The organism is Amycolatopsis sp. NPDC004747, assembly GCF_053601335.1.
Genome location: NZ_JBSGBQ010000037.1, coordinates 1 through 95,991, shown reverse-complemented (window position 1 = coordinate 95,991; position 95,991 = coordinate 1). Strand labels below are relative to the sequence as shown.

At 72.3% G+C, this 95,991-nt stretch carries 81 protein-coding genes and 1 other RNA gene; 56 read left to right on the top strand and 26 right to left on the bottom strand.

Features of this window, described 5'->3' with window-relative positions:
* Positions 1–234 precede the first annotated feature (234 nt).
* Positions 235–1,242 (bottom strand): stage II sporulation protein M, encoded by a 1,008-nt coding sequence (locus tag ACWEGE_RS39600; protein WP_449665619.1) that lies wholly within the window; start codon positions 1,240–1,242, stop codon positions 235–237.
* A 34-nt stretch (positions 1,243–1,276) separates the two neighbouring features.
* Between ACWEGE_RS39600 and ACWEGE_RS39595 the strand changes: the two genes are divergently transcribed.
* The gene (locus ACWEGE_RS39595) at positions 1,277–2,266 is read left to right on the top strand and encodes an RDD family protein (protein ID WP_449665618.1); all 990 of its coding nucleotides are present in this window, start codon (positions 1,277–1,279) and stop codon (positions 2,264–2,266) included.
* 6 nt (positions 2,267–2,272) lie between these two features.
* Here ACWEGE_RS39595 and ACWEGE_RS39590 read toward each other — a convergent pair whose 3' ends face one another.
* Positions 2,273–3,454, bottom strand: coding sequence for a neutral zinc metallopeptidase (locus ACWEGE_RS39590; RefSeq protein ID WP_449665617.1), 1,182 nt, complete (start codon positions 3,452–3,454; stop codon positions 2,273–2,275).
* A gap of 488 nt (positions 3,455–3,942) precedes the next feature.
* Between ACWEGE_RS39590 and ACWEGE_RS39585 the strand changes: the two genes are divergently transcribed.
* From ACWEGE_RS39585 to ACWEGE_RS39535, 11 genes are all read left to right on the top strand, one after another.
* Entirely contained in the window at positions 3,943–5,658 is a 1,716-nt protein-coding gene (locus ACWEGE_RS39585) for a DUF2207 family protein (RefSeq protein WP_449665616.1), read from the top strand.
* Positions 5,659–5,660: 2 nt separating this feature from the next.
* Positions 5,661–7,181, top strand: coding sequence for a DUF2207 family protein (locus ACWEGE_RS39580; protein WP_449665615.1), 1,521 nt, complete (start codon positions 5,661–5,663; stop codon positions 7,179–7,181).
* A 63-nt stretch (positions 7,182–7,244) separates the two neighbouring features.
* On the top strand, positions 7,245–8,537 hold the full coding sequence (locus tag ACWEGE_RS39575) for a M16 family metallopeptidase (RefSeq protein ID WP_449665614.1): 1,293 nt from the start codon (positions 7,245–7,247) through the stop codon (positions 8,535–8,537).
* Positions 8,534–9,913 (top strand): M16 family metallopeptidase, encoded by a 1,380-nt coding sequence (locus ACWEGE_RS39570; RefSeq protein ID WP_449665613.1) that lies wholly within the window; start codon positions 8,534–8,536, stop codon positions 9,911–9,913. Before ACWEGE_RS39575 ends, ACWEGE_RS39570 begins: the two co-directional genes overlap by 4 nt.
* Positions 9,913–10,932, top strand: a complete 1,020-nt coding sequence (nudC, locus tag ACWEGE_RS39565; RefSeq protein ID WP_449665612.1) for an NAD(+) diphosphatase — start codon at positions 9,913–9,915, stop codon at positions 10,930–10,932. The genes ACWEGE_RS39570 and nudC overlap by 1 nt, the downstream gene beginning before the upstream one ends.
* Positions 10,933–11,162: 230 nt before the next feature.
* The gene (locus tag ACWEGE_RS39560) at positions 11,163–12,374 is read left to right on the top strand and encodes an ROK family transcriptional regulator (protein WP_449665623.1); all 1,212 of its coding nucleotides are present in this window, start codon (positions 11,163–11,165) and stop codon (positions 12,372–12,374) included.
* An 11-nt stretch (positions 12,375–12,385) separates the two neighbouring features.
* Complete coding sequence (locus ACWEGE_RS39555) at positions 12,386–13,744, top strand: extracellular solute-binding protein (RefSeq protein WP_449665611.1); 1,359 nt, start codon at positions 12,386–12,388, stop codon at positions 13,742–13,744.
* On the top strand, positions 13,741–14,772 hold the full coding sequence (locus tag ACWEGE_RS39550) for a carbohydrate ABC transporter permease (RefSeq protein ID WP_449665610.1): 1,032 nt from the start codon (positions 13,741–13,743) through the stop codon (positions 14,770–14,772). Before ACWEGE_RS39555 ends, ACWEGE_RS39550 begins: the two co-directional genes overlap by 4 nt.
* Positions 14,769–15,659, top strand: coding sequence for a carbohydrate ABC transporter permease (locus ACWEGE_RS39545; protein WP_449665609.1), 891 nt, complete (start codon positions 14,769–14,771; stop codon positions 15,657–15,659). Before ACWEGE_RS39550 ends, ACWEGE_RS39545 begins: the two co-directional genes overlap by 4 nt.
* A complete protein-coding gene (locus ACWEGE_RS39540) occupies positions 15,656–16,921 on the top strand; it encodes a 6-phospho-beta-glucosidase (RefSeq protein ID WP_449665608.1) in 1,266 nt (421 codons plus the stop codon). The genes ACWEGE_RS39545 and ACWEGE_RS39540 overlap by 4 nt, the downstream gene beginning before the upstream one ends.
* Positions 16,918–17,886: an N-acetylglucosamine kinase gene (locus tag ACWEGE_RS39535; protein WP_449665607.1), complete on the top strand. Its 969-nt coding sequence runs from the start codon at positions 16,918–16,920 to the stop codon at positions 17,884–17,886. Before ACWEGE_RS39540 ends, ACWEGE_RS39535 begins: the two co-directional genes overlap by 4 nt.
* Positions 17,887–17,941: 55 nt before the next feature.
* Here ACWEGE_RS39535 and ACWEGE_RS39530 read toward each other — a convergent pair whose 3' ends face one another.
* The 4 genes from ACWEGE_RS39530 to ACWEGE_RS39515 all read right to left on the bottom strand — a co-directional run bounded on the left by ACWEGE_RS39530 (position 17,942) and on the right by ACWEGE_RS39515 (position 20,721).
* A complete protein-coding gene (locus tag ACWEGE_RS39530) occupies positions 17,942–18,454 on the bottom strand; it encodes an SRPBCC domain-containing protein (protein WP_449665606.1) in 513 nt (170 codons plus the stop codon).
* Complete coding sequence (locus ACWEGE_RS39525) at positions 18,451–18,774, bottom strand: ArsR/SmtB family transcription factor (protein WP_103340579.1); 324 nt, start codon at positions 18,772–18,774, stop codon at positions 18,451–18,453. The genes ACWEGE_RS39530 and ACWEGE_RS39525 overlap by 4 nt, the downstream gene beginning before the upstream one ends.
* 85 nt (positions 18,775–18,859) lie before the next feature.
* Entirely contained in the window at positions 18,860–20,227 is a 1,368-nt protein-coding gene (locus ACWEGE_RS39520; protein WP_449665605.1) for a GntT/GntP/DsdX family permease, read from the bottom strand.
* Entirely contained in the window at positions 20,224–20,721 is a 498-nt protein-coding gene (locus ACWEGE_RS39515) for a gluconokinase (protein ID WP_449665604.1), read from the bottom strand. The genes ACWEGE_RS39520 and ACWEGE_RS39515 overlap by 4 nt, the downstream gene beginning before the upstream one ends.
* A gap of 102 nt (positions 20,722–20,823) precedes the next feature.
* On the opposite strand from ACWEGE_RS39515, the gene ACWEGE_RS39510 reads away from it, so the two are divergent.
* Both ACWEGE_RS39510 and ACWEGE_RS39505 read left to right on the top strand, forming a co-directional pair.
* Positions 20,824–21,528: a FadR/GntR family transcriptional regulator gene (locus ACWEGE_RS39510; protein ID WP_449665603.1), complete on the top strand. Its 705-nt coding sequence runs from the start codon at positions 20,824–20,826 to the stop codon at positions 21,526–21,528.
* Between the two features lie 43 nt (positions 21,529–21,571).
* On the top strand, positions 21,572–22,444 hold the full coding sequence (locus tag ACWEGE_RS39505) for a cobalamin biosynthesis protein CobD/CbiB (protein ID WP_449665602.1): 873 nt from the start codon (positions 21,572–21,574) through the stop codon (positions 22,442–22,444).
* 135 nt (positions 22,445–22,579) lie between these two features.
* On the opposite strand, the gene ACWEGE_RS39500 is transcribed toward ACWEGE_RS39505, so the two are convergent.
* From ACWEGE_RS39500 to ACWEGE_RS39490, 3 genes are all read right to left on the bottom strand, one after another.
* Positions 22,580–23,413 carry an SURF1 family cytochrome oxidase biogenesis protein gene (locus tag ACWEGE_RS39500; RefSeq protein WP_449665601.1) on the bottom strand — a complete coding sequence of 278 codons (834 nt, stop codon included), beginning with the start codon at positions 23,411–23,413 and terminating at the stop codon, positions 22,580–22,582.
* Positions 23,414–23,462: 49 nt separating this feature from the next.
* Positions 23,463–23,924 (bottom strand): low molecular weight protein-tyrosine-phosphatase, encoded by a 462-nt coding sequence (locus ACWEGE_RS39495; protein ID WP_449665600.1) that lies wholly within the window; start codon positions 23,922–23,924, stop codon positions 23,463–23,465.
* Between the two features lie 277 nt (positions 23,925–24,201).
* A complete protein-coding gene (locus tag ACWEGE_RS39490; RefSeq protein ID WP_449665599.1) occupies positions 24,202–24,768 on the bottom strand; it encodes a chorismate mutase in 567 nt (188 codons plus the stop codon).
* A 31-nt stretch (positions 24,769–24,799) separates the two neighbouring features.
* Between ACWEGE_RS39490 and ACWEGE_RS39485 the strand changes: the two genes are divergently transcribed.
* From ACWEGE_RS39485 to ACWEGE_RS39470, 4 genes are all read left to right on the top strand, one after another.
* Positions 24,800–25,630, top strand: a complete 831-nt coding sequence (locus ACWEGE_RS39485) for a Nif3-like dinuclear metal center hexameric protein (protein ID WP_449665598.1) — start codon at positions 24,800–24,802, stop codon at positions 25,628–25,630.
* A 10-nt stretch (positions 25,631–25,640) separates the two neighbouring features.
* Complete coding sequence (locus tag ACWEGE_RS39480) at positions 25,641–26,378, top strand: zinc ribbon domain-containing protein (RefSeq protein WP_449665597.1); 738 nt, start codon at positions 25,641–25,643, stop codon at positions 26,376–26,378.
* Positions 26,375–27,592 carry a bifunctional RNase H/acid phosphatase gene (locus ACWEGE_RS39475; protein ID WP_449665596.1) on the top strand — a complete coding sequence of 406 codons (1,218 nt, stop codon included), beginning with the start codon at positions 26,375–26,377 and terminating at the stop codon, positions 27,590–27,592. The genes ACWEGE_RS39480 and ACWEGE_RS39475 overlap by 4 nt, the downstream gene beginning before the upstream one ends.
* Before the next feature lie 184 nt (positions 27,593–27,776).
* Positions 27,777–29,519, top strand: coding sequence for a hypothetical protein (locus tag ACWEGE_RS39470; protein ID WP_449665595.1), 1,743 nt, complete (start codon positions 27,777–27,779; stop codon positions 29,517–29,519).
* Here ACWEGE_RS39470 and ACWEGE_RS39465 read toward each other — a convergent pair.
* From ACWEGE_RS39465 to ACWEGE_RS39450, 4 genes are all read right to left on the bottom strand, one after another.
* Entirely contained in the window at positions 29,503–30,744 is a 1,242-nt protein-coding gene (locus ACWEGE_RS39465; RefSeq protein WP_449665594.1) for an SLC13 family permease, read from the bottom strand. The genes ACWEGE_RS39470 and ACWEGE_RS39465 overlap by 17 nt on opposite strands.
* Positions 30,745–31,046: 302 nt before the next feature.
* Entirely contained in the window at positions 31,047–33,881 is a 2,835-nt protein-coding gene (locus tag ACWEGE_RS39460) for an AAA family ATPase (protein ID WP_449665593.1), read from the bottom strand.
* Between the two features lie 31 nt (positions 33,882–33,912).
* Positions 33,913–34,320 (bottom strand): hypothetical protein, encoded by a 408-nt coding sequence (locus ACWEGE_RS39455; RefSeq protein WP_449665592.1) that lies wholly within the window; start codon positions 34,318–34,320, stop codon positions 33,913–33,915.
* Positions 34,317–34,895 (bottom strand): sigma-70 family RNA polymerase sigma factor, encoded by a 579-nt coding sequence (locus ACWEGE_RS39450; RefSeq protein WP_449665591.1) that lies wholly within the window; start codon positions 34,893–34,895, stop codon positions 34,317–34,319. The genes ACWEGE_RS39455 and ACWEGE_RS39450 overlap by 4 nt, the downstream gene beginning before the upstream one ends.
* Before the next feature lie 248 nt (positions 34,896–35,143).
* Between ACWEGE_RS39450 and ACWEGE_RS39445 the strand changes: the two genes are divergently transcribed.
* The 13 genes from ACWEGE_RS39445 (at position 35,144) to ACWEGE_RS39385 (ending at position 50,750) form a co-directional block, all read left to right on the top strand.
* Positions 35,144–35,812, top strand: coding sequence for a DUF4142 domain-containing protein (locus ACWEGE_RS39445; protein WP_449665590.1), 669 nt, complete (start codon positions 35,144–35,146; stop codon positions 35,810–35,812).
* Positions 35,813–35,820: 8 nt separating this feature from the next.
* Positions 35,821–36,633, top strand: a complete 813-nt coding sequence (locus tag ACWEGE_RS39440; RefSeq protein ID WP_449665589.1) for a ferredoxin — start codon at positions 35,821–35,823, stop codon at positions 36,631–36,633.
* Positions 36,630–37,865, top strand: coding sequence for an NAD(P)/FAD-dependent oxidoreductase (locus ACWEGE_RS39435; RefSeq protein ID WP_449665588.1), 1,236 nt, complete (start codon positions 36,630–36,632; stop codon positions 37,863–37,865). The genes ACWEGE_RS39440 and ACWEGE_RS39435 overlap by 4 nt, the downstream gene beginning before the upstream one ends.
* 19 nt (positions 37,866–37,884) lie before the next feature.
* Positions 37,885–38,279: RNase P RNA component class A (gene rnpB / locus ACWEGE_RS39430), an RNA gene on the top strand.
* A gap of 203 nt (positions 38,280–38,482) precedes the next feature.
* Complete coding sequence (locus ACWEGE_RS39425) at positions 38,483–39,337, top strand: SCO6745 family protein (protein ID WP_449665587.1); 855 nt, start codon at positions 38,483–38,485, stop codon at positions 39,335–39,337.
* A gap of 455 nt (positions 39,338–39,792) precedes the next feature.
* Complete coding sequence (locus tag ACWEGE_RS39420; protein ID WP_449665586.1) at positions 39,793–40,059, top strand: hypothetical protein; 267 nt, start codon at positions 39,793–39,795, stop codon at positions 40,057–40,059.
* Positions 40,060–40,069: 10 nt separating this feature from the next.
* Positions 40,070–40,600 (top strand): hypothetical protein, encoded by a 531-nt coding sequence (locus tag ACWEGE_RS39415; RefSeq protein WP_449665585.1) that lies wholly within the window; start codon positions 40,070–40,072, stop codon positions 40,598–40,600.
* A gap of 3 nt (positions 40,601–40,603) precedes the next feature.
* On the top strand, positions 40,604–43,552 hold the full coding sequence (locus ACWEGE_RS39410) for an ATP-binding protein (RefSeq protein WP_449665584.1): 2,949 nt from the start codon (positions 40,604–40,606) through the stop codon (positions 43,550–43,552).
* On the top strand, positions 43,549–45,615 hold the full coding sequence (locus ACWEGE_RS39405) for a magnesium transporter (RefSeq protein WP_449665583.1): 2,067 nt from the start codon (positions 43,549–43,551) through the stop codon (positions 45,613–45,615). The genes ACWEGE_RS39410 and ACWEGE_RS39405 overlap by 4 nt, the downstream gene beginning before the upstream one ends.
* Positions 45,616–45,618: 3 nt before the next feature.
* On the top strand, positions 45,619–46,221 hold the full coding sequence (locus ACWEGE_RS39400) for a hypothetical protein (protein ID WP_449665582.1): 603 nt from the start codon (positions 45,619–45,621) through the stop codon (positions 46,219–46,221).
* 17 nt (positions 46,222–46,238) lie between these two features.
* Entirely contained in the window at positions 46,239–47,225 is a 987-nt protein-coding gene (locus ACWEGE_RS39395) for a C40 family peptidase (RefSeq protein ID WP_449665622.1), read from the top strand.
* Positions 47,226–47,320: 95 nt separating this feature from the next.
* The gene (locus ACWEGE_RS39390; protein ID WP_449665581.1) at positions 47,321–50,533 is read left to right on the top strand and encodes a hypothetical protein; all 3,213 of its coding nucleotides are present in this window, start codon (positions 47,321–47,323) and stop codon (positions 50,531–50,533) included.
* Positions 50,534–50,564: 31 nt separating this feature from the next.
* A complete protein-coding gene (locus ACWEGE_RS39385) occupies positions 50,565–50,750 on the top strand; it encodes a hypothetical protein (RefSeq protein WP_310970663.1) in 186 nt (61 codons plus the stop codon).
* Here the strand turns inward: ACWEGE_RS39385 and ACWEGE_RS39380 are convergent.
* The gene (locus ACWEGE_RS39380) at positions 50,747–51,691 is read right to left on the bottom strand and encodes an ATP-binding protein (RefSeq protein ID WP_449665580.1); all 945 of its coding nucleotides are present in this window, start codon (positions 51,689–51,691) and stop codon (positions 50,747–50,749) included. The two genes, ACWEGE_RS39385 and ACWEGE_RS39380, sit on opposite strands and share 4 nt — an antisense overlap.
* Before the next feature lie 125 nt (positions 51,692–51,816).
* Here ACWEGE_RS39380 and ACWEGE_RS39375 point away from each other — a divergent pair, with 125 nt between their 5' ends.
* The 5 genes from ACWEGE_RS39375 (at position 51,817) to ACWEGE_RS39355 (ending at position 57,076) form a co-directional block, all read left to right on the top strand.
* Entirely contained in the window at positions 51,817–53,223 is a 1,407-nt protein-coding gene (locus tag ACWEGE_RS39375) for an RNB domain-containing ribonuclease (RefSeq protein WP_449665621.1), read from the top strand.
* Entirely contained in the window at positions 53,220–53,987 is a 768-nt protein-coding gene (locus ACWEGE_RS39370) for a helical backbone metal receptor (protein ID WP_449665579.1), read from the top strand. Before ACWEGE_RS39375 ends, ACWEGE_RS39370 begins: the two co-directional genes overlap by 4 nt.
* A gap of 103 nt (positions 53,988–54,090) precedes the next feature.
* The gene (locus tag ACWEGE_RS39365) at positions 54,091–55,248 is read left to right on the top strand and encodes a serine hydrolase domain-containing protein (protein WP_449665578.1); all 1,158 of its coding nucleotides are present in this window, start codon (positions 54,091–54,093) and stop codon (positions 55,246–55,248) included.
* Positions 55,249–55,292: 44 nt separating this feature from the next.
* Positions 55,293–56,423 carry a sensor histidine kinase gene (locus tag ACWEGE_RS39360; RefSeq protein ID WP_449665577.1) on the top strand — a complete coding sequence of 377 codons (1,131 nt, stop codon included), beginning with the start codon at positions 55,293–55,295 and terminating at the stop codon, positions 56,421–56,423.
* Positions 56,420–57,076 carry a response regulator gene (locus ACWEGE_RS39355; RefSeq protein ID WP_449665576.1) on the top strand — a complete coding sequence of 219 codons (657 nt, stop codon included), beginning with the start codon at positions 56,420–56,422 and terminating at the stop codon, positions 57,074–57,076. Before ACWEGE_RS39360 ends, ACWEGE_RS39355 begins: the two co-directional genes overlap by 4 nt.
* Here the strand turns inward: ACWEGE_RS39355 and ACWEGE_RS39350 are convergent.
* Genes ACWEGE_RS39350 through gabT form a run of 3 tightly spaced genes read right to left on the bottom strand, consistent with a single transcriptional unit; the run spans position 57,073 to position 60,196 of the window.
* Positions 57,073–57,360 (bottom strand): hypothetical protein, encoded by a 288-nt coding sequence (locus ACWEGE_RS39350; RefSeq protein ID WP_449665575.1) that lies wholly within the window; start codon positions 57,358–57,360, stop codon positions 57,073–57,075. The two genes, ACWEGE_RS39355 and ACWEGE_RS39350, sit on opposite strands and share 4 nt — an antisense overlap.
* A gap of 56 nt (positions 57,361–57,416) precedes the next feature.
* The gene (locus ACWEGE_RS39345) at positions 57,417–58,844 is read right to left on the bottom strand and encodes an aldehyde dehydrogenase family protein (RefSeq protein ID WP_449665574.1); all 1,428 of its coding nucleotides are present in this window, start codon (positions 58,842–58,844) and stop codon (positions 57,417–57,419) included.
* Complete coding sequence (gene gabT, locus ACWEGE_RS39340) at positions 58,841–60,196, bottom strand: 4-aminobutyrate--2-oxoglutarate transaminase (protein ID WP_449665572.1); 1,356 nt, start codon at positions 60,194–60,196, stop codon at positions 58,841–58,843. The genes ACWEGE_RS39345 and gabT overlap by 4 nt, the downstream gene beginning before the upstream one ends.
* Positions 60,197–60,297: 101 nt before the next feature.
* Here gabT and ACWEGE_RS39335 point away from each other — a divergent pair, with 101 nt between their 5' ends.
* Positions 60,298–61,743 (top strand): PucR family transcriptional regulator, encoded by a 1,446-nt coding sequence (locus tag ACWEGE_RS39335; protein ID WP_449665571.1) that lies wholly within the window; start codon positions 60,298–60,300, stop codon positions 61,741–61,743.
* 58 nt (positions 61,744–61,801) lie between these two features.
* On the top strand, positions 61,802–62,152 hold the full coding sequence (locus tag ACWEGE_RS39330; RefSeq protein WP_449665570.1) for a hypothetical protein: 351 nt from the start codon (positions 61,802–61,804) through the stop codon (positions 62,150–62,152).
* On the opposite strand, the gene ACWEGE_RS39325 is transcribed toward ACWEGE_RS39330, so the two are convergent.
* Both ACWEGE_RS39325 and ACWEGE_RS39320 read right to left on the bottom strand, forming a co-directional pair.
* A complete protein-coding gene (locus tag ACWEGE_RS39325) occupies positions 62,128–62,856 on the bottom strand; it encodes a cache domain-containing protein (RefSeq protein WP_449665569.1) in 729 nt (242 codons plus the stop codon). The genes ACWEGE_RS39330 and ACWEGE_RS39325 overlap by 25 nt on opposite strands.
* Positions 62,857–62,889: 33 nt before the next feature.
* On the bottom strand, positions 62,890–63,624 hold the full coding sequence (locus ACWEGE_RS39320; protein ID WP_449665568.1) for a FadR/GntR family transcriptional regulator: 735 nt from the start codon (positions 63,622–63,624) through the stop codon (positions 62,890–62,892).
* Between the two features lie 108 nt (positions 63,625–63,732).
* On the opposite strand from ACWEGE_RS39320, the gene ACWEGE_RS39315 reads away from it, so the two are divergent.
* The 6 genes from ACWEGE_RS39315 (at position 63,733) to ACWEGE_RS39290 (ending at position 71,754) form a co-directional block, all read left to right on the top strand.
* A complete protein-coding gene (locus ACWEGE_RS39315) occupies positions 63,733–65,154 on the top strand; it encodes a gamma-aminobutyraldehyde dehydrogenase (RefSeq protein WP_449665567.1) in 1,422 nt (473 codons plus the stop codon).
* Between the two features lie 8 nt (positions 65,155–65,162).
* Positions 65,163–66,239 carry an ABC transporter ATP-binding protein gene (locus ACWEGE_RS39310; RefSeq protein WP_449665566.1) on the top strand — a complete coding sequence of 359 codons (1,077 nt, stop codon included), beginning with the start codon at positions 65,163–65,165 and terminating at the stop codon, positions 66,237–66,239.
* A gap of 18 nt (positions 66,240–66,257) precedes the next feature.
* A complete protein-coding gene (locus ACWEGE_RS39305) occupies positions 66,258–67,460 on the top strand; it encodes an ABC transporter substrate-binding protein (protein WP_449665565.1) in 1,203 nt (400 codons plus the stop codon).
* 1 nt (position 67,461) lies between these two features.
* Positions 67,462–68,292 (top strand): ABC transporter permease, encoded by an 831-nt coding sequence (locus tag ACWEGE_RS39300; RefSeq protein ID WP_449665564.1) that lies wholly within the window; start codon positions 67,462–67,464, stop codon positions 68,290–68,292.
* An 8-nt stretch (positions 68,293–68,300) separates the two neighbouring features.
* Positions 68,301–69,089 carry an ABC transporter permease gene (locus tag ACWEGE_RS39295; RefSeq protein ID WP_449665563.1) on the top strand — a complete coding sequence of 263 codons (789 nt, stop codon included), beginning with the start codon at positions 68,301–68,303 and terminating at the stop codon, positions 69,087–69,089.
* Between the two features lie 79 nt (positions 69,090–69,168).
* Positions 69,169–71,754: an ATP-binding protein gene (locus ACWEGE_RS39290; protein ID WP_449665562.1), complete on the top strand. Its 2,586-nt coding sequence runs from the start codon at positions 69,169–69,171 to the stop codon at positions 71,752–71,754.
* Between the two features lie 10 nt (positions 71,755–71,764).
* Here ACWEGE_RS39290 and ACWEGE_RS39285 read toward each other — a convergent pair whose 3' ends face one another.
* Positions 71,765–72,544 carry an SDR family NAD(P)-dependent oxidoreductase gene (locus tag ACWEGE_RS39285; RefSeq protein ID WP_449665561.1) on the bottom strand — a complete coding sequence of 260 codons (780 nt, stop codon included), beginning with the start codon at positions 72,542–72,544 and terminating at the stop codon, positions 71,765–71,767.
* A 59-nt stretch (positions 72,545–72,603) separates the two neighbouring features.
* Here ACWEGE_RS39285 and ACWEGE_RS39280 point away from each other — a divergent pair, with 59 nt between their 5' ends.
* Positions 72,604–73,155: a TetR/AcrR family transcriptional regulator gene (locus tag ACWEGE_RS39280; RefSeq protein ID WP_449665560.1), complete on the top strand. Its 552-nt coding sequence runs from the start codon at positions 72,604–72,606 to the stop codon at positions 73,153–73,155.
* On the opposite strand, the gene pip is transcribed toward ACWEGE_RS39280, so the two are convergent.
* Positions 73,141–74,085, bottom strand: coding sequence for a prolyl aminopeptidase (gene pip / locus ACWEGE_RS39275; protein WP_449665559.1), 945 nt, complete (start codon positions 74,083–74,085; stop codon positions 73,141–73,143). The two genes, ACWEGE_RS39280 and pip, sit on opposite strands and share 15 nt — an antisense overlap.
* Positions 74,086–74,499: 414 nt before the next feature.
* On the opposite strand from pip, the gene ACWEGE_RS39270 reads away from it, so the two are divergent.
* Together ACWEGE_RS39270 and ACWEGE_RS39265 are read left to right on the top strand one after the other, a co-directional pair.
* Positions 74,500–75,426 carry an undecaprenyl-diphosphate phosphatase gene (locus ACWEGE_RS39270; protein ID WP_449665558.1) on the top strand — a complete coding sequence of 309 codons (927 nt, stop codon included), beginning with the start codon at positions 74,500–74,502 and terminating at the stop codon, positions 75,424–75,426.
* 1 nt (position 75,427) lies between these two features.
* Positions 75,428–76,276: a cytochrome c oxidase assembly protein gene (locus ACWEGE_RS39265; protein WP_449665557.1), complete on the top strand. Its 849-nt coding sequence runs from the start codon at positions 75,428–75,430 to the stop codon at positions 76,274–76,276.
* 5 nt (positions 76,277–76,281) lie between these two features.
* On the opposite strand, the gene panB is transcribed toward ACWEGE_RS39265, so the two are convergent.
* Complete coding sequence (gene panB / locus ACWEGE_RS39260) at positions 76,282–77,151, bottom strand: 3-methyl-2-oxobutanoate hydroxymethyltransferase (RefSeq protein WP_449665556.1); 870 nt, start codon at positions 77,149–77,151, stop codon at positions 76,282–76,284.
* Positions 77,152–77,389: 238 nt separating this feature from the next.
* Between panB and lysX the strand changes: the two genes are divergently transcribed.
* The 3 genes from lysX (at position 77,390) to ACWEGE_RS39245 (ending at position 82,006) form a co-directional block, all read left to right on the top strand.
* Positions 77,390–80,713, top strand: a complete 3,324-nt coding sequence (gene lysX, locus ACWEGE_RS39255; protein WP_449665555.1) for a bifunctional lysylphosphatidylglycerol synthetase/lysine--tRNA ligase LysX — start codon at positions 77,390–77,392, stop codon at positions 80,711–80,713.
* Positions 80,714–80,776: 63 nt separating this feature from the next.
* Positions 80,777–81,343, top strand: a complete 567-nt coding sequence (locus ACWEGE_RS39250; RefSeq protein WP_449665554.1) for a hypothetical protein — start codon at positions 80,777–80,779, stop codon at positions 81,341–81,343.
* A gap of 72 nt (positions 81,344–81,415) precedes the next feature.
* A complete protein-coding gene (locus tag ACWEGE_RS39245; protein WP_449665553.1) occupies positions 81,416–82,006 on the top strand; it encodes a DinB family protein in 591 nt (196 codons plus the stop codon).
* A 175-nt stretch (positions 82,007–82,181) separates the two neighbouring features.
* Here the strand turns inward: ACWEGE_RS39245 and ACWEGE_RS39240 are convergent, their stop codons facing one another.
* The gene (locus ACWEGE_RS39240) at positions 82,182–82,715 is read right to left on the bottom strand and encodes a methylated-DNA--[protein]-cysteine S-methyltransferase (RefSeq protein WP_449665552.1); all 534 of its coding nucleotides are present in this window, start codon (positions 82,713–82,715) and stop codon (positions 82,182–82,184) included.
* A gap of 84 nt (positions 82,716–82,799) precedes the next feature.
* On the opposite strand from ACWEGE_RS39240, the gene ACWEGE_RS39235 reads away from it, so the two are divergent.
* Positions 82,800–84,134 carry a S8 family peptidase gene (locus ACWEGE_RS39235; protein ID WP_449665551.1) on the top strand — a complete coding sequence of 445 codons (1,335 nt, stop codon included), beginning with the start codon at positions 82,800–82,802 and terminating at the stop codon, positions 84,132–84,134.
* A gap of 8 nt (positions 84,135–84,142) precedes the next feature.
* Positions 84,143–84,757 carry a VOC family protein gene (locus ACWEGE_RS39230; protein WP_449665550.1) on the top strand — a complete coding sequence of 205 codons (615 nt, stop codon included), beginning with the start codon at positions 84,143–84,145 and terminating at the stop codon, positions 84,755–84,757.
* Between the two features lie 9 nt (positions 84,758–84,766).
* Here ACWEGE_RS39230 and ACWEGE_RS39225 read toward each other — a convergent pair whose 3' ends face one another.
* On the bottom strand, positions 84,767–86,488 hold the full coding sequence (locus tag ACWEGE_RS39225) for an NAD+ synthase (protein ID WP_449665549.1): 1,722 nt from the start codon (positions 86,486–86,488) through the stop codon (positions 84,767–84,769).
* A gap of 102 nt (positions 86,489–86,590) precedes the next feature.
* Positions 86,591–88,930, bottom strand: coding sequence for an accessory Sec system translocase SecA2 (gene secA2 / locus ACWEGE_RS39220; protein ID WP_449665548.1), 2,340 nt, complete (start codon positions 88,928–88,930; stop codon positions 86,591–86,593).
* A gap of 155 nt (positions 88,931–89,085) precedes the next feature.
* On the opposite strand from secA2, the gene ACWEGE_RS39215 reads away from it, so the two are divergent.
* A complete protein-coding gene (locus ACWEGE_RS39215; RefSeq protein WP_449665620.1) occupies positions 89,086–90,642 on the top strand; it encodes an alpha/beta hydrolase in 1,557 nt (518 codons plus the stop codon).
* Here ACWEGE_RS39215 and ACWEGE_RS39210 read toward each other — a convergent pair whose 3' ends face one another.
* On the bottom strand, positions 90,643–91,254 hold the full coding sequence (locus tag ACWEGE_RS39210; protein WP_449665547.1) for an LppX_LprAFG lipoprotein: 612 nt from the start codon (positions 91,252–91,254) through the stop codon (positions 90,643–90,645). It lies immediately after the preceding gene.
* A gap of 87 nt (positions 91,255–91,341) precedes the next feature.
* On the opposite strand from ACWEGE_RS39210, the gene ACWEGE_RS39205 reads away from it, so the two are divergent.
* The 3 genes from ACWEGE_RS39205 to ACWEGE_RS39195 all read left to right on the top strand — a co-directional run bounded on the left by ACWEGE_RS39205 (position 91,342) and on the right by ACWEGE_RS39195 (position 95,580).
* Positions 91,342–92,622 carry an MFS transporter gene (locus ACWEGE_RS39205; protein ID WP_449665546.1) on the top strand — a complete coding sequence of 427 codons (1,281 nt, stop codon included), beginning with the start codon at positions 91,342–91,344 and terminating at the stop codon, positions 92,620–92,622.
* 61 nt (positions 92,623–92,683) lie between these two features.
* Positions 92,684–94,027, top strand: a complete 1,344-nt coding sequence (gene glnA / locus ACWEGE_RS39200; protein ID WP_176172827.1) for a type I glutamate--ammonia ligase — start codon at positions 92,684–92,686, stop codon at positions 94,025–94,027.
* Entirely contained in the window at positions 94,027–95,580 is a 1,554-nt protein-coding gene (locus tag ACWEGE_RS39195) for an amidase (RefSeq protein WP_449665545.1), read from the top strand. The genes glnA and ACWEGE_RS39195 overlap by 1 nt, the downstream gene beginning before the upstream one ends.
* Positions 95,581–95,991: the final 411 nt, after the last annotated feature.

Below are 95,991 nucleotides of genomic sequence, written 5' to 3'. Positions count from 1 at the left end.
GGGCCCGCAACCCACAGACCAACGCGACCAGACGACGCAAGCTTGCGGGCCCGGCTCAAAGTGATAGGCCTCAATCAGGCGACGGGATGACCACCAGCGGCCCACCTCCAGAAGCCGAGCAGACAGCGGCAGCCGTGGTCATCCCGGAGCCTGCCCGTCCGGCGAGGACATGCTTTTCTTCCAAGCCGCGGCAGAAGTGTCCTGGTTCGCCAACCGAACCCACGCATTACTCGTCTAGGCCGCTTCGGGAAGGGCGTCGCCGGTGTCGCGGGCGTCGAGGTCGCCGACCTCGCCGTCCTTCGCCGCGCGGCGGCCGAGCGTGAAAACGTAGGCCAGGAACGCGATTTCGACCACCACGCCGATGCCCACGCGCAGCCACGTCGGCCAGCCCGACGGGGTCACGAACGCCTCGATGACCCCGGACACGAACAGCACGCACGTCAGCCCGAGCGCGATCACCACCACCGACCGGCCCTGCTCGGCGAGCGCCGCGGTGCGGGAGCGGCGGCCCGGGTCGATCACCGTCCAGCCGAGCCGCAGGCCGGTGCCCGCCGCGACGAACACCGCCGTCAGCTCCAGGAGGCCGTGGGGGAGCAGGAGGCCGATCATCACGTCGCCGCGGCCGGCCGCGCTCATCGCGCCGATGATCAGCCCGGCGTTGAGCGAGTTCAGCCAGAGCGCGGCGAGCACCGGCAGGCCCAGCGCGACGCCGAGGAACAGGCAGGTCGCCGCCACCCACGCGTTGTTCGTCCACACGCGCGCCGCGAAGGACGCCGCCGGGCCGGTCGAGTAGTAGGTCTCCGCCTCGCCGCCGGGCTTGGTCAGCTCGCCCAGCTCCGCCGGGGTCCCCAGCGACGCGCGCACGACCGGGTCGCGCGCGACCCAGACGGCGATCACCGCCATCACCGCGATCGACACCACCGCGGCCGGGATCCACCAGCGCCGCGACAGGTACACCGCGGCGGGGAACCGGCGCGTGAAGAACAGGGCGACCTCGCGCCAGGCCGGGCTGTGCGACCCGGAGATCGCCGACCGGCCGCGGGCCACCAGGTCCGACAGCCTGCCGAGCAGCGCCGGGTCCGGTGCGACCGAGCGCACGATCGACAGGTGCGTCGCGGTGCGCTGGTAGAGCGTCACCAGCTCGTCGGCTTCCGGCCCGGTCAGCTTGCCGCCGCGCCGGCTCAGCTCGCCGAGCCGGGTCCACTCCGCCGTGTGCGCGGCGACGAAGACGTCCACATCCACACAGGCCACCCTATCCGCCGATACGCTGGAGTCCGTGCACGAGGAATCGGAGCTGGTCACCGGCGAAGCGGTCGTCCTGGACCTGCGCGTGGCCAAGCTCGCCAGCCGGGCACTGGCGATGGCGCTGGACGTGCTCGTGCAGTTCTCGCTGCTGGTGGGGGCGGCGATGGTGCTCTCGTTCGCGCTCCCGCTCGGCGACGACTCGCTCTTCCTGGCCCTGCTGCTGGTGTTGACGGTGCTGATCATGGTCGGCTACCCGGTCGTGTTCGAGACGCTCTCGCGCGGCCGGTCGCTGGGCAAGATGGCGGTCGGGCTGCGGGTGGTGCGCGTCGACGGCGGCCCGATCCGGTTCCGGCACGCGCTGGTGCGCGGGCTCGCCGGCTTCGTCGTGGACTTCTGGGCGCTCGGGCTGTTCGGCGCGGTCGCGGTGATCGTGTCGCTGTGCTCGTCGGACGGCCGCCGCGTCGGCGACTTCCTGGCCGGGACGCTGGTGGTCCGCGACCGGGTCCCGGACGGCGCCGGGTACGCGGCCGCGGTCGCCATGCCGCCGGGGCTCGAGGGCTGGGCGTCGCAGCTCGACCTGACCCGGCTCCCGGACGGTCTCGCGCTCTCGAGCCGTCAGTTCCTCGCGCGGTTCCGGGAACTGAGCCCGGAAGCGTCGCACGCGCTGGGCTGGCGGCTCGCCCAGGAGATGGGGAACGCGCTCGGCACGCCGGTGCCGCCCGGGGTGCCGCCGTGGGCGTTCCTGGCGGCGGTGCTGGCGGAGCGGCGCAACCGCGACCACGCCCGGGCGTTCCAGGCGTACGCGGCCCAGGTCCAGGCGGCGCGCGGGCAGCTGCCGCAGACACCGCCGCCGGGACCGGACCGGCCGGGGTTCTCGCAGACGGGGTACGCGGCGAGCGTCCAGCCGGCTTTCGCCTCGTCCCCGGCTCCGCCCGTCCCGCCCGCGGCGCGGCCGGAGCCGCAGACGCCGCCGTCGGGGACGCCGGTGCCGGTGGAGAACCCGTTCACCCCGCCGAGCTGACGGCTTTCACGAGACGTCGCCCGACGGCGAGAGCCACGTGTTGCACTGCTGGTTGCGGTTTTTCGTGGCCCCGTGCTGCCACCAGGAAATATTGTGCTTGGCGGTGCCGTGGTCGCGCTTGCCGTTGCGGGCGTAGTCGTCGCCGCGGTCCTGGGCGTTCCAGGCTTCGTTGTAGACGTTCTTGTCGACCGAGCCGCCGGAGACCGACGCCGAGCCGAGGAACATGCCGGAGAAGCACTGCGCCTCGAGTTCCATCCGCCGCGACAGTTCCAGGCCGGCCGCCGAGTCGGCGCCCGCGTCGTACCGCTGGTTGCCGTACGCGTCGGAGATGCCGGACAGGTTCTGCACGTGGTGGCCGTATTCGTGGGCCAGGATCGACAGGTACGGGCCGGGGTGGTTGCCCCACACGTCGAGCTCGATGCGGTCCATCGGCATGTAGATCGTGTTGTTCGACGGGCAGTAGAAGGGCGTGACACCGGTGGTGGTGCCGCCGCTGCCGCACGGCGTCGACGATTCCGACAGCGACCGCGGCACCGACAGGTTCGGCGTCCGGAACGGCAGGTCGACCGCGCCGAGCATGCGGGACCACATCGCGTCGAGGCAGCCGATGCCGGACTGGAAGAACCGCTGGACGCTGTTCTGGTCGGTGGCCCAGCGGCTCAGCGAGCACGGGACGTTCTGCAGGCCGTAGTCCGGGCTGCCGAACAGCGGGTTGTTCCCGGTGGCCGCGACCGGGCGCGGTCCGGAGGGGGTCTGCGAGGTCGGGGTCCGGCGCTCGGTGGTGCGGGCGGTCGTCGTCTCCTCGGCCGACGTGGTGGCCGAGGTGGTGCTCGCTTCGGTGGTGGTTTCCTCGGCGGTGGTGCTCGGGTAGGTGCTGGAGTACCCGGCGTCGGCGACGTGCCGCTGGTGGTTCCCGGACAGCGCGACGGCGGCGATGAGCCCACCCGCGACGGCGACGATCGCGAGCACGGCGACGGCGACGATCACCCCGGTGTTCGACTTCCTGGCGACGTAGGGGGTGTAGCCGGGCGCGAACCGCGGACCGAAAGCGGGCGGCCGGGCATAGCCCGGGGCGAAGACGGGCGGGGCCGCGGCCGGCGGCAGCGGAGCCCGCGCGGGCGGCGGAAGGGGCCGGGCGAACGGCCCGCTGGGCGGAGGTCCGGGGCGGCCGGGGCCCTGCGGGGGCATGCCGAACGGGTTCGGTGGCCCACCTGGCCCGGGCGCGCCTGCGGGGCTTCGGGGCGGTTGCTGCGGAGGCGTGCCTGGCGGGTTTGGTGCCCCACCTGGCCCGGGTCGGCTTTGCTGCGGAGGCGTGCCTGGCGGGTTTGGTGCCCCACCTGGCCCGGGCCGGCTTTGCTGCGGAGGCACGCCTGCAGGATTCGGTGGCACCCCTGGTCCGGGACCCCCGCTCCACCCCGGCTGCGGCCGGCCCTGCGGCAGCGGCCGGACCCCCGGCGGCGGCAGCGGCCGCGCTCCCGGTGGCGGCACCGGCCGGCGCGGGTCGTGCGGACCAGGACCAGAGCCAGGGCCAGGGCCAGGACCAACCCCAGGACCCTGCGGGCCGTGCGTCATCGAGTGGAACCCCCCGTGCGATTTCCCCGTCGAAAGCGGCGTACCTGCGGTGATCGCGCCGTTCCGGCCGTCAGCATAGATCGAGTGCTCTAGGGTGTGGTGCTGTGTCGAAGAAATGGGGGACCGCCGCCGCGATCGCCGTCGCGGGGGTGCTGCTGACCGCCGGGCCCGCCGTCGCGCAGGGGCCGTCGGCCGGGCCGGTGCTGCCGAACCTCCCCGACGACCAGTCCAAGAAACCGCAGCTGCTCACCGGGCAGGACGTCCGGCCGGCCGACGGGCCCACCGCCGACGTCGCCCTCAAGGTCCAGCGGGACGGCACCCTCTCCGTCACCGAACGCGTCACCGTCCCCGGCGGGCAGCGGCTCGTCGCGCGCGTTCCCCTCAAGGTCCCCGCGGGCGACGACCAGGACCGCGTCTTCGCCGTCCGGGACGTCAGGACCGACGGCTCGGCCACCGGCGAACTCACCGGAGACCAGCTCGTCCTCACCTTCGCCGGCGGCACCGGGAGCGCCACGTTCACCGTCGACGGCGCCATCGCCGACCTGAACGGCCGCCAGCAAGCCCGGTGGCAGATCGCCAGCGGCTTCGACGCGCCGCTGGCCAAGCTGACCGCGTCGCTGCTCGCCCCGTCGCCGCAATTGTCCCCTGTGGACTGTTTCGCCGGCCCGGTCGGTTCGAACCAGCGCTGCACCCTCGCCGAGCTCGACCACACCGGTGTCGTCCGGCTCGAACAGAACGACGTCCGCCCCGGCGACCGCGTCGACCTCCTCGTCGGCCTGCCCGCGGGCACCACCCCGGCGAACGCGAAGTTCGCCGCCATCGGCCTGCTCGCCAACGCCTTCGCGCTGACGCCGCCGACCGGCATCGCCTTCGCCGTCCTGCTCGCCTTCCTCGTCGCCGCCGCGCTCTTCGTGTGGCGGCGCCGCAAGCAAGACGCCGGCGCGCTGCGCACCGCCGGCGGCCCGGTCGAGGTCCTCCTGCGCGACGGCGACCGCGTCTTCTTCGCCAGCCCGGACGGCGTGCTGCCCGGGCAGGTCGGCACGGTCGTCGACGAGACCGTCGACGTCGTCGACATCAGCGCCACCGTGGTCGACCTGGCCGTCCGCAACTACCTGTGGCTGGCCGAAGTCCCGGGCCCCGACTGGCAGATCGCCCGCCGCAACCCGCCGGACGAGCACCTCCACGACTTCGAACGCGCGGTCTGCGAAACGCTGCTGCCGCCGGGCACCGACAGCGTGCTCGTGTCGCAGCTGCGGGCCCGCGGCGGGCTCGACCTGCGCCGGATCAGCGACGCGATGTACGCCGACGTCGTCGGCAAGCGCTGGTTCTCCCGCCGCCCGGACACCGCCCGCGGCCGGCTGACCTGGCTCGGCGCCGGGATCTTCACCCTCGGCCTGGTCGCCACCGCGGTCCTCACCTTCACCGCCGGGTACGCGCTGCTGGGCGTCGCCGTCGCGCTGGCCGGGCTCGCCGTGGTCGCGGTGGCCGCGCTGCTGCCGTCCCGCACCGCCCGCGGCCGGGCGCTGGCCGGGCAGGTCCGCGGCCTGCTCGACTACCTGCACACCGCGCGGGCCGACGACATCCCGCCCGCCGACCGCGAGCTGGTGTTCTCCCGCTCGCTGCCGTACGCGGTCGTGCTGGGCGACACCGAACGCTGGCTCGGCACCTTCGCCGCGCTCAACCCGTCGGCCGACGGCTCGGCCGGGCTGTACTGGTACGGCGGCATGGAGGCCGAACCCGACCTGCGCCGCTTCGGCGCGCACTTCCCGTCGTTCCTGACCGCGCTCGACGGCGTGCTCACCGCCGCCGCGGCCCGCTGACCGTGCTCGCCGGGGCGCTGCTCGCGCTCGCCCTGGCCGCCGGCCCCGCGGACCAGCCGCCGCTGCCCACGGTGCCGCAGAGCGCCGAGATCCAGCTCAAGGTCCAGCGCGACGGCTCGCTGTCGGTCGTCGAGGCGATCTCGGTCCCCGAGGGCCTCACCATGGACCGCCGGGTCGACCTGCGCGTCCCCGCCGCCCACCACCGCGACCGCGTCTACGGCGTCCGCGACGTCGTCCTCGAAGGCCGCGGGTCGGCGAGCGTCGACGGCGACGCGTTCACCGTGCACCTCACCGCGGGCACCTCGATCGTCCGGTACACAGTGGACGGTGCGGTCGCCGGGGACCGGGTCACCTGGGAACTGGCGGGCGGGTGGAGCGCCGAGCTGAAGTTCCTCCGCGCGTCCTTCGCGGCGCCGAAGATTCCCACCGCCGTCGACTGCCTCGCCGGCGACCTGCCGTGCGGGGCCGCGCAGATCGACCACGCCGGGCTGACCCGCTTCAGCCAGCAGAACCTCGCCGCGGGCGCCCGGATGACGGCGACCGTCGAACTGCCCGCGGGAACCGTCCCGGCCAACGAAGTGCTGGTCCCGGCGAAGACGATCGCCGGCGCGTTCGTGCTCACCGCCCCGGTCGCCTGGGCCTGGGCGGGCTTCGGCGCGCTCCTCCTGGCCTCGGCAGCGCTGGTCTGGGCGGCCCGCCGCCGCGACGCCCGCCCCGGGGCGCCGGAGAAGGCGAACCTGGTCACCGCGAACGGCGAGTTCGCTTCGCCCGAGGGCGTGCTGCCCGGCCACGCCGGCGTCCTCCTGCGCGGCCGGGCCGGGCCGCTCGACCTGGCCGCGACCGTCCTCGACCTCGCCGTCCGCAACTACCTCTGGGTGAGTGACGACGGGACCCGGCTGACCCGCCGCAACCCCGCCGACGAGCACCTGTCGCCCTTCGAACGTGCCGTCTTCGAAACCGTCCTGACCGACGACACGGTGACGCTCGCCGAACTGCGGCAGCGACGCGTCGAAATCCCCCGCGCCGAGCTGGAGGCCGACCTCGTCCGGCGAGGCTGGTTCGGGACGCGGCGGCTTCGCCGGACCGGGCTCCGGATCGCCTGCTACGGCGTGTTCCTCACCGTCCTGCTGGCCCTGACCGCCGGGTACGCCCAGCTCGGCGTGATCCTCGCGCTGGCCGGGGGCGCCGCCGTCGCCGCCTCGGCCGCCTTGCCCGCGCGGCGGCGGGCGGGCGCCGAGGTCGCCCGCCGGCTCCGCGGCGTCACCGCGATCCGGGCGAAGGACTTCGACAAGACCCAGCGCGAGCTGGTCTTCTCCCGCGGTCTGCCGTACGCGCTCGCTCTGGGCGAACTGGCCCCCTGGGTGGCCGCGTTCGACGGTCTCAAGCACCCGCCGCGGGTCTGCTGGCACGCCGGCGACATCACCCCTGACCAGGCCGGATCCTTCGCGACGGCGCTGGCCGGGACGTTCGCCGCCGCCCGCCGTGGTCGCCTCCAGAGCCTCGTGAGTGGTAAGGCGGGTTAGAACCCTCCTTACCACTCACGAGCCGGGACGCCGGGAAGGGCGGGGTCGTCGTAGGGTGGGGCCATGGCCGATCCCGAGCTCGTCCGATACACCCTCGACAACGGTCTGCGGGTGGTTCTCGCCCCCGACGCGACCGCGCCGGTGGTCGGCGTCAGCGTGCACTACGACGTGGGTTTCCGCTCCGAGCCGGAGGGGCGCACCGGTTTCGCGCACCTCTTCGAGCACCTGATGTTCCAGGGCTCGGAGAGCCTGGAGAAACTCGCGCACTTCCGGCACGTGCAGTCCAGCGGCGGGACCTTCAACGGGTCCACCCACCCGGACTACACCGACTACTTCGAGGTGCTGCCGAGCGCCGCGCTCGAGCGGGCGCTGTTCCTCGAAGCCGACCGGATGCGCGCGCCCAAGCTGACGGCGGAGAACCTGGCGAACCAGATCGACGTCGTCAAGGAGGAGATCCGGCTCAACGTGCTGAACCGGCCGTACGGCGGGTTCCCGTGGATCACCCTGCCGCCGGTGCTCTACTCGACGTTCCCCAACGCGCACAACGGCTACGGCGGCTTCGAGGACCTCGAGAGCGCCACGGTCGACGACTGCGCGGCGTTCTTCGACACCTACTACTCCCCGGCGAACGCCGTGCTCACGGTGGCGGGCGACTTCGAGGTGGACACCGCCAAGAAGCTGATCGAGGAGCACTTCGGCGACGTCCCGCACCGGCCGGCGCCGGAGCGGCCGTCGTTCGCCGAGCCGCTGCCGACCACCGAGCTGCGCGGCGAGGTCGAGGACGCGCACGCCCCGCTGCCCGCGCTGGGCATCGGCTACCGGATGCCGGACCCGATCAACGACGTCGACAGCTACCTGGCCTACCTGGTGCTGGCCGGCGTGCTCACCGACGGCGACGGCTCCCGCCTGCAGCAGCGGCTGGTGCACAAGGAGCCCCTGGTCGTCGACATCGGGGCGGGTGCCGGGCTGTTCGGCCCGTTCGAGGCGCGCGACCCGGACACGTTCACCATCACCCTGATCCACCCGCACGAGGTGCCCCGCGAGCGCGTGCTCGCCGCGCTCGACGACGAGCTCGAGAAGCTCGCCGAGACCCCGCCGAGCGAGGAAGAGCTGCGCAAGGTCACCGCCCGCTGGACGGCGAGCCTGCACTCGGAGCACGACAGGCTGGTCTCCCGGACCCTGGCCCTCGGCTCGTTCGAACTGCTCTACGGCGACGCTTCGCTGGTGTACCGGCTCGCGGACCGGATGTCCGCCGTCACCGCGGAGGCCGTGTCGGCGGCGGCGAAGGCGCTGCGCCCGGACGCGCGCGCCGTGCTGGTGGTCAAGCCCGCTTCGGAAGGGAACAACGAGCAGTGACTTCAGCAACGCACCGCACCGCGGAGGAGATCGGCCGCACCGCGCGGGGACCGCGGCCGCTGCCGCCGCTCGGGGAGCAGCGGGCCGCCGCCGATCTGTCCCATGTGGACACCACGCTGGCGAACGGCCTGCGCGTGCTGGCCGTGCGCAAGGCGACCGTGCCGCTGGTCGAAGCCCGGCTGTGGATCCCGTTCGCGGGCGACGACGCCCTGCACCCGGCCACGGCCGAGGTGCTCGCCGAGACGATCCTGACCGGCACGGCGCGGCGCAACCGCATCGAGATCGACGCCGAGCTGGCCCTGATCGGCGGCGACATCGGGGCCGGCGTCGACCCGGAGCGCCTGGTGCTCACCGGGTCCGCGCTGGCCGACAAGCTGCCGACGTTCCTCGACGTCCTCGGCGACGTCCTCACCGGGGCGACCTACGCCGACGAGGAGATCGCGCGCGAGAAGGAGCGGCTGGTCGAGCGGATCGCCGTCTCGCGCACCCAGCCGCGCACGATCGCGCGGGAGGCCCTGCAGAAGCACCGCTACGGCGACCACCCGGCCACGCGCGAGGTCCCACGCGCGGAGGATGTCGCCGTCGTGACGCCGGAGCAGGTCCGGGCGCTGCACCAGGCGTCGGTGCTGCCGCGGGGTTCGGTCATGGTGCTGGTCGGCGACCTCGACCCGGCCGGCGTCGTCGGGGAGCTCGAGAAGGTGCTCGGCGGCTGGGCGTCGGACCGCTCCGCCGTCCGGCTGCCGCCGCTGCCGGACCTGACCGGGCCGGACGTGCTGCTGGTGCCGCGCGCGGGCGCGGTGCAGTCGCAGATCCGGCTCTCGGCGCAGACGATCCCGCGCACGGACCCGGGATACGCGGCGCTGCAGCTGGCGAACCTGGCGTTCGGCGGGTACTTCTCGTCGCGGCTGGTGGAGAACATCCGCGAGAACAAGGGCTACACCTACTCCGCGCACTCCGGCTTCGAGTTCACCGACGGCACGGCGGTGGTCAACGTCGACGCGGACACCGCGACCGACGCGACGGCCCCGGCGCTGCTGGAGACCCGCTACGAGCTGGGCCGCCTCGGCCAGGTCCCGCCGTCGGGCGACGAGCTGGAGTCGGTGCGCCAGTACGCGATCGGTTCGCTGCTGACGTCGACGTCGTCGCAGGCCGGGCTGGCCGGCCAGGTGCTGGCGCTGGCGTCGACCGGGCTGGGCCTGGAGTGGCTGAACGAGCACCCGGCGCGGGTGGCCGCGGTGACCGCCGACGATGTCGCCGAAGCGGCGCTGAAGTACTTCGCGCCCAAGCGGTTCACGGGTGTGGTGGTCGGTGACGCAGGCGTCCTGGAGCGCAAGCTCCTCGCGCTGGGCGACGTCGTCGTGGGCGAGCCCGCCTGATGCCGGTCCCGTTCACCCTCGGTGCCCTGCCGACCCTCTCCCGGTCCACAGTGGACCGTCAGGAAGGCCTGCGCACCAACCCCGCGCGCCTGGCCGCGCGCTGGGCCGACGCCCGGGTCGTCCTCCTGGACGACGCCGGGCGCACCCCGGTGGTCGAAGGGGCCTCGGCACTGGCGTTCCGCAAGGCCGTCGACTTCGGCGCTTCGCCACCGGCGGACGCGGTCTTCCTCGGCGAGTGGCAGGACGTCGACTACTGGTCGCTGCCGGGTGGCCCGTCGGGTGACGCCGACACGGTGAAGATGGCCGGCAGCTGGGGGTTCGTCGAGGAGGTCCCCCGCGCGGACGGCGAGGTCTGGGTCGAGCTGCGCGGCTACGGAGACCTCCTGGACGACACTTCGGCCGGCCTGTTCACGACGGCGCAGGCGTTGCGCTACTGGCGGCGGCAGGCGAAGTTCTGCACCCGCTGCGGGAGTGCGACGGAGCTGGTCCAGTTCGGCTGGGCGAGCAAGTGCACGGGGTGCGGCCGCGAGGAGTACCCCCGCACGGACCCGGCGGTGATCTGCCTGGTGCATTCGCTGGAGGGGGTCAACGGGTCGCACGTGCTGCTGGCGCGTCAGCCGATCTGGCCGGCCGGCCGGTATTCGGTGCTGGCGGGGTTCGTGGAGGCGGGGGAGTCCCTCGAGGCGTGCGTGGTCCGGGAGATCCGCGAAGAGGTGGGCGCTTTGGTGTCCGACGTGCGGTACCTGGGCAGCCAGCCGTGGCCGTTCCCGCGGTCGATCATGCTCGGGTTCACGGCCCGGGCGGACCGATCGGCACCATTGGTGCCGGCGGACGGCGAGATCGAAGAGGCGCTGTGGGTGTCGCGGGCGGAGGTGCGCGCGGCGTTCGAGAACAGCGCGGACCGCGGCGAGGGTTCGAAGCCGACCCCGATCGCGGACGGGACGGCGGAGATGATTCTGCCGGGGAACTCGTCCATCGCCCGCGTGATGCTCAAGGCCTGGGCGGACGCGGAGGAGTAGCCACCCGCCACTGAACGCGACCACGAAAACGGCCCCGGCTACCCGCCGGGGCCGTTTTCGTTGCGCTCCGCGCATGTTTCCGCCAGGTGGCCTACCGCGACCCCAAGCGTTACCTCCCTGTTTCCCGAGACCGTTGACGGCTGTGCCGCCGCTCACTACAGTCCCCGGAAACCGTCTGTAAAGTATCCTAATTAAGTCCGGAGGAACGAGTGCGAGCCGGTAGCCCGCGGATGCTGCGCGAGATCAACGATCGCGCCGCCATCGAGGTCCTCCTGCGGGAGGGGCCGCTCACGCGGGCCGAACTCGAACTCGCCATCGGGCTGTCCAAGCCCGCCACCGCGCAGCTGCTCACCCGGCTCGAGCAGGACAACCTCGTCACGAAGGCCGGCGTGCGGGGCGGTGGCCGGGGGCCCCGCGCCCAGCTCTGGGCGGCCAACGGCGGCCTCGCCTTCGTCGCCGCCGTCGATCTCACGCCGCACCTGGCCGACTTCGTCGTGGCCGATGTCGCCGGGGTCGTCCTCGCCGAGTACCGGACCCCGCTGCCCGTGCACGCCGGTGCCGACGTCGTCGGGACCTTCGGCGAGGCCCTTTCGAAAGTCGCCGAAGAAGCCGGAATCAAAAGGGAAGACCTGGCCCACGTCGTGATCGGCGCGCAGGGGGCGTTCGATCCGCGCACCGGCCTGCTCTCCTCCGCCCCGCACATCCCCGGCTGGCTGGGCTTCGACGTCCCGCAGAAGCTCTCCGACGAACTCGGTGTCGACGTCCTCATCGAAAACGACGTCAACCTGGTCGCCGTCGAAGAGATGACCGTCGGGATGGCCCAGGACGTCGACGACTTCGTCATGGTCTGGCTGTCCGAAGGCGTCGGCGGTGCCGTCGTCATCGGGCGGCGGCTGCTGCGCGGCGCCACCGGCGGGGGCGGCGAAATCGACTGGATGCGGGTGCCCGACCCGGCCACTGTCGACACCGGCGACGTCTGGCCCGCGGCCGGCGCCCGGTTCGGCAACCTGGTCGACTCGCCCGCCATCTGCCGCCTCGCCGCCGCCCACGGCATCCGGGCCGACACCGCCTGGGAAGCCGTCACGAAGACCGAACCGGACCACCCCTTCCGGCACGATCTCGCCAAGCGGGTCGCCGGTGGCGTCGCCAACCTCGTCGCCGTCGCCGACCCCCAGCTCGTGCTCCTCTGCGGCGACACCAGCCGGGCCGGCGGGGAGGACTTCGCCGCGCTCGTCCAGGAAAAGCTGCACGACCTCGTCCTGCCGCGCACGCCCGTCGGCTGCGCTTCCGTGCAGGGCAACGCCGTTCGCGCGGGCGCGCTGCAGTCGGCGCTCGCCACCACCCGTGAGGACGTCTTCGGCGTCGTCACCCCCACGCTCCTCGGGTCGCGCCGGCCCGAGGGCGACAGCACCCGTCCCCGACCGACTAGCCCCGACCGATGAGGAGGAGGGCCATGCCCCCGACCACCCGGACCCGCCGTGGCGCCTTGCTGGTGGCCGCCGCCGCGGCGTCCGTCCTGCTGACCAGCGCCTGTTCCGGCGCGGCCGCGCCGTCCACAACGGACGCCGCCGCCGCGCCCGGCAAGGACGACAAGCTCACCATCACGGTGTACTCCAAGTTCACCGACCGCGAGTACGGCGTGGTCACCGCGGGCCTCAACAAGCTCAAGGCGAAGTTCCCGAACATCGAGATCAAGCACGAGGGCAACCAGGACGACGACAAGCTCACCCAGTCGATCCGCGGCGGCAATCCACCCGACGTCGCGATCTCCTTCTACACCGACAACCTCGGTGCCTGGTGCTCCACCGGCAGCTTCCAGGACCTCAAGCCCTACATCGAGCGCGACAAGATCGACCTGAACCAGATCCCGGACGCGGTCCGCAACTACACCGAGTACCAGGGCAAGCGGTGCGCTATGCCGATGCTCGCCGACGTCTACGGGCTCTACTACAACAAGGACATGTTCGCGGCGAAGGGCATCACCTCGCCGCCGAAGACCACCTCGGAACTGTTCGAGGCCACCAAGAAGCTGACCGAGTTCAACCCGGACGGCTCGATCAAGGTCGCCGGCTTCCTGCCGTCGATGCCGTTCTACGCCAACCAGGCCCAGTACTGGGCGCCGAACTTCGGCGCGCCCTTCCTCGGCCCGGACGGCAAGTCGGACCTCGCCACCAACCCCGGCTGGAAGGCGATGTTCGAGTTCCAGAAGCAGCTCATCGACTTCTACGGCGGCCACGACAAGGTCGAGCAGTTCAAGGCCGGCCTCGGCGACGAGTACTCCGCCGACCACGGCTTCCACAAGGGCAAGCTCGCCATGATCTACGACGGCGAGTTCCGCACCGCGTTCCTCAAGGACCAGGCGCCCAACGTCAACTACGCCACCGCGCCGGCCCCGGTGCTCGACAGCATGGCCGACCACTACGGCGGCGGCTTCACCACCGGCACGATCATCGCGATCCCCAAGGGCGCCAAGAACCCCGGCGCCGCGTGGGAGCTAATCAAGCAGGTCACCCTGGACACCGACACCCTGGTGGAGATGGCCAACGGCCTGAAGAACGTGCCCAGCACCAAGGCGTCGCTGACCTCGCCGAAGCTGGACCTGCAGCCGCAGTTCAAGACGTTCCTCGACATCTACGACAGCGGCAAGCTGGTGGCCAACCAGACCACCCCGATCGGCGACGCGCACCTCAAGGCGGTCAACGACTTCGCCGAGAAGTGGCAGGCCGGCTCGATCCCCGACCTGACCGCGGGCCTGCAGAAGGTCGACGCGCAGATCGACGACGAACTGAAGCAGAAGGGCGCGGGCGGATGACTCTGTCCGATGGGGTCTCGGCGGTAAAGAGTCCCTCGACCCGCACCCTCGCTGCGAAGACCGACGGTTCCCCGTCCGCGCCGAGCAAGGCGCGGGCGGGGGCCCGCCGGGCCAAGCGCCGCCGGACCGTCCTGTTCTTCATGGCCCCGGCGTTCATCGGGTTCCTGATCTTCTTCGGCTACCCGCTGATCGCCACGGTCTACTACTCCTTCACCCGCTACGACCTGATCAACCCGCCGCAGTTCATCGGCTTCGACAACTACGTCCGGATGTTCACCACCGAGCCGCTGGTCGGCACGGCCGCGTACAACACGCTGTGGCTGGTGGTCGTCCTGACGGTCTGCCGGGTGGTGTTCTCCCTCGGCATCGCGTCGGTGATCTCCCGGCTCAAGTCGGGTGTCGGCCTGGTCCGGACGCTCTGCTACCTGCCGACCCTCGCCCCGCCCGCGGCGGCGACGCTGGCGTTCGTCTTCGTGTTCAACCCGGAGTTCGGCCCGGTCAACCGGTTCCTGCGGCTCGTCGGCATCGACGGCGGCCTGTGGTTCAACAGCCCGGCGATGTCGAAGCCCGCGCTGACCCTGCTGGCCCTGTGGGGCTCCGGCGAGCTGATGATCATCATCCTCGCCGCGTTGCTCGACGTCCCCACCGAGCAGTACGAGGCAGCCGAGCTCGACGGCGCCGGCCCGATCCGCCGGTTCTGGCACGTCACGCTGCCGTCGATCTCGCCGGTGCTGCTGTTCGGCGTGGTCAACTCGATCATCTACGCCCTGCAGTTCTTCACCCAGGCGATCGTGGCGGCCTCCGCGAGCGCCGGCACCGCGGACGTCGCCGGCAACTCGAAACTCATCGGCGCACCGCAGAACTCGACGCTGACGTACCCGATCTGGCTGTACGTCCAGGGCTTCCGCTACTTCAACATGGGCTACGCGGCGGCGATGGCCGTGCTGCTGTTCATCGTTTCCTCGGGCTTCACCTGGATTCTCGTGCGGCAGTTGCGGAAGTCCCAGCACCAGGAGGAGGGCGCATGACCGCGCTGGCCGAAGCGCCGCACCGCGCAACCGGCGTACCGCCGAAGGTGCGGTTCAAGCGGAACTGGGACAAGCGGCTGTCGTTCATCGCGCTGCATTCGGTCGGCATCGCCCTCGGTGTGATCTTCATGCTGCCGATCCTGTTCGTCTTCCTCACCGCGGTGATGAAGAGCGACCAGGCGATGACGGCGAGCCTGTGGCCGACCGAATGGCACTTCGAGAACTTCGTCAAGGTGTTCCAGAAGGCGCCGCTGCTCGAATACTTCGGCAACAGCCTGCTGTATTCGGCACTGGCCACGGTGGGCGCGCTGCTTTCGGCGATCCCGGCGGCGTATGCGCTGTCGAAGCTCAAGTGGCGCGGGCAGAACCTGTTCTTCATGCTGACCGTGGCGGCGATGCTGCTGCCGCCGCAGGTCACCGTCGTGCCGCTGTACGACCTGTGGGTGCGGCTGGGCCTCACCGGCACGCTGGTGCCGCTGATCGTGCCGTACTTCTTCTTCGACGCGTTCTCGATCTTCCTGCTCCGCCAGTTCTTCTTGACGATCCCGAAGGACTACCTCGAAGCGGCGAAGATCGACGGCTGCAACGAGTTACAGGCGATGTACCGCGTGCTCATCCCGATGGCCAAACCCGGGATCGCGGCCACCGCCATGTTCTGCTTCCTGTTCACCTGGAACGACTACTTCGGGCCGCTGCTCTACACCGGCGAGAACCAGGACCACTGGCCGCTTTCGCTGGCCATCGCCTCCTTCCGCGGCATGCACCACGTCGAGTGGAACATGACGATGGCGGCGACCGCGCTGATCATGGCGCCGGTGATCGTGCTGTTCGTCTTCGCCCAGAAGTCGTTCGTCAAGGGCATCACATTCACGGGGGTCAAGGGATGAAGCTGGCAGTCGTCGGTGGCGGGTCCACCTACACGCCGGAGCTGATCGACGGGATCGCCGGCCGCCGGTCCACTTTGGACGTCGACGAGATCGTGCTGGTCGACCCGGACGCCTACCGCGTCGAAGCCGTGGGCGGGTTCAGCCAGCGCCTGCTGTCGCACGCCGGTCACCCCGCGCAGGTGCGCACGACGCAGTCGCTGGAGGAAGGTGTCGACGGCGCTTCCGCGGTGCTGATCCAGCTGCGCGTCGGCGGGCAGCGGGCGCGGCGCTTGGACGAGACGTTCCCGCACGCCTGCGGCTGCGTCGGCCAGGAGACGACCGGTGCGGGCGGGCTGGCGAAGGCGCTGCGCACGGTCCCGGTGGTGCTCGACATCGCCGAGCGCGTCCGCAAGATCGCCGGGGACGACACGTGGATCGTCAACTTCACCAACCCGGTCGGCATCGTCACGCGTGCCCTGCTCAACGAGGGCCACCGCGCGGTCGGGCTGTGCAACGTCGCGATCAACCTGCAGCGGCAGTTCGGGAAGCTGCTGGGGGTGGGCGCGGACGACGTCAAGCTCGTCCACACCGGGCTCAACCACCTGAGCTGGGAGCGCGGCGCGCTCGTCGACGGTGTCGACCGGATGCCCGAGCTGCTGGAGAACCACCTGGACTACCTGTCCAACGAGGTCAGCGTGCCCGAGAAGTGGTTGCGGCGGATGAACGTCGTGCCGTCGTACTACCTGAAGTACTTCTACGCGCACGACGAGCAGGTCACCAAGCAGCGCACCGAACGCCCGCGCGCGGACGTCGTGTCAGACGTCGAGGAAGAGCTGCTGAAGATCTACCTCGACCCGGAGCAGAACACGAAACCGGAGTCCCTGGAGAAGCGCGGCGGGGCGTACTACTCCGAGGCGGCCGTGCAGCTGGTGCACGCGCTGACCGCGGGCGGCCCGGCCGAGGAGCACGTGGTGAACGTCCGCAACGACGGGACCTTCCCGTTCCTGCCCGACGACGCCGTCATCGAGGCTCGGTCCACTGTGGACTCAAAGGGGGCCACGCCGATCCCGCAGCCGCCGGTGGAGCCTCGGTTCTCGGGCCTGATCTCGGCGACCACGGCGTACGAGTACCTGGCGCTGGAGGCGGCGCTCAAGGGCGGCCGCGACCGCGTGGCGGACGCCCTGCTGGCGCACCCCCTGGTCGGCCAGTACACGAAGGCCGACACGCTGGCGGATTCGCTGGTGCAGATCAACCGCGAGTACCTGCCCTGGGCGCGCGGATGAGGCCTGCAGTCATCGCGATCGACGGCGGCAACAGCAAGACCGAGGTCCTGGTGGTCTCGGAAGACGGCGTGGTGCTGGGGAAATCGAGGGGCCCCGGCGCTTCGCCGCAGAACATCGGCGTCGCGGGTTGTGTTGCGGCACTGGAAGACCTGGTCCTGGCGGCGTATCCGGGCTTCGGGACGCAGCCGGACGCGGTGCACACCTCCGCGTACCTGGCCGGGCTCGACTTCCCCCGGGAAGAAGAGGTGCTGCACGAGGCCTTGGCGGCCCGCGGCTGGAGCGACACCCTGGCCGTCGGCAACGACACCCTCGCGCTGCTCCGGGCGGGCAGCGCGGGGGTGGGCGTCGCGGTCGTCTGCGGCGCCGGGATCAACGGCGCCGGCGTCGGGCCCGACGGCCGCGTGCACCGGTTCCCGGCGCTGGGCAAGATCTCCGGCGACTGGGGCGGCGGCTACCGGCTCGGCGAGGAGGCCCTGTGGTGGGCCGTGCGCGCCGAGGACGGCCGCGGCCCGCGAACGGCCCTGATGCCGGCGGTGGCGGCCTTCTTCGGCAAGCCGACGCTGCTGGACGTGGTGCAGGGCCTGCACTTCGAGGAGATCGACCCGGCGTCGATCCACGGCCTCTGCCCGCTGCTGTTCGAGGTCGCGGCGGCGGGGGACGAGGTCGCGCAGGACATCGTGACGCGGTTCGTCGAGGAGGTCAGCGTGTTCGCCGCGGTGATCCTCCGCGAGCTGGACCTCACCGAGGACGCGCCCGAGATCGTCCTCGGCGGCGGCGTCCTGACCGGCGTCGGCGCGCCGGTGATCGCGGAGATCGAGAAGCGGTGCCTGAAGGTGGCCCCGCGCGCGGTGGTCCGCGTCGTCGACGTGAACCCCGTGGTGGGCGCGGCCCTCTTCGGCCTCGACACACTGGGGGCGCCCGAGGCCGCGAAGGCGGCGCTCAAGGCGGCGACCCAGCGCGTCTGAAGACTCTGGCGGAGCCTGCCCCGAAGCGGCGCGGGACCGGCTCCGCCAGACCCCCTTACGGTGCCGGGACGAGGATTTCGCCGGTCTCCAGCAGCGACTTGAGGTCCGAGAGCACCCAGGCCCAGCCACCGCCGGCGTTCTCGCCCGGCCCGGCGTTGACGTCCTCGTGCACCCCGCCGACCATCTCGGCGGTCAGCGGCGCGCCGGTGAGGTCGTGGGTGATGGTGAGCCTGGTGCCGGCGGTCTTCGTCGCCTCGATGTCGTAGGTGAGCGTCGTGTACGGCTCGGCGCCCATCCCCTCGGGCCCCATCAGCAGCTTCCAGGTGATGACGAGCTTGCGCGGCGGATCGACTTCGAGGACTTCGCCGTCGACGAGGTCGCCGGTCCACCCGGCGTCGATGAACTCCTGCGTCGGGCGGGTGCGGTGCTTGCCGCCGACCTTGAGGTCGAAGTCGGCGAGGCCGGTGTAGCCGTACTTCCGCGTCCACTCGGGCTGGGTGATGGCCTCCCAGATGCGCTCCGGGGTGGCCTTGATGTAGACGCGGTGGACCTGCACGGTGGTCGTCATGGTTCTTCGCCTTCCAGCTCGTTCTTGAGGTCGAGGAGCGCGGTGACCCGGCGCTCGGTGTACTTGTCGATCCACCGGTCGTGGATCTGGCGGATCGGGACCGGGTTGAGGAAGTGCCGCTTCTCGCGGCCTTCCTTCCGGGCGACGACGAGGCCGGCTTCCTCGAGGAGCTTCAGGTGCTTCATGACGCCGAAGCGGGTCATCTCCACCTGGGTCTCCAGCTCGGTGAGCGTGCGGCCGTCACGCTCGAAGAGCAGGTCGAGCAGGAACCGGCGGGTCGGATCCGCCAGTGCCTTGAACACCAGGTCGTCGTCGGGCACCCGGCGAGAATAGGTGACCAAAAGGTCACATGTCAACGTGCGAAGAAGGCCGCCACCCGCGGTGGGTGACGGCCTTCGTTCGCGGCTAGACGATCAGCGACAGCGGCAGGATCAGTGCGATCGCCACCACGGAGATCAGCGTCTCCATCACCGACCAGCTCTTCAGCGTCTGGCCGACCGAGAGCCCGAAGTACTCCTTGACCAGCCAGAACCCGGCGTCGTTGACGTGCGAGAAGAACAGCGACCCGGCGCCGATCGCCAGCACCAGCAGTGCGCTGTGCGACGGGTCCATGGTCGCCGCCAGTGGTGCCACGATGCCCGCGGCGGAGACGGTCGCGACCGTGGCGGAGCCCGTCGCCAGCCGGATGGCCACGGCGACCAGCCAGCCGAGCAGCAGCGGCGAGAGGTTCGCGTCCTTGGCCAGCCCGGTGATGACGTCGCCGACGCCGGCGTCGACCAGGGTCTGCTTGAACCCGCCGCCCGCGCCGACGATCAGGATGATCCCGGCGATCGGGCCGAGCGAGTCACCGACCACAGTGGACAGCTTTTCCCGGCCGAGCCCGGCCGGGCGGCCGAGCAGCACCATGCCCACCAGCACCGCGGCCAGCAGCGCGATCAGCGGGTCGCCGACGAAGTCGAGGACCTTGCGGACCTGGGCGTCCTTGGCCAGCAGGATGTCCGAGAGCGCTTTCGCCAGCATGAGCACGACCGGCAGCAGCACCGTCGTGAGCGTCGCGGCGAAGCTCGGGCGCGGCTTGTCCGGGTCGGCGCGTTCCGGGATCAGCCGTTCCGGCGGCGCGGCGTCCGGCACCAGCCGGGCCGCGAGCCGTCCGAACAGCGGGCCCGCGACGACCACCGTCGGGATGCCGACGAGCAGGCCGAACGCCAGCGTGATGCCCACGTTCGCGTTCAGCGCGCCGGCCGCGGCGAGTGGGCCGGGGTGTGGTGGGACGAGCCCGTGCAGCACCGACAGCCCGGCGACGGCGGGGATCCCCAGCAGCATCAGCGGCTTCCCGGTGCGCTTGACCGCCAGCAGCACCACCGGGATCAGCATCACGAGGCCGATCTCGAAGAACATCGGCAGCCCGATCAGCGCGGCGACGAGCGCCATCGCCCACGGCAGGCTCTTGTCGCGGGCCCTGCCGAGCACGGTGTCGACGATCTGGTCGGCGCCACCGGAGTCGGCCAGCAGCTTCCCGAGCATTGCGCCGAGGGCGATCAGGATGCCGACGGAGGCGACCGTGCTGCCGACCCCGGTCGTGAAGCTCTTGAGCAGCTTGTCGACCGGCATCCCGGCGGTCAGCCCGAGCGCGAGCGAGCCGAGCACCAGCGACAGGAACGGGTGCAGCTTCACCTTCGTGATCAGCACGACGATGATCGCGATGGCGACGACGGTCGCGATGATCAGGCGGGTCGAGTGGCCGGTCCAGCCGGCGGCGAGGACGGCGTTCACGCGTGCTCCCGGAAGGCGGTCAGCACGGCTTCGGTGACCTCCGCGGGGGTGCCGCCGGTGTTGTCGAAGACGGCGCCCGCCTCGTCCGGCTCGAGGGGTTCGAGGTCGGCCAGCTGCGAGTCCAGCAGCGAAACGGGCATGAAGTGGCCGGTGCGGGTCTTCATCCGCTCGGCCAGCTGCGCCCGGTCGCCGTGCAGGTGGGCGAACCAGACGTCGCCGCCGCCGCGCAGCACGTCGCGGTAGCGGCGCTTGAGCGCGGACGACGTCACGACACCGCCGGCCGCCTGGTGCTCGCGGATCCAGCCGGCGATGGCTTCGAGCCAGGGCGCGCGGTCTTCGTCCGTCAGCGGCGTGCCGGCGGTCATCTTCTCGATGTTGGCCTTCGGGTGGAACGTGTCCGCTTCCGCGTACTCGACGCCCAGCGCCTCGGCGAGCGCCGTGCCGATCGTCGTCTTCCCGGAGCCTGACACCCCCATCACCACGATGACGGTCATCCGCACCTCCCACTTCGTTGTGCCCAGGTGAGTGAAACTCAAAAGTACTACTTATTCAAGATGAAGTACTACTTAATCGAGTCAGACGGTTAAGTTGATCGGGTGAGGCACGAGCAGGTCCTGGACGCCCTCGGCGCGGCGATCGCGAACGGTTCCCTGGAACCGGGCACCGTGCTGCGGTCGGAAGACCTACAAGAACGCTTCGGCGCTTCGCGGACCGTGGCCCGCGAAGTCGTCCGCGTGCTCGAGACGATGCAGCTGACCACCAGCAAGCGGCGGGTCGGGGTGATCGTCCGGGACCCGGCGGAGTGGAACCACTACGACCCGCGCCTGATCCGCTGGCAGCTCGACGGCCCGGCCCGCCCGGCGGCGCTGGCCACGCTGAACGAGCTCCGGTCGGCGATCGAGCCGTGCGCGGCGCGGTTCGCGGCCCTGCGCGCGACGCCGGAGGAGCGCGGCCGCCTGGGCGCGCTGGGGGAGCGGCTGGCCCGGACGGCCCGGGCCCGGGATCTGCGGGCGTTCCTCGGCTTCGACATCGCCTTCCACGACCTGCTGCTGGCGGCGTCCCGGAACCCGATGTTCGGGCAGCTGTCGGAGGTCGTCGCGGAGGTGCTCACCGGCCGGACCGGGCACGGCCTGATGCCGCCGGAGCCGCAGCCCGAGGCGGTGGCGCTGCACGTCGAGGTGGCCGCGGCGGTCGCCGCCGGGGAGGCGGACCGGGCCGAGCGGGCGATGCGCGACATCGTCGTCCAGGCCCGTGACGAGATCGCCGCCCTGGTGGCGGAGGGCGCTCCCGGGCCCGAGTAGCCTGCTCGGCGGAACTCGACTTTTCTTCCGCCGGGGGGCACGGGTGAGCGCGGCGCGCGCGATCGGACTGGTGTTGGGCGTGGCGGCCGACGGCGCCCTCGGCGATCCCCGCCGTCGCCTGCCGGTGACGGCGTTCCGCAGGCTCCCGCACCGCTCAGGGGTGGTCGTCGCGGGTGTGCTCGTCGCGGGCGGCGCGCTGCTGGAGCGGGCGAGCCGAGGCCGTCCCCTGCTGCAGGCATCGGCGACGGCGGTGACGACGTGGGCGGTCCTGGGCGCGGCGGGCTTGGCCCAGCAGGGCACGGAACTGGCCCGCGACCTGGAGGAGTGCCGCTTCGAGCCGGCCCGCGCCACGCTGTCCGAACTGGACCCCCGGGTGGCGGACGGCCTGGGCGCGATCGCGCTGTCCCGCGCTTCGGTGGAGACGCTGGCGGAGAACACGTCCGACGCGGTGGTGGCACCGCTGGTGTGGGGAGCACTGGCGGGCGTACCGGGCCTGCTGGGAGCGCGGGCGGTGAGCTTGCTGCGCCGCTCACGCGGGGGCCGGCGCGGCCACTGGGCGGACGAGCTGCTCCACCTCGTCCCGACCCGCGTGGCGGCGGCGCTGACGGTATTGGCGGCGCCGGTGGTGGGCGGGTCGGCGGGCGGGGCCTGGCGGGCGTGGCGCCGCGACACGACCGCCCACCCGAGCCCGAACGCGGGCCGCGTGGAGGCGGCGTTCGCCGGGGCCTTGGAGATCCGCGTCGGCGGGCGGACGGTGTATCCGCACGGGGTGCTGGAGCTGCCGGTGCTCGGGGTGGGGCGGAATCCCGACGCGGGGCACGTGACGAGGGCGGTGGAGCTGTCCCGGGTGGTCGGCTGGCTGGCCGCGGCGACGTCGGTGGGGGTTGCGCTGGTGACGGGGTTCGGGCGGCGCTGAGGCTCGCTCGGCCGGGATCGAGCGACCGCTGGAGCACGGCCGGCTGCTCACGCTCTTCGGATCACCCGTGACCAGCGACGAATGACTTTGCCGGAACCCTGCCCCGAATGGCCTTGTCAGAGGGTCATTTCCGGGCTACTTCTGATGACCGCTCTCGGCGAGTTCGTCCTCGGCGAGGATCTCCGCGACGGACTTCCGCCGGGACGGCGCCGCAGCGGCAGCGGACAGCGCGCCGCCCGGCTTCAGCTCGCGGACCGTGAAGTACAGCCAGCCGAGCAGGGCCATCGCCCCGAACGCGATCCACTGCAGCGCGTACGACAGGAACGGTCCCGCGTCGGTCTGCGGCAGCGGCAGCGCGCCGAGCACGCCCGGCTGGCCGACGTCGAGCTGGAAGTAGCCGGGCCGGATGTCGAGCCCGCCCGCCCGGGCCACCACCCGGGAGTCGACGACGTAGCTCTGCAGCCGGCCGCCGGTCGAGGCGTCGGCGAACGCGTCGCGGTTCTTCGGGTCGGTCTCGTCCGCGCGCACCCGGGCCGTCACCGTGACCGTGCCCGCCGGTGGCGGCGCGAACGGCAGCGCGGCCGACCGGCTGTCCAGCCGGACGTAGCCGCGGTCGATCAGCACGGTCGTGCCGTCGGTGGTGCGCAGCGGCGTCAGCACCTCGAAGGCACCTTCGCCCTGAACCGTCCGCAGCCGCGCGACGACCTCCTTGTCCGGCAGGTACCGGCCGGTGATCGAGACGAGGTGCCATTCGGTGCCCGGGCCGGGCACGGCGCCCGGCGGCAGCAGCTGCGCGAGCGGCACCGGCGGCGCGGTGAACGACGTCTCCAGCGCGGCGTTCTGCTGCTCGCGCTCGGCGTTGCGGCTGAACTGCCACGGCGAAAGCAGGGTGAAGCAGCAGACGGCGAAGGTGAACACCACCGCCGTCAGAGCCAGCCACCCGGGCCGGAGCAGGAACCGCAACCGCACCCCACCACGGTAGCCCGTGCCGCCCACCGCCCCGCGCGGGCTGTGACCTCTACCGCGGCGAACGCACCCAATCCAGCAAACCGGGCACCGCGCGCTCGATCATGCCGAGGACGTCCTCGAAGCCGTCGTCGCCGCCGTAGTACGGGTCCGGGACCTCGGCGCCTTCGGGGGCCGACGGGTCGAACGACCGCAGCAGCCGCACCTTCGCCGGATCGGCGACCCGCGCGCGCAGGAACTCGAGGTGCCCCTCGTCCGCGGCCAGCAGGAGGTCGGCGGCCAGGTCCTCGTCGGACACTTCGGACGCGACGTGCGCGGTCGCGTAGCCGTGCGCCTTCAGCGTCGCGCGGGCGCGCTTGTCGGCGGGTTCACCGGCGTGCCACGGGCCGGTGCCCGCGCTGGTCACGCGCACGGCGTCGGCGAGACCGGCGTCGGCGAGCTTGGTCCGGAACACCAGCTCGGCCATCGGGGAGCGGCAGATGTTGCCGGAGCAGACGAAGACGATGTGCGTCACGCCCCGAGGGTAACGACCGGGACGGCGCGGTCACCCGCCGAGGACCTGCGGGTGCGTCCCGTGCGTAACCGCCGCGTTCACCCGGTCACCCGCCCGCTCGGCGGTATCCGCGGCCCGCGGCGCCCACTTAGCGTCGATCGGGCGAGGACGCGAACCGGAAGGAGAGCGATCATGCACGGGTGCTGCTCGAAGTGCACCGGCCAGGGCTGCGGCTGCTGCGGCAACTGCAACTGATCCCACCCGGCGCCCGCGGCGGCCCGAAGCCGCCGGGGCGCCCCTAAGCCGAACAGGTCGCCGAAGTCGCTTCACCGAGAGCGCGCGCGTGCAGTGCGTCGAACCGGTGGAGCAGGTCCACCACGTTCGCCGTCACCAGCTGCCGGACGGGGCACGAGCGCGCCGCCCTGGCCGGCCCCGTCGCCGCCAGCTCCGTCAGCAGGCCCGTGTTGAGCCCGTCGATCACCGGGCGGAGCTGCCCGAGGTCCGGGCGCGTCGACGGCGCCTCCGCGGGGTGGGCGTCCCAGCGCGCGTAGAGCCCGCGCTGCACCAGCTTGTTCGCCTCGATCTGGGCGCGGAAGAACCGCACCGCCTCCGCCGGGTCCAGGCCGAGGCCGGGCGCGCGCGACGCCACCGAGTCGTAGATCTGCCGCTCCCGCACCGGGTCGTCGATCGGCGACGACGTGCCGTACTTGGCCGCCGCCACCTGGTCGGCGATCGCGACGCGCTGGGCCGCCAGGTCGGTGAGCCGCCACAACGACGACGAACCCGAAGCCGAAGCGGGCGCTGCGAAGAGGAAGGACGCGGCGAGGGCCGCCGTCACCGTGACGAGCAAGGACCGAAGGCGCATGACCCCGGAAGGTACATGCGAAAATCACCGCGTGTCCGCGCCATCCGCCCTTTCCGAAGTCATTTCCGTGCTGGAGCGGGCCTACCCGCCCGAGCTCGCCGAGTCGTGGGACGCCGTCGGTCTCGTCTGCGGCGACCCCGCCGAGCCCGTGAGCCGGGTGCTGTTCTGCGTCGACCCGGTCGCCGAGACCGTCGACGAAGCCGTCGAGCTCGGCGCGCAGCTGATCGTCGCCCACCACCCGCTGCTGCTGCGCGGGGTGCACGGCGTGCCCGCCGACACCGCCAAGGGCTCGCTCGTGCACCGGATGATCCGCGAGGGCATCGCCCTCTACTGCGCGCACACCAACGCCGACTCGGCCGACCCCGGCGTCTCGGACGCCCTCGCGCAGGCGATCGGGCTCCGCGTGACCGGGCCGCTGGAGCCCAAGGCCGACGGCGTCACCGGCATCGGCCGCATCGGCGAACTGCCCGAGCCCGAGCCGTTCGCGGCGTTCGTCCGGCGCGTCGCCGACGCCCTGCCCGCGACCGTGCCCGGCGTGCTCGGCGCGGGCGACGCGGACCGCCCGATCCGCACCGTCGCCGTGTCCGGCGGCGCCGGCGACTCCTACCTCGCCCGGGCCACCGAGGCCGGTGTCGACGCCTTCGTCACCGCCGACCTGCGGCATCACCCCGCCGGCGAGCACCTCGCGGGCCGGGGCCCGGTGCCCGCGCTGGTCGGGCTGACCCACTGGGCCAGCGAGTGGCCCTGGTGCGGGCAAGCCTCGGCGCTCGTGGCGCGGGCCTTTGCGGGTAACGTCGACGTTCACGTGTCCACGCGGTGCACCGACCCGTGGACCGTCCGCGCCGAGCGCACATCTAGCTAAGAGGAGCACCGTGAAGGCCGAACCCGCCGTGCAGCGCCAGTTGCTCGAGCTCGCCAAGGTGGACGCCGAGCTCTCGCGCACCGCGCACCGCCGCCGCACCCTGCCGGAGCTGGCCGAGATCGACGCGGGGGAGAAGACCGTCCGCGAGCGCCGCGACGCGCTCGTGTCGGTGGAGACCGCCGCCTCCGACCTCGACCGCGAGATCGCCCGGCAGGAGAAGGAGATCGAGTCGGTGCGCGCCCGCGAGGACCGCGACCGCAAGCTCCTGGCGTCGGGCTCGGTCAACTCGAAGCAGATGACCGACATCGAGCACGAGCTGCAGTCGCTGGAGCGCCGCCAGCGCGCGCTGGAAGACGACCTGCTGGAGCTGATGGAGCAGCGCGAGGCCCTCGGCCTGGACGCGCAGCGCACCGGCGCCGAGGTCGACAAGGCCGAGGCCGAGGTCGCCGCCGCGATCGCCCGCCGCGACGAGGCGTTCAAGGACCTCGACACCACCCGCGCCCGCCGCGCCGAAGACCGCGAAAAGCTGGTGCCGCGCTTCCCGGAACCGCTGCTCAAGCTGTACGAGCGCGTCCGCGAGCACAAGGGCATCGGCGCCGCGCTGCTGCGGGCCCGCCGCTGCGGCGCCTGCCAGCTGGAGCTGGACCGCAACACGGTCAACGAGATCAAGGCCGCGCCGGAGGACGACGTCATCCAGTGCGAGAACTGCGGCGCGATCCTGGTCCGGACGCTGGAGTCGGGTCTGTGACGTCGCACGTCATCGTCGAGGCCGACGGCGGCTCCCGGGGCAACCCCGGGCCCGCCGGCTACGGCGCGGTGGTCCGCGACAGCGACGGCCAGGTCCTCGCCGAGCGCAAGGAAAGCCTCGGCGTCGTCACGAACAACGTCGCCGAGTACAACGGCCTGATCGCGGGCCTCGCCGCCGCGGCCGAGCTCGGAGCGTCCACTGTGGACGTCCGGATGGACTCGAAGCTCGTGGTCGAGCAGATGTCCGGGCGCTGGAAGATCAAGCACCCGGACATGCAGCCGCTGGCCGAGCGGGCCAAGGAGCTGGCCGGAGGCTTCTCGCGCGTCAAGTACGAGTGGATCCCGCGCGCGCAGAACTCCCACGCCGACCGGCTGGCGAACGAGGCCATGGACGCGGCCACCGGCAAGCCCGCCGCCGGGCGCCCCGACACCGCCGGCCGCGCCTCCCGGCACGCCCGGCAGTCGTTCCCCGTCGAGCCGGGCCCCACCGCCACCCGGGACGCCGCTGCCCCGGAGTCGCCCCTGCCCAAGCTGCCGACCCGCAAGCCGGACCGCGCGGCCGTGGCCTGGACCGGCGCGAAGGGCACCCCGACCCGGCTGCTCCTGCTGCGCCACGGCCAGACGGAGATGTCGGCACTGCGCCGCTACTCCGGCCGCGGCGACGTCCCGCTGACCGAACTGGGCCGCACGCAGGCCGCGGCGGCGGCGAAGCGGCTGGCCGCGATGGACGGCCTGGTCGTGGACGGCGAGGCCGTCCCGATCATCTCCTCGCCGCTGACCCGCACGAAGCAGACCGCGCAGGCCGTCGCCGACGCGCTCGGCGGCCGCGTCGAGACCCACCCCGGCCTGATCGAGACCGACTTCGGCGAGTGGGAGGGCCTGACGTTCGCCGAGGCCGCCGACCGCGACCCCGAACTGCACCGGTCGTGGCTGAGCGACAGCTCGGTGCCGCCACCCGGCGGGGAGAGCTTCGACGTCGTGCACCGGCGGGTCCGCAAGGCCCGCGACGAGCTCATCGCCGAGTACGGCGGCAAGACGTTGGTGCTGGTCAGCCACGTGACGCCGATCAAGACGCTGCTCCGGATGGGCCTCGACGCCGGGCCGCAGCTGCTGTTCCGGCTGCACCTGGACCTGGCGTCGCTGTCGATCGTCGAGTTCTACCCGGACGGGAACGCTTCGGTCCGCCTCGTCAACGACACTTCGCACCTCGTCTGACCAGTGAAAATGTGGGGTGGATCACGCTCAAGCCCGACGCGTGGCCGACCCCGGATGGGGTATTGGCTACAGTGTCTCGACCGCGTCGCCGCGGTGGCGGGTCGGCAAGATCGACCCAGTCAGGGGGCGCCAGCTCGCGCGTATCCCACCGGCAGAAGCCTGCGGGCGGAACAGTGACGAGGACATGACGGCTAGCGCACTCACCGAGACCTCCCCGAGCGACGTCCCCGAGGACCCGGCCACCACCACGGCCACCCGCGGCTGGGGCGCGCGCCTGGCGCCGGTGCTGGCCGTGCTCGCCGGCGTCGCGGCGGTCGCCGTGCACGCCACCCGCTACGGCCACTGGATCGTCGACGACGCCGCCATCACCTTCTCCTACGCCCGCAGCTTCGCCGACGGCCTCGGCCCGGTGCTGCAGCCGGGCGCGCCGCCGGTCGAGGGCTTCTCCGACCCGACCTGGATGGTGCTGCTCGGCCTCGGCAAGCTCGTCGGCCTCTTCGACCACGGCGCCCTCTTCGGCATCCCGGACTACGTGCTGTTCCCGAAGGCGCTGGGCCTGCTGTTCACCGGCGGCGTCCTGACGGCCTGCCACATCGCGGCGAAGCAGATCTTCACCCGCTTCGCGTGGCTGGCGACGCTGATCGCCGGCCTGACGCTGGCGACGATCCCGTCGTACGTCATCTGGGTCGTCTCGGGCCTGGAAAACTCGCTGTTCGCGTTCGCCGTCGTCACCCTGGGCGTGACGCTGTTCGTCTCGGTGAAGCGGGACGTGCTGCTGACGCCGAAGGTCGCGGTGTGGGCCGGGGTCATGGTGGCGTTCGCCGCGCTGACCCGCCCGGAAGGCCTGATCTACGCGGGCGCGTACCCGCTGGCGGCGCTGTTCCTGCTGCGCTCGGGGCTGTTCTGGAAGAGCTTCCGGCTCGCGCTGCTGTCGGTGGCGGCGTTCGCCGTGCCGTTCGGCGCGTACGTCGTGTGGCGGCACGCGGAGTTCGGCCGCCTGCTGGCCAACCCGTCGGTGGCCAAGCAGCAGGGCCTGCCCGGGTTCGACGCGGTGAAGCGGCCGTTCGAGCTGGTCGGCTACGCGGGCTGGGCGGGCGTGATCGTGCTGGCCCTGGTGATCTTGTTCGCGCTGGTCAAGGCGCCGTGGCGGCGTCCGCTGATCGCGCTGCTGGTGCCGCTGGGCCTCGGCATCGTCGCGTACGGCGTGATGGTCGCCGACTGGATGTACCAGCACCGCTTCGCCAGCCCGATCTGGCCGCTGGCGGTCATCGCCGGCACGCTCTCGGCCGGTGAGCTGCTGCGCCACCGGCAGGCGCTGCTGCGCGTCGGCGTGGTCGTGGTGCTGGTGGGCGCGTTCGTCCCGTCGGCCGTCGGCTTCGCGGCCGCGGCGGACAAGTTCGCGAAGAACCCCAACATCACGGCGTGCCTGGTGGCCGACCGCTTCGGCCGCGGCTTCAACACCTACGCCGACATCCTCGGCCTGCAGAAGGCGTCGCTGCTGCTGCCCGACCTCGGCGGGTCGTCGATGACCAGCCGGCTCGAGCTGGTCGACATGGCGGGCCTGGTCAACAAGCCGATCGCGGACCTGGTGCACGACAACGACCTGGCCGGCCTGCGCAACTACGTCTTCGACACGGTCAAGCCGACCTTCATCCACTCGTGGGGCCCCTGGGCGGCGGGCAACGGGATCGCGCTGGACCGGCGCCTCGACCGCGACTACGTGCTGATCTACTCGTCGCCGATCGAGGGCCTCCGCAACGGCGACTGGGTGCGCCGCGACGCGGTGACCGACCCGGCCAAGCTCAAGGCGGCCCAGGACTACGCGGCGAAGACGATCCCCGAGGTGGCGGCGGACCGCTTCGGCGGCCCGCTGGACGACTGCGGCGCGACGATGAAGCCGGGCCAGACCATCACGATGCCCAGCTGAGGCCCAGCCAGAGCGCGACGGTCGCCGCGGCCAGGCTCAGCGGGGTGGTGAGCGCCCCGAGGACGTGGAACGTCTTGAAGGACGGCGGCTTCGGGAGCGTCCGGCGCCACAGCAGGGTCGCCAGCGAGCCGAGGTAGCTCGCGTTCGGGCCGATGTTGACGCCGAGCAGCACCGCCAGCAGCACGCCCGGCGCGGGGTGCGGGCCCAGCACCGACAGCAGGATCAGCGTGGCGGGCAGGTTGTTGACCAGGTTGGCCAGCAGCGCCGCCACCCCGGCGGCCACCAGCAGGTCGAGCAGGCCGGTGGCCGTCGGCAGGACGTCGCGGAGAACGCCGCCGAGGACGTGCTCCGACACGGCTTCGACGACGACGGCCAGGCCCAGCACGAACAGGCACAGCTGCGGCGCCGCCTCGCTGACCAGCTGCCACGGCCGGATCTTGCCCCGCGCGACGGCGCGCACGCCGAGGACCAGCGCGGCCAGCGCGGCGATCCACCCGGGTTCGACGTGCCCGAGCTGCCCGACGGCGAACCCGGCGAGCGTCAGGCCGAGGACGACGAGGGCGAACGTCGGCGTCTCGAGGTGCTGCCGCGGTTCGGGCGTCTCGCGCGGCCGCAGGTCGGCCTTGAAGAACCACAGGAACACGACCAGTTCGATGCCGATCGTGACCAGCCACGGCAGCGCCATCAGCGCGGTGAACCCGGCGAAGGTCAGCCCGGAGGCGGCGAAGGCGAGCAGGTTGGTCAGGTTCGAGACGGGCAGCAGCGTCGACGCCGAGTTGGCCAGGTGCGCGCAGGCGTAGACGTGCGGCCGCGCGGGCAGTTCCAGGCTGGTGGCGGTGGCGAGGACGACCGGCGTGAGCAGCACGACGGTGGCGTCGAGGCTGAGGATCGCGGTGACCCCGGCCGCGGCGGCGAAGGTGAGCACCAGCAGCCGCCGCGGCCGCCCGTGGCACGCTTCGGCGAGCCGGTTGCCGAGCCAGCTGAAGACCCCGTCCACACTGGCCAAAAAGGACAAAAGCAGGATGGCGGCCAGAAACCCCAACGTGGGCAGGATTTCGACGGCCCGCTCCCCGGCCGCGCCGGGACGAACGAGCCCCAGCAGCAGCACAACCCCGGCGGCGGGCACGGCGGCAACGGCTTCGGGCCACCCCCGCGGCCGCACGATGGCGAAGACGAGCACACCGGCGAGGAGCAGCAGGCTGGCCACGCCCGCGAGGAGGTTCACCCGGTCACGCTAACCGCGCCCGGTTTTTGTCGGTGCCACCGGGTAGCGTGGAATTCGGGGGGCGCCCCCGCGGGCGGGAGTCCAAACCGGACGCACCGGCTGAAGCAGGCTGCGGCTCGGCGATCGTCCCGCGCGGCTCGCGTTTCCCGGACTCGGAAGCTCGCCCACCCGAGTACGAGTGGGCGGCCGGTCGTCCGCGGACCAGGCTCAGTGACCGCGACCGGCCGCGCTGCCAGAGCGCGCCGCCGTGCCCGCCACCCGAGGTTTGGTGAGCGGCCGCGCTGTCGCGCCGCAACCCAGCCTCAGCGACCATCCACCCGCTGCGAAGACTTCGCCAGCGCCCCGCCGAGCTCCGCCCGCCCCGGAATCCCCAGCTTCCGGTACGCCCCGGACAGGTGCAGCTCCACCGTCCGCCGCGTCAGGTGCAGGGCTGTTGCGATCTCCCGGTTCGTCAGCCCCTGGGCCGCCATCACCGCGATCCGGTTCTCCTGCCGGGTCAAGCCGTGCTCGTTGTCCTTCGCCGGCGTCAACGCCCGCCGGGCCGAGCGGAGCTCCTCCGCCGCCCTCCGGGCCAGCGGCCGGGCTCCGCACTGCTCGCTCAGCTCCACCGCCTGCCGCAGCGTCTCGATCGCCTTCTCCGACTGGCCGTGGCGGGCCTGCAGCGTGCCGAGCTCCGTCAGCGCCGTCGCCAGCTGCAGCCGCGCCGGGGACGAGCGCAGCGTCGTGATCGCCTTCTGCAGCGCCCGCTCGGCCTCGTCGTCCTCGCGGACCAGCCCGAGCGTCGTGAGGGCCGTGCCCAGCGGCCGGGCCGCGCCCCAGCGGGCCGAGGCGTTGATGTCCTCTTCGGCCAGGCGGGCCGCGTCGTCGGTCTGGCCCAGCGCCAGCGCCGCCCGGGCCGCGTGCGCTCGCCAGGGCACGAACCCCGGGAACCGCATGCCGTGGTGCGCCAGCCGTCGTCCGCAGCTGAGCAGGTCCTCGAACCCGAAGCGCGTGTACCCCGTCGCGACGCGCAGGCGGCCCCGCGCATACAACAGGTACGTGTGGGTGAACAGGCCCTGGCTGGCGACGAAGTCCATCCGGTCCAGCAACGACGTCGCCGCCTCGAACCGGCCGAGGTCCACCCAGCACTCGACGAGCTTGGCCGCGCACAGCACGCCGACCGGGCAGATCGTCGTCGCCCCGCGCTCGTCGAACCGGCGCAGCAGCGACTCGAAGTGGACGCTCGCGCGCTGCAGGTCGCCGCTGGCCTGCAGGGCGATCCCGCGGGCCAGGGTGGGCAGCGCGCCGTGCGGCACGTGGACGTCCCACGGCTCCCGCTCGACGTCGAGGACCCGGCACAGCCGGTCGACGTGCGCCGGCTCGTCCGCCAGCACCGCCGTCGCCAGCGTGAAGAAGTAGTGCTGCTCGAACAGCTCGCCGCCGTCGCCGCTCCGCTCCGGGACGCCGCGGGGCGCGGAGTCCCCGGCTTGGCTCAGCGCGTCGGCGAAGTGGCCGACGGCGTCCTGCACCGACTCGCCGCTGCGGACGGCGTCCAGCGCCAGCAGCGCCGAGCGGCTCCGCTGGGCCGCCGGGTCGGTCAGCGGCGCCCACTGCTCCTCGAAGTCGCGGAACTCCGGGGGCGGGCCGAGCCGGCTGCCGGCCTCGGCGAGGTAGGTCATGCACAGCAGCGGCCACACGGCGTCCGGGCCGCCCGCGTCGAGCCGGGCCGCGATCTGGCCCGCCGCGCTGATCCCGAGCCGGGCGTCCTGGCCGCCGCAGAGCGACAGCAGCATCGCGGTGGCGATGTAGGCGGCCGTCTCGCGGTTGCCGACCGTGTCGACCGCTTCCCGCACCCGCCGCGCCGCGCCGGGCGGGTCGAACTGGAACTCCGCGTGGGCGAGCTGCAGCAGCACGGCCATCCGGCGCCCCGACGTCAGCCGCTCCTCCAGCGCCCGGCGCAGGTGCCGCGCGGCCAGCTCGGGCCGTCCGGAGAACACGGCGTCGCGCGCGCTCAGCCGCAGCACGTCCACCGCCCACGGGATCCGGATCGACGTCGCTTCCAGCAGGTGGGCGGCCACGCGCTCGGGCAGGGCCCCCGCCTCCGTCAGCAGCTTCGCCGCCCGGGAGTGGTTGACCGCCCGGGTGGTCTGCGGCATGTCCTTCAGCAGCGAGTTGCGGACGAACGAGTAGGTCAGCGCCGGCTGGTCGCTGTTGTTCAGCACGTGCAGCCGGACCATCGTGTCGATCGCCTGCAGCGCGTCGAGCTCGTCGACGCCGGCCAGCCGGGCCAGCAGGTCGAAGCCGGCGTCCTCGCCGAGGATCGCCGCCGCGTGCAGGATGGCCGGGGTGTGCGGGAACTCCTGGAGCCGGGTGGTGAGCACCTGTCCGATCAGCGACGAGCCGAGCTCGTGCGGGTCCGCACCGGGCAGCAGCCGCGGCCGCAGCGCCTGCAGCAGCACCGGGTTGCCGCCGGTCGCCTCGCGGCAGGCGGAGGCCAGCTCGCCCGGGGCGAGGCCGAGGATCTCCGCCGCGGCCGCGTCGCCGAGGCCGTTCAGGGTGATCGTGAGCGGCGTGCTCCCCACCATGTCCAGCAGCGAGACCTCGCGGTGCTGGGGGTAGCCGACGACGGACGTCAGGACGAGCAGCACCGGCCGGTCGAGCACGCGGTTGCGGAGGTAGGCCAGGCACCGCATGGACCAGGCGTCGGCCAGGTGGATGTTGTCGATCCCGAGGAACAGCGGCCCGCGGTCGGTCGCGTCGCGGACGATCCGGAAGAAGAGGTCGAGCGCTTCGCCCTCGCCTGCGGTCCCGCACAGCTCGGCGACGGGCGGGCGCGGCGGGGCCTCCGGCCCCTCGAGCGCGTCGGCCAGCTGGCGGACCAGCCCGCCGGCCAGGTGGCTTTCCAGCCGCGATCCGGTGGCCATCGCGACGGTGAAGCCCGCGTCCGCGGCGAGCGCCGCGGCGGCCCGCAGGATGGCGCTCTTGCCCATGCCGAACTCGCCGGCCAGCACCGCGCTGGCGGCGGTGCCGCCGAGCACGCCCGGGAAGAGACCGGTCAGGCGGCCGAGCTCGGGCTCGCGGCCGGGCAGCCGCGGGGCGGGACGCTTCGGTACCGAAGCCCCGCTGGCGGGGTGCTCGGGATTTACTTCGGTATCCACCGTAAGGACTTTCATGTTGGGTTGGGGCAGACTACTGGAAACCGGCCGACCACGGGAGACACCGCGGAGCGCGGCCGGTACCGGCCACGACCTGACCAGGGGAGACGATGGACGCAGCGGATGCGAACCGGATCTTCCCGGGAGCCGGCCGGGCCGCGCAGAGGGCCATCGTGGCCACGCCGAGCGTGAGCAGCAGGAGCGGGCCGGCCGCCGGGCCCCGCAGCCCTGCCGCCCCGGCGGGCTTCCGGCGCCGGGCCGCACCGTCACCCGGTGCCAGGTAGCCGAGCCGCACCGCTTCCGCCAGCGCCCCGGCCACCGGGGTGAACCCGGCGACCCGGCCCCGGCAGCGGGCGCACCCGAGCAGGTGGGCCTCGAACTCTTCCGGATCGTCGTGGACGCCGAGCCCGTAGGCCGCGGCCTCCCCCTTCCGCCCGCTCATCGGATCGTCACTTCCCCGAGTGCCTTCCGCAATTGCCGCATCGCCGTGTACAACCGCGATTTGACGGTTCCCTCCGGAATTCCGAGAATTTCCGCCGCCTGCCGAACGGTGTTTCCGGCGAGATACGTCTCGTAGATGACGGACTGATATTTCGCATCCAGTTCCCGCAATGCCCGAGTAATCGTTAGCGCGGCTAACGAGCTGTCCGTGCGGTCCGTGGACTCGGCGTTTTCCGGGATCTCCAGAGCGACCTCCTGCGGGCGGACGCGGCGATTCCTCCAGCCGTCGATGACGATCCGCCGGGCCACCGTGAGCAGCCATCCGCGCAGCATTCCGGGCTCGCGCTCGAGCGTGTCGGAGTGCTGCCAGGCGCGGATCATGGTCTCCTGCACCACGTCTTCCGTCCACTGCCGGTCGTGGTTGGTCAGGCTCAGTACCTGCGCAAACAGGGTCGCGCGGAAGTCCTTGTAGAGCAGCGGGACGAGGTCGTCTCCTGCGGCGGGGCCAGTGTCGACCGCCGTCGCGGACGACGCGTAGCCGACGTGGCCGCGACTTTCTCTTCCCGGTGCTTCCATAAAGCTCGCAACCTCACCTGACTGGCGGACCGTGGGGTCATCGGAGCGTAGCGCAAAAACACTTAATAGGCCATATGTATTAGTTTCCCCGCCCAATTCGACGCGGCTTCGACGATCGTCGCCGCGGACCGGTTCAGAATGTGTCTTGTGATACAGGTCACAGGTCACTAAAAGGTGACGGCGAGAACCGCGACACGCCTTCGCCCCGTAACAGGAGGTGAGGACTCCTTTGCGAAGGGACAACGGGGATGCCGCTCCGATTCGTGGCGCTGCTGGCCGCCGCGGCCGCGTTCGCGCTGGGCTGTGCCCTGCCGGCGTCGGCCGGGGAACTGCAGCAGACCGATCGCGCCCTGCTGACCCGGCTCAAGCAGCACGCGCTGTGGGCCGTGCCGTCGAGCAGGCTCGCCGTCGACCGGGCCACCAACCGGCGCGTGCGCGCCGTCGCCGTCCGCATCGCCGACGACCAGGCCCGCCTCGACGTCGCCCTGCGCGCGGTCGCCGACCGCCTCGCCGTCACCCTCCCGGGGGAGCCGACCGACCAGGAGCGCGCCTGGGCCGACGAGATCGCCGGCGACTCCGGGGACGCGTTCGACCGCGCCTACGTCAACCGCCTCCGCGCCGAGTACGGCACGCTCTTCGCCCTCGCCTCCGACGTCCGCGCGGGCACCCGCGACGACGACGTCCGCGCGTTCGCCCAGACCGCCGTCGACACCTCGCTCGGCCACCTGACGCTCCTCGAGAGCACCGGCCTCGCCGAAACCACGTCCCTGCTCGTCTCCGCCACCGAGGACGACACCCTCGGCGGCGGTGCCGTCGCCGCCGGCGCCGTTCTCGTGGCCCTCGCCGCCGTCGCCACGTTCGGCCTGCTCCGCCTGCTCGGAACCCCCGGCAGGCCCGCGCCGCGCTCCCGGAGGTAAGCCGCACCATGTCCCCATCCGCCGCGCTGGTCCCGGTGTCGCCGCACGACACCGGGATCGCCGAGGCCGCCACGCTGTCGGGCCGCCTCACCTACGTCTGCATGTGCCTGACCCTGTGCTGGGGCGTCCTCGCCGCCACCGGCTGGGTCCGCCGGTTCAGCGGCCAGGACGCGATCCGCAGCGGGCACGTCGTGCTCGCCGCGTTCACCCTCGCCACCGGCACCCTGCACGGGCTGACCTTCCTCTTCCTCGAGGACGACCCGTTCGGCGTCGCCGACCTGCTCGTCCCCTTCTACGACGGCACCCCGCGGCACGCGCTCGGCATCGCCGGCCTCGAACTCGTCGTCGCCGTGTCCGTGACGGCGGGGCTGCGCCGCGGCGTCCGCGACGGCCGCTGGCTGCGCTTCCACCAGGTGGGGTACCTCGCCGTCGGCCTGCTCGCCGGGCACGCCTGGCTCGGCGCCATCTCGAGCGGGCACCTCGCCGTCGTCTGGCTCGCCGGCATCACCCTGCTCGTCCCGCCGGTGCTGATGTCGGTCCTGCGCGTGCTGCCGGCCTCGGTGCTCGCCCGCGCCGGGCTGGTCACGCCGCCGCCCGCCGAGGACGGCCTGGAACCGGTCACCGTGCGCGTCGACGTCGACAGCCAGCGCTGCCACGCCTACGGGGTCTGCCAGTCGGAGGCGCCCGAGGTCTTCCGGCTCGGCCAGGACGGGCAGCTCGCCTACGAGAAGCGCCCGGGTGCCCAGCTGGTCCCGAACGTCCAGGCCGCCGCGCGGGCCTGCCCCATGAGAGCCATCCACCTGTTGGGAGCCACCCGATGAGCGAACGCATCGTCATCGCCGGAGCCGGCCTGGCCGGCCTGCGCGCGGCCGAACGGCTGCGCGAACTCGGGTTCGACGGCGAAGTCGTCGTCCTCGGCGCCGAACCCGACATCGCCTACCACCGCCCGGCGCTGTCCAAGCAGCTGCTCACCGGCGCGGTCAGCCGCGCCGACACCCTGCTCGCCGACCCCCTCGAAGTCGACGCCGAATGGCGCTTCGACACGCCGGTCACCGCGCTCTCCCCGCACCGGCAGGTCGTCCACCTCCGCGACGAGGAACTGCCCTACGACGGCCTGATCATCGCCACCGGCGTCGAGCCGCGCCGGATGCCCGGCGCGCCGCACGGCCACCCGCGCGTGGTCGTCGTCCGGACGCTGGCCGACACGATCGCCCTCCAGCGCGCCCTCGGCACCAACCCCGGCCCGGTCGCCGTCATCGGCGACGGCTTCATTGGCTGCGAAGTCGCCTCCAGCCTGCGCGAGATGAACCGCGAGGTCGTCCTCTTCGGACGCGGGAGATCGCTGCTGGCCGACGTCCTCGGGCCCGACATCGGCGACTGGCTCACGGCCCTGCACGCCGCCCGCGGTGTCCGCCTCGAACCCGGCACCACGATCCGCCGCTGGCGGCCCGCGCCCACGCACGTCGGCCTCGAGTTCGCCGACGGCCGCGCGCTCGAAGTCGCCGTCGTCGTCGTCGCCGTGGGCAGCGTCCCGGCGGTGTCCTGGCTGCGCGGCGCCAAGCTGCCGCTCGACGACGGCGTCGTCTGCGGACCCACCTGCCACGTCGTCGGCTCGTCGACGATCGTCGCGGCCGGCGACGTCGCCCGCTGGCCCAACCTCCGCTTCGACGCCACGCCCCAACGGGAGGAGCACTGGCTCAACGCCGTCGAGATGAGCCGCGCCGCGGCCGAGAACCTGCTCACCGGCCCCCAGGGCGCCCTGGCCTACACGCCGGTGCCGCGCTACTGGTCCGAACAGCACGGCGTCCGGATCCAGGTCGCCGGCCGCCCGGCGCTGGCGACCGACACCGTGCTGCTCGAATCGCCGGTCCCGGGCACCCGGCCGATCACCGGCTTCGTCCGCCAGGGCCGGCTCGTCGGCCTGATCGGCCTGGACAGCCCCGCCGCCGTCCTGCACTGGACGGCCGAACTGGCCCGTCAGCACCCCGCGCCCGCCATGCCGCCGCCGCGGGTCGGCCCGCGCCACCACACCGAGGCCGTGGCGGGCCACTGAGCTACGATCCAGCTGCGGACGAGCTGGCAGGGCGGTCGCGGGCCGGGGTGACCCGGCCCGAGGAAAGTCCGGACTCCGCAGGGCAGGGTGGTTGCTAACGGCAACCCGGGGCGACCCGCGGGAAAGTGCCACAGAAAACAGACCGCCCCCGCCTCGTGCGGGGGTAAGGGTGAAACGGTGGTGTAAGAGACCACCAGCGTCCCGGGCGACCGGGACGGCTAGGTAAACCCCACCCGGAGCAAGGCCAAGAGGGAGCCTGCGGGCTCCTGCGCAGGCGTTCGAGGACGGCCCGTCCGAGCCTGCGGGTAGGCCGCTGGAGCCTGCCGGCGACGGCAGGCCGAGATGGATGGCCGCCGCCCCGCGAGCCGCAAGGCGACCGGGGAACAGGATCCGGCTTACATGCCCGCTCGTCCGCCTCCACCCCCTGCTCCACGGGCCATCACCCGTGATCAGCGGGTCAACTCGCGTGAACAAAGGGTCGACACGGCGGAACCGGCAGCTCGAAGCCGTGTCGACCTCTCAGTCACGCGTGTCGACTGCTCGATCACGCGTGATGCCCCTTCCAGGCCGCCGAAGTGTGGTTCCGCCGGGTGGTTACTCGGTAGTAGGGTGCGGGCATGGCGGGTGACGAGCAGCGGTTCAAGTCGGCTTTCGATTCCCTGCACGCCTTCGTGTACTTCGCCCCCGAGGTCGACGCCGCGCTCACCGGCACCGGGCTCCGGCCCGGGCGGATGCCGTACCTCGCGAGCCGGTCCGCGGCCATGGGGGCCGTCGGGCCCGAGGTCGTCGCGGCCACCTTCTACAACTTCAACCCCGAGGTCGTCGCCCGCGCCATCCCGCGCGCCTGGACCCTGGCGACGCCGGAGCAGGTCCTCGACGCCCGGTTCGACGGCGCCGACCGGGCGCTGACCCGCCTGCTCGGCGACCACGTGAAGAGCGACGAAGTCGCCGAGGCCGCCGAACTCGCCCACGAAGCCACGGCCGGCTGCCACGCGGAAGGCCGTCCGCTCTACGCGGGCCACGCCGGGCTGGCCTGGCCGGGTGAGCCGCACCTCGTCCTCTGGCACGCCGTCACGCTGCTGCGCGAGCACCGCGGCGACGGGCACATCGCCGCCCTCGTCCTCGAGGGGCTCGACGGGCTCGAGGCCCTGGTCACCCACAGCGCCACCGGACGCGGGTTCAACGTCGCCGTCGCAAAGCGCTCCCGCGGCTGGAGCGACGAGCAGTGGGCCGCCGCCGAGAGCCGGCTGAGCGCCCGCGGGATCCTCGGCGCCGACGGCGCGCTGACCGACGCCGGCGCCGCGTTGCGCGAGCGCCTCGAGGTGGCGACCGAGACCGCGGCGCGCGGGCCGTGGGACCACCTGGGACCCGAGCGGACCGCCCGGCTCGAACAGCTGTGCCGCGGCCTCAGCCGCCGGGTCGTCGAGGCCGGCGCCTTCCCGGACGGCGTCTTCGCGCTCGGGCGGCCCTGAAACCGGCCAAGATCACGCTATGTAGTGAAAAAGTTGTGAAGTATCGGACACCTCGTGACGGACAGCGCTCGCGGCCAAGATCGACATGGGTGCCGACCGGCCGACCGTCGTCACAGAGCGGACTCGCGGGACGCGGCCGTTCGTGTCATGCAACACTGTTCCAGGCCGCACAACGGCCACAGTGCAAGTACCCACAGTGAGCAAATCCCGGGCAATGGGGTGAGTTCGTCAGCACACTGAGAAGTATGGGTGGCCGGGGTTCAACCCGAGGGCCCTTGCCGCGATGATGGTGGGCGTGGAGTTTTCGCGTGCCATCCGCACCACGCCGGTTGACGAGCCAGCCGGTCTCTACGCAGCGCACTTTGACCACTACCCCTCGTAGCCCCCATGATGTTGTTCGAAGCACCGCCGGAGCCAGAACCGCGCGGCCCCCACCGCGCACCGGGAGTATCACGATGATGACCTTGACCACCCTCGACACGCTGGCCGCCGGCGAACTGGGCACGGGAAACGTGCGCACGTGGCTGCTCGACAACGTCATCCCCCTGGTGCTGCTGGCCGTCGCACTCCTGCTCCTGTGGCTGGGCGGCGGTAAGGGCGACAACGCCGGTGTCATGCGCCGGCTCGCCGGCGTGGTCATCGCGCTCGCCATCATCGGTCTCGCGGTCAGCGGCGCGGGCGTGAACGTGGGCCAGTGGATCGCCGGCCTGTTCACCGGCTGAGGCGGCCGGCGTGCGCATCAGGACCGACGACGAGGTTTACCGGGTCGACGCCGTGTGGCTCGGCCCGCCGAAAGCGACTTTTCCCTGGAGAGCCCGGTACGTCGCCTGGCTCATCGGCATCCCGACGTTCTTCCTCGTGCTCGGCGTCGAACGCTGGGCGGGGTGGAGCTTCGGGTTCTTCTCGACGGCGTGGGCGTTCGTCGCCACCATCGTGATCACCCGGCTGCTCACGGCCAAGATCAGCCACGAGCGCCCGCTCGGCGCCGTGGTCGCGATGGCGGGGCGCGAGCTGAACACGCCGCGGGTACGGACCACGGGCACGGGCGGCGCGGTCAGCGCCAGCCGCGTCCGGGTGCGGGCCGAGCGCCCGCTGCCGAAGCACAAGCGGAGGCGGCAGTACCGGCACCACGGCGGCCCGCCGGGTGCCGTTCCACCCGTGCCCCCGGCTTCGGCGGGGGCGTTTCGCGGCACTGCGTCGGTTCACCAGGGAGCACCACGAGCGCGCCGGAGCCGGGGCAACCCGGCTCGGGCCGGGAGGTAGTCGTTGTTCGGTCGCGGCGGTAGCCGAGGAAAACGGGGTCGGGACACCCACTCGGGCGCATGGCAACCGCCCGAGCAGGTCCGCGCGTCGCGGAACGGCTCGGGGAACAAGGCGCGCCTGCCCGGTGAGCAGGCGATTCCCGCGTATACCCCGTCGATCGCGGTGCGAAGCATCGACGGGCACCTGGTCCGCACCGGCGTCGAGGTCTACGCCTGGTACCGGCTGGCGCCGCAGCGCTGGTCGTTCCGCTCGGACTCGCAGCGGCGCGACCTGATCGCGGCCATCGCCGGCCAGTACGCCGAGCTGCAGGGCCGCTGGCTGCACCTGCGCGTGACGAACCGGCCGTACCCGATCCGGATGTGGGCCGAGGCCCACGTCTACAACGCCCACAACCGCCCCGGCGACGTCCCGGGTGCGCTGTCGTTCGACGACTACCTGATCGGCGAGCAGCAGCAGCTGATGGGCCGCTCGATGGCCGAAAAAGAGGTCTACCTGGGCGTCCAGGTGCAGACCCGGCGGATGGTCGACCGCGCGGTCGAGCGCGCCGCGCCGGTGCTGCGCAAGATCCTGCCCGAGGCCGTCGACGCCGAGCTGACCGCCCTCGACTCCGAGGTCGAGCACCTCGACCAGGTCATCGGCAGCGCCGGGCTGGAGGGCCGTCCGGTGCACGCCGAGGAGATGTCCTGGCTGATGCACCGGTCCTGCTCGCTGGGCCTGCCGGCGCCGCGGAACATGCCCGCCGTGCCGGGCGCGGCCTGGGAGCCGGAGGACCTGGCCAGCTTCACCGACGCCGCCGACTTCTACGCCGAGCCGTACGCGCCGACGGTGACCGTCCGCGGCCGCACCGGCTCCAACGCCGGCGTCTCGCGCCACCTGGCGATCCTCACCGTGGGGCAGATGCACGGCCTGCAGATCCCCGAGGTCGACGACCCGTGGATCCAGCACGCCGACCGGCTGCCCGCCGCGGTCGAGGTGTCCGCGCGCATCTACGTCCGGCGCCCCGAAGAGGTGGCGGGCGAGCTGCAGCGGCAGATGAACAAGGTCCGCTCGCAGGTCAAGCACTACACCGACGAGCACGAGCTGGAGCCGCCGCAGTCGCTGTCCCGGCAGGCCGGGCGCGTGCTGGAGATCGACGACGAGATGACGTCGGGCTTCACCGCGCTGGCCACCCGCGTCCGGTCCTGGTGGCGGCTGGCGGTGTCCGGCCCGACCGAGCGCGACGCGCTGCGCCTGGCCCAGCAGCTGCTCGACCTGTACAAGCCGAAGATCGCCATCGAGCACCCCGAAGCCCAGTACGCGATGGCCCGGGAGTTCATCCCGGGCGAGCCCCTCGCCTCGGCGGCGTACATGCGCCGCGGCTCGGTGGTCTGGGCGTCCTCGGCGGTCCCGACGGCGACGGCCGAGGTCGGCGACCGCCGCGGCATCCTCCTCGGCGAGACCTGCACGGCAACCCGCCGCCCGGTGGCCTGGGACCCGTGGATGGCCCAGGAGATCCGCGACGGCTCCGGCCTGACCGCGATGGTGGCCGGGCTGGGTGGTGGTAAGTCGTTCCTCGGCGGCGGCATCGTCTACAAGACCCTGCGCGCGGGGGCGAACTGGACGATCCTCGACCCGTCGGGGCCGCTGTCGCGGCTGTGCGACCTGCCGGAGCTGCGCCCCTACGCGCGGCCGATCAACCTGCTCAACGCGCAGCCGGGGATCCTGAACCCGTACCGGGTGGTCGCCGAGCCGCTGATCGAGCACTTCATGGACGAGGACGACCCCGAGCGCTCGTGGCGCCGCGAAAAGGCCCTCGCGGGCGCGACGCGGCGGCGTCTCGTGCTGGACGTCCTGACCGGTGTCCTGCCGTACGAGGTGTCCCGGATGGCGCAGACGCGGATCGTGCTGCTGCGCGCGGTCCGGGCCGTGGGCGGCCGCTTCGACGCCGATCCCGGCCAGGTAATCGATGCGCTCCGGCGGGATTCCTCGGAACACCACGAGCACGCGGGCGTCGTCGCGGACTTCCTGGACGAGATGCGCGAGCGGATGGCGCTGCTGATCCCGGAGTCGGACGCGGACCCGTATTCGGAGACCCGCGACGACCGGCTGACGGTCCTGACGATGGCCGGGCTGACCCTGCCGAAGGACGGCGTCCCCCGCGAGTACTGGACGGACGCGGAGTCCCTCGGCGTCGAGATGCTGAACCTGGCGGCGTGGCTGACCCAGCGGTCGGTGTACGAGAAGCCGAAGGAGATGCGCAAGGGCGTCTGGATCGACGAGGCGTTCTTCCTGTCCGAGGTCCCGACCGGCCGCGTGCTGATGAACCGCTTCGCGCGCGACTCGCGCAAGTGGAACGTCCGCGTCCTGCTGTCGTCCCAGATCCCGGCGGACTTCCTGAAGATCCAGGGTTTCGTGGCCCTGCTGGACTCGGTGTTCGTCGGTCGCCTGGACGACGACGACGCCCAGGCCGACGCGCTGCGGCTGTTGAAGGTCCCGGTCGGCGTCGGCTACGAGCAGGTCGTGGCCGCGCTGGGCCGTCGTCCGGGGGCCCAGCGGGGCTTGGAGCGGGACGTGGAGCCCCGCCAGTTCATCTTCGGCGACGGCGCGGGCGGCGTGGAGCGCATCCGCGTCGACTTCTCCGGCCCCCACCTGGACCACCTGCGGGCGGTCATGGACACGACCCCGGGTTCGAAGGACGCGGCCCCGTCGCGGCGTCCGGGCAACGAGCTGGCGCTGCCGGCGGAGGAGAAGAAGCCGTACGTCGCCGTGCCCCCGGAGGACGACATCGAGCTGGAGCAGGACTTCGAGCTGGCGGCGGAACTGGAGGTCGGCCTGGCCGACGAGAACCTCCTGGGCGCCCCGGACCCGTTGGCATCCGAGACCGGCGAGGTCGAGGGCGGCGTCCAGCCGTCGGGCGGGCAGCAACACGCCCGGTCAGGTGGAAAGGGCGGCACCGGCCGGGACGCCGCATGAACACCGTGCTGACGCTGGCGGCCCTGCTGACGTTGGCCGCGGGATGGCACTCGCTCAAGCGGCGGATCAAGGAAGGTCCGCGGCCGGGGCGGCGCACGCCGGGACGCAAGGCGACGATGTTCGCCGTCATGGTCGTGCTCGGGCTGCAGGCCATCGCGACCGCCCCGGCGGCGAGCGCGGCGGCCTGTGGCGAGGCACCCAACCCGGAACGCCCCGGCGCGGGCATGGTCGGCGCGATCGACCCCGCCGAAGGCCACGGCGAGGCGGGCAGCCCGTACGTCGACTACAGCTACGCCGGGTTCGTCTGGAACACCTTCGAGACGAACTGCTCCGGCATCAGCCTGACGCCGCCGGGCTCGACGCTCGACACCTGGGGCGGCAACCAGCTGTTCAACCTGGGCAAGAACATCGTCGGCGCGACGAACTCGCTGCACTACACCGTGCTCGAGGGTGGTCTGCTCAACCCGCTCTACAGCGCGGTGAAGTCGGGCGCGGAAAAGGTCTACAACAACATCTACGCCCAGCTGTTCGGGCTGGTCGCGCTGGTCATGTCGATCATGCTGTTCCGCAACATCTGGCGCGGTGACCTCGCGGCGGTCAGCAAACGGGCGCTGTACGCACTGGCGGGCGTCTGGCTCGCCGCGTCGTCGCTGGCGATGCTGCGGTACTTCGACCCGATCGACAAGGCGATCGTCCAGACCACGACGAACATCCAGGCCGGGTTCGTCGACGACGCGGACAACCGCGTCGTGCGGCACGTGCTGCCGACGAACCTGCACAACGAAATCGTCTACAAGAACTGGATCCGCGGGGAGTTCGGTTCACCGACCGCGCCGCAGGCCGACCAGTTCGGCCGCCCGCTGCTGGACGCGCAGGCGTTCACGTGGGCGCAGCTGCGCAACGGCGACGACGGCAACCAGTCCGTCATCGACGGCAAGAAGAACGCCTACAAGGACATCTCCACCAAGCTCGGCCCGGCCACCGGCTACTTCACCGGCGAGGCGGGCGGCCGCACCGGCGCCGGCTTCCTCTCCCTCGGCCAGGCCCTCGTCTACTCCCTCTTCCAGCTCCTGGCCAAGGCCAGCGTCCTGCTCGCCCAGGTCCTCATCCGCCTCTTCGCCCTCACCGCGCCGCTCATCGGCCTGGTCGCCCTGCTGCACCCGGAGATCCTGCGCCGCGTGCTCAAGGTCGCCGGCGGCGTTGCCTTCAACCTCGTCGTGCTCTCCGTGCTCGCCGGCGTGCACGCCCTTCTGCTGCAAGCCATCTTCGACGCCGGCAACTCGCTGAACATGCTCACGCAGATGGTGCTCGCCGGGCTCATCACCGTGCTGCTGTTCATGGTCGGGCGGCCGGTGCGCCGGCTGTGGCAGATGGTCGAGATGTCGGTCAGCATGGTCGGCGCCGCCGTGCCGTCGCCGGGCGGCGGGATCTTCTCGCGGTTCCGGCGCAACAAGAACGGCCCGACGCCGCAGGACGAGTTCTGGCAGAACGTGCGCGACACCGACGACGTCGTCGACGGCGAGCAGCGCGGCCCGCTCGGGGCCACCGCCGGCGGTGGCCGGTTCCGGCCGGAAGCCACCATCTTCGCCAGCGCGCAGCGCCTCGACAACGGTGCCTCCCGGCCGGCCGCGGCCTGGTCGGGCGCGTGGCCGGGAGCCGTGGCCCGCGGGGGCTCCGCGGGCGCGCTGCCCGCGGGCGGCCGTCCCGGCGCGCCGGTGTTCGGCCAGTACAACCCGGCCAACGGCGACGGCGGCGAGTACGTCGTCGTCGGCGCCGGTGGCCGTCCGACGACGCGGGAGGAGAGCCGGCGCGTCGACACCTCGCCGGTGGCCGACCGGCGCTGGAGCGACGAGCCCGAGCCCGTCGTCGTGCCGTCCGACCTGCGCCCGCCCGAGTCGACCTTCAGCGACTTCGCGCCGCGCACGCCCGGTGTGCGCGCCCAGCCGCGTCGCGTCGACCCCGAGGTCGTCGCGGGCAAGCCGGTGTTCGTGCTCTACCGGCCGTCGCGGGGCATCGAGGTCCGCGAGGAGCCGCGCGACACCGACCAAGTGCTGGGGCGGTGACCGATGCCGATCCGCACCAACCGCGGCCGCGCTGCGGTCTACCGCCGTCTGTGGGGCTGGCCGCTGCGCTCGCCGCGCCACCTCGTCGGCGCGCTCGTGTTCCTGGCCATCCTCATCACCGCGCTCGGCATCGTGCTGCCGAAGGTGATCGGCAAACCGCAGGCCAAGGCGTCACCGGGCGGCCCGGGGACGACCACTTCGGCGACGTCGACCGCGCCGGGCATCGCGGCGCCGGTCCCGACGTCGAACCTGCCGACGCGGCTGTCGACCCCGCTGGCCACCCCGACCCCGACCACGCCGAACGCCGACGCGATCCGCGTCGCCAAGGAGTGGGCCGCGGCCTGGGTGCGGCACCCGGCCGGGATCACCTCCGAGCAGTGGCTCGCGCAGCTGAAGCCGTTCACCACCGAGGAGTACCTGCCGGTGATGTCGACGGTGGACCCGTCCAACATCCCGGCCTCGAAGGTCACCGGTGAGCCGGTCGTCGGCACGGCGTACCCGAGCTCGGTGCAGCTGACCATCCCGACCGACGGGCCGAAGCTGGCCATCACGGTGGTGAGCACCAACGCCGGTTGGCGGGTCGCCGACTACGACCAGGCGAGCTGACCGTGCGGCGCCTGGGGTTGTGGCTGGGGCTGGTCGTGTTCCTCGCGATCGGTGCCCTGGTCGTGACCGCGGTCGCCGCGAAGGTCGTCATCGACAACCAGCAGGCGCAGGCCCGCGGCGTGAACCTGATGAGCTGCGACGCCTCGGTCGGGCCGACCCAGCCCGGCCAGGGCGACCGCGGCAAGGTCGACGCGTCGAAACTGGACGACGAGCAGCGCGGCATCGTCGCGCTGATCATCTCCATCGGCAAGCAGCGGACGTTGGCGCCGCGCGCGTGGCAGGTCGCGATCCAGGCCGGGATGACCGAGTCCGGGCTGCGCAACCTGACCTACGGCGACCGCGACTCCCAGGGCATCTTCCAGATGCGGCCGTCGATGGGCTGGGGCTCGGTCGCCGAGGTGACGAACCCGACATACGCGGTCAACAAGTTCTACGACGTCCTGCTCGCGGTGCCGGACTGGGAGAACAAGCGCCCGGGCGACGCGGCGCAGGCGGTGGAGCGCTCGGGCTTCCCGGACCGCTACCACAAGTGGGAGCCGATGGCGGCGACGCTGGTGGAGACGGTCGGCCAGGTCGTCGACGTCGTCGCCTGCGGCACCGGCATGGGGGCGCTGCTGCCGCCCAGCCAGGCCGCCGCGAAGGCGATCAGTTTCGCGCTGGGCGAGCAGGGGAAGCCGTATGTGTGGGGCGCCACGGGACCGGATTCCTACGACTGCTCGGGACTGATGCTCCGGGCGTACGAGTCGGCGGGGATCATCCTGCCGCGCGTCTCACGCGATCAGTACCACGCCGGCGCGTACCTGCCGGTGCGGGACGCACAGCCCGGTGACCTGCTGTTCCTCGCCACGGACAGGTCGGATCCGTCGTCCATCCACCACGTGATGATGTACCTGGGCGACAACAAGGTCGTCGAGGCGCAGCAGACCGGTGTCCCGGTGCACACCCGGGCCTTCTCGTTCGACGAGCGCGAACTGGTGCCGCAGGCGGTCCGCCCCGGCGTTTAGCATGGGGCGCGAGGGCCTGGACACGATCGCACCGATTCACCGACGTCGCGGCGCTTCCACGAGCAGGCGGCCGCGTACTGGCAGAGGATGAGCACGTGGGACGCAAATTCGGCAGGCGGGGCAAGCCCGGAGCGGGCGAGCCCCGGGACCCGGCGGCGCTGTTCGGCGCGCCTCAGCCGCCCCGGCAGAGCGCCCGTCCCGCGTCCAGTACCCCGCTCGCCGACCAGCTCGGCCAGGGGTACCCGGGGGTGGACGCGGGGTACGTGGTGCTGCCGCGTTCGCTGGCGGAGGGCATGTCACTGCCGTGGCAGCACCAGATGGCGGCGCTGCTGGCCCAGTTCCACGCGCAGAACGCGGGGTTGGCGTGGCCGATCTACCGGGTCGTGCCTTCGCGCTACGAACGGCTCGCGGACCTCGACGAGGAGCAGCTCGCGGAGGCGGGCTACCTGGTGGAGATGGACGCGGACGGCGAGATGGTCTACCGCGAGCGGAGCGGCCGCAAGGTCGAGGACCCCGAGGACACGTCGGTGCTGGTGTCGTGCCTGGACCCGATCCCGAAGCCGCCCGCCCGCCCGGCACCCCCGGCGGCCGCCCCACCCGGAACCCCGGCGGCGGCCCCGGCCCCGATGAACATCGGCCCGGCCCCGGTGTGGCGAACGGTGCCCCACCCACCGCCGGCGCAGTCGGTACCGGGGACGCCGGAGCAGCAGGCCCCGGGAGCGTGGGCCCGGTCGTCGCCGGAGCAGGTGCAGCCTCAGCGGTCGGTGACGGTGGAGCAGGACCCGCCGGTGAAGGCACCGTCGCCTCGGCATGCGGCACCGCCGTCGCGGGGTTCGGAGCCGGTTGGGGTGCCGTCGGCTGGGGTGGGCCGTGGGCCTGAGGTGGGCGCGCCGGCGCCGGCTCGGGTTGAGCGGCCGGTGAGCGGCGGGCTTGACTCGGGAGAGGCTGTGCCCGAGCGGCCGGCGGCTGGTGGGCTTGAGCCGGGACAGCTCGTGCCCGAGCGACCGGCGGCTGGTGAGCCTGAGTCGGGGGAGGCCCCGCCGGGCCGGCCCGAGCAGCCAGCGGCTGGGCTTGAGACGGGGGAGGTCGCGCCTGCCCGCCCCGAGCGGCCGGTGGCTGGCGGGCTTGAGCCGGGTGAGGCCCTGCCGGCCCGCCCGGAGCAGCCGGCGGCTGGGCTTGAGCCGGTTGAGGCCAGGCCTGCCCAGCCCGAGCGGCCGGCGACCGCCCCTGAGCCGGAAGAGGTGAGCAGCGCGGAGGCGCAGGTGGCGCCGCGGCCGGCTGCCGCGGATCAACCCGAGGTGGCCGGGACAGCGGTGCCGGGAGCGACCGATCGGCCGGATGCTGCTGCATCGGAATCCGATGAGTTTGAGGTGAGGCCGGAGGAGGCTGCACCGGCGCCGCGCGAACCTGCGGATCGTCTGGAGGCCGCTGCACCGGCATCGACGGGACCGGTGTACCGGGACTCCGACCAGCCAGAAGTTGCGGCGCAGGAGGCGGACCTGCCGGAGGAGGCCGAATCGGCTACCGCCGAACCGGCACCAAGGGAAGCCTCCCGCCCGGAGGCGATCGAACCCGCAGCGATCGAACCCGAGGTGGCCGGACGCCCGGCGGGGCCCGCTGTGGCCGAGCCCGCAGCGATCGAACCTGGGGTGGCTGAACTCGCGGCTGGGCCTGCTTTGGCCGAACCTGCGGTGACCGAATCCGCGGCGGGGCCTGCTGCGGCTGAGCCCTCGGCTGGGTCTGATGCGGCTGATCCTGCGGTGATCGAACCCGCGGCGGGGCCTGCTGCGGCTGAACCCGCGGCAGGGTCTGCTGCGGCCGAACCCGCGGTGATCGAACCCGCGGTGGCGGGACCTGCAGCGGCCGAAGCCGTGGCGGCCGAACCTGCTGCGCCAGAAGCTGCACCGACCGAACCAGCGGCAGCCGCTCCTGGAGTGGCCGGACCTGAGGCGGCCGAGCCGGTGGCGTCGAACGAGCCCCAGCCCGAGGCAGCTGCCCCCGCACTTCCCGAGCCTCCGGCGAGCGAGCCGGGCCTCACCGAGGCGGCGGCACCCAGCCCGGCGGAGCCGGAGCCGGCCCACCCGATCGAGTCCGCTCTACAGCCGGGGCCGCCCACCGCGCCCCAGGAACGTTCGTCGGCCATTCCGCAGCTACCGGCTGCCGAGCCGCAGGTGGCTGCCGAGCTTCCGCAGCCGTCGGCCTCCTCGGGCGTGCAGCCGGGCGCGGAATCGCACGCCCCCGGTGCCGGTTCGCCCCCGACGGATGTGCCGGGTCGCGCGCAACCGGCACAGCCGCAGGCCGCACCCGATGCAGTTCCTCAGCCGGCTGCCGCCTCGGCGGATGCGGCTCGGGCTTCCTCGACAGAGGCGCCGGCTCCGATGGTCGGCTCTCACCTGCCCAAGCCGCCGTGGGGACCCGCAGGCTTGCCGGCTCCGAACGCCGCGCCGGGGCCTGGCCCGGGCGGCTCCTACACCGCGCCCAGCCCCGCGCAGGGAACCGACCCGATCGGCGCCCGGATCGCGCCCGGTACCGGCCCGGTCAGCTTCCCCACGGCGGCCGGCGCCACTCCGGCGGCCGGCACCACGCCGGCTCCCGGGGCAGCTCCGGCCGCCGACGGCAGTGCAACTCCCTGGGGCACTCGGCCTCCCGGGGCCAACCCTGCGCCCAGCGCCGCTCCGGCGGTTGGCGCCACTCCGGCCGCCGCCTCGGCGACCGGCGCCACGTCGGCTCCCAGCACCACCTCGGCGGCTGGCGCCGCCCCGGCGACCGGCGCCACCCCCGTGACCGGCCTGACCCCGGCCGCCGCCACCCCCACTCCGGCGATCGGCCCCAACCCGGCTGCCAGCACCACCCCGGCCACCGGCGCCACGCCCGCTCCCGCCCCAGCGCAACGCCCGACCCCCGAAGCCCCGGCCCCCACCCCAGCACCGATCACCCCGCCAACCACCCCGCCCCAGCCCGGCCAAGCCCAAAACCCGGCCCCGCCCACCCGCCCCAAACCGGTCTTCCCCGGCCCCGAATCCACCCCGCAGCCGTTCCCGGCCCGCCACGCCGCTCCGGCCCGGCCGGTCTTCCCCGGCCCGGGCACCATGCCGCCCGTTCCACCCCCGGCCCCGAACGCCCGCCCGGTCTTCCCCGGCCGGGACACCCCGCTGCCGCAGCCCACGCGCCAAGAACCCGAAACCCCACCCCGGGGCACCCCGCGTGGCTGGTTCGACGAGTTCACCGAAACCAAGGAACCCGAAGAACCGCCGGACTTCGGACCCACCGGGCAGCCGACCGAGATCCCCTACCGGTACAAGCGCTGAAAAACCGGCCCGGGGGTGCGAACCTAGGACCATGTCCAAAGACCCGAACCCGGACCAGGGGTGGTACTACAACACCCGCACGCACCAGGTCGAGCACCTCGAACGCAGCCGCAGCGTCGACCTGCTCGGCCCGTACCCCGACGAGGCCACCGCCCGGCGCGCCCTCGAGATCGCCCGGGAGCGCACCCGGCGGGCCGATGCCGAGGACGACGACTAAACCGGCAGCCGCGGGCTGAGCACGAACTCCGGGTCCACCTGCGCGGCGAGGTCGGCGCCGGCCCAGGCCGTCGCGTTGCGCAGGTGGAACTCGACCGCCTGGTGCTGGTACCTCGCCCAGTCGCGCTGCTCCGCGTCGACCGACGCGCGCATCAAGGCCAGCGTCTCGAGGTTGCGCGGCTCGAGCTCCGCGATCGGGCGGGTCGCGCCGCGCTCGGCCGCGCGGACGTGGCCCGACGCCGAAATCCAGCCCAGCAGCGCCGGGCCGACCTGGTCCTGGAGGAACTCCACGTCGTCGGCGTCGGTCACCTTGTTGCCCACCACCACGAGCCGCACGCCGAAGTCGCGGGCGTGGTCGGCGTACTGGCGGTACACGCCCACGCTGCGGATCGTCGGCTCGCACACCAGGAACGTCACGTCGAACCGGGTGAACAGCCCCGACGCGAACGCGTCCGCCCCCGCCGTCATGTCCATCACGACGTACTCGCCGTCGACGTCGATCATGTGGTTCAGCAGCAGCTCCGCCGCTCCCACCTTCGAGTGGTAGCACTTGACGCCGAGGTCGTCCTCGTCGAACTGGCCGGTGACGCCGAGCCGGATGCCGCCCAGCTGCCGGAAGCACGCCGCGAAGACCGGGTTGTCCTCGAACGGCCGGACCAGCCTCGACCCGCGGCCCGGCGGGGTCGTCTTGATCATCGACGCCGCGTCCGGGATCCGCGGGTTGTCGCCGCGCAGGTAGTCCTTGATCAGGGCCATGTTGTCGCCCAGCGTCGGCCAGGCGAGCGCTTCCTCCTCGGTCGCGCCGAGCGCCACCGCGAGGTGCTGGTTGATGTCGGCGTCGATGGCGAGCACCGGCAGCCCGGCGTCGGCGAGGTACGCGACGAACAGCGACGACAACGTGGTCTTGCCGCTGCCGCCCTTGCCGACGAACGCGATCTTCACAGGAGCCCTCCTAGTAATGATGACGGTTTTCATTACTACCGGAGCAACGTACACCCGACCGGCCCGCGCCCGATCGGGCGATCTCCGGGCCCGGAGCGGGTTAGGGTTGGGGGGTGCCTCCCCTCGTGATCAGGACACACTCGGCGGGCGGGGACTTCGGCCCCCTGCGTGCCGAGTTTTCGCTGCCGGAGTCGTTCGGGCCCGAGGTGCTGGCCGAGGCGGAGGCGGCGGTCCTCGACCCGCTCGCCGGCGCGGGTCCCCGCGAGGACGCGACCGACCTCCCGTTCGTCACCATCGACCCGCCCGGGTCCAAGGACCTCGACCAGGCGATGGTCGTCGAGAAGACCGCGCACGGCTTCCGCGTCCACTACGCCATCGCCGACCTCGCCGCGTTCGTCCCGCCCGGCGGCGCGCTCGACCGCGAATCCCGCCTGCGCGGCCAGACGCTCTACCTGCCCGACGGCAACGTCCCGCTGCACCCGCCGGTGCTGTCGGAAGGCGCGGCGAGCCTGCTGCCCGGCGAGGTCCGGCCCGCGGTGCTCTGGACCATCGAGACCGACGAAGCCGGCGAGCCGACCACCACCCGCGTCCGCCGCGCGCTGATCCGGTCCACCGAGCAGTTCGACTACGAGACGGTGCAGGCCGCGCTCGACGCCGGCCACCCGCACCCGTCGGTGGCCGCGCTGCCCGAGCTGGGCCGTCGGCGGCGCGAGCTGGCCGTCCGGCGCGGCGCGGTCGAGCTGCAGCTGCCGGAGCAGGAGATCACCGGCGACCCGGACGGCGGCTGGGTGCTCGCCCGCCGCCCGCGCACCGCCGTCGACGCATGGAACGCCGAGATTTCGCTGCTCACCGGGATGGCCGCGGCGCGGATCATGCTCGACGCGCGGATCGGTGTCTTGCGCACGCTGCCCGACCCGGAGCCCGAGGCCGTCGACTGGCTGCGCCGCTCGGCCGAGGCGCTGGGCATCCCGTGGGCGCCGGAGGCGACCGTGTCGGAGTTCCTGTCCGAACTGGACCCGGGGCAGCCGGCGTCGATGGCGCTCTACGCCGACACGACCCGGCTGCTGCGCGGCGCGGGCTACACGGCCTTCGACGGCGAGGTGCCCGCGTTGACGACGCACGCGGGCATCGGCGGCGCGTACGCGCACGTCACGGCGCCGATCCGGCGGCTGGTCGACCGGTTCGCCACGGAGATCTGCCTCGCCGTCTCGGCCGGGCGCGAGGTCCCCGAGTGGGTGCGCGCGGCGCTGGCGGACGTCCCTGAGCGGATGAGCGCGTCGGACACCCTCGCCGCGAAGGTCGAGCGGGCGTGCATCGACCAGGTCGAGGCGTGGGTGCTGGCCGAGCACGTCGGCGGCGAGTTCAGCGCGGTGGTGCTGCGCGCGGACGAGAACAAGGCGGAGATCCTCGTCGAGGACCCGACGGTGATGGCGAAGTGCGCGGGGGAGCGGCTGACCGCGGGGGAGCGGATCGCGGTCCGGCTGACCGCGGTGGACGTCGAAAAGCGGAAGGTGTCGTTCGAACGCGCATGACGTACCTGGTCGACGATCTCGGTGAACCGGTGCCGCTTTCGGGACCGGCTTCGCGAGTGGTGTCGCTCGTGCCGTCGCTGACCGAAGCGGTCGAGGTCAGCGCGCCCGGCCGCCTCGCGGGCGCGACGGACTACTGCACGCATCCGTCCACTTTGGACGTCCCGCGGGTGGGTGGCTCGAAGTACCCGAAGCTGGACCGGGTGCTCGACCTGGCGCCGGACCTGGTGCTGGCCAATGCGGAGGAGAACCGCCAGGACGACGTGGAGCGCTTGCGCGCCAACGGAATCCCGGTGTGGGTGATGGCCGCGGCGGCTTCGGTGCCCGCCGCTTTGGGCTCCCTGCGGCGGATCCTGACGCAGGCGTACGAGCTGGACGAACCGGAGTGGCTGGTCGAGGCGGAGGAGGCCTGGCGCGAGGTCCGGCCGGCGCGCTTCCACGCGGTGGTCCCGGTGTGGCGCAAGCCGTGGATCGTCCTGGGCCGCGACACGTTCGCCGGGGACGTGCTGCGGCGGGTGGGCGTGGCGAACGTGTACGCGACCTCGGAAGAACGTTATCCGCGACGGGACGTGGAGGAGATTCGGGCACACCTGAGCGCGGACGCGGATCTGCTGGTGCTGCCGGACGAGCCGTACCTGTTCACGGCCGACGACGGCCCGGACCACTTCCCGGACGCACGGTACGTCCTGGTCTCGGGTCGGTATCTCACCTGGTACGGGCCGTCACTCGTCGAGGCGCACGAGGCGCTGACGGAAGCGCTGGACTAGTCCCTGAGAGTGAGCCGGGGAATCGCTCTCACCGGCGATCCGCCGCGAGCCCCGGAAAACCATGATCGAAGGCAGCACCGGAACCCACCGAGGAGCCTTCACCATGATCAAGCACGTCGCCGCAGCCCTGCTCGCCGTCACCCTCGCGGGCACCGCCACCCCGGCGTTCGCCACGACTCCCGGCCACGCCTGTGTGGCGTCGAAACCCTTGGACACCACCGCGCTCGAGCAGGCGATCACGGGCCTGCCGAACGACGCCGTCAACGCGGCGCTGGTCCGCGCCACCGGCCCGGACGGCTGCTGGACGGGCACCGCCGGCGTCGCCGACCGCCGCACCGGGGCGCGGGTCGACCCGGACGCGCGGTTCCGGATCGGCAGTGTCACCAAGGTGTTCACCGCCGTCGTCGTGCTGCAGCTGGTCGCCGAGCAGCGGATCGCCCTGGACGGCACCGTGCAGGAGTACCTGCCCGGCCTGCTGCCGGCCGGGTACCCCGCGGTGACCGTCCGGCAGCTGCTGGACTACACCAGCGGCCTGCCGAGCCCCGTCCTGGAAGACGACAGCATCGAGTACGTGGTGGCGCACCGGTTCGACCGCTGGACGCCGGAGCAGTACGTGGCGGCGGCCTTCGCCAAGGGCACCAAGGAGTTCGAGCCCGGCACGGCGCAGCACTACCGCAACATCGGGTACATCGTCGCCGGGATGCTCGTCGAGAAGGTCACCGGACGCAGCTACGAAAGCCAGGTCCGGGACCGGATCGTGCGCCCGCTGCACCTGAGGGGGACCACCGCGCCCGGGCACGACCCCGCGCTCCACGGCCCGTACCTGCACGGCTACCAGATCATGACCGACGGCTCCCTCCAGGACGTGACGCGCTGGGACCAGTCGTTCGGCTGGGCCTCCAGCAGCATCGTCTCGACGACCCGGGACCTCGACGTCTTCACCGAGGCGCTGCTGGGCGGACGGCTCCTGCCGCCGTCGGTCCAGCCGGAGCTGTTCGCCGTGCCGCCGGTCATGGACGTCTCCGGGAAGCCCGCGAGCTTCGGTGCCGGCCTCCAGCGGTTCAAGCTGCCCGGCGTCGGCGAGGTCTGGGGCAAGAGCGGTGGCTGGTACGGCTACCTCGCGGGGATCGGCGGCACGCGCGACGGCCAGCGGCGGCTCGTCTACGGCCTGACCGCGAACGACGCCAAGAACGGCGACAACCCGACCCCGGTCACGCAGCGGATCGTCGCCGCCGGGATGACGCTGGCCGCGCGCGGATGACCGGGTGGGCGCCGGGACCCGGGGAGCGGGCAGGATCACGTCCTGTGTCCGCCTCGCCGGTTCTCGAACCCCTGACCCGCCGCCTGCGCGCGCTGCCCGCCGTGGGTGTCGACGTGGCGCTCGCCGCGGGCGTGGCGGTGGCCGGGCTGTGGCCGTTCTTCTCCCGCACGAACCCGGCCGGCGGCTCGTGGCACGCGTGGGGTGTCGTCGTCGTGCTGGCGGCGGCCGGAGCCCTGGGGTGGCGGCGGCGGTTCCCGGTCGCGGTGCTGCTGGCCGGCCTGGTGGGCGCCTGGGCCTACGACTTCGCCGGGAACGTCCCGGCCCAGCCGGTCTGGTACGGCGTGCTGATCGCGCTCTACACCGTCGCGGTGCGGTCGGCGCCGTGGCCGCGGGTCGCCGCCCTGGTGGTCACGGTCGGCGGAAGCCTGCTCACAGCGTCGTCGGAAACGGCGTTGCGCAGCGGGATCCTGTTCGTCGCCGCCTACGCGATCGGCCGGGTCGCGGTGGCGTCCCGCGAGCGGGCCGAGTGGCTGGAGCGCGAGCGGCTCGCCGAAGCCGCACGGGCGGCGGAACGGGAACGCGCCCGGATCGCGCGGGACATGCACGACATCCTGTCCCACGCGGTCAGCCTCATGGTCGTGCAGGCAGAGGCGGGCCCGGTGGCGCTGCCCGGCGATCCGGCCCGCGCCGAGGCGGCCTTCGACGCGATCGCGTCGGCGGGGCGGGACGCGATGGCCCAGCTGCGCCGGATGCTCACCGTGCTCAAGACCGACGACGGCTCGCCCGCCCCGCAGCCGACGCTCGCCGAGCTGCCGCGGCTGGTCGAAGGCGCGTCCGGCGCGGGCACGGACATCACGTTCGCCGTGTCCGGGGAACCGGGCGAGCTCGCACCGGACGCCGAGGTCGCCGCGTACCGCATCACCCAGGAAGCCCTCACCAACATCGTCAAGCACGCGGACGCCCGGCACGCCGGCGTCCGCCTCGACTGGCAGGACGGCACCTTGACCCTCGAGATCACCGACGACGGCCGCGGCGGGCCCGCCACCGGCACCGGCGGGCACGGCCTCATCGGCATCCGCGAACGTGCCGGCGCGTGCGGCGCCGAGGTGACGGCCGGGCCGCGCCCGGACGGCCCGGGGTTCCGCGTCCGGGCGCGGTTCGGGGCGCGGGCATGACCGTGCGGGTGGTCGTCGCGGACGACCAGGAGCTGGTCCGCGCCGGGTTCGCGATGATACTGGGCGCGCAGCCCGACATCGAGGTCGTCGCCGAGGCGAGCGACGGTGCCGAGGCGGTCGACGCGGTCCGCTCCCATGTGCCGGACGTGCTGCTGCTCGACATCCGGATGCCCCGGATGGACGGCATCGAGGCGGCGAAGATCGTCTGCGCGTCGACGTCCTGCCAGGTGCTGATGCTCACGACCTTCGACCAGGACGACTACGTGTACGAAGCGCTGCGGGCGGGCGCGAGCGGCTTCCTGCTCAAGGACGTCCGCCGCGACGACCTGGTGCAGGCGGTCCGGGTGGTCGCGGCCGGGGACGCCCTGCTGGCGCCCTCGGTGACCCGGCGGCTGATCGCGCAGTACACGGCCCGCCCGGCCGTGCCGCCTTCCCCGGCGCGCCTGGCGGAGCTGACCGCCCGGGAACGGCAGACGCTGACGATGATCGCCCGCGGGCTGTCGAACGCGGAGATCGCCGCCGAGCTGGTGGTCAGCGAACACACGGTGAAGACCCACGTGAGCAACCTGCTGAGCAAGCTGGGGCTGCGAGACCGGGTCCAGGCGGTGATCGTCGCCTACGAGACGGGGCTCGCGGTCCCGGGGCACGGTTAGCGCGGCAGAGGCGCGGCGAAGTCCACGCCACGGGCCACCGCGGCTCGCACGGCCGCGACGACTTCGGCCGGGCGGACGGGCTCGGCCGGGAGGTGGAGCCAGTTGTCGGGCCGCGGCCGGCCGGTGTCCACGACGAGGGTGGCACCGGGGCGCTCGGCGAGTTCGACGGCGAAGGTCATGGTGGCGCCGAGCCCCTGCGCATAGGTCGGCTTGCGGCGGACCGTCCACCGGTACTCGGTGCCGTCGACGGTGATGAGCCGCGAACCCCTGCGAGGCAGCGTCATGCGCCCTCCTTGTCCGGCCCGAAACTACGCTCGGGCCGGACCGGGAGCGAGCGGTTTTACAGCGTCAATCCCGTCAGGACCGTGACGCGCTCCTCGGTGAAGTCCGCCATCGCCGCCGCCGGGCCCTCGCGGCCCACGCCCGAGTCCTTCACCCCGCCGTACGGCATCTGGTCGGCGCGGAAGCTCGGCACGTCCCCGACGATCACGCCACCCACCTTCAATGCCGCCGAGACCTCGAACGCCGTCGGCACGTCACGCGTGAACACCCCGGCCTGCAAGCCGAACCGGGACGCGTTGATGCGCGCGACACCGTCGGCCACCGAAGACACCCGGACCAGCGAAACCACCGGCCCGAACACCTCCTCGGCCATCACCGACGCGTCCTCGGGCACGTCCGCCAAGACGGTCGGCTCCACCGTGGCCCCCGAGCGGCCGCCGCCGGTCAGCAACCGGGCGCCGGAAGAAACCGCGGCGGAAACCCACGATTCCACCCGCGAGGCGGCGTCGAGGTTGATCAGCGGGCCGACGTCGACCCCGTCGGCGCGCGGGTCGCCCACCCCCAGCGCACGCACCTGCGAAACCACCTTCGAAGCCAGCGCGTCGTAAACGGAGTCGTGGATGTACACCCGCTGCACCGAGATGCACGACTGCCCCGCCTGGTACATCCCGAACGTCGCGATCCGCTGGGCCGCGAAGTCCAGGTCCGGCCAATCCGGGCAGACCAGCACCGCGCCGTTGCCGCCCAGCTCCAGTGCCACGTGCTTGCGGGGCACGCGGTCGCGGATCGCCCAGCCCACCGGGACCGAGCCGGTGAACGACACCACCGGCAGCCGCGGGTCCTCGACCAGCCGCGACGACGTCTCGTTGTCCACCGGCAGGATCGACCACGACCCCGCCGGCAGATCGGCGCCGGCCAGGATTTCGCCCAGCAGCAACGCCGTCAGCGGGGTCGACGGCGCGGGCTTGAGCACGATCGGCGCGCCCACCGCGATCGCCGGGGCCACCTTGTGCGCCACCAGGTTCAGCGGGAAGTTGAACGGCGTGATGCCCAGCACCGGCCCGCGCGGCACCCGCCGCACCAGGGCCAGCCTGCCGGTGCCGCCCGGGTCCGTGTCGAGCCGCTGCAGCTCGCCCGAGAACCGGCGGGCCTCCTCGGCCGCCCAGCGGAACGTCGACACCGCGCGCCCCACTTCGCCGCGGGCCCACTTCAGCGGCTTGCCCGACTCCGCGGTGATCAACGACGCGATCTCCTCGGACCGCTCACCCAGCGATCGGGACACGTGGTCCAGCGCCCCGGCGCGGACGTGCGCGGGCAGCGTCGCGAACTCGCCGGCGACGCCGGCCGCGGCCTGCACCGCCGCTTCGACGTCGGCCTCCGAAGGAACGAAGTGCGTGCCGGCCTCGGAGCCGTCGAACGAGTGGCGGACGACGGCGGTCGCACCGGCGGTGACCGGCTTCCCGGCGACCCAGAACGGGAACGTCACGCGCGGACCTCCGTCCGGACGGCGTGCTCCAGCACGGAGAGGCCCTCGTCGAGCAGGTCGTCGGCCAGCGACAGCGGCGGCAGCAACCGGACGACGTTCCCGTAGGTCCCGCAGGTCAGCACCACGACCCCGGCGCGGTGGCACGCGGCCGCGACGCGCTTGGTCAGGTCGGCGTCGGGCTCCGAAGTGCCGGGCTTCACGAACTCCGCGGCCAGCATCGCGCCGCGCCCGCGGACGTCGCCGAGCACGCCGGTCTCGGCGGCCAGCGCCCGCAGCCGCGGCAGCACGACGCCTTCGATGCGCTTGGCCGACGCCGCGAGGTCCTCGTTCTTCATCGTCTCGATCGAGCCGAGCGCGGCGGCGCAGGCGATCGGGTTGCCGCCGTACGTGCCGCCCAGGCCACCCGGCGGGACCGCGTCGAGCAGCTCCGCGCGGCCGGTGACGGCGGACAGCGGCAGGCCGCCCGCGATGCCCTTGGCCGTCGCGATCAGGTCCGGCACCACGTCCTCGTCGGTCGAGGCGAACCACGAACCGGTGCGGCAGAAGCCCGTCTGGACCTCGTCGGCGACGTAGACGACGCCGTTTTCGCGGCACCAGGCCGCAATCGCGGGCAGGAAGCCGCGCGCGGGCTCGATGAAACCGCCCTCGCCCTGGATCGGCTCCAGCACCACCGCGGCCACCTGGTCGCCGCCGATCTGCTTCTCGATCCGGTCGATGGCCAGCGCCGCCGCTTCCGGGCCGGACAGGCCGTCGCGGAACGGGTACGAGCCCGGGACCCGGTAGATCTCCGGCGCGAACGGGCCGAAGCCGTGCTTGTAGGGCACGGACTTCGCGGTCATGCCCATGGTGAGGTTGGTGCGGCCGTGGTAGGCGTGGTCGAACACGACGACGGCTTGGCGCCCGGTCGCCGTGCGCGCGATCTTCACGGCGTTCTCGACGGCTTCGGCGCCCGAGTTGAACAGCACCGACTTCTTCGCGTGGTCGCCCGGCGTGAGCTCGGCCAGTGCCTCGCAGACCTCGACGTACCCCTCGTACGGCGTGACCATGAAACAGGTGTGGGTGAACCAGCAGGCCTGCTTGCGGACGCGGTCGACGACGGCGGGCGCGGAGTGCCCGACGTTGGTCACCGCGATGCCGGAGCCGAAGTCGATCAGCACGTTGCCGTCGGCGTCGGTGAGCAGGCCGCCGCTGGCGGAGGTGACGTAGACGGGCAGCACCGAGCTGACCCCGGCGGCGACCGCGCCGACCCGGCGCTGCTGCAGCTCGCGCGAGAGGGGGCCGGGGATCTCGGTCTGCAGCCTGCGCTGGCGGGGTGCCGGGGCCTGTGGCCCGGCGGTGGTGCTTGCGGTCACGGCGTGCTCCTGGGAAGTCGGTGGACGTCCTCAGGATGAGTGGTTACCGGGCGGTCGTCAGGTGGCCGATCTGGACAACTCGGGGCGTACGATTGGCCGTTATGGCACTCACGCTGGCCGGGTTGGCCGCCGAGCGCCCGCTCGGGCTGCGGGTGCTGACCGGCGAAGACGTCCTGGACCGCCCGATCGGCTGGGTCCACCCGACGGAGCTGACCGACCCGCAGGCCTTCCTCGAGGGCGGCGAGCTGCTGCTCACCACCGGCCTCGCGCTGGACGAACGGACGTCGCCGGCCTACGTGCGCCGCCTGGTCGAGGCCGGCGTGGCGGGCCTCGGGTTCGGCGTCGGCCTCAGCCACGACGACGTCCCGCGCTCGCTGGTGGAGACGGCGGCGGCGGTGGGCCTGCCGGTGCTGGAGGTGCCGAGGAAGACGCCGTTCATCGCGATCACCCGTGCGGTTTCGCGGGCGGTGGCGGCCGACGAGTACGCGGCGACGGTCCGCATCGGCCGCGCGCAACAGGAACTGACCCGCGCGGCGGTCGGCAGCGGCGGCCCGGCCGGGGTGCTGCGCAAGCTGGCCAAGCTGGTCGACGGCTGGGCGCTGCTGTTCGAGCGCACCACCGTCACCGAGGCGGCTCCGGCGAGCGCACGCGCGTACGGCCCTGCGCTGCGGGACGAACTGGAGCGGCTTCGCGCCGGCACCCGGGTGGTGGCGCTCGACGGCCGCGAGGTCGTGCTGCAGACCTTGGACACCGGTGCGCGGCGGGTGCTCGCGGTGGGTGCTTCGCTCGACTCGGCGGGGCAGCACATCGTCAACACCGCGGTCTCGGTGCTTTCCCTGGCGCTGGAACAGGATCGCGCCCAGGCGGCGGCGCGGGAAGCGCTGCGGACCGGGCTGGTGGAGCTGCTCGTGGGCGGCCAGGCCGAACTGGCCCTGCGCGTGCTGGCCGCGGCGGGCGGGGAGCCGCCGGAGTCGCCGTGGTCGGTGCTGGTGTTCCTCGGCCCGCCCGCGGCCCGGCGCAAGCTGCTCGGAGCGCTGGAGGGAGAGCTCTTCGCGGCGAAATCCGGCGCGTCGGTGGTCGTCTTCGGGCCGGCGAGCGTGGTCGAGCCGGCCGCCGAAGCGGCGTTGCGGATCGGCGGCCTGCACGGCGGGGTGGCCGGGCCGGTCGCCCCGCGCGATTTCGCGGCCGGGCTCGAACAGGCGGAGCTGGCGGCCCAGGCGGCGGAGGCCGAGGGCAAGATCCTGGTCTCGGCGGCCGAGCACACCGGCCGCGGCCTGCTGTCGCTGATCGACCCGGTGGTGGCGCAGGCGTTTGCCAACGGCGTGCTCGCCCCGCTGCGCCACCACGACGAAACCGGCCGCGGCGACCTGGTCGGGTCGCTGCGCTGCTGGCTCGAGCACCACGGCCACTGGGACGTGGCGGCCGCGCGGCTCGGGGTGCACCGGCACACGCTGCGGAACCGGATCACCAAGGCGCAGGAACTGCTGGGCCGTGACCTGGACTCGCCGGGCGTCCGCGCCGAGCTGTGGGTGGCGCTGCAGACCTGAGCAACGCGCGGGTTGCCTCGCGCGTCTCCTGCTCATGGGTGGCAAACGAGTGGCCGCGGTGACGCTCGTGGTCCTGCTGCCGGCCGCGGGCGGGGCGGCGTTCCTGCCGTGGACGGCCAACCACTTCGGGTACGCGCTGCCGGGCGAGCGCGGGCTCCCGTACCGCATCCACCACGCGGGCCGCGACTACCACAGCGAAGCGACCTGCGCCGGGGCCGGCTGGTGCGACACCCCGGCGCCGCACTGCGCGCCACCGGAACCCTCCTTGACCCGGGTCGACGAGGTGCCCACCCTCTTCGGGACAGCGCATCCCGTGTTCGTCACCCGGCCGGCGCCCACGCCGCTGACCGTCCTGGTCCAAGCCACCCCGGGCTGCTTCGTGGGCTACGCGCTGATGGGCGGGCCCTGAGCGCCGGTCACCAGCACGATCGGCGAATCCCCGCAGCGCCGCAGGGCCGGCCCGGGCGCCGCCCCCGCCGACCACCACGCCGGGACGTCGGCCTCGCGGACCAGCGACCCGGTCGCCTGCCGGACGCTGTTCGACACGATCACCCGCCCCTGCGCGTTCAGCAACGCCGCCGCGCGCCCCAGCGCGCGCAACCGCGGCCGCACCGCCTTCTCGAACTCGCGCACGTACACGTCCGCCCCCACCACGCCCGCGAAGGCACCACCCAAGACCACCGGGATCGTGAAGGTCAGCGTGTACTCGTCGGTGCACAGGTAATCCACGTACGGGCCGTTGATGTGCCGGCGCCCGGTGTCGCGCGGGACCGTGAACCACGACTGGCGGGTGTAGTCCAGGAAGTTCTCGCTCGCCGGGTCGAGGCTGATTAACAGCTGGGCCGGGGGTTCGCCGGCCGTCCACCACTCGAAGCCGAACTCCGAGTCGGTCAGCACGTTCGGGGCGCTGACGAAGCCCGCGCCGATGATCAGCCCGCCGAGCGCCTCGGTGACCTGCGGGCGGATCCGGTGCAGGCCCGCCGCGGACGGCGCGTCCGCCAGGACCGACTCGGCGGCCGCCAGCAGGGGCTTGAGCCGCTCGAAAACCCCTTCCACCAAAGCGGAAACCTGCTCGACGACCTCGTCGCCGGCCAGCGTGCGGGTGTCGTTCACGGTGCTCACCTCGATGCGCGGAGTAGCGGAAGTCTAGGGCGTGAGCAGGTCGAGGTGCACGTCCGCGAGCCGGTCGAGGGCGCCGAGGACGTGTTCCTCGGTGAGCTTGCGGGCCAGTTCGCCGTCCGCCGAGGCGATCGCCGCGGTGATCGCCGCGTGCTCCTCGCACGAGGGGGCCGACGGCCCGAGCGGCAGCCACAGCAGCCCGCCCAGCTCGCTCTGCAGGTGGACCTCTTCGTGGGTGAGCCGCGGTGACTGCGCGGCCGCCGCGACCTCCAGGTGGAACTGCCGCTCCGCTCGGGTGAAGTCGATACCGTGTGCCGTGCGGAGGTCGTCGGCCGCCAGCCGCAGCCGGGCGACGTCTTCGGGGGAGCTGCGCTCGGCGGCGAGCTTGGCGGCCGCCCCGGCGATCGCGAGGTAGTGGTCGCCGACGTCCCGCAGGTCCGACAGCGACACCTCGCGCAACCGCGAACGCCACTCGTCCGGGGGAGGGTTGGCCGGCGCGCGGACGAAGCTGCCGCCGCTGCGCCCCCGCCGCGTTTCGACCAGCCCCTGCTGCCGCAGGGCCACCAGCGCTTCCCGGACCGTCACGGTCGAGACGCCGAACTGCGCGGCCAGGTCGGCCTCGCTGGGCAGCTGTTCGGAGTCGGCGAGCAGGCCGAGCGTGATGGCGTCGACCAGCCGCGCCGCCACCGCCTCGGCCCGGCCGACCTGGCCGAGCGGGGCGAACATGGCGGATCGCGCGCTGTGCGACATGCCCTTGCGCATCGCGTGCCTCCAGCCGGACTACTCGTTCGCACCAATCTTGCCCCATCCTCTTGTCCTATTACATATGGAGTCATATGTTTTAGCTCCCGTCAGCACCGAGGAGTGATCGTGCAGGAGCTGAAGCACTACGTCGGCGGCGCGTACACCGAGTCCAAGTCGGGCCGGACGGCGGAGATCGTCGACCCCGTCACCGGCCGCCCCTACTGCACCGCCCCGATCGCCGGGCCCGAAGACGTCGACAACGCGCTGCAGGTCGCCGCGACCGCGTTCGAGACCTGGCGCGAGACCACCCCCGCCCAGCGCCAGCTCGCGCTGCTCAAGCTCGCCGACGCACTGGAAGCCCGCGCCGAAGAGCTCGTCCGGGTCGAGTCCGCGAACACCGGCAAGCCGATCGCGCTCACGATGTCCGAAGAGATCCCGATGGTCCTCGACCAGGTCCGGTTCTTCGCCGGGGCCGCGCGCGTGCTCGAAGGCCGGTCCGCGGGCGAGTACCTGGAAGGCCACACCTCCTTCGTCCGGCGGGAGCCCGTCGGCGTCTGCGCGCAGGTCACGCCGTGGAACTACCCGCTGCTGATGGCCATCTGGAAGATCGCCCCCGCGCTCGCCGCCGGCAACACGGTGGTGCTCAAGCCCTCCGACACGACCCCGGCGTCGACGCTGCTGCTCGCCGAGATCGCCGGCGAGTTCTTCCCGCCCGGGGTGTTCAACGTGATCTGCGGCGACCGCGACACCGGCCGCGCGCTGGTCGAGCACGACATCCCGGCGATGGTGTCGATCACCGGCTCGGTCCGGGCGGGCGTCGAAGTGGCGCGGTCCGCCGCGAACGACGTCAAGCGCGTGCATTTGGAACTCGGCGGCAAGGCGCCGGTCATCGTCTTCGGCGACGCCGACCTCGAAGCGGCCGCCGAGGCCATCGCCGTCGCCGGGTACTTCAACGGCGGCCAGGACTGCACCGCCGCCACCCGCGTGCTGGTCGCCGACGACGTCCACGACACCTTCGTCGCCGCGCTCACCCGGCAGGCGGAGCGGACCAAAACCGGCAAGCCGGACGACGAAGACGTCCTGTACGGCCCGCTCAACAACGCCGCCCAGCTCGAAAAGGTGGCCGGGTTCGTCGACCGGCTGCCCGCGCACGCGACAGTCCACTGTGGAGGGCATCGGGCCGGCGAGGAGGGCTACTTCTACGAGGCCACCGTCGTCTCCGGGCTCCGGCAGGACGACGAGGCGATCCAGGACGAGATCTTCGGCCCGGTCATCACCGTCCAGCGGTTCTCCGGCGAAGCCGAGGCGCTGAAGCTCGCGAACGGCGTCCAGTACGCCCTCGCCTCCTCGGTGTGGACCCGCGATCACCAGCGCGCCATGCGCCTCGCCGCGAAGCTCGACTTCGGCTGCGTCTGGATCAACACGCACATCCCCCTGGTCGCCGAGATGCCGCACGGCGGGTTCAAGAAGTCCGGCTACGGCAAGGATCTCTCCCTCTACGGCTTCGAGGACTACACGCGCGTCAAGCACGTGATGAGCGCACTGTGAGGCTGGCCGTGCCCAACCAAGCGCCCAACCAAGCACCGTCCGAGACGCGGGAAGAGCCCGCCACGCCGGAAAGCACGCGCCCGGCGATCCGGCTTTCCGGGTTGCGCAAGCACTTCGGTGACGTCCACGCGGTCGACGGCGTCGACCTCGACATCCCGCCCGGCGAGTTCTTCTCGATGCTCGGCCCGTCCGGCTCCGGCAAGACGACGGTGCTGCGCATGATCGCCGGGTTCGAGCTGCCCACCGAGGGCACGATCGAGCTCGACGGCCACGACGTCAGCCGGCTGGCGCCGTTCGAGCGGGACGTCAACACGGTCTTCCAGGACTACGCGCTGTTCCCGCACATGAGCGTGCAGCAGAACGTCGAGTACGGCCTGCGCGTCAAGCGCGTCCCGAAGCGGCAACGCCGGGAGCGCGCGCTCGAAGCGCTGAAGACCGTGCGGCTGGAGGACTATGGCTCCCGCAAGCCCGCGCAGCTGTCCGGCGGCCAGCGCCAGCGCGTCGCACTGGCCCGCGCGCTGGTCAACCGGCCCAAGGTGCTGCTGCTCGACGAACCACTGGGCGCGCTCGACCTCAAGCTGCGGCAGGCGATGCAGCTGGAGCTCAAGCAGATCCAGCGGGACGTCGGCATCACGTTCGTCTTCGTCACCCACGACCAGGACGAAGCGCTCACCATGAGCGACCGCATCGCGGTGTTCAACGACGGGAAGATCGAGCAGGTCGGCCCGCCCGAAGAGGTCTACGAACGGCCCGCGAGCGCGTTCGTCGCCGGGTTCGTCGGGACGTCGAACCTGCTCGGCGGCCGCGGCGCCGAGAGCGTCATCGGGCGGCCGGGGCTGTTCAGCATCCGGCCGGAGAAGATCCGCATCGACGGCGACCTGTCCGAGCCCGCCGCGGCCGGGGTCACCAGCGCCACCGGCACGGTCACCGACGTCGTCTACGCCGGGGCGACCGTGCGCTACTCGGTCGCCCTCGACGCCGGCGGCCGGCTTTCGGTCGTCCGGCAGAACACCGACGACGTGGCCTTCGCCGACGGGCGCGTCCGGCTCACCTGGCGGAACGAACACAGCTTCCAGGTCCAGTAGTTCCTCGAAGGGGTTGCCATGAAGAACAGGAAGACGCGGCTGGCCGGGATCCTCGGCGCGAGCCTGCTGTTGGCTGCATGTGGCACGTCCGGCTCGAACTCCGCCGCGCCGCCCGGCGCGCAGGGCTTCACGCCGCCGAAGCTCGAAGCGCTCAAGGCGCTCGGGCAGCCGGAAGGCCAGCTGAACGTGCTGGCCTGGCCGGGGTACGCGGAGAACGGCTCCAACGACCCGAAGGTCGACTGGGTCACGCCGTTCGAGCAGCAGACCGGCTGCAAGGTCAACGTCAAGCCGTTCGGGACGTCCGACGAAGCCGTGACGCTGATGAAGACCGGGCAGTACGACGTCGTGTCGGCCTCCGGTGACGCGTCCCTGCGGCTGGTCGCTTCGGGCGACGCCGAGCCGGTGAACACCGCGCTCGTCCCGAACTACGCCGACGTCCAGCCGTTCCTGAAGAACAAGTCCTGGAACAGCGTGGGCGGCACGGCCTACGGCATCCCGCACGGCTGGGGCGCGAACCTGCTGACCTGGCGAACCGACAAGGTGACGCCCGCGCCGACCTCGTGGTCGGTCATGTTCGACGCCAACTCGCCCTACAAGGGCAAGGTGATCGCCTACGACTCGCCGATCTACCTCGCCGACGCCGCGCTGTACCTGCAGGCGCACCAGCCGGACCTGGGCATCAAGAACCCGTACGCCCTCGACGACAAGCAGTTCACCGCCGCGGTGAACCTGCTCAAGCAGCAGCGGCCGCTGGTGTCCGAGTACTGGTCGGACTACCTCAAGGAGTCGCAGGCGCTGAAGAACGGCGACGCCGTCGTCGGGACCGCCTGGCAGGTCACGGTCAACCTGACCAAGGGCGAGGGCGCGCCCCTCGAAGCCGCCGTGCCCAGCGAAGGCGCGACCGGGTGGTCCGACACCTGGATGGTGGCGGCGAAGTCGGCGCACAAGACGTGCGCGTACAAGTGGCTCGACTACATCATCAGCCCGAAGGTCAACGCCCAGGTCGCCGAGTACTTCGGCGAGGCGCCGGCGAACACGAAGGCGTGCGCGGAGCTGACGGACAAGACGCTCTGCGACACCTACCACGCCAACGACCCGGCGTACGCGGCGAAGATCGCCTACTGGACAACGCCGATCCCACAGTGCCTCGACGGCCGCACGGACGTCAAGTGCAAGGACTACGGCGAGTGGACGAAGGCCTGGACCGAGATCAAGGGCTGACATGACCGCCTTCTTCTACCGGAAGCCCAAGCTGCGCTTGGGCTTCCTGCTCTCGCCGCCGCTGCTCTGGCTCGGCCTGGCCTACCTGGGTGCGCTCGCCGCGCTGTTCGTCACGGCGTTCTGGCACACCGACGCCTTCACCGGCCAGGTCGTCATCGAGTGGTCGCTGGACAACTTCACGACGTTGTTCACCGACGCGGTCTACCGCACGATCACCTTCCGCACGGTCGGGATCGCCGCACTGGTGACGGTGATCGACGCCGTCATCGCGTTCCCGATGGCCTACGCGATGGCCAAGCTCGCTTCGCCGCGGGCGCAGCGGATCCTGGTGATCGCGGTGATGACCCCGCTGTGGGCGAGCTACCTGGTGAAGGCGTATGCGTGGCGCTCGATGCTGTCCGGCAACGGCGCGCTGAGCTCGATTTCGCCCGGTTACGGTGTCACGGCCACGATCATGACGCTGTCCTACCTCTGGCTGCCGTACATGATCTTGCCGATCTACGCGGGCCTCGACCGGCTGCCGGATTCCCTGGTGGACGCCTCGGGCGACCTCGGGGCCCGCTCGGCGAGGACGTTCCGCTCGGTGATCCTGCCGCTGACGTTCCCGGCGATCGTGGCGGGCTCGATCTTCACGTTTTCGCTGTCCCTGGGCGACTACATCGCGGTGAAGATCGTCGGCGGCACGTCGCAGATGCTCGGCAACGTCGTCTACGACAACATCGGCGCGGCCAACAACCTCCCGTTCGCGGCGACGGTGGCGACCGTGCCGGTGGTGATCATGCTCGGGTACCTGGCCGCGGTGCGCCGCACCGGCGCGCTCGACAACCTCTAGGAGCGCGCATGCGCAAGCTGCTGTGGACGGCGCTGGGGCTCGGCCTGGCGGTGATCTACTTCCCGCTGGTGGTGGTGCTGCTTCAGTCGTTCAACGCGGACACGACGTTCGGCTGGCCGCCGTCGCGCTTCACGCTGGAGTGGTGGAGCCGCGCGGCGTCCAACGAAGGCGCGCTGCACGCGCTGTGGACGAGCGTCCAGGCGGGCCTGGCGGCGACGGCGATCGCGCTGGTGCTCGGCACGATGGCCGCGTTCGCGCTGCAGCGCTACCGGTTCTTCGGCCGCAACCCGGTGTCGCTGCTGATCATCCTGCCGATCGCGCTGCCGGGGATCGTCACGGGCATCGCGCTGAACAACGCGTTCCGCACGATCCTCGGCATCGACCTCGGCCTGCTGACGGCGATCATCGCGCACGCGACCTTCTGCATCGTGGTGGTGTTCAACAACGTCGTCGCGCGGCTGCGCCGGATGGGCGGCAACCTGGAGGAGGCGTCGATGGACCTCGGCGCGACGGGCTTCACGACGTTCCGGCTGGTGACGTTCCCGATGCTGCGCTCGGCGCTGCTGGCGGGCGGCCTGCTGGCGTTCGCGCTGTCGTTCGACGAGATCATCGTGACGACGTTCACCCTGGGCACGGGCATGGAGACGCTGCCGATCTGGATCTACGACAACCTGTTCCGGCCCAACCAGGCCCCGATCGTGAACGTGGTGGCGGCGGTGCTGATCGTCGTGTCGACGGTTCCGGTGTACCTGGCCCAGCGCCTTTCCGGTGACACCGCTTCCGGTGGCCGTCTCTGAGGGAGTTTCGTTCCTTGCCATTCGGCCGGCCGGCCTTCAGGCTTTTCCCGTGGTTGCCGTGCATCGCATGATCGTTGCCGTGGACGTGGTCGCTTACGGCGATCCGCGGCGCGCCGATTCCGATCGGGTGGCGATCCGGACCGAGCTGTACCGCCTGCTGGAGCTGGCTTTCACCCGGTCCGGCATCCCCTGGGCGAGTTCCGACCACGAGGACTGCGGCGACGGCGTGCTTGTGCTGGTGGCCGCGACAGTGCCGAAGAGCGTCTTCGCGGATTCCTTCGTCCGGAACCTGTTTTCACTTCTGGAGAAGCACAATGCGACGGCCGGTGCACCCGAGCGGATCCGGCTGCGGGTCGCCCTGCACGCGGGAGAGGTCCGCTACGACGCCCACGGCGTGGCCGGAACCTCGGTCAACCTCGCCTTCCGGCTGCTCGACGCCCCGGCGCTCAAGCAGGCGGTGGCTTCTTCGGCGGCCGCCCTCGCGGTGATCGCCTCGAAGTGGTTCTTCGACGAGGTGGTCTGGCACAGCCCGGCCGCGGAGCGGCACCTGTACCGGCAGGTCGGCGTCACCGTCAAGGAGACGAGCACCGTGGCGTGGATCCGGCTCGGCGGAGCGGCCGGGCCGGTGCCTCCCGCGCTGGCGCCGGCCGGCCCGCCGGTACCGCACCAGCTGCCGATGAACATCCCGCAGTTCGTCGGCCGCCACCGCGAACTGGCCCTGCTGGCGGCGCTGCGCGACGGATCGGCCGGTGGCGGGACGGTCGTCATCACGGCCATCGACGGGAGCGCGGGGATCGGCAAGACGACCTTGGCCCTGCACTGGGCACACCGGGTCAAGGACCGGTTCCCCGACGGGCAGCTGTACGTCGACCTGCACGGGTTCGGTCCCCGGGAGCCGCGGGACGTGAGCCAGGTCCTGCACGGATTCCTGCTGGCGCTCGGGCTGGACGCCAACGCGATCCCGCTCGAGCAGGAGGCGAGGTCCGCGCTGTACCGCGGCCTCGTCGCCGAGCGGCAGCTGGTGATCGTCCTCGACAACGCCCGGTCGGCCGATCACGTGCGGCCGCTGCTCCCGGCCGGAACCGCGAGCCTGGTGCTGGTGACCAGCCGGCGCCGCCTGGACGGGCTGGTGGTGCGGGAAGGGGCGTACAGCATCGCCCTGGACGTGCTGTCCCCGGAAGAGGCCCGGAGCCTGCTCGCCGAACGCGTCGGCCGCGAATGCCTCGACGCCGAACCCGAGGCGGCCGCGGAGCTGGCCGAGCTGTGCCAGCGGCTGCCACTGGCGCTGAGCATCGTCGCCGCACGGGCCGCGAGGCGGGCCGGGCGGCCCCTGAGCGGACTGGCCGGCGAACTCCGCGGCGAACGCCGCCGGCTCGACGTGCTCGACCTCGGGGAGCCGGACCTCAGCCTGCGGTCGGTGTTCTCCTGGTCGTACGACATCCTTTCCGACGAGGCTGCCCGGCTGTTCCGGCTGCTCGCCGTGCACCCGGGCCCGGACATCGATCGCCACGCCTGCGCCGCGGTGGTCCGGCCGCCGTCCGACGTCGGCGAGGTGCTGACCGAACTCACCGGCGCCCACCTCGTCTCCGAACACGTGCCGGGCCGGTACCGGTTCCACGACCTGCTCAGGGCGTACGCGACCGAGCTGGGCCGAGATGACCCGCGGGCGGCCGAACGCCGCGATGCCGCCGGGCGGTTCGTCGAGTACTACCTGCGCGCCGCCGTGCTGGCCGACTCGGTGATCCAGCCGTGCCTGGACGCGGAGATGCGGTCGCCGTGGTCCCTGCTCGCCTCCGACCTGCCGGTCATCACCACTTATGAGGAGGCGACCCGGTGGTTCGGCGACGAGTGCGCCACGCTCTTGGCCGTGGTCGCGTTCGCGGCCGAGCACGGCTTCGCCGACCGGACCTGGCGGCTGGCCCTGGCCTGCACGACGTTCCTCCGGCGGAGCGGCCGGTGGCACGAGCGGGTCGCCGTCCACCGGCTCGCCCTCGCCGCGGCCCGGCGCGCCGGCGACGTCGAGGGGCAGGCGACCGCCCTGCGCCACCTGGGACCGGCGTTGGCCAGGCTCGGGCACGCGGAGGAGGCGCTCGGCCACCTCCGGGAAGCGGCCGCCTTGTTCGGGGAACTGGGGCAGCTCGGCGGGTCCATGGCCACGCACCTGGCGTTCGCCCGCGTCCTCGAGCCGCTGAGCCGCCACCTCGAAGCCTTCCGGCACTCGCACCGCGCCTGGCGGCTGGTCCGGGACGGGGACAACCTGCTCGGCCAGGCCGACACCCTGAACGCCATGGGCCGGCAGCTGTCCCTGCTGGGGCACAACCACGTGGCGCTGCCGCTGTGCGAACGCGCACTCGGTTACTACACGACCGTCAAGCACCCGGAGGGCCGGGCGGACGTGCTGGTCAACATCGGGGAGATCGAACGGCGGCTGGGCCGTCCGGCCCGGGCTCTGCGGTGTTTCCGCGACTCCCTCGAGATCGACCTGCGGCTCGGCGACCGGTACTGGGCGGCGCACGCCCTGGAACAGCTCGGGGACACCCAGCACGCCGTGGGGGACTTCGCCTCGGCCGGCCAGGCCTGGCGCGACAGCCAGGCGATCCTGCGGGAGCTCAAGCACGAAGACGCGGGCCGGGTGGCGGACAAGCTGGCCACGCTGCCGGACTGACCCACCGGCTCTAGTGCACCGACCGGATGGTGCCGCCGTCCACGCGGATCGTCGCGCCGCTCACGTACGCCGCCGCCGGGCTGACCAGGTAGCCGACCGCGGCGGCGATCTCCTCGGGCCGGCCCAGGCGCCCGACGTCGTTGGGCACGAGGTCGCGGGCCGCGGCGCGCTCGATCTCCTCCCACGCCGTGCCCCACCCGTGCGCCGGGGCGATTTCGGTGAGCAGCTCGCGCACCGAATCGACCAGGATCGCGCCGGGGGAGACCACGTTCGACGTCACGCCGGTGCCGGCCAGGTCCCGGGCCAGCGACACCGCCAGGTTGTGCCGCGCGGCCAGCGTCGCCGTGTAGTGCGGCTGCATGGCGAGGGGCTGGATCGCCAGGCCGCCGCCGATCTGGACCACCCGGCCCCAGCCGCGCTCGCGCATGCCCGGGACGCACCGGTGGATCATCCGGACCGCCGAGACGACGTTGGCCTCGTACATCGCGGCCCAGTCCTTCGACGTCGCGTCGGTCCACCCGAGGTGGTCGTACGCGCCGGCGTTGTTGACCAGGACGTCGACGTTCCCGGCCGCCTCGGCGACCGCGTCCGCACCCGCGTCGGTCGACAAATCGCCCAGGGCGACGCCGGCCGCGCCGATGGCCGCCGCCACCTTCTCCGTGCGGGCCGCGTCCCGGCCGTGGACGACCACGGCCGCGCCTTCGGCGGCCAGCAGCTGGGCGATCGCCTCGCCGAGGCCCGCGCTCGAACCGGTGACCAGTGCCCGCTTACCTGCGATTCCGAGATCCATGAAGCACCTTCCGTGGAGGTATACACCTGTAGACTTAGCTGAAGTCTACACTCGTATACATGAGACCTCGCAACGCCGCCGCCACCCGGGAAGCGATCTTGGTGTCGGCGGTCGAAGCGTTCACCCGGGCCGGCTACGACGGCGTCGGGGTGCGCGAGATCGCCGAGTCCGCCGGTGTCACGGCGATGCTTGTCAACCGCTACTTCGGCTCGAAGGAAGGCCTCTTCGCCGAGGTCGTCGAGGTGGCGATGGTCGAGCGGACGGTGCTCACCGGCGACCCGGAGACCCTGGCCGCGGACCTCGCGGCCTCGCTCGTCCGCCGGACCGCGCCGGACGCCGGGCGGCTCGACCCGTTCCTGCTGATGCTGCGATCGGCGCCCAACCCGCGGGCCGCCGAAATCCTGCGGGCGGGCATCGAGCGGCACGTCGAGCGGCACCTGACCGACCTGCTCCCGGGCCGGGAGCAGGCGGGCCCGGCGCTGGCCCTGTCCGTGATCGCCGGCTTCTGGGTGATGCGCACGCTCCTCGGGAGCACCGCGCTGAACCGGGCGGACGAAGAGGTGGTGCGGCGCAAGCTCGAGCAGGTGTTCGCGGTGCTACTCGCGGAATGAGTCCGTCGCCGCGCGCAACGCCGCCAGCACGCCCGGATCCGTCACCGCGTGCCCGGCGCCCTCGATCAGCTTCAGCGCGGAGCCCGGCCACGCCCGGTGCAGCTCGTAGGCCGTCACCGGCGGGCACACCGTGTCGTAGCGGCCCTGGACGAGCACGCCCGGGATGCCCGCGAGCTTGCCCGCGTCGCGGATCAGCTGCCCGTCGTCGAGCCAGGCGCCGCGGGTGAAGTAGTGCACGGCGAGCCGGGCGAACGTCCATGCGAACGCCGGGTCGGCGTACTGGCGGACGAACGACTCCTGCGGCACCACCGAGACCGTCGCGCCTTCCCAGGTGCTCCAGGCGACCGCCGCGCGGTGGCGGACCTCCTCGGCCGGGTCGTCGAGCAGCACGGCGTACCCGGCCAGCGGGTCCTCCCGCAGGGCCGCCGGGAGCGGCGCGAGGAACGCTTCCCACTCGCGCGGGAACAGGTGGGCCGCGCCACCGCGGTAGATCCAGTCCAGCTCGCTCTGCCGCACGGTGAACACGCCCCGCAGGATGATCTCGCTGACGCGCGACGGGTGCGTCTCGGCGTAGGCGAGGGCGAGCGTGGCGCCCCAGGAGCCGCCGAAGAGCTGCCAGCGCTCGATGCCGAGCCGTTCGCGCAGCAGTTCCATGTCGGTGACCAGGTGCCACAGCGTGTTCGCGGTGAGGTCGCCCGCGTCCGGCGTCGACCGCCCCGAGCCGCGCTGGTCGAACAGGACGATCCGGTAGGCCGCCGGGTCGAAGTGCCGCCGGGCCATCGGGGCGATCCCGCTGCCGGGGCCGCCGTGCAGCACCACGACCGGCTTCCCGGCCGGGTTGCCCGCCTCCTGGCAGCGGATCCGGTGCCCGTCACCGGTTTCCAGGAACCCTTCGGCACGCGGGGCGATCGGCGGGTACAGCTCGTCCATGCGAGCCACTGTGCCGTACGAGCCTTGGCCGTCGTCCCGGCGCCCCGCCGCCGAGTGCCGGGACGACGGCCAAGAAAGGTGGGGACCCGCCCCCGCCGCCGGGCTGAGCGGGTCCCCGGTCCGGGGTGTCAGCCGCCGTGGGGAGTCATCAGGGGTGCACGGCCGTCGGAGTGGTCACGACAGCGGGCGATCCGCACACGCATTCCCGTCCTCCTCGTCGAGGTTCGATCCTTCGTCGTGGCGGCGACGGGCTAAACGCTAAGCCACGAGTCGAACACCAGTCAAGAACATGACTGATGTTCATGCATGTGAACGCCAGCTGTGAGGACGCTGAGCGGACGCGTCCCCCTTGCCGGGAGCTAACGAAAGGGCCGGTACTTTCCGGTGTCGGTATTCGGCAAAAAGGGGTATGGAATGTCCGCGGTGACCTATGTCGAGGCGATTGTCGTCGGGGCATTGCAAGGGGTGTCGGAATTGTTTCCGGTGTCCAGTCTCGGCCACAGCATCCTGTTGCCCGCCTGGCTGGGCGGCTCGTGGCAGCGGGACCTGAGCATCGGGAAGGACTCGCCGTACCTCGCGGTGCTCGTCGCCATGCACGTCGCCACCGCGCTCGCGCTGGTCCTGTTCTTCCGCAAGGACTGGGTGCGGATCATCGGCGGGCTGTGGACGTCGGTCCGCCGGCGCGAGGTCCGCACGCCCGACCAGCGGCTGGCCTGGCTCCTCGTGCTCGCCACGATCCCGGTCGGGCTGGCCGGCCTGCTCCTGGAAGGCCTGCTGCGCGACTTCCTCGGCAAGCCGGTGCCCTCGGCGATCTTCCTCGCCCTCAACGGCGGTGTCCTCTACGCCGCGGAGAAGTTCTCCCGGCGCAAGCCCGCCGAGGAAGCGGACACAGTGGACTTTTCGACCGAGGACACGCTGGTCATGCGGGCGGTCTCGGTCGAGGAGGCGACCGACGTCCGGCTGGCGAAACTGCGCGTCGGGGAGGCGGTGCTGATCGGCGCCGCGCAGATCCTCGCGCTGCTGCCGGGCATCAGCCGGTCGGGCATCACGATGGTGGCCGGCCTGCGCCGCGGGCTGGGCCACGAGGACGCGGCGCGGTTCGCCTTCCTGCTCGCCACCCCGGTGATCCTCGCCGCGGGCGTGCTCAAGATGCCGACGCTGTTCGCTCCCGAAAACCACGCTTCGCTCGGCCCAGCGCTCGTCGGCAGCGTCGTGGCCGGGGTCGCTTCGTACATTTCTGTCCGATTCCTCACCGGATACTTCGAAACGCGCACTCTGACCCCGTTCGCCATTTACTGCGTGGTCGCCGGAATCGGCAGCCTGCTCTTCTTCGCGGTCTGACGTGCGGCTGACGTTCGACGCCCCGGCGGTCCTCGGCGTGCTCGCCGCGGGCACGCTCTACGTCCGCGCGGCCCGCCGCCGCGACTGGCCGCCGGGCCGCACGACGGCCTTCCTCGCCGGGCTCGCGACGATCCTGGTCGTCACCTGCTCACCCCTCGCCGGCTACGACACGACGTTCTTCTGGGTCCGCGCGGTCCAGACGGTGACGTTGCTGATGATCACCCCGCTGCTCCTCGCGCTGGGCGCGCCCGTCCGGCTGCTCCTGGACACCGTCGACGCCCGGTGGCTGCGGAGACACGGTCGCGGCCCGCTCGCCCGCGCGCTGACGTTCCCGCCGGTGGTCACCCTCGTCCTGGTCGCGCCGGTGCTGGTGCTGTACCTGACCCCGCTCTACGACCTCACGCTGCGCTCGCCGCTGGTCGACGGCCTGGTCCGGCTGGTCCTCGTGCTGGCCGGCTTCACCTACTTCTGGACGCGCCTGGGCCTCGACCCGACGCCGCGCGAGGACCCGCACCTGGTGTCGGTGTGGATCGCCTTCGCCGAGGTGGTCTTCGACGGCGCGCTCGGCCTGGTGCTGTGGCTCGGCCCGCTGCTCGCCCCGGCCCACTACGCGGCCGCGCACCCGGGCTGGGGCCCCGACCCGCGCACCGACCAGATCATCGGCGCGGGCGTGCTGTGGATCGGCGGCGACGTCGCCGGCCTGCCGTTCGTCGTCGCGTTGTTCGTGCGGTGGGCCCGCGAGGACGAACGGCAGGCGAAGCGGATCGACGTCCAGCTGGACGCCGAGCCGGCCACCGGCCTGTGGTGGGAGAACGACCCGGCGCTCGCGGAACGGTTCAAGCGCCGGTGACGGGCTCAGTCGTGGAACGCGTGCTCCGGCGCCGGGAACTCCCCGCGGCGGACGTCCTCGGCGAACGCCGTCGCGGCGTCCTGCAGCACCGTGGCGACGTCGGCGTAGCGCTTGACGAACCGTGCGGCCTTGCCGCGCCGCAGCCCGGCCATGTCCTGCCAGACGAGCACCTGCGCGTCGCAGTCCGGGCCGGCGCCGATGCCGACCGTCGGGATCTTCAGCTCCGCCGTGACGCGCTTGGCGGCCTCGGCGGGCACCATCTCCATCACCACCGCGAACGCCCCGGCCTCCTGCAGCGCCAGCGCGTCGGCGAGCAGCGCGTCCGCCGCTTCGCCGCGCCCCTGCACCCGGTAGCCGCCGAGGTTGTGTTCACTCTGCGGGGTGAAGCCGATGTGGCCCATCACCGGCACGCCCGCCGACGTCAGCGCCTCGACGTGCGCGGCGAACCGCCGCCCGCCTTCGAGCTTCACGGCGTGCGCGCGGCCTTCCTTCATGAACCGGATCGAGGTCTCCAGCGCCTGCTGCGGCGAGAGCTGGTAGGACCCGAACGGCAGGTCGGCGACGACCAGGGCCCGCTTGACCGACCGGGTGACCGACCGGACCAGCGGCAGCAGCTCGTCGACCGTGACCGGCACCGTGGTGTCGTAGCCGAACACGTTGTTGGCCGCGGAGTCGCCGACGAGCAGCACGGGGATCCCGGCCTCGTCGAACAGGGCGGCGGTGTACATGTCGTAGGCGGTGAGCATGGGCCACGGTTCGCCGCGTTCCTTGAGCTCACGCAGGTGGTGGACGCGGACCTTCCGGCCCGGGGCCCTGGCCGCGGGAGCGGCGGCTCCGGTGCCGTACGGGGCGGGTTCTTCGGTGCTGGCAGACATCGTCGTCGACCGTCCTTCCCTCGAGGCCTCGACGAGGTCCCCGGGTCGTGGAGCAGAGGCGTCTCAAAGGGTGACACGCCCCGGGACCGGCCCCAACCGCGTGCGACAAGCTTCACACACCCGGGGACGACCTCCCGTCAGCCTTCAGGTTGATGTCCGGGGACAACCATTGCGGGTTCACTTACGTCAAGAAGAGGGCATGACCCCCGACCGGCCGTGAAAGGCGACGAAACCACCCATGGGAAACCTCGCGAGCTCGCGCCGCCGCCTCCCCGCTTGGAAGGCGAAGGCGGGCGGCATCGTCGCGACCGTGGTCCAGCTGGCCGCGGTGTTCTCGGTGATCCTGCTCTTCACCGGCGGGGCGCACGGCCGCCTGCTCAACGGCATCGACATGGCCTTCTCCGGCCTGAGCGTGCCGACCAGCGAAAGCCTGGTCATGGTGCTGCTGCTGGTGGTGCTCGGCGGCGCACTGCGCCGCCGCAAGAAGGCGGCCCTGTACACGCTGGTGCTGTTCCAGGTCGGCGGGCTGCTGCTCACCCTGGGCCTGCAGGCGACGCTGCTGTGGTCACCCGAACTGCTGACGCTCGGCCCGAAGCAGGTCCGGCACATCCCGGCCCAGCTGTGGGTGCTGACCGTCGCCGACCTGGTCTCGATCGGGTTGATCGTGTTCCTGCTCGCGCTGCGCCCGGCCTTCCCGGCCCTGCTCGCGCCGAGCGCCTGGCGTGACGGCCTGAGCATGCTGTTCGGCGGCTTCGCCGCGGTCATCCTGGTCGGCTGGGGCCTGGCCGAGACGTTCCCCGGCCACCTCGGCGACACCTGGGAGCGGTTCGCCTGGGTGGTGAACCACGCCACCGGCGAGAACCTGCAGCTGCGCCGGATCGGCGTCGGCGAGGGGCCCGGCTGGCTGGACCTCTTCCTCGACCTCAGCGCGACCGCCGTCGCCACCGCGGCGCTGTACCTGCTCTTCCGCGGGGTGCGCAGCCGGGCGCTGCGCACCGACGAAGACGAGCTCCGCCTGCGCAAGCTCCTCGCCGAGCACGGCGAGGACGACTCCCTCGGCTACTTCGCCACCCGGCGCGACAAGAGCGTCGTCTTCGCGCCGAACGGCCGCGCGGCGGTGACCTACCGCGTCCTCGGCGGCACCAGCGTCGCCAGCGCCGACCCGGTCGGCGACCCGGAGGCCTGGCCCGACGCGGTCCGCGCGTGGCTCGACGAGACGCGCACCTACGGCTGGACCCCGGGCGTGCTGGGCGCCAGCGAGCGCGGCGCGAAGGCGTACACCGGGGCGGGCCTGCGCGCGCTGGAGATCGGCGACGAAGCCGTGCTCGACGTCCGCGAGTTCAGCCTGGCCGGGCCGGAGCGGCGGTCGGTGCGCCAGGCCGTCAAGCGCATCCAGCGGGCCGGGTACACCTCGCGCGTCCGCCGCCACGGCGAGATCTCCGACGCCGAAATGACCGAGCTGCTCTGGCGGGCGCAGGCCTGGCGCGGCGCCGAGACCGAACGCGGCTTCTCGATGGCGCTGGGCCGGCTCGGCGATCCCAGCGACGGCCGCAGCGTGATGGTCGAGGCCTACGACGCCCACGGCGAGCTGCGCGGGCTGCTGTCCTTCGTCCCGTGGGGCCGCCGCGGGCTTTCGCTGGACCTCATGCGCCGCGACCGCGACGCCGAGAACGGCCTCAACGAGTACATGGTCGCCGAGGTCGTCGCGGCCGCGCAGCACCTCGGCGCGCAGCGGATCTCGCTCAACTTCGCGATGTTCCGCGCGGTGTTCTCCGAGGGCGAGCGGATCGGCGCGGGCCCGGTGCTGCGGGCCTGGCGCGGGATCCTCAGCGTGTTCTCGCGGTTCTTCCAGCTGGAGTCGCTGTACCGGTCCAACGCCAAGTACGGGCCGGACTGGGAGCCGCGGTTCCTCTGCTACTCCTCGGCCCGGCGGCTGCCGCGGGTCGGCATCGTCGCGGGCGCGCTCGAAGGGTTCGTCCCGACCGGACGGTCGCGTTCGCTCCGGCTGGAGACGGTCAGTGACGACTTCGTCGCGCGGGTCAAGGAGATCGAGGAGTCGGCGGCGACGCCGGCGCCGAAGGCCGTCCGGCGGCCCGAGCAGGTCCGCGTCCGCATCGCCAAGCTCGACAAGCTGCGCGAGGCAGGCATCGACCCGTACCCGGTCGGCTTCCGGCGCGACGACCACATCGGCGACGTCGTCCGGAAGTTCGGCGACCTGGCCCCGGACACGAGTACCGGGCACCGGGTCCGGATCGCCGGGCGCGTGCTGAACCTGCGCATCCTCGGCGGGCTGTGCTTCGCCCGCGTCAAAGACTTCAGCGGCGAGATCCAGCTGATGCTGGAGGCCGGCGAGCTGGACCTCGACCGGTGGCGGACCGGCGTCGACCTCGGCGACCACGTGGGCGTCGGCGGCGTGGTCGTGACGTCGAAGCGGGGCGAGCTCTCGGTGCTCGTCGACGAGTGGACGGTCACCGCGAAGTGCCTGCACCCGCTGCCCGACAAGCGGAAGGGCCTCACCGACCCGGAGACGCGGGTCCGGCAGCGCTACCTCGACCTGGCGGTCAACCCGGACTCGACGAACATGCTGCGGCTGCGGTCCACTGTGGTCCGCGCGGTGCGCGACCGGCTGCACCACGCCGACTACCTCGAGGTCGAGACGCCGATGCTGCAGACGGTCCACGGCGGCGCCAACGCCCGCCCGTTCGTCACCCACATCAACGCCTACGACATGCGCATGTACCTGCGGATCGCGCCCGAGCTGTACCTGAAGCGGCTGTGCGTGGCAGGCGTCGAGCGCGTCTTCGAGCTCAACCGCAACTTCCGCAACGAAGGCGTCGACGCGACGCACAACCCCGAGTTCACCATGCTCGAGGCGTACCAGGCGTACGCGGACTACGACACGATGCGCACGCTGACCCGCGAGCTCGTCCAGCACGCGGCCGAAGCGGCGTACGGCGCCCAGGTCGTGCGGCGGCCCGACGCCGCCGGGAAGGTCGTCGAGTACGACATCTCGGGCGACTGGCCGGTGGTCCCGGTGCACGAGGCCGTCTCGGCCGTGTTCGGCGAGCGGATCGACTCGGGGACGCCGGTGGCCGAGCTGCGCCGCCTGTGCGTCGCCGCCGGCGTGCCGGTGGGGGAGGACCCCAGCCACGGCGACCTGGTGCTCAAGGCGTTCGAGCACCTCGTCGAGGGCGCGACCGTGCTGCCGACCTTCTACACCGACTACCCGACCGACGTCTCGCCGCTGACCCGCCAGCACCGCGAGGACCCGCGGCTGGCCGAGCGCTGGGACCTCATCGCGTTCGGCTCGGAGGTCGGCACGGCCTACACCGAGCTGACCGACCCGATCGAGCAGCGGCGGCGGCTCGAGGGGCAGTCGCTGCGCGCGGCCAGCGGCGACGTCGAGGCGATGGAGCTGGACGAGGACTTCCTGCTCGCCCTGGAGCACGGCATGCCGCCGACCGGCGGGCTCGGCCTTGGCGTCGACCGGCTGCTGATGATGCTCACCGGGGCCTCGATCCGCCAGACGGTCCTCTTCCCCTTCGTCCGGCCGCAGGCGTAACGACTCGGTGGACCTGGTCACGGCGACGGGCCTGGACGCGGCCCGTCGCTTACGCTCTGCCTCGTGCGCACGGCTCGGATCGCTTCGGCCCTCCTGATGGGGGTGGCCGTCCTCGCGTATTCGGGCTGGCTGCTGGAATTCTTCCGGCCCACCGGCGTCTCCCCGGTGCACGACCCGGCGGAGGCGCTGCTGGCCGGGCCGCCGGTGTTCCGGCTCCTGCTCGCGGTGGCCGGCGTCGCGTTCGTGCTCGCCGGGCCGCCGCTGCACCGGCTCGGGCCGGTCCAGTGGTCGGCGCGGCTCAGCTCGATCTCGGTCAGCGCGTTCGGCGTGCTCGTGCTGCTGCAGGCCGCCTACCCCGAGCGCGCCGGCGTGCTGTCGTCGCTGCTCAGCATCGTCCTGGTGGCCGGGGTGATCAGCCTGATCCTGTGGTGGCCGCCGGGCTGGCGCGCGCTCGCGGTCACCGGGCTGGTGCTGGTGCTGGCCACCTGGGTGGCGGTCGTGCTCGCCCACCAGCTGGACGCCTACGAGGGCGTCTTCTCGCGGGCCCAGCTGGTGGTCCGCGCGGCCCTGTACGGCATCGGCGGGGCGTACGCCTTCGTCAAGCCGGCGCCGCGGCACGCCCACCGATAGCGGAATTCCGCCCGAAAACGTCGGTGCCGGGTGGCACTATCGCCGCAAGTGATTCCGAGCGGAAGGATCGACATGGCGGGGAACGTGCGCCCGGTGGCCGACGAGCGTGACGGGCTGCTGAGCTTCCTGGAGCAGCAGCGGTACGTCCTCAGGTTGGCGGCCCACGGGCTGACCGACGAGCAGGCGAGAACGGCGCCGACGAAGAGCACGCTGACGGTGGGCGGGCTGATCAAGCACGTCGCGAGCACCGAGCACGGCTGGATGGACACGGTGCTGCAGGTGCCGCAGAAGCCGTTCGCCGAGTCGATCGCGGAGTACGAAGACGCGCACCGCCTGCGCCCGGACGAGACCCTGGCGGGCGTGCTGGCGTGGTACGACGAGGTGGCCGCCCGCACCGCGGAGGTCATCGCGGGCATCGAAGACCTCGGCCAGGCGGTCCCGGTGCCGAAGGGCGTGCCGTGGTTCCCGCAGGACGTCGACGCGTGGTCGGTCCGCTGGGTCCTCCTCCACCTGATCCAGGAGACGGCCCGCCACGCCGGCCACGCGGACATCATCCGCGAGCACGTCGACGGCGGCACGGCCATGCCCCTGATGGCCGCGGCCGAGGGCTGGCCCGAGTCCCCCTGGATCAAGCCCTGGACCCCGACAACCCAACCCGCCTGACCCGCCCCCCAGGCACGCGTGTCGTCCGTCCAGGTACGCGTGTCGTCCCTCCGGGTACGCGAGTCGTCCGTCCAATCACGCGTGTCGACTCCCTGATCACGCGTGATGCCCCTCCAATCACGCGTGATGCCTCCCCGGACACTCGTGATGCCCCGCCGAGCCCACCTAAGGAGGTTCAGAACAGCGTCGGCTCGTCCGCAAGCGCGCCCTCGATCACGAGCATCCGGCGTTTCGTCCCGACCCCGCCCCGCGCCGAGAACCCGCCGTCCTTCCCGCCCGCCGCCAGGACCCGGTGGCACGGCACGATGATCGGGAACGGGTTGTGCCCCATCGCCTGCCCGACGGCCTGTGCCGACCCGGGCTGGCCGAGCCGGTGCGCGATGTCGCCGTACGTCAGCGTCTTGCCCGGCGGGATCGTCCGCGCGACCTCGTACGCGCGCCGGTTGAACTCCGGTACGCCCGAGAAGTCCAGCGCCACCGAAGCCAGGTCCTGACGCACCCCGCCCAGCAGCGCCACGATCCCGTCCACCGCCTCCTGCACCGCAGCCGGCGGCGTCCCCTCGACGGCGTCAGGGAACCGCCGGGCCAGCCAGGCGCGGGTCCGCTCCGCGCTCCCTTCCGGCAGCGACGTCCCGATCACGACGTCGTCGCGCCAAGCCAGCCCGCACGCGCCGATCGCCGTTTCGAACACCGTGAACCCCGTTGTCATGCCGTCCAGCCTACGACCGAAGAGGGGTACCGCCCCGCCGCAAATGATCGCTAAGTTCGGTTTGGGCGAATTCGAGGAGGACGCGTGCGGCGAATCATCCTGGCGACAGCGTTGCTGCTGGGCCTGATCGCGACGCCGGCGGCCGCCGAGTCGCTGGTCATGCCGCACGTCGTCGTCACGCACCACACCTCGTGGGCCGAGCTCGCCATCAGGAAAGCCCGCGGCACGGTCGTCGCGAGCTACCCGCAGATCGGCGTCGTCGCCTACACCGCGAACGACGACTTCGCGGCGAAGCTCCGCCGAACACCCGGCATCGACGCCGTCGGCGCGACGCGCACCGCGAAGATCCCGAGGGAGTTCTTCGCGCCCCGCAAGGACCTCCGCTACACCGGGCCGAATTCGCCGAACTCCGGCCAGGTCCCGCCCGAGGGCACCGCGTGGGACGTCCCGGCGCTGCACCTGCCCGAAGCCCATCAGGTCACCGAAGGCAGCAAACGCACCCTCGTCGGCGTCCTCGACGTCGGCGTCGACGACACCCACCCGGAGCTCGCGGAAGCGTTCGACCGCAAGAACTCCGTCTCCTGCCTGTCCGGCTGGCCCGACCGCGGTCCCGGCGCCTGGCGGCCCACCCTCGACGGCCACGGCACGCACGTCGCGGGCACGATCGCCGCGGCCCGCAACGGATCCGGCGTCGTCGGCGTCGCGCCCGGCGTCAGGATCGCCGCGGTCAAGCTCGCCGAGCTCGACGACAAGGAGACGGCCGAGAGCATGGTCTGCGGGTTCGTCTGGGCCGCCGAGCACGGGTTCGCCGTGACGAACAACAGCTACCGCTCGATCCCGTGGCGCTACAACTGCGACGACCAGCCGGACCAGGCCGCGGCGAAGCTCGCCGTCGGCCGGGCGGTCGCGTACGCGCAACGCCGGAACGTCCTCGTCGTCGCCTCCGCGGGCAACGCCGGGATCAACCTCGACACCCGCTCGGTGGACAAGGAAAGCCCGGCCGACAGCACGCCGGTGGAGCGCCGGATCGACCCGAGCTGCACCCGGCTGCCGCACGAACTGCCGGGCGTCGTCGGCACCGGCGCGCTCGACGAGAAGCTCGGCAAAGCCACTTTCTCGAACTACTCGGCGTCCCGGATCAGCGTCGCCGCGCCCGGCGCGCGCGTCTGGTCGACCTGGCCGAACGGCGAATACCGGTCCGCGAGCGGGACGTCGATGGCGGCGCCGCACGCCAGCGGCGTCGCCGCGCTGATCGCGAGCGAGCACCCGCACTGGAGCGCCGAACGCATCAAGCGCGCCCTCTACGCCACGGCGTCACCGCTGCCCTGCCCGGACACCACCTGCGCACCCACGGACGCAGGAACCACCTACTACGGCCACGGTGTGGTCGATGCGGCGCGGGCCGTCGGCGCGGGATGATGGCACTCGTGCTCGATCACCTCGTCTACGCCGGTCCGGATCTCGCCGCCGCCGTCGCCCGGGTCGCCGCGCTCACCGGGGTCACGCCCGCGCCCGGCGGCCGCCACGTCGGCCTCGGCACCGCCAACCACCTCGCCGACCTCGGCGCGGGGATGTACCTGGAGGTCATCGGCCCGGACCCGGACCAGCCGGACCCCGAAGGGCCCCGGCCGTTCGGCATCGACGAGCTGACCGAGCCCGCGCTGGTCGCCTGGGCGGTCCGCACCACGGACATCGACACGACGATCGCGAAAGCCCGCGCCCACGGCTTCGACCCGGGCGACGCGACGGAGATGTCCCGCGAAACCGGCGACGGCGAAACGCTGCGCTGGCGCCTGACCCCGCCGAGCGTCCCGGGCACCCTGCACCCGTTCCTCATCGACTGGGGCTCGACGCCGCACCCGACCACGCGGGACCTGCCGTCCCTGCCGCTGCTGATGGTCACCGGCACGCACCCGGACCCGGATTCGGTGCTCGCGGTGACGGACGCGCTCGGCCTGGAGCTGCTGGTCCGCCGGGCGCCGAAAGCCGGCCTGACGGCGGCCCTCCGGACCCCGGAAGGCCGCCAGGTCGCGCTGAGCTGAAGGCCCGAGCTAGGCCTTACCTTCGCGCCACAGGTTGGTCATCGGCAGCCGCCGGTCGCGGCCGAACGCCTTGAACGTGATCTTCGTGCCCGGCGGGTACTGGCGCCGCTTGTACTCGGCCTTGTCGACCATCCGCACCACGCGGTCGATGGTCTCCGGGTCGAAGCCCGCCGAGACCAGGTCCGCGTACCCGCGGTCGCCCTCGACGTAGTCGTCGAGGATGTCGTCGAGCAGCTCGTAGTCCGGCAGCGAGTCGGTGTCCACCTGGCCCGGCCGCAGCTCGGCCGACGGCGGCTTGGTGATGGAGTTCTCCGGGATCGGCGGGGTCTCGCCGTTCTTCACCGCTTCCGCGTTGCGCCACCGCGCCAGCTGCCACACGTGCGTCTTGAAGACGTCCTTGATCGGGGCGAACGCGCCGACCGCGTCGCCGTAGATCGTCGAATACCCGACGGCGAGCTCGGTCTTGTTCCCGGTGGCCAGCACCAGGTGACCGTCCAAGTTGGACAGTGCCATGAGCAGCATGCCCCGCGTGCGCGCCTGGATGTTCTCCTCGGCCAGGCCGGTCAGGGAAAGCTGGTCGACGTACACCCGGACCATGTCCTCGACCGGTTCGACGCGGTAGTGCGCGCCGATCCGCCGTGCCAGGTCGGCGGCGTCGTCCTTCGAGTGCCCCGACGAGTACTTCGACGGCATCGAGACGCCGTAGACGTTGTCGCCGCCCAGCGCGTCCGCCGCCAGCGCCGCGCAGACCGCCGAGTCGATGCCGCCGGAGAACCCGAAAATCACCGACGAGAAGCCGTTCTTGTGCACGTAGTCCCGCAGCCCGACGACGAGCGCGTGCCACACCTCGGCCTCGTCGGACAGCGGCTCGCTGATCACCGGCTCGGCGGACGCCGGGTACGCCGGCAGCGGGTCCGAGCTCAGCACCCGGCGCCGGACGTGCAGGCCTTCGAGCTCGCCGTCGGCGGCGTGCCCGCCCGCGGCGAGGTCCATGTCCAGCACGAGCAGGTGCTCGACGAACTGCGGCGCGCGGGCCAGCAGCGTGCCGTCCGCGCCGACGACGAGCGAGTCGCCGTCGAAGACGAGGTCGTCCTGCCCGCCGATCTGGTTGGTGTAGACCAGCGGCGCGCCCGCTTCGGCCGCGCGGCGGGCGATCAGCGGCAGCCGCTGCTCGTCCTTCGACCGCTCGTACGGCGACGCGTTCGGCGCCACGACGAGGTCGACGCCGGCCCGGCCGAGCGCCGAGATCGGGCCGCCGTCCTGCCAGATGTCCTCACAGATGACCATGCCGATGTCGAGCCCGTGGAACCGGACGACGTCGAGCGTGGTGCCCGCCTTGTACCAGCGGTGCTCGTCGAAGACGCCGTAGTTGGGCAGGTGGTGCTTGAACTGCCGGGCGACGACTTCGCCGCGGTAGAGCGCCGCGGCGGCGTCACGCGGGCCGACCTCGTCGAGGTCGAGGTAGCCGATGTAGGTGAGCACCTCGCCGCAGCCGGCTTCGTCGAGCCGGCGCGCCAGCGCCTCGACGCCCTGCCGCGAGGCGGCGGCGAAGGTCTTGCGCAGCGAGAGGTCCTCGATCGGGTAGCCGGTCAGGGACATCTCGGGGAAGACGACGACGTGCGCGCCGGCTTCGGCGGCCCGCCGCGTCCACTCGACGTGCAGCTCGGCGTTGCCGTCGAGGTCGCCGACGGTGGGGTTGACCTGGGCGAGCGCGATGCGCAGTTGCGGCATGCCGCCATTCTGTCCCACGGTCACCCGGAAGGCCGAGCGAATGTGGGGGAAATCGAAGGCCCCCGCCCGGCGAACCGGACGGGGGCCTCGGCAGCCGAACGGCTACTTCCGCTTGATCATGCTCCGGACCTTCTTGATGGTCTGCTCGAAGTCCGAATCGAACGGGTTGTCGTGCACCAGGTAGGTCCACGTCGTGTTCGCGCGCCGCACGCCCGCGTCGCCGAGGTCGATGCCCTCGTCGGTCAGCTCCGCCTCTTCGAGCGTCTTCGCCGCGCGCGAATCGGCCTCCGCGATGATCTTGTGGAACTCCGGGATCGCCGCGCGGTGGAACTCGTCGAGCGGGGTCTCCCGGGCCAGGGCGCGCAGGTGGATGCTCTCCCGGACGTCGGTCAGGTACGCCAGGTGGTCCGACCACAGCTGGTCGATGTGGAACAGCAGCACCTCGCGGCACACCTGCTCCAGCTTGTCCTGGTCGTCGAGCTTCGCCTCGAGTTCGCTGAACTTCTCCGGGTGCGCCTTCTCCAGCACCTCCGCCGCGTACGCGGTGCGAAGCACCTTGTCGCGGTGCACCAGCAGGTCACGCCGCTGCCGCTCGATCAGCCGCGTGTAGCGCCAGGTGTTGCGGTGGATTTCCAGGTCGACACCTTCGGCAACGCGCTGGGCGTGGTTGAGCTGCCGCAGCGCCGCCGGGTCCTTGATCTCGCCGGTCTCTTCGTCGTCGACGATGCCCTCGGGCACGTCCGGTGCGTTCGACAGCACCAGCTCGTCGTTCAGGCTCGCGAAGAAGATCGCGCTGCCCGGGTCGCCCTGACGGCCGGAACGGCCGCGCAGCTGCCCGTCGAGGCGGCTCGACGGGTACCGCGCGGTGCCGATGACGTGCAGCCCGCCCAGTTCGACGACCTCTTCGCGGGTGGCGCCGTCGGTGCCGCCCAGCCGGATGTCGGTACCGCGGCCGGCCATCTGCGTGGACACGGTGACCGCGCCCTTCTTGCCGGCCTCGGCGATGATCGCGGCCTCTTCGGCGTCGTTGCGCGCGTTGAGCACGACGCACTCGAGGTCGACCTTCGCCAGCTTTTCGGCCAGCTCTTCGGACTCGGCGACGTCCTGGGTGCCGACGAGGATCGGCCGCCCGGTCTCGTGGACCGTGCGGATCTCCTCTTCGATCGCCCGCAGCTTCTGGGACGGCGAAGCGAAGACGCGGTCCTCGAGGTCCTCGCGGATGTTCGGGGTGTTCGGCGGGATGACCGCGACCTCGAGCTCGTAGAACTCGCGCAGCTGCTCGGCGACGGCGACCGCGGTACCGGTCATGCCGGCGACCTCCGGGTACCGCGCGAGCAGCGCCTGGACGGTGATCGAGTCCAGGATCTCGCCGCGGTCGGTCGCGGTGACCTGCTCCTTCGCTTCGACGGCGGCCTGGAGGCCGTCCGGCCAGCGCTGCAGCTCGGCGACGCGGCCGCGGGCGGCGTTGATCAGCTGGACCTTGCCGTCGCGGACCAGGTAGTCGACGTCGCGGGTGAGCAGCGCGTGGGCGTGCAGGGCGACGTTCACGGCGGCCAGCCGGTCCGACGCCTGCTCGTTGAACAGGTCGTCGACCTCGATGCCGAGCGACTTCGCGACGACGGACGAGCCGGCGTCGGTCAGCCAGGCGTTGCGGCCTTCGCTGTCGGTCTCGTAGTGCAGGTTGAGCCGCAGCCGCCGGACGATCTTGGCGACCTCCTCGTCGGCGTCGCTGCGGTCGATCGAGCCGGCCATCACCAGCGGGACGCGGGCCTCGTCGACCAGCACCGAGTCCGCCTCGTCGACGATCGCCACCTCGGGGGCGGGCTGGACGAGGTCGTCGACCGAAGTCACCAGCCTGTCCCGCAGCACGTCGAAGCCGATCTCGGCGACCGCGCCGTACGTGACGTCCTTGGCGTACGCCTCGCGCCGCTCTTCGCGCGAGTGCGACGGCTCGACCCAGCCGACCGACACGCCGAGCAGGGCGTACACCGGGCCCATCCACTCCGCGTCGCGGCGGGCGAGGTAGTCGTTGACGGTGACGACGTGAACGCGCTTTCCGCGGATGGCGTACCCGGCCGCGGCCAGCGCACCCGCGAGGGTCTTGCCCTCACCGGTCTCCATCTGGACGACGTGCTTGGTGAGCAGGCCCATCGTGCCCAGCACCTGCACGTCGAACGCGCGCTCGCCCAGCGCCCGCCGGGCGGCCTCGCGGCCCAGCGCGCACACCTCGATCAGCTGGTCGTCGCCGAACGCGGTGTCCTTCAGCGTCTCGCGGAGCTTGCCCGCCCGCTCGGTCAGCTCCTCGTCGGAGAGCTTTTCGAGCTCGGGTTCGAGCTTTTCGACCGCGGGCAGCAGTGCTTCGTAGCGGGTCAGCTCGACGCTGCCCGGCCGCTGGATGATCCGGCGGAGCTTCTTGCCCATCCGGCTGATCAGTGCTGCCACCCCTGGTCTCCCGTTCTCTCTCGCTCGACCGGCCTCCACCACCCAACGCGACGGTGGTGCGTTCGAGTTCCGCGGCCGGATGGGACGATCCAACCGTGTTCCCACATCCCAGCGCCAGGTCCCATCGTCGCCGGATCACCGCGATCGCGACGTCCGTGCTGCTCGCGGCCTCGCTGGCCGCGTGCACGTCCTCCGGCAAGACCGAGCCGCCCGCGCCGACGACCGAGTCGCACCCGCCGTCCGGGCCGGTGCCCGCCGGGCTGGAGCGGTTCTACGGCCAGAGCCTGAGCTGGGCCGACTGCGCACCTTACGCGACTTCCGAAGACGCGCGATCGGCGTTCCAGGCGAAGGACGTCCAGTGCGCGCGCCTGACCGTGCCGCTGGACTACGCGAAGCCGGCGGGGGACACGATCACCCTGGGCCTGCTCCGCCGCAAGGCGACCGGCGACAAGATCGGCTCGCTCGTGGTCAACCCGGGCGGGCCGGGCGCGTCGGGCATGGTCGCCGCCGCCGGCCTCGGCAAGCCGGTGACCAGCACCGGCCTTGGCAAACGCTTCGACCTGGTCGGTTTCGACCCGCGGGGGATCGGCGCGAGCCAGCCGGCCATCCACTGCCTGACCGACCAGGAGCGGGACGCCGACCGCGCCGACGACAGCGAGACCGACGGCTCGCCGGCGGGCGTGCTCAAGCAGGAATCGCAGGAAAAGGACTTCGCCGCCAAGTGCGCCCAGCGCACCGACGACGGCACCGGGATGCTCGCCAACGTCGGCACCCGCGACGTCGTGAAGGACCTGGACGTCCTCCGCTCGGTCCTCGGCGACGAAAAGCTCACCTATTTGGGCTACTCCTACGGCACCCGGATCGGCTCGGCGTACGCCGAGGCGTTCCCGAAGAACGTCCGCGCGATGGTCCTTGACGGCGCGGTCGACCCGGAACAGGACGCGGTCGAGTCGCTCGTCGCGCAGGGCCAGGGCTTCGGGACGGCGTTCACGCAGTTCGCGAAGTGGTGCGCCGGCCAGCAGGACTGCGCCCTCGGCGCGGACGCCGGCGGCGCGGTCACGGCGTTCCAGCAGCTCACCCGGCCGCTGATCGACTTCCCGGTGCCGGTCGGCGACGGCCGCAAGCTCTCCTACGAGGACGCCACCACCGGCGTCATCCAGGCGCTCTACCAGGAGAGCCTCTGGGACACCCTGAACACCGGCCTCAACGAGCTGAAGCAGCAGCGCGGCGCGACGCTGGAGAAGCTCGCCGACATCTACAACGAGCGCGACTCCGACGGCAAGTACGGCACCACGCAGGACGCGTTCACGGCGATCCGCTGCGTCGACGACCCGCGCGTCACGGACCCGCAGGTCATCCTCAAGGCGCAGGAGGAGTACGTGAAGGTGGCGCCGTTCCTCGACGACGGCCGCCCGGCTTCGGCGGCCCGCGACGCCTGCGCGTTCTGGCCGGTGCCGAACACCTCCGAGCCGCACGTGCCGAACGTCGAAGGCCTGGCGAAGACGCTGGTCATCTCGACGACCAACGACCCGGCGACGCCGTACCAGGCGGGCGTGAACCTCGCGAAGGGCCTGAAGGGCGCGCTGCTCACCTTCGAGGGCACCCAGCACACGGTGTTCCTGCAGGGCGTGAAGTGCGTGGACGAGGCGGGCACGGACTACCTGGTCGACGGCACGCTGCCGCCGGACGGGAAGCGCTGCTCGGGGCAGTAGTCACGCCTGCTTGGTCAGCGACAGCTCGATCATCACCGGGCTGAGGTGCTCGCCGGACGGCGGGATCTGCACCCACAGGCGCACGAAGCGCCGTGGCCCGCCATCGTCGGCGACCCAGACCTTGGCGGTGATGTCGGCGCTGACCTGCGCGAGGACGTCGTGTGCGACGGCGGCGGGCACCCGGCCGCCGACTCGCAGGGCGGGCGCGCCGTCGACGTTCTCGCGGCCCTCGGTCCTGGCGTCGGTCACCCCGTCGAGCAGCCGTTTCAGGCCGCCGGCCGGGCCGAGGAAGGCGCTGACCGGGTACGGCGGTTCCTGGCTGTCGCGCACGTCGAAGGGGAACTTGGTGTGCCCGTCCCCGTCCTGGACGTCGGCCGTGCCGGTCGCGCGGCCGCCGTCGTCCAGGGTCGCGTCGCCCTCGATCTGGCGGAGCGGGAAGCCCGGCAGCACGCCGTTGACGCCGGCGGCGAAGTGCACGCTCCGCACCGCGGCGAACGCCGTCGCGGCCTCGCGGACCAGGTCGGCGCCCGCCGGGAACGGCCCGCGCGTGTCGGGTGACCCGGTGCAGCCGGCCGTCAGGAGAAGCGCGAGCAGCAGCGCGAGGCGGGGCATGGCGTGAGCCTACTGATGGCCCGAATCTTGCGGATGATGTCCTTCCGGCCACTTCCGCCGTCCCGCGCGCGCGGTGAGACTGCCTGAGTGACCGTTGAGACCCGTCCTGCCCCGAAGCTGCACCGCGCGTGGCTGATCGCCGGTGCCGCCTTCGTCGCGCTGCTCGCCTCCGCCGGCTTCCGCGCCGCCCCCGGCGTCCTGATCGACCCGCTGCACGAAGAGTTCGGCTGGTCCCGCACCACCATCAGCTCGGCCGTCTCGGTGAACCTCGTGCTCTTCGGCCTCTTCGCGCCCTTCGCGGCCGCGTTGATGGAGCGGTTCGGCATCCGGCGCGTCTCGGCGACGGCGTTGACCGTCATCGCCCTCGGCGCGGGCGGCACGGTGTTCATGACCGCGAGCTGGCAGCTCGTGCTCTGCTGGGGTGTCCTGGTCGGGCTGGGCACCGGCTCGATGGCCATGGGCTTCGCGGCGATGGTCGCGACGCGGTGGTTCGTGCAGCGCCGCGGCGTCGTCACCGGCGTCCTGACCGCCGCGGGCGCCACCGGCCAGCTGATCTTCCTGCCGCTCATCGCGAACCTGGCGGTGACGTCGGGGTGGCGCACGGCGTCGCTGGTCATCGCGATCGCCGCGCTCGCCGTCGTCCCGGTCGTCCTGCTGGTGATCCGCGACCACCCCGCCGACGTCGGCACCACCGCCTACGGCGCGCCCGCCGGCACCGAGATCGCGCGGCCGGCGCCGAAGACCGGCTCGGTCCGCCGCGCCCTGTCCGTGCTGGGCCAGGCCGCCCGCACCCGGACGTTCTGGCTGCTCGCGGTCGGCTTCGCGATCTGCGGCGCGACGACCAACGGCCTGGTCGGCACCCACTTCGTGCCGGCCGCCCACGACCACGGCATGCCGCAGACGACCGCGGCGAGCCTGCTGGCCCTGGTCGGCGTCTTCGACGTCGTCGGCACGATCTTCTCCGGCTGGCTCACCGACCGCATCGACCCGCGGATCCTGCTCGGCGTCTACTACGCCCTGCGTGGGCTCTCGCTGGCGTTGCTGCCGCAGCTGTTCAGTGACTCGGTGCAGCCGAGCATGTGGGCCTTCATCCTGTTCTACGGCCTCGACTGGGTGGCCACGGTCCCGCCGACCGTCGCGCTCTGCATCCGCGCCTTCGGCGACGCCGGCCCGATCGTGTTCGGCTGGGTCTTCGCCTGCCACCAGCTCGGGGCCGCGTTCGCCGCGTCGGCCGCCGGACTGGTCCGCGACCAACTCGGGAACTACACGCTGGCCTGGTACTCCGCCGCTGTCCTGGCCGTCATCGCGTCGGTCGCTTCGCTGGCCATCACCCGCGCGAAGAAACCCGTCCCGGTACTCGCAACGTGACTTACGCGGCCACGGCGCGTCGTGAAACATGCCGTTAACACGCTGTGGTTAGGGTGCGGCCATGGATCGCCAGCAGGAATTCGTGCTCCGCACGCTCGAGGAGCGCGACATCCGTTTCGTCCGACTCTGGTTCACCGATGTGCTGGGGTTCCTCAAGTCCGTCGCGGTCGCGCCGGCCGAGCTCGAGGGCGCTTTCAACGACGGGATCGGCTTCGACGGCTCCGCCATCGAGGGCTTCGCGCGCGTCTACGAATCGGACATGGTCGCCAAGCCCGACCCGTCGACGTTCCAGGTCCTCCCCTGGGAAACCCCCGAAGGCGGCCCGTACTCGGCGCGCATGTTCTGCGACATCGCGATGCCCGACGGCTCGCCGTCCTGGGCGGACCCGCGGCACGTGCTGCGCCGCCAGCTGTCGAAGGCCGCCGAAGCGGGCTTCACCTGCTACGTGCACCCCGAGATCGAGTTCTTCCTGCTCTCGACCATGCCCGACGACGGCAGCGAGCCGGAGCCCGCGGACAACGGCGGCTACTTCGACCAGGCCAGCCACGCCACGGCCACGCACTTCCGGCGGCACGCCATCGAGACCCTGGAAGCGATGGGCATCTCGGTGGAGTTCAGCCACCACGAAGGGGCACCGGGCCAGCAGGAGATCGACCTCCGCTACGCCGATGCGCTGACGATGGCCGACAACGTGATGACGTTCCGCTACGTCGTCAAGGAGGTCGCGCTGACCCAGGGCGTGCGCGCGACCTTCATGCCGAAGCCGTTCACCGACCAGCCCGGCTCGGGCATGCACACGCACGTCAGCCTGTTCGAAGGCGACCGCAACGCCTTCTACGACGCCGAGGACCCGCACGAGCTGTCGGAGACCGGCAAGGCCTTCGTCGCCGGCGTGCTGCACCACGCCAAGGAGATCTCCGCGGTCACGAACCAGTGGGTGAACTCCTACAAACGCCTGATCAGCGGCAGTGAGGCCCCGACGACGGTGTCGTGGGGGCGGGCGAACCGCTCGGCGCTCGTCCGGGTCCCGATGTATTCACCCGGAAAGGCGTCATCCCGCCGGGTGGAGATCCGTACCCTGGACTCGGCGTGCAACCCGTACCTGGCGTACTCGGTCATCCTGGCCGCGGGGCTCAAGGGGATCGAGAAGGGCTACGAGCTGCCGCCGCCCGCCGAGGACAACATCTGGCAGCTGAGCGACGCCGAGCGCCGTGCCGCCGGTTACTCGCAGCTACCGCAGAACCTGGGAGAGGCCCTGTCCGAGATGGAGAAGTCCGAACTGCTGCCGGAAGCCCTCGGCGAGCACGTCTACGACTTCTTCCTCCGGAACAAGCGGGTGGAGTGGGACAACTACCGCAGCGCGGTCACCCCGTACGAACTCCGAACCCTCCTGCCGGTGCTCTGATGGGGCGGCGGCCGGTGTTCCTCGCGATCCTGGCCGCCGCACTCGTCCTCGTCCCCGGGGCACCCGCTTCCGCCTCGCCGAAATTCGACCTCGACGCCGCCGACATCCCGGCGCTGCAGGCGCGGATGGCGTCGGGCCGGCTCTCGGCCGTGAGCCTGACCAGCACTTACCTCGACCGGATTCACCGGATCGACGGTAAGGTCAACGCGGTCCTGGCCCTCAACCCGGCGGCTCTCTCGCAGGCCGCGGCCAGTGACGCGCGACGTCGTGCGCACCACCTGCGTGGCCCGCTCGACGGCATCCCGGTGCTGGTCAAGGACAACGTCGACACGCGCGACCAGTGGACGACGGCCGGGTCCCGGGCCCTGCGCAGCCACCCGGCCGCGGACGCCACGTTGATCACCCGGTTGCGGGACGCCGGCGCGGTGATCCTCGGCAAGGCGAACCTCTCCGAATGGGCGAACTTCCGCGCCGCGAAGCCGACGTCCGGCTGGTCGGGCGTGGGTGGGCAGACGAACAACCCGTACGTGCTGGACCGCAACCCGTGCGGCTCGTCCGCGGGGTCCGCGGCCGGCGTGGCGGCGTCGCTGGCCCAGGTGGCGATCGGCTCGGAGACCGACGGCTCGATCGTCTGCCCGGCCGGGATGACCGCGACGGTCGGCCACAAACCCAGCCTCGGCCTGGTCAGCCGCACCGGCGTGGTGCCGATTTCGGCCGAGCAGGACACCGCGGGCCCGATCGCCCGCAACGTCGTCGACGTCGCTTTGACGCTGTCGGTCCTGCAAGGTCGTGACCCCGCCGATCCGGCGACTGCGGAGTATCCGCGGACCCAGCCGTCGGAGTACGCGAAGTACCTCCGGCCGGGCGTCCTGCGCGGCGCCCGGATCGGCCTCTGGCGCCTGCCGGTCCTCGGCCCGGCGACCGACGCGATCATGACCTCGGCCCGGAACTCGCTGGTCAAGGCGGGTGCGACGGTCGTCGAGGTGACGTTGCCCTACCAGGACCGGCTGCTCGAGCTGGAGTTCCCGGCGCTGCTGACGGAGTTCCACCGCGACATCGACGCCTACCTGGCGACCCGCCCGTCCGGGCCGCGGAACCTGGCCGAGCTGATCGCGTACAACCGCGCCGATCCGCTGGAACGGACGTGCTTCGCCGGACAGGAGCTGTTCGAGCAGGCCCTGGTCGCGCCGCCGCCCACGGACCCGGGTTACCTCGCCGGCCGCGCGGCGCTTTCCGACCTCGCGCGCCGGTCTCTGGACGAGACCCTCGCCGCGCACCGGCTGGACGCGATCGCGTCGCCGACCAACCCGCCGGCGTGGAAGACCGACTGCGCGGTGGGCGACAACGACGTGATCCCGTCGTCGACGCCGGCCGCGGTCGCGGGCTACCCCGACGTGACGGTGCCGGCCGGGTTCGCCGGCGCGCTGCCGGTGGGGATTTCGTTCATGGGGGCGAGGTGGTCCGACGCCCGGATGCTCGCGTTGGCGGCGGACTTCTCGCGGGTGGCTCCGGCGCGGGTTCCGCCCCGGTATCTGCCGACCCTGCCGTCGTAGCCGTCTGTAAGCACTCTGACCTGCGGCGATGCCGTTAAGTGACCCCCCTGTTTTGGCCCGGTTCCGGGGCATGTAATCTTCTCTTCGTCGCCAGGAACACCGGGTCACACCGGGGCCGCAAGCCCCAAGAGACCAGGCCGGGACGAGCGGGTTGACACCGCGGATCGGACCGGGTAATGTTCAGCGTCGGCCCACGAGCGGCCGCCGACCCCCTACGACTAAGCCCGTAGGCTGAGGCATGCTCGACCAAAAACTTGTGAATATCGCTTGGAACAACTGCCGAGGATTTAGCCGCCGATAAAGCGGATGGATTCAGAGTGTGTTGCTTGAGAACTCAACAGTGTGCTAGTGAACTAAGCCAGTAGAGCTTATATGAAACCCCTCGTCGGGGTTTCCTTTGAGAGCAATACA

Bases quoted from the DNA above. Each gene is read 5' to 3' on its own strand.
- ACWEGE_RS39245 (WP_449665553.1), top strand. From the start codon at position 81,416: ATGGCGGGGAACGTGCGCCCGGTGGCCGACGAGCGTGACGGGCTGCTG.
- ACWEGE_RS39550 (WP_449665610.1), top strand. From the start codon at position 13,741: ATGACTCTGTCCGATGGGGTCTCGGCGGTAAAGAGTCCCTCGACCCGC.
- ACWEGE_RS39445 (WP_449665590.1), top strand. From the start codon at position 35,144: ATGCCGCTCCGATTCGTGGCGCTGCTGGCCGCCGCGGCCGCGTTCGCG.
- pip (WP_449665559.1), bottom strand. From the start codon at position 74,085: ATGGACGAGCTGTACCCGCCGATCGCCCCGCGTGCCGAAGGGTTCCTG.
- ACWEGE_RS39400 (WP_449665582.1), top strand. From the start codon at position 45,619: ATGCCGATCCGCACCAACCGCGGCCGCGCTGCGGTCTACCGCCGTCTG.
- ACWEGE_RS39210 (WP_449665547.1), bottom strand. From the start codon at position 91,254: ATGCCCCGCCTCGCGCTGCTGCTCGCGCTTCTCCTGACGGCCGGCTGC.
- ACWEGE_RS39295 (WP_449665563.1), top strand. From the start codon at position 68,301: ATGCGCAAGCTGCTGTGGACGGCGCTGGGGCTCGGCCTGGCGGTGATC.
- ACWEGE_RS39270 (WP_449665558.1), top strand. From the start codon at position 74,500: ATGTCCGCGGTGACCTATGTCGAGGCGATTGTCGTCGGGGCATTGCAA.
- lysX (WP_449665555.1), top strand. From the start codon at position 77,390: ATGGGAAACCTCGCGAGCTCGCGCCGCCGCCTCCCCGCTTGGAAGGCG.
- ACWEGE_RS39225 (WP_449665549.1), bottom strand. From the start codon at position 86,488: ATGCCGCAACTGCGCATCGCGCTCGCCCAGGTCAACCCCACCGTCGGC.
- ACWEGE_RS39420 (WP_449665586.1), top strand. From the start codon at position 39,793: ATGATGACCTTGACCACCCTCGACACGCTGGCCGCCGGCGAACTGGGC.
- ACWEGE_RS39305 (WP_449665565.1), top strand. From the start codon at position 66,258: ATGAAGAACAGGAAGACGCGGCTGGCCGGGATCCTCGGCGCGAGCCTG.
- ACWEGE_RS39560 (WP_449665623.1), top strand. From the start codon at position 11,163: ATGCTGCGCGAGATCAACGATCGCGCCGCCATCGAGGTCCTCCTGCGG.
- ACWEGE_RS39545 (WP_449665609.1), top strand. From the start codon at position 14,769: ATGACCGCGCTGGCCGAAGCGCCGCACCGCGCAACCGGCGTACCGCCG.
- ACWEGE_RS39450 (WP_449665591.1), bottom strand. From the start codon at position 34,895: ATGGAAGCACCGGGAAGAGAAAGTCGCGGCCACGTCGGCTACGCGTCG.
- nudC (WP_449665612.1), top strand. From the start codon at position 9,913: ATGCCGGTCCCGTTCACCCTCGGTGCCCTGCCGACCCTCTCCCGGTCC.
- ACWEGE_RS39535 (WP_449665607.1), top strand. From the start codon at position 16,918: ATGAGGCCTGCAGTCATCGCGATCGACGGCGGCAACAGCAAGACCGAG.
- ACWEGE_RS39335 (WP_449665571.1), top strand. From the start codon at position 60,298: ATGGCACTCACGCTGGCCGGGTTGGCCGCCGAGCGCCCGCTCGGGCTG.
- ACWEGE_RS39470 (WP_449665595.1), top strand. From the start codon at position 27,777: ATGACGGCTAGCGCACTCACCGAGACCTCCCCGAGCGACGTCCCCGAG.
- ACWEGE_RS39240 (WP_449665552.1), bottom strand. From the start codon at position 82,715: ATGACAACGGGGTTCACGGTGTTCGAAACGGCGATCGGCGCGTGCGGG.
- ACWEGE_RS39385 (WP_310970663.1), top strand. From the start codon at position 50,565: ATGTCCAAAGACCCGAACCCGGACCAGGGGTGGTACTACAACACCCGC.
- ACWEGE_RS39285 (WP_449665561.1), bottom strand. From the start codon at position 72,544: ATGGATCTCGGAATCGCAGGTAAGCGGGCACTGGTCACCGGTTCGAGC.
- ACWEGE_RS39455 (WP_449665592.1), bottom strand. From the start codon at position 34,320: ATGAGCGGGCGGAAGGGGGAGGCCGCGGCCTACGGGCTCGGCGTCCAC.
- ACWEGE_RS39365 (WP_449665578.1), top strand. From the start codon at position 54,091: ATGATCAAGCACGTCGCCGCAGCCCTGCTCGCCGTCACCCTCGCGGGC.
- ACWEGE_RS39405 (WP_449665583.1), top strand. From the start codon at position 43,549: ATGAACACCGTGCTGACGCTGGCGGCCCTGCTGACGTTGGCCGCGGGA.
- ACWEGE_RS39370 (WP_449665579.1), top strand. From the start codon at position 53,220: ATGACGTACCTGGTCGACGATCTCGGTGAACCGGTGCCGCTTTCGGGA.
- ACWEGE_RS39280 (WP_449665560.1), top strand. From the start codon at position 72,604: ATGAGACCTCGCAACGCCGCCGCCACCCGGGAAGCGATCTTGGTGTCG.
- glnA (WP_176172827.1), top strand. From the start codon at position 92,684: ATGGATCGCCAGCAGGAATTCGTGCTCCGCACGCTCGAGGAGCGCGAC.
- ACWEGE_RS39490 (WP_449665599.1), bottom strand. From the start codon at position 24,768: ATGCGCCTTCGGTCCTTGCTCGTCACGGTGACGGCGGCCCTCGCCGCG.
- ACWEGE_RS39590 (WP_449665617.1), bottom strand. From the start codon at position 3,454: ATGCCCCCGCAGGGCCCCGGCCGCCCCGGACCTCCGCCCAGCGGGCCG.
- ACWEGE_RS39575 (WP_449665614.1), top strand. From the start codon at position 7,245: ATGGCCGATCCCGAGCTCGTCCGATACACCCTCGACAACGGTCTGCGG.
- ACWEGE_RS39195 (WP_449665545.1), top strand. From the start codon at position 94,027: ATGGGGCGGCGGCCGGTGTTCCTCGCGATCCTGGCCGCCGCACTCGTC.
- panB (WP_449665556.1), bottom strand. From the start codon at position 77,151: ATGTCTGCCAGCACCGAAGAACCCGCCCCGTACGGCACCGGAGCCGCC.
- ACWEGE_RS39355 (WP_449665576.1), top strand. From the start codon at position 56,420: ATGACCGTGCGGGTGGTCGTCGCGGACGACCAGGAGCTGGTCCGCGCC.
- ACWEGE_RS39320 (WP_449665568.1), bottom strand. From the start codon at position 63,624: ATGCGCAAGGGCATGTCGCACAGCGCGCGATCCGCCATGTTCGCCCCG.
- ACWEGE_RS39515 (WP_449665604.1), bottom strand. From the start codon at position 20,721: ATGACCGTCATCGTGGTGATGGGGGTGTCAGGCTCCGGGAAGACGACG.
- ACWEGE_RS39425 (WP_449665587.1), top strand. From the start codon at position 38,483: ATGGCGGGTGACGAGCAGCGGTTCAAGTCGGCTTTCGATTCCCTGCAC.
- ACWEGE_RS39350 (WP_449665575.1), bottom strand. From the start codon at position 57,360: ATGACGCTGCCTCGCAGGGGTTCGCGGCTCATCACCGTCGACGGCACC.
- ACWEGE_RS39300 (WP_449665564.1), top strand. From the start codon at position 67,462: ATGACCGCCTTCTTCTACCGGAAGCCCAAGCTGCGCTTGGGCTTCCTG.
- ACWEGE_RS39540 (WP_449665608.1), top strand. From the start codon at position 15,656: ATGAAGCTGGCAGTCGTCGGTGGCGGGTCCACCTACACGCCGGAGCTG.
- ACWEGE_RS39435 (WP_449665588.1), top strand. From the start codon at position 36,630: ATGAGCGAACGCATCGTCATCGCCGGAGCCGGCCTGGCCGGCCTGCGC.
- ACWEGE_RS39555 (WP_449665611.1), top strand. From the start codon at position 12,386: ATGCCCCCGACCACCCGGACCCGCCGTGGCGCCTTGCTGGTGGCCGCC.
- ACWEGE_RS39530 (WP_449665606.1), bottom strand. From the start codon at position 18,454: ATGACGACCACCGTGCAGGTCCACCGCGTCTACATCAAGGCCACCCCG.
- ACWEGE_RS39440 (WP_449665589.1), top strand. From the start codon at position 35,821: ATGTCCCCATCCGCCGCGCTGGTCCCGGTGTCGCCGCACGACACCGGG.